The sequence below is a fragment of the Psychrobacter sp. 1U2 genome (assembly GCF_051847575.1).
In genome coordinates this window covers 57,672-139,282 of record NZ_JBPYDC010000007.1, presented here as the reverse complement: position 1 = coordinate 139,282, position 81,611 = coordinate 57,672, and the positions used below count along the sequence as shown (strand labels likewise).

Annotated in this window: 66 protein-coding genes (1 of these 66 only partly in view); 32 read left to right on the top strand and 34 right to left on the bottom strand. The window is 45.4% G+C overall.

Annotated elements, in window-relative coordinates; all coding sequences use genetic code 11:
• Positions 1 to 344, top strand: a 344-nt coding sequence (locus ACS8FD_RS05605) for an RNA-guided endonuclease InsQ/TnpB family protein (RefSeq protein WP_439274848.1), incomplete at its 5' end; no start/stop codon positions are given.
• Between the two features lie 42 nt (positions 345 to 386).
• On the opposite strand, the gene ACS8FD_RS05600 is transcribed toward ACS8FD_RS05605, so the two are convergent.
• Positions 387 to 995 carry a TetR/AcrR family transcriptional regulator gene (locus tag ACS8FD_RS05600; protein ID WP_439244295.1) on the bottom strand — a complete coding sequence of 203 codons (609 nt, stop codon included), beginning with the start codon at positions 993 to 995 and terminating at the stop codon, positions 387 to 389.
• A 209-nt stretch (positions 996 to 1,204) separates the two neighbouring features.
• On the opposite strand from ACS8FD_RS05600, the gene ACS8FD_RS05595 reads away from it, so the two are divergent.
• Both ACS8FD_RS05595 and ACS8FD_RS05590 read left to right on the top strand, forming a co-directional pair.
• The gene (locus ACS8FD_RS05595; protein WP_439274847.1) at positions 1,205 to 1,897 is read left to right on the top strand and encodes a haloacid dehalogenase type II; all 693 of its coding nucleotides are present in this window, start codon (positions 1,205 to 1,207) and stop codon (positions 1,895 to 1,897) included.
• 132 nt (positions 1,898 to 2,029) lie between these two features.
• Positions 2,030 to 2,569: a peroxiredoxin-like family protein gene (locus ACS8FD_RS05590; protein ID WP_439274846.1), complete on the top strand. Its 540-nt coding sequence runs from the start codon at positions 2,030 to 2,032 to the stop codon at positions 2,567 to 2,569.
• A gap of 385 nt (positions 2,570 to 2,954) precedes the next feature.
• Here the strand turns inward: ACS8FD_RS05590 and ACS8FD_RS05585 are convergent, their stop codons facing one another.
• From ACS8FD_RS05585 to hppD, 4 genes are all read right to left on the bottom strand, one after another.
• A complete protein-coding gene (locus ACS8FD_RS05585) occupies positions 2,955 to 4,379 on the bottom strand; it encodes a Na+/H+ antiporter NhaC family protein (protein WP_439274845.1) in 1,425 nt (474 codons plus the stop codon).
• A 168-nt stretch (positions 4,380 to 4,547) separates the two neighbouring features.
• Entirely contained in the window at positions 4,548 to 4,889 is a 342-nt protein-coding gene (locus ACS8FD_RS05580) for a 4a-hydroxytetrahydrobiopterin dehydratase (RefSeq protein ID WP_439274844.1), read from the bottom strand.
• Between the two features lie 125 nt (positions 4,890 to 5,014).
• On the bottom strand, positions 5,015 to 5,917 hold the full coding sequence (gene phhA / locus ACS8FD_RS05575; RefSeq protein ID WP_439274843.1) for a phenylalanine 4-monooxygenase: 903 nt from the start codon (positions 5,915 to 5,917) through the stop codon (positions 5,015 to 5,017).
• A gap of 129 nt (positions 5,918 to 6,046) precedes the next feature.
• Entirely contained in the window at positions 6,047 to 7,171 is a 1,125-nt protein-coding gene (gene hppD / locus ACS8FD_RS05570; protein WP_439274841.1) for a 4-hydroxyphenylpyruvate dioxygenase, read from the bottom strand.
• Between the two features lie 163 nt (positions 7,172 to 7,334).
• On the opposite strand from hppD, the gene ACS8FD_RS05565 reads away from it, so the two are divergent.
• From ACS8FD_RS05565 to ACS8FD_RS05550, 4 genes are all read left to right on the top strand, one after another.
• Positions 7,335 to 8,267, top strand: a complete 933-nt coding sequence (locus ACS8FD_RS05565; RefSeq protein ID WP_439274839.1) for a LysR family transcriptional regulator — start codon at positions 7,335 to 7,337, stop codon at positions 8,265 to 8,267.
• 186 nt (positions 8,268 to 8,453) lie between these two features.
• On the top strand, positions 8,454 to 9,650 hold the full coding sequence (locus ACS8FD_RS05560; RefSeq protein WP_439274838.1) for an amino acid aminotransferase: 1,197 nt from the start codon (positions 8,454 to 8,456) through the stop codon (positions 9,648 to 9,650).
• A 247-nt stretch (positions 9,651 to 9,897) separates the two neighbouring features.
• Positions 9,898 to 11,187, top strand: coding sequence for a fumarylacetoacetase (gene fahA, locus ACS8FD_RS05555; protein WP_439274837.1), 1,290 nt, complete (start codon positions 9,898 to 9,900; stop codon positions 11,185 to 11,187).
• A 155-nt stretch (positions 11,188 to 11,342) separates the two neighbouring features.
• Positions 11,343 to 11,918: a VOC family protein gene (locus tag ACS8FD_RS05550; RefSeq protein WP_439274836.1), complete on the top strand. Its 576-nt coding sequence runs from the start codon at positions 11,343 to 11,345 to the stop codon at positions 11,916 to 11,918.
• Positions 11,919 to 11,992: 74 nt separating this feature from the next.
• On the opposite strand, the gene ACS8FD_RS05545 is transcribed toward ACS8FD_RS05550, so the two are convergent.
• A complete protein-coding gene (locus ACS8FD_RS05545) occupies positions 11,993 to 12,850 on the bottom strand; it encodes an IclR family transcriptional regulator (RefSeq protein WP_439274835.1) in 858 nt (285 codons plus the stop codon).
• 110 nt (positions 12,851 to 12,960) lie between these two features.
• Here ACS8FD_RS05545 and maiA point away from each other — a divergent pair, with 110 nt between their 5' ends.
• Positions 12,961 to 13,602 carry a maleylacetoacetate isomerase gene (maiA, locus tag ACS8FD_RS05540; RefSeq protein WP_439274854.1) on the top strand — a complete coding sequence of 214 codons (642 nt, stop codon included), beginning with the start codon at positions 12,961 to 12,963 and terminating at the stop codon, positions 13,600 to 13,602.
• A 96-nt stretch (positions 13,603 to 13,698) separates the two neighbouring features.
• On the opposite strand, the gene phoR is transcribed toward maiA, so the two are convergent.
• Together phoR and phoB are read right to left on the bottom strand one after the other, a co-directional pair.
• Complete coding sequence (gene phoR / locus ACS8FD_RS05535; RefSeq protein WP_439274834.1) at positions 13,699 to 14,811, bottom strand: phosphate regulon sensor histidine kinase PhoR; 1,113 nt, start codon at positions 14,809 to 14,811, stop codon at positions 13,699 to 13,701.
• A 21-nt stretch (positions 14,812 to 14,832) separates the two neighbouring features.
• A complete protein-coding gene (gene phoB, locus ACS8FD_RS05530; RefSeq protein ID WP_439274833.1) occupies positions 14,833 to 15,531 on the bottom strand; it encodes a phosphate regulon transcriptional regulator PhoB in 699 nt (232 codons plus the stop codon).
• A gap of 421 nt (positions 15,532 to 15,952) precedes the next feature.
• On the opposite strand from phoB, the gene pstS reads away from it, so the two are divergent.
• The 4 genes from pstS (at position 15,953) to pstB (ending at position 20,094) form a co-directional block, all read left to right on the top strand.
• Positions 15,953 to 17,104, top strand: a complete 1,152-nt coding sequence (gene pstS / locus ACS8FD_RS05525) for a phosphate ABC transporter substrate-binding protein PstS (protein WP_439274832.1) — start codon at positions 15,953 to 15,955, stop codon at positions 17,102 to 17,104.
• A 44-nt stretch (positions 17,105 to 17,148) separates the two neighbouring features.
• A complete protein-coding gene (gene pstC / locus ACS8FD_RS05520; protein WP_439274831.1) occupies positions 17,149 to 18,099 on the top strand; it encodes a phosphate ABC transporter permease subunit PstC in 951 nt (316 codons plus the stop codon).
• A gap of 69 nt (positions 18,100 to 18,168) precedes the next feature.
• Positions 18,169 to 19,083, top strand: coding sequence for a phosphate ABC transporter permease PstA (gene pstA, locus ACS8FD_RS05515; protein WP_439244329.1), 915 nt, complete (start codon positions 18,169 to 18,171; stop codon positions 19,081 to 19,083).
• Between the two features lie 231 nt (positions 19,084 to 19,314).
• Positions 19,315 to 20,094 carry a phosphate ABC transporter ATP-binding protein PstB gene (pstB, locus tag ACS8FD_RS05510; protein WP_439274853.1) on the top strand — a complete coding sequence of 260 codons (780 nt, stop codon included), beginning with the start codon at positions 19,315 to 19,317 and terminating at the stop codon, positions 20,092 to 20,094.
• 23 nt (positions 20,095 to 20,117) lie between these two features.
• Here pstB and ACS8FD_RS05505 read toward each other — a convergent pair whose 3' ends face one another.
• Positions 20,118 to 22,664, bottom strand: coding sequence for an SDR family NAD(P)-dependent oxidoreductase (locus ACS8FD_RS05505; protein WP_439274829.1), 2,547 nt, complete (start codon positions 22,662 to 22,664; stop codon positions 20,118 to 20,120).
• 218 nt (positions 22,665 to 22,882) lie between these two features.
• Between ACS8FD_RS05505 and ACS8FD_RS05500 the strand changes: the two genes are divergently transcribed.
• Together ACS8FD_RS05500 and ACS8FD_RS05495 are read left to right on the top strand one after the other, a co-directional pair.
• Positions 22,883 to 23,044 (top strand): hypothetical protein, encoded by a 162-nt coding sequence (locus ACS8FD_RS05500; RefSeq protein ID WP_439274827.1) that lies wholly within the window; start codon positions 22,883 to 22,885, stop codon positions 23,042 to 23,044.
• Positions 23,045 to 23,266: 222 nt separating this feature from the next.
• Positions 23,267 to 24,001 (top strand): TetR/AcrR family transcriptional regulator, encoded by a 735-nt coding sequence (locus ACS8FD_RS05495; protein WP_439274826.1) that lies wholly within the window; start codon positions 23,267 to 23,269, stop codon positions 23,999 to 24,001.
• A 76-nt stretch (positions 24,002 to 24,077) separates the two neighbouring features.
• On the opposite strand, the gene ACS8FD_RS05490 is transcribed toward ACS8FD_RS05495, so the two are convergent.
• From ACS8FD_RS05490 to ACS8FD_RS05455, 8 genes are all read right to left on the bottom strand, one after another.
• Entirely contained in the window at positions 24,078 to 25,769 is a 1,692-nt protein-coding gene (locus ACS8FD_RS05490; RefSeq protein WP_439274825.1) for an AMP-binding protein, read from the bottom strand.
• Between the two features lie 43 nt (positions 25,770 to 25,812).
• Positions 25,813 to 26,922, bottom strand: coding sequence for a CaiB/BaiF CoA transferase family protein (locus tag ACS8FD_RS05485; RefSeq protein ID WP_439274824.1), 1,110 nt, complete (start codon positions 26,920 to 26,922; stop codon positions 25,813 to 25,815).
• Complete coding sequence (locus ACS8FD_RS05480; RefSeq protein ID WP_439274823.1) at positions 26,915 to 29,092, bottom strand: 3-hydroxyacyl-CoA dehydrogenase NAD-binding domain-containing protein; 2,178 nt, start codon at positions 29,090 to 29,092, stop codon at positions 26,915 to 26,917. The genes ACS8FD_RS05485 and ACS8FD_RS05480 overlap by 8 nt, the downstream gene beginning before the upstream one ends.
• A 55-nt stretch (positions 29,093 to 29,147) precedes the next feature.
• A complete protein-coding gene (locus ACS8FD_RS05475; RefSeq protein ID WP_439274822.1) occupies positions 29,148 to 30,356 on the bottom strand; it encodes an acetyl-CoA C-acetyltransferase in 1,209 nt (402 codons plus the stop codon).
• A 115-nt stretch (positions 30,357 to 30,471) separates the two neighbouring features.
• Complete coding sequence (locus ACS8FD_RS05470) at positions 30,472 to 31,623, bottom strand: acyl-CoA dehydrogenase family protein (RefSeq protein WP_439274821.1); 1,152 nt, start codon at positions 31,621 to 31,623, stop codon at positions 30,472 to 30,474.
• Positions 31,624 to 32,124: 501 nt separating this feature from the next.
• Positions 32,125 to 33,327 carry a 3-oxoadipyl-CoA thiolase gene (locus ACS8FD_RS05465; RefSeq protein ID WP_439274820.1) on the bottom strand — a complete coding sequence of 401 codons (1,203 nt, stop codon included), beginning with the start codon at positions 33,325 to 33,327 and terminating at the stop codon, positions 32,125 to 32,127.
• Between the two features lie 87 nt (positions 33,328 to 33,414).
• Positions 33,415 to 34,989: a 3-hydroxyacyl-CoA dehydrogenase gene (locus ACS8FD_RS05460; RefSeq protein WP_439274819.1), complete on the bottom strand. Its 1,575-nt coding sequence runs from the start codon at positions 34,987 to 34,989 to the stop codon at positions 33,415 to 33,417.
• A gap of 54 nt (positions 34,990 to 35,043) precedes the next feature.
• The gene (locus tag ACS8FD_RS05455; RefSeq protein WP_439274818.1) at positions 35,044 to 35,820 is read right to left on the bottom strand and encodes an enoyl-CoA hydratase; all 777 of its coding nucleotides are present in this window, start codon (positions 35,818 to 35,820) and stop codon (positions 35,044 to 35,046) included.
• A 224-nt stretch (positions 35,821 to 36,044) separates the two neighbouring features.
• Here ACS8FD_RS05455 and ACS8FD_RS05450 point away from each other — a divergent pair, with 224 nt between their 5' ends.
• Positions 36,045 to 37,199, top strand: a complete 1,155-nt coding sequence (locus tag ACS8FD_RS05450; RefSeq protein ID WP_439274817.1) for an acyl-CoA dehydrogenase family protein — start codon at positions 36,045 to 36,047, stop codon at positions 37,197 to 37,199.
• A gap of 32 nt (positions 37,200 to 37,231) precedes the next feature.
• The gene (locus ACS8FD_RS05445; RefSeq protein ID WP_439274816.1) at positions 37,232 to 38,071 is read left to right on the top strand and encodes an IclR family transcriptional regulator; all 840 of its coding nucleotides are present in this window, start codon (positions 37,232 to 37,234) and stop codon (positions 38,069 to 38,071) included.
• A gap of 28 nt (positions 38,072 to 38,099) precedes the next feature.
• Here ACS8FD_RS05445 and ACS8FD_RS05440 read toward each other — a convergent pair whose 3' ends face one another.
• Together ACS8FD_RS05440 and cadR are read right to left on the bottom strand one after the other, a co-directional pair.
• Positions 38,100 to 39,026: a bestrophin family protein gene (locus ACS8FD_RS05440; RefSeq protein ID WP_439244351.1), complete on the bottom strand. Its 927-nt coding sequence runs from the start codon at positions 39,024 to 39,026 to the stop codon at positions 38,100 to 38,102.
• A gap of 284 nt (positions 39,027 to 39,310) precedes the next feature.
• A complete protein-coding gene (gene cadR / locus ACS8FD_RS05435) occupies positions 39,311 to 39,745 on the bottom strand; it encodes a Cd(II)/Pb(II)-responsive transcriptional regulator (RefSeq protein WP_439274815.1) in 435 nt (144 codons plus the stop codon).
• 140 nt (positions 39,746 to 39,885) lie between these two features.
• Between cadR and ACS8FD_RS05430 the strand changes: the two genes are divergently transcribed.
• Positions 39,886 to 42,030 carry a heavy metal translocating P-type ATPase gene (locus tag ACS8FD_RS05430; protein ID WP_439274814.1) on the top strand — a complete coding sequence of 715 codons (2,145 nt, stop codon included), beginning with the start codon at positions 39,886 to 39,888 and terminating at the stop codon, positions 42,028 to 42,030.
• Between the two features lie 47 nt (positions 42,031 to 42,077).
• Here ACS8FD_RS05430 and betT read toward each other — a convergent pair whose 3' ends face one another.
• The 10 genes from betT to ACS8FD_RS05380 all read right to left on the bottom strand — a co-directional run bounded on the left by betT (position 42,078) and on the right by ACS8FD_RS05380 (position 53,185).
• Positions 42,078 to 44,123: a choline BCCT transporter BetT gene (gene betT, locus ACS8FD_RS05425; RefSeq protein WP_439274813.1), complete on the bottom strand. Its 2,046-nt coding sequence runs from the start codon at positions 44,121 to 44,123 to the stop codon at positions 42,078 to 42,080.
• Positions 44,124 to 44,439: 316 nt separating this feature from the next.
• Entirely contained in the window at positions 44,440 to 46,140 is a 1,701-nt protein-coding gene (gene betA, locus ACS8FD_RS05420; RefSeq protein WP_439274812.1) for a choline dehydrogenase, read from the bottom strand.
• A gap of 117 nt (positions 46,141 to 46,257) precedes the next feature.
• Complete coding sequence (gene betB / locus ACS8FD_RS05415) at positions 46,258 to 47,772, bottom strand: betaine-aldehyde dehydrogenase (RefSeq protein WP_439274811.1); 1,515 nt, start codon at positions 47,770 to 47,772, stop codon at positions 46,258 to 46,260.
• A 115-nt stretch (positions 47,773 to 47,887) separates the two neighbouring features.
• Complete coding sequence (locus ACS8FD_RS05410) at positions 47,888 to 48,463, bottom strand: TetR/AcrR family transcriptional regulator (RefSeq protein ID WP_439274810.1); 576 nt, start codon at positions 48,461 to 48,463, stop codon at positions 47,888 to 47,890.
• A 21-nt stretch (positions 48,464 to 48,484) separates the two neighbouring features.
• Positions 48,485 to 48,829: a DMT family transporter gene (locus tag ACS8FD_RS05405; protein WP_439274809.1), complete on the bottom strand. Its 345-nt coding sequence runs from the start codon at positions 48,827 to 48,829 to the stop codon at positions 48,485 to 48,487.
• 240 nt (positions 48,830 to 49,069) lie between these two features.
• Positions 49,070 to 49,294, bottom strand: a complete 225-nt coding sequence (locus tag ACS8FD_RS05400) for a low temperature requirement protein A (RefSeq protein WP_439274808.1) — start codon at positions 49,292 to 49,294, stop codon at positions 49,070 to 49,072.
• A gap of 37 nt (positions 49,295 to 49,331) precedes the next feature.
• Positions 49,332 to 50,135, bottom strand: coding sequence for an SDR family NAD(P)-dependent oxidoreductase (locus ACS8FD_RS05395; protein ID WP_439274807.1), 804 nt, complete (start codon positions 50,133 to 50,135; stop codon positions 49,332 to 49,334).
• On the bottom strand, positions 50,135 to 51,259 hold the full coding sequence (locus ACS8FD_RS05390; protein WP_439274806.1) for an MBL fold metallo-hydrolase: 1,125 nt from the start codon (positions 51,257 to 51,259) through the stop codon (positions 50,135 to 50,137). The genes ACS8FD_RS05395 and ACS8FD_RS05390 overlap by 1 nt, the downstream gene beginning before the upstream one ends.
• Positions 51,260 to 51,422: 163 nt before the next feature.
• On the bottom strand, positions 51,423 to 52,331 hold the full coding sequence (locus ACS8FD_RS05385) for a LysR family transcriptional regulator (RefSeq protein WP_439274805.1): 909 nt from the start codon (positions 52,329 to 52,331) through the stop codon (positions 51,423 to 51,425).
• Positions 52,332 to 52,576: 245 nt separating this feature from the next.
• Positions 52,577 to 53,185 carry a YceI family protein gene (locus ACS8FD_RS05380; protein ID WP_439274804.1) on the bottom strand — a complete coding sequence of 203 codons (609 nt, stop codon included), beginning with the start codon at positions 53,183 to 53,185 and terminating at the stop codon, positions 52,577 to 52,579.
• A 635-nt stretch (positions 53,186 to 53,820) separates the two neighbouring features.
• Between ACS8FD_RS05380 and ACS8FD_RS05375 the strand changes: the two genes are divergently transcribed.
• Together ACS8FD_RS05375 and ACS8FD_RS05370 are read left to right on the top strand one after the other, a co-directional pair.
• Positions 53,821 to 54,018: a hypothetical protein gene (locus tag ACS8FD_RS05375; protein ID WP_439274803.1), complete on the top strand. Its 198-nt coding sequence runs from the start codon at positions 53,821 to 53,823 to the stop codon at positions 54,016 to 54,018.
• Positions 54,011 to 54,748, top strand: coding sequence for a YoaK family protein (locus tag ACS8FD_RS05370; RefSeq protein WP_439274802.1), 738 nt, complete (start codon positions 54,011 to 54,013; stop codon positions 54,746 to 54,748). Before ACS8FD_RS05375 ends, ACS8FD_RS05370 begins: the two co-directional genes overlap by 8 nt.
• A 192-nt stretch (positions 54,749 to 54,940) precedes the next feature.
• Here ACS8FD_RS05370 and ACS8FD_RS05365 read toward each other — a convergent pair whose 3' ends face one another.
• Positions 54,941 to 55,267: a GNAT family N-acetyltransferase gene (locus ACS8FD_RS05365; protein WP_439274801.1), complete on the bottom strand. Its 327-nt coding sequence runs from the start codon at positions 55,265 to 55,267 to the stop codon at positions 54,941 to 54,943.
• Positions 55,268 to 55,444: 177 nt separating this feature from the next.
• The gene (locus ACS8FD_RS05360) at positions 55,445 to 56,230 is read right to left on the bottom strand and encodes a UTRA domain-containing protein (RefSeq protein ID WP_439274800.1); all 786 of its coding nucleotides are present in this window, start codon (positions 56,228 to 56,230) and stop codon (positions 55,445 to 55,447) included.
• 251 nt (positions 56,231 to 56,481) lie between these two features.
• Here ACS8FD_RS05360 and hutU point away from each other — a divergent pair, with 251 nt between their 5' ends.
• From hutU to hutI, 5 genes are all read left to right on the top strand, one after another.
• Positions 56,482 to 58,194, top strand: a complete 1,713-nt coding sequence (gene hutU / locus ACS8FD_RS05355; protein WP_439274852.1) for a urocanate hydratase — start codon at positions 56,482 to 56,484, stop codon at positions 58,192 to 58,194.
• A 68-nt stretch (positions 58,195 to 58,262) separates the two neighbouring features.
• Positions 58,263 to 59,654 carry a YjiH family protein gene (locus tag ACS8FD_RS05350; RefSeq protein ID WP_439274799.1) on the top strand — a complete coding sequence of 464 codons (1,392 nt, stop codon included), beginning with the start codon at positions 58,263 to 58,265 and terminating at the stop codon, positions 59,652 to 59,654.
• 104 nt (positions 59,655 to 59,758) lie between these two features.
• Positions 59,759 to 61,321 carry a histidine ammonia-lyase gene (hutH, locus tag ACS8FD_RS05345; protein WP_439274798.1) on the top strand — a complete coding sequence of 521 codons (1,563 nt, stop codon included), beginning with the start codon at positions 59,759 to 59,761 and terminating at the stop codon, positions 61,319 to 61,321.
• Positions 61,322 to 61,358: 37 nt separating this feature from the next.
• Entirely contained in the window at positions 61,359 to 62,438 is a 1,080-nt protein-coding gene (gene hutG / locus ACS8FD_RS05340) for a formimidoylglutamase (protein WP_439274797.1), read from the top strand.
• 129 nt (positions 62,439 to 62,567) lie between these two features.
• A complete protein-coding gene (gene hutI / locus ACS8FD_RS05335) occupies positions 62,568 to 63,863 on the top strand; it encodes an imidazolonepropionase (protein ID WP_439274796.1) in 1,296 nt (431 codons plus the stop codon).
• A gap of 118 nt (positions 63,864 to 63,981) precedes the next feature.
• Here hutI and ACS8FD_RS05330 read toward each other — a convergent pair whose 3' ends face one another.
• Complete coding sequence (locus tag ACS8FD_RS05330; RefSeq protein WP_439274795.1) at positions 63,982 to 65,835, bottom strand: hypothetical protein; 1,854 nt, start codon at positions 65,833 to 65,835, stop codon at positions 63,982 to 63,984.
• Between the two features lie 52 nt (positions 65,836 to 65,887).
• Entirely contained in the window at positions 65,888 to 67,945 is a 2,058-nt protein-coding gene (locus ACS8FD_RS05325) for a hypothetical protein (protein WP_439274794.1), read from the bottom strand.
• 345 nt (positions 67,946 to 68,290) lie between these two features.
• On the opposite strand from ACS8FD_RS05325, the gene ACS8FD_RS05320 reads away from it, so the two are divergent.
• The 8 genes from ACS8FD_RS05320 (at position 68,291) to cysE (ending at position 81,319) form a co-directional block, all read left to right on the top strand.
• Complete coding sequence (locus ACS8FD_RS05320; RefSeq protein ID WP_439274793.1) at positions 68,291 to 70,957, top strand: alpha/beta fold hydrolase; 2,667 nt, start codon at positions 68,291 to 68,293, stop codon at positions 70,955 to 70,957.
• Positions 70,958 to 70,963: 6 nt separating this feature from the next.
• The gene (locus tag ACS8FD_RS05315) at positions 70,964 to 72,169 is read left to right on the top strand and encodes a patatin-like phospholipase family protein (protein WP_439274792.1); all 1,206 of its coding nucleotides are present in this window, start codon (positions 70,964 to 70,966) and stop codon (positions 72,167 to 72,169) included.
• A 105-nt stretch (positions 72,170 to 72,274) separates the two neighbouring features.
• Positions 72,275 to 74,218, top strand: a complete 1,944-nt coding sequence (ggt, locus tag ACS8FD_RS05310; RefSeq protein WP_439274791.1) for a gamma-glutamyltransferase — start codon at positions 72,275 to 72,277, stop codon at positions 74,216 to 74,218.
• Between the two features lie 348 nt (positions 74,219 to 74,566).
• Positions 74,567 to 78,253: a DNA polymerase III subunit alpha gene (gene dnaE, locus ACS8FD_RS05305; protein ID WP_439274790.1), complete on the top strand. Its 3,687-nt coding sequence runs from the start codon at positions 74,567 to 74,569 to the stop codon at positions 78,251 to 78,253.
• 14 nt (positions 78,254 to 78,267) lie between these two features.
• Positions 78,268 to 78,735 (top strand): Hpt domain-containing protein, encoded by a 468-nt coding sequence (locus ACS8FD_RS05300; RefSeq protein WP_439274789.1) that lies wholly within the window; start codon positions 78,268 to 78,270, stop codon positions 78,733 to 78,735.
• 2 nt (positions 78,736 to 78,737) lie between these two features.
• Positions 78,738 to 79,631 carry an RNA methyltransferase gene (locus ACS8FD_RS05295; RefSeq protein ID WP_439274788.1) on the top strand — a complete coding sequence of 298 codons (894 nt, stop codon included), beginning with the start codon at positions 78,738 to 78,740 and terminating at the stop codon, positions 79,629 to 79,631.
• 67 nt (positions 79,632 to 79,698) lie between these two features.
• Positions 79,699 to 80,142: a YtoQ family protein gene (locus tag ACS8FD_RS05290; protein ID WP_439274787.1), complete on the top strand. Its 444-nt coding sequence runs from the start codon at positions 79,699 to 79,701 to the stop codon at positions 80,140 to 80,142.
• A 241-nt stretch (positions 80,143 to 80,383) separates the two neighbouring features.
• A complete protein-coding gene (gene cysE, locus ACS8FD_RS05285; RefSeq protein WP_439274786.1) occupies positions 80,384 to 81,319 on the top strand; it encodes a serine O-acetyltransferase in 936 nt (311 codons plus the stop codon).
• Between the two features lie 171 nt (positions 81,320 to 81,490).
• Here the strand turns inward: cysE and ACS8FD_RS05280 are convergent, their stop codons facing one another.
• On the bottom strand, positions 81,491 to 81,611 hold the 3' portion of the coding sequence (locus ACS8FD_RS05280; RefSeq protein ID WP_439274785.1) for a DUF924 family protein. Its footprint extends 419 nt past the window's final position; only the last 121 of its 540 coding nucleotides appear in the window; its start codon lies off the right edge, out of view; its stop codon occupies positions 81,491 to 81,493.

The following is an 81,611-nucleotide window of genomic DNA, read 5'->3' as shown; positions in this document are numbered from 1 at the left end:
AGGACAACGCCTTGATAGTGGTCGGTAAACTTCAATCAAGCTCATTTACTTCAAGCAAACTAGCTAAGTCTGTCTATGACGCAGGATGGTTTGAGATGAAGCGACAACTGGACTATAAATGCAAGTATGCAGGTTGTCACTATATCGAAGTTAATGAAAGTTACACCACCCAGACTTGTTCGTGTTGCGGCTCACGCCAAAACAGTCCGAAAGGTAGAGCAGATCTTGGAATAAGAGAATGGATATGCGAGTGCGGTGTCACTCATGACCGCGATATTAACGCGGCCAAAAACATTCTTGCGGTCGGGCTTGACCGTCTTGTAGAAGGAATCCCCTCCGTTTAGGGAGGGGAGGAAGTCAAAATAATTAAGGGCTAATAAAGCAGTTTAATTAGCAAGCGCATCATGTCGCAAGTTTTCTATGGAGGTCGCCATATCTTCTGCCAAGGCATGCACCGCTATACTATCTACATCACGCTGAGCAAAAGCACGCAAGCCCATCACCTCAGCCTGTACTCGGCGCCCAAGTCGATTTGCGTCAAGATCACTATCGAACTCCCCTATGCGCTGCGCTTCTACAAAACATTCTGTGAAGCGCGCCTCCATGCTAGCGAGTAGTTTTTCCACCTTCTCTAGCGCCACTTGTTCACGTGCCCCAAGCTCAAGCAAGCTTTTGACGAGCATACACGCGCGACTGGGCAGATCTTTATCACGAATACCGCCAAGCTGACGCATAAAAGCGGCCAGTCCCAACAGCGGCGACTGATGATTGGCTAGTATACGTTCAAGCTCAGTGAGTGAAGATTGCGCATAGTAATCCAGTGCTTCTTGGAACAGGCCATCTTTGTTACCAAAAGCGGCATAAATACTGCCCGGGCGCATGTCGAGAGCGTGTTCAATATCTTTTAAGGAAGTAGCGTGAAAGCCCTTTTGCCAAAACAGCGCGATAGCACGTTCTAACGCTTCATGGCGATTATATAAAGTAGTTCGCGACATAATATAGTCCAATCTAAAGAGCGGTGACCTCAAATGATGAGATAAGCACGGCAGCACAATTTGAATGATTACTCAATTTTATCTTGAATGATTGCTCAAGTCCAGTTAAAGTAAGATCAGCTATCGACCTCATATGTCTATGGTAGTTGTCGCTATTATTAGTATAGTCTTTGATTACCATATCTGCCATGACTGAAAACGGAGTTTCTATGTCCCCTATTCCATCGCCCTCGATTATCGTGTTCGACGTTAATGAAACCCTACTCGATATCGAGACGCTGACCCCGTTATTTACTCGCCTATTCGATGATGACAATATGTTAAGAGAATGGTTTGCCCAATTGGTGCTTTATTCACAAACCATGACCTTATCGAGACTTTATGCGCCCTTTGGTGAGCTTGGCGTTGGTGCCTTACAGATGACCGCCGATATTCATAAAGTCTCGCTAACAGATGATGATATCGACGAGCTAAAACAGCGCATGAGTGAGATGCCTGCTCACGCTGATGCCGTGCCTGCATTAACTAAACTATGTGATGCCGGATTCAGGCTAGTGACGTTGACCAATTCAGCGAGTAGCGCCTCCCCGACGCCGCTTGAGAAGGCGGGTTTGAGTACATTTTTTGAGCGCTCTTTTAGCGTTGAGAGCATCGAGAAATTTAAACCTGCACCTGAAACGTATCAGATGGTTGCAAGCGAGCTATCTGTTGAGATGTCAGAGCTGTGCCTTGTCGCTTGTCATCTTTGGGACACAATCGGCGCGCAAGCAGCGGGCGGCCACGGCGCGTTTCTGACTCGGCCTTATAACGCGGTTCTGCCTGCTGCGAGTGTACCAACGCCGCACTTTATGGCCTCAGATCTAGTCACGCTTAGCGATCAGATTATCGACTATCAACAGTAGGAGAGTTTCATACTGATCCCACATTAGCCAAGGCTTATACTCACCTCAATTATGATTAATGAACAAGCACATATAACAAACTAGTCGATTGAGACTGGTGATATTAAACACTTAAACGGATAAGGATAAACCATGCAATCAGATAACACGAAAAAACTTCGCGCCGGTAGTCAGTTTCCTGACATACAGGTACAAATGCTTGATGGCGAGATAACATCATTAGGCACACCAAAAAACGGTCACGATTGGAAGTTAGTGGTGGTTTATCGCGGTAAACATTGCCCGATTTGTACCAAATACCTCAATCAATTAGAAAAAATTAAATCCTCATTTGCTGACGCAGGCGTGGATATCCTTGCTATATCAGGCGATAGTAAACCGCAGTTACAGGAGCATTTAGAAGAGTTAGTAGATATCAGTTTCCCGATAGCTTATGGCTTGACCGTTGAGCAGATGAATGAGCTTGGGCTGTACATCTCAGATCCACGCTCAGAGAAAGAGACCGATCATCCCTTTGCCGAGCCTGGCGTATTCGTTATTAATGCTAAAGGCGAGATTCAAATCATTGACCTCTCGAACGCTCCATTTGCAAGACCTGAGCTTGAAGCGCTTGCTGAAGGTTTATCTTTTATTCGAGAAAATGACTACCCTATCCGCGGTACACACGGTTGAATGTCATTATACATAAGGGCTAATCGTGTTTGCTAATCCTAAGTCGAGAACACCGCTGACTTGGGATTACCACATCACCATCTTTGCGGCGCCGATTACCAGCTGCTGCGACACGCTTAACTTTTCCTTTTGTCAGTAGGCGACCCTGTGTGCTACAGAGGTGCAATATAGCCAATTTCATATAGTGGTATGCTTCTACTTATCGCAGATTAATTTTGATTTTCTACAATAACTTATACTAAGTGGCGAGTGACGTATCTAGTTATTAGCCTTAAACACTTGTTACTATCTATTAAAAATCCCCATAAGTATCAGCTTACGGGGATTATTTTGCACTTTATAATTAATGCTGTTCTGCTATGTCGCTGGCTTTTTATACCACTGCTTAGCTAGCGGCTTGTGCTTGCTGGTACTTACGTACATTACTGCCATCTTTACGGGTAATCGTAAACCCAGTAAAGCCAAACATTATCGTCAGCAGCAGCGATAAATAACAGAAGAATGCATAGGGCAGATAATCAAGCACAGGTACTTCTAGCGCTTGGCTGATAAACACCCCGCACACACTCCACGGCACCAATGGATTGATGACCGTACCCGCATCCTCAATGGTACGCGATAGGTTTTTGGGATGTAAGTTCAAGCGCTCAAACGTCGGACGAAAGGCAGTGCCTGATAACAGGATACTGAGGTACTGCTCACCGATGAGCACGTTGATGCTGAGAGCTGCCATAGCGGCGGCAAAAATGGCGCGACCTGAACTGGTCAGCATATCTCTAATACCTAATAATAACGCAGGCAAGATACCCAAAGCGCGCAGCAAGCCTCCTAAACTCAATGCCAATATCACAATGGTTTGAGTAAAGAACATGCTCTGCATACCGCCACGTGAAATCATACCGCCTACTTCGCCAAGCTCCAAGTTTTCGGCAGGCGCATAGCCACCGAACATATAGCCACCTAATTGCCCAATGCTCGGCGTACTATGTAAATAGGTAATAATTAAAGCGCTAGCAATGGTGTAAATGATAGTATAAATGGCGTTCACTCGGCAAAGCGCTAAAACGACTAATACGATAAATGGTATAACAGAATAACCATGGACTAAGCCGCTATCGACCAGCTGCGACTGCAATAGCGTCACTTGATCTAAATTACCACTACCCGCTTGTCCAGAGAAAAACCAAAATAGCCCTGCGGTAATAAGCCACGCGGGTACTGTGGTATACATCATATTGCGTATGTGCTCGAATAAATCGATACCCACTACAGAAGATGCTAGTGTGCAAGTATCAGATAACGGCGACATCTTATCGGCAAAGAACGCACCTGAGACGATAGCCCCCGCAGCGATAGCGACATTGGCATCAAAGGCATTACTCATGCCAATAAATGCCACACCGATAGTAGCAGCGGTAGTCAAACTACTGCCCAAGGCAATGCCAATAATCGAGGTTAAGACGAAAGCGGAGATATAATAATACTGCGGCGAGATGAGCTCAAAACCATAATACATAATGGTGGGAATGGCCCCTGACATCATCAGCGCGGCGACTAGTAAACCAATAAAAAATAATAAATAGATCGCGCCGATACCACTGACGACGCCCGATGACATTTGCTCTTGCATTTTCTCAAAGCTTAACCCTTTAAACATACCTAGGGCGAGCAAAACCGCGATAGCAAGCATTAATGACAGGTGCGGCACCCAGCCAAAGCCGATCATGGTGACACCCATAATCGCGATGACGGCGCTGGCAATGATAAAGGCTAATTTAGGGGATAGCTGGGTAAGTACTTGTGGCGGCATAACACATCCTTATGTTGCCTGTTTTTGTTAAAGCTCTAAAATAGAGGCTTAAATGATTAAAAACAAACGGCTAAAAGTCTAATAGTAAATAACAAGGATTAAAGAACAGTAAATATTTTCAAAAAAAAGCGTTTCCAAAAAAATCACTACTAAAACAAAACTAGCGCCTTACTCATCCAGCAAAGCATCAGTCTTTGCCGCCATCACAAAATCGTTTTTGTGTAGACCCTTGATACTGTGCGACCACCATGTAACCGTCACTTTACCCCATTCAACCAACATACCGGGATGATGGCCTTCAGTTTCAGCAACCTCAGCCAATTGATTGGCAAACGCCATCGCCTGTGCAAAGTTTTTAAATTTATATTGACGCTCTAATTGCTGAATACCATCGACATCAATCAATGACCACTCAGGAATTTGCTGTAGCAGCTCTTGAGCTTCTGACTCGCTAACTTTTGGCGCGCCGACACGGCAGACTTCACAGCTGGCTTGGGATAATGCGGACATAATAGTCTCCTTTTTTTAATTTTTCTCTATTGATAATTTTTTTGAGGGTTAATTGTTTTTAAGCCTACTTTATTTAATAGCTATTGATCTTTAGGATTAAAGCCTATAGCTGAATAATCAGCTAGCTACTGCTCAGCATAAGCGGGTGCAAACAGACCCATACTCATGGCTTTTTTTACCGCGCCCATAATATCGCTATTTACGATATCAAATAACGTATCCAAATCATCAATGACATAATAAATAGGCTGGATTTGGTCAATACGGTAAGGGGTACGCAGCACATCGATCAAATCAAACGCTCGGCATTCGGGTTCATCGCTCAATGCGTAGATAGTCTCAGACGGTGAGCTTAAAATGCCGCCCCCATAGATTCTGCGGCTCTCTTTGGTGGCACCCATCAGACCAAACTCTATAGTGAACCAATAAAGACGCGCCAAAAACCAGCGCTCCTCCTTACTGGCATCAAGCCCTAGCTTGCCATAAGTCTCATTAAAGGCGGCAAACGCAGGATGGGTCAGCAATGGGCAATGTCCGACAATTTCGTGGAATATGTCAGGCTCTTCGATATAATCCATGTCCTCGAAGCGGCGGATAAAAGTAGCTACGGGAAAGGACTTATTGGCCAAGAGTTTAAAAAACTTGCCAAAATTAATCAGCGCTGGTACTGCTGCGGTCTGCCAGCCAGTAGTAGCTTGTAGCACTTCATCGATAGCAGAGAGTTGAGGGATATGAGTAGTAGATAGTTGCAGCTTTTCTAAACCCTCTAGATAAGCTGAACAAGCACGATTGGGAATTTGTGCGGCTTGCCGTTCAAGTAGCGTGTGCCACATCATATTTTCATCAGCACTATAATGAATATGCCCATGCTCATCTGGATGACGCGATACGTAAGGCTGCTTTGTATCCGCTGGCTGTTTGTGAGTAGAGACATTATGAGTAGAATCATGGCGAGTAGACGCTCTAGCAGTAGGCGCACTATTGGCGCTACCGGTTTGCTGCATCGTACTAGATAATCGGCGTTCCATGCCCATGCTCCTTTTATACTTATCACAAAAAATATTTTTTTAATCACTGTCATTGAACTTTAATCAGTTAGATGACAGCTTAATAAGGACAGAACAGACTCCTTTTGCCCTGCCCGTTTAGCGCCTTTATTATGGTGTTTCAGTTTCTGACTGATTTTCTGTCTGGTCATCTGAATGACCAACCGCACCACGGCGAACTTGATCGCGCTCAATGGATTCAAACAAGGCTTTAAAGTTACCTTCGCCAAAACCTTCTTCGTAGTCGCCCTTACGCTGGATAAACTCGAAGAACACAGGGCTGCCTAAGATAGTTTCAGAGAAAATCTGGAGCAATAGACGCGGCGAGCCACTCTCCGTCGTACCATCCAATAAGATACCTCGCGTTTGTAGCTCAGAAACATTTTCGCCATGACCCGGTAGACGCTCATCTAACATCTTATAATAGGTATCATTAGGGGCAGTCATAAGCGGGATACCAGCGTCTTTTAGCTTATCGATACTGGCAAGCAGATCATCACAGGCTAAAGCAATGTGCTGTATACCCTCACCATTGAAATGCATCAAATACTCTTCAATTTGACCGCCGCCCTGCTTTGACTCTTCATTTAGTGGAATACGGATTTTGCCATCCGGTGCGGTCATCGCTTTACTGGTCAGGCCTGTGTATTCGCCTTTGATATCGAAATAACGGATTTCGCGGAAGTTAAAGATACGCTCATAAAAGTTTGCCCAATAAGCCATACGGCCGCGGTAAACGTTATGGGTTAAATGATCGATAACTTTAAAACCATGACCGACAGGGCGTCTGTCAACATTATCGAAAAACTCAAAATCGACATCATAGATAGACTCGCCATCTTTATAGCGGTCGATAAGATAAATCAATGAACCGCCAATACCTTTGATAGCAGGAAGCCTTAGCTCCATGACGCCAGTTGGGACGTCAACTGGCTGCGCGCCCATTTCGATTGCACGCTCATAAGCTTGTTTGGCATCTTTTACACGAAAGCCCATGCTGCAAGCACCAGCGCCATGCTCTTCAACGAAATAGCTGGCTTGACTCTTTGGCTCGCGGTTTAAGATGAGATTGATATCACCTTGGCGATAAAGGGCCACGTCTTTTGAGCGGTGGTTGGCAATATGCGTAAAGCCTAGCTGTTTGAACAAGGCTTCAACGGCATCAGGCTGCGGTGAGGCGAATTCAACAAAATCAAATCCGTTTAAGCCCATTGGGTTGTCAAATAAATCTGCCATTGCAATCATCCTTAATTTCAATCGGTGGTTATTAAGCTAAAATTAGCAAAAATAATATAAAAAGATAGTTTCATCAGTACTGCTTATTGACGATGTATTTATAGTAGAGTAGCTTTATTTATAAGACTAATTGTTTTTTATGATTTATTTATCAGGTTTACTTATGAATATTAGCATTCGCCAACTAAATGCCTTTATCAAAGTCGCTGATAACGGCAGCTTTACCCGTGCCAGCGACCAGATGTATTTGACTCAATCTGCGGTCAGTGGCTTGATCAAAGAATTAGAATTGAGCCTCGGTGTGGTATTATTCGATCGCACCACGCGCCAGCTGTCTCTGTCAGTCGTGGGCCATCACTTGCTGCCACAAGCGCGGCGTATCTTGAATGAGATGCAACTGTTTGAGAACGAGGCCAGCAGCTTGACAAGTTTGGCGCAAGGTAACGTACGCCTAGCAGTGTCGCAGTTTGCAGCCTCCTCTATGCCAGCGGTGATAGCGCAATTTTCCAAACACTATCCTGACATTAGCGTGTCGCTATTGGATTGCTCAGCTGAAAACCTACTCAAACATATTCAAGGTATTGAAGTGGACTTAGGGGTAGGTACTGAGCTTAAATTTATAGACAATGAGGATGACATCAAAGCCGATTTGTTATATCAGCTACCATTTTGTGTGGTCATGCCAGACGATCATCCCTTAGCAAAAAAAGCGGACATCACTTGGCAGGATCTATTACTTAGTCCGCTTATTACCCTACAAGGGCCTTTTTTGGAGCAAGTTACCGCTGAGCTCGCTGACGATGTAGCAAGCCATGTGCAGCAGGCACGCTATAAAGTCAACTTTATGTCCACCGCGCTTGAGATGACCCGTCAAGGCTTTGGCATTACCTTATGTCTGCCCTACATGCCTGAGGTCATTAATTGGGTCAGCGCTAATGGTTTACAGATGCGGCCATTGGCACAGCCGAGCAAGATGCGACAATTCTTTATTTATCAGCGCTCGTCACGTGCCTTATCGCCTGCAACTATCGCTTTTAAGGAGTTTTTGCAGCGTTATTTTTCTGATCACTTTGACGACTTGCAGCACAGTTCGTAGTGATTAATTTAATGATATACCATGCTCAGCCGTACTAAAAACAGATTAAACAAAGATAGTTTTAGCCAAGCGTCTCGTTAATTTTTTAAGGTAATGAAATCTCATATTGAGTTCATGGTCAATTTGCTCTATGATTTTTGCCGGCTCGATTTATATTTTGCTGTATAAAGAACACAAGGAAGCAACATGTTTGAACGTATCGATTATTATGCTGGCGACCCAATCTTAGGGTTGGTAGAAAAGTTTTTGGCAGATGAAAATCCTAATAAAGTTAATTTAGGTATTGGTATCTATTATGATGAAAATGGCGTCATGCCAGTACTTGACTGCGTAAAAACGGCAGAAAAGCGTATCGCTGACTCGATTTCTGCGCGTCCGTACTTACCTATGGCAGGCTTGCCGGGGCATCGTAAAGGCTGTCAAGATCTGCTGTTCGGTAAAGATGCTCAGGTCCTAAAAGATGGCTTGGTTGCCACTATTGCCACTATCGGCGGCTCAGGCGCGCTAAAAGTTGGGGCCGAGTTTATCAATCAGTGGTTCCCGCAATCTAAATGCTACGTGAGTGATCCGACGTGGGGCAACCATATCGCTATCTTTGAAGGCTCTGATGTAGAAGTCGGTAAATATCCGTACTACGATACCGCAACTGGTGGCATCAAATTCGATGAGATGATTGCATTTTTTGAAACGTTAAATAAAGACGATGTGATCTTGCTTCATCCGTGCTGCCACAACCCAACGGGGCTAGATTTGACCCGTGAGCAATGGGATACGGTCTTAAATGTCGTTCAAGCACGTGAGCTGATTCCATTTATGGATATCGCTTATCAAGGCTTTGGCGAAGATATGGACAGCGATGCTTATGCTATTCGTAAAGCTGTGGATATGGGTCTGCCGTTATTTGTCAGTAACTCATTCTCCAAAAACTTATCGCTATATGGCGAGCGTGTCGGTGGCCTATCCGTGGTTTGCCCAACAGCAGATGAAGCTGAGCGTGTCTTCGGTCAGCTAAACTCTATGGTACGCCGTATCTACTCAAGCCCACCGTCACATGGTGGTCATGTGGTCGATATCGTTATGAACGATGCAGCGCTGCACGAGCAATGGATCGGTGAAGTCTATGCGATGCGTGACCGTATCAAAGCCATGCGCCTCAAGCTCAAATCAGTGTTAGAAGCCAAAATTCCGCAGCGCAACTTTGACTACATCACCCGTCAAAACGGTATGTTCAGCTTTACTGGTCTGACCCCTGAGCAGGTCGAGCGCCTAAAGAGCGAGTACAGTATTTATATGATAGCCAACTCACGTATGTGTGTCGCTGGCCTTAACACTAGTAATATCGATTACGTCGCCAATGCTATGGCGGATGTGCTAAAGGACTAAGCAAAGTACTAAACAACAACTAAGCCAATAACCATAAGCTTTAGCAAAATATAGATAAATTAAAAAGGTTGAGCCAGTCTCAGCCTTTTTTTGTGCCCTCCTTTTATAGCTGCTTTTGAACCTGTTTTATGTATAGCATTTATAAAAAGGCTTGCAATCTGCAATTTGATAAATTACATTATACGTAAGAAATTACCTATATCGTAATTTAAAAAACATTCAATTCATATTTAGCAAGGAGCACTTTATGTCAACGGTTGACAAAAACCTCACCTCTTTTATCGATATCGCTAAAGATTCTGATTTTTCAATCCATAATTTACCTTATGGTATTTTTAGTGAAACAGCTAATGAACAACGCCGCGCAGGCGTAGCGATTGGCGAGCAGGTATTAGACTTGTCCATCCTTGAGTCAGAGGGCTTACTCAGCTTAGAGGGCGGTCCGTATTTTGACCAGCCAACGCTCAATGCCTTTATCGACTCTGGTCGTGATAATTGGACGACAGCACGCAAGACCATCCAAACGCTACTGTCTACTGATAACAAAGATTTGAGTGATAACCAAGACTTAATAGACAAGGCCTTGTTTAAGCAAGCAGACGTCACTATGCATCTGCCGGTACAAGTGCCGGGCTTTACCGATTTTTATTCTTCTAAAAAGCATGCTACCAACGTAGGCACCATGTTCCGTGACCCAAGCAACGCCCTACTGCCAAACTGGACAGAAATGCCGGTCGGTTATAACGGCCGCGCCAGCACTGTCATTGTCAGTGGTGATGATGTCGTACGTCCATCAGGTCAGCTAAAGCCCAACGCTGATGAGCGCCCTATCTTCTCACCTTGTAAGCGCTTGGATTTTGAGCTTGAGACCGCTTTTGTGGTCGGTCGTGGCAATAATATCGGTCAGCCGATTGCGGTCGATGATGCTATCGAACATATCTTTGGGATGGTGCTGCTAAATGATTGGTCAGCCCGTGATATTCAAAAATGGGAATACGTACCGCTTGGACCATTTAACGCCAAAACATTTGCCTCTGAGGTGTCGCCTTGGATTGTAACCATGGATGCTCTAGCCCCTTTTAAGACGCCATGCCCTACCCAAGAGCCAAAGCCGCTAGCGTATCTCAACGAAAAAGAGACCAATAACAGTTATGACATCAATCTATCAGTAGAGCTGATGCCTGAAAATAGCGATGAGACAACGGTTGTTTGTGAGACCAACTTTAAATACATGTACTGGTCGATGGCGCAGCAACTGACTCATCACACCATCACAGGCTGTAAAGTAGAAGTCGGCGATATGATGGGTTCAGGGACGATTTCGGGGCCTACGCCTGACTCTTATGGCTCAATGCTTGAGATTGCATGGAATGCGACCAAACCTGTCAGCCTAAAAGGCGGTGAGACACGTAGCTTTATCGAAGATGGTGACACCGTCATTATGAAAGGTTATAGCGAAAAAGACGGCATTCGCGTGGGCTTTGGTGAAGTACGCGGCAAAGTACTGCCTGCGCTGAATTTTAATTTTGATAAATAATGCTTATCTGTTGAGCTTTATATAAGCAACGCTTACCTATAAAAAGGTGTGCAAACAATACAATTAAGCTATCAATAGTCATTGATTTATATTCATAACTATTGATAGCTCATTGATAGGTATACATTGCATCACCTTATCAAAAGGAGTTTGATATGAGTTTTCAAATTGAAAAGATTCATCACGTGGCCTATCGCTGCAAAGATGCTAAAGAAACCGTCGAATGGTACCAAAAGCACTTAAACATGAATTTTATTTTAGCCTTTGCCGAAGATCATGTGCCCTCAACGAAAGCCTTTGACCCTTACATGCATGTGTTTTTGGATGCGGGTAATGGCAACGTACTAGCATTTTTTGAAGTACCTAATCAGCCTGAGATGGGCTTTGACCCTAATACGCCAAACTGGGTTCAACATTTGGCGCTGAAAGTGAAAGACCGTGATACTTTGATAGCGGCCAAGAAGCAATTAGAGGATGGCGGAGTTGATGTTATAGGCGTGACCAACCACGGCATTTTCCATTCTATTTATTTCTTTGATCCTAATGGTCATCGTCTAGAGCTGACTTATGATGACCCGACCTCAGAAGACAAAGTCTCTATGATTACCGAAGAGATTAAACAAGACATGCTTGATGAGTGGTCACGTACCAAGCGTGCTCCCGCCCATACACAGTTCTTACACGCTGAGGAATTGGCAGAAGCAAGAGAGGTCGCGCCTGCCGGTGAATAAGGCTGTACTGATACTCGCTTAGATAAGTCAGTAGCTGTTTATAAAGCTTCATTGTTCATAAGATAGAGCAGTCGCTACGCAATTTGATAGCGCTGTGCGATGGCCATGATCTGCTCAACCACGTTATGCTTGGCGCTCATCGGTAGCTGCTCTGTAGTGCCGATAACGGTAATCGCATACTCTAACGGTGGTTTTTCAATCGTTGAGTGGCCTTTGATAGAGGCTTCAGTAGATTCATGCGGCGCTAAGATAACGGGAATAGTAATAGCATTGATACCCATCAGCATATCGCCCGTCACTGTGGCATAACCTTGCTTTCGAATTTGGGCTTGCAGCTGCTCAAAGTGCTGCCATTTTTCTGCTATTAGCGCAGTATCATTGGTTTGCCATTCAGCGTCCACTAGTGGTCTAATGACAGCATTAGGCTGATAACTGGCAAACAGTTGACCTGTAGCCGATGTAGTCAGCGGCATGCGTGAACCGATGCGCGTAATGATACTGATAGGACTGTCAGGTTCGACAGACTGAATGATAATAGGGCCTTCATTGAACCATTTAGCGATTTGTACCGCGCAATTTGTCGTTTTTCGAATATCATTGGCAATATAGGTGAGCCGCTCTAAGATATTATTCGAATTAAACCCTGTATGTCCCATTGTGCTTAGAGCTGCCAATGAACTGACTCTATCGCCAAGACCATAGCGGCCATCATCGAGCTTACGCGCGTAGTCTGTGCGGATCAGACTGACCAAATACCGATGGCACTTAGCAGGATGCATCTGTATCGCTTGCGCGATGTCCTTTAGCATCATAGGCTCGTTATAATCGATAAGCACATCTAATATCGATAGCCCCACTTCTAGTGACTGGACGCCATTTTGAGTTTTATTTGCGCTCATAGGCTTATCTACAGGGTTTTTAGCTGCTGGCATGTTTGGCTCGATTGCATTTTTAAAAGTTTGAAAGTAGCGGTGGTAGAGTTGATTATAACCATATCACCTGCCTTATATACAACATAACATAATAAAAGGATTTTATAATGATGACACTTTATGGCTATTTTCGTAGTAGTACCGCGTATCGCACGCGTATAGCGCTAAACTTAAAAGGCTTGGATTATGATAATGTGTCGGTCAATCTAGCGAAGGATAAGCAGTTGGAGGCTGAGTTTAAAGCGCTGAATCCACAAGGGTTAGTGCCTGTGCTGCAAACCGACGATTTACTCTTGTATCAAAGCCCTGCTATCTTGGAGTGGTTAGAAGAAGTCTATCCTACGCCTGCGTTGCTGCCTAAAGACGCCGCTGGGCGCATGCAGGTACGCGCCATCAGTGCTATGATCGGCTGTGATATGCACCCGATCAATAATCGGCGCATATTACAATATTTGCGTAACGAGCTATCAGTAGATGAAGAAGAGGTTATGGCGTGGTGTAATCGCTGGATAAGCGAGGGTTTTGCCGCACTAGAGAAGCGCTTGGCTGCGGATAAGGCCCGTGGGGATTTCTGCTATGGCGATAGTCCTACTTTGGCAGACTGTTACCTGATTCCGCAGGTTTCTTCGGCTCGTCGTTTCAAAGTCGATTTGAGTGCTTATCCTAATATTGTTGCTATTGATACGCATTGTCGTACGCTAAAAGCCTTTGGTAACGCTGATCCTATGATGCAGCCTGATGCCCCTCAGTAACCATATAGGTTGCGTGACAATATAGAGACTATATAGACATAGACAAAATATAGACGGCGTGACAAAAACATATTGGCGCTTGTATCGGCTGTATTATTATTCGTTACTAGCAGCCACCCGTACATGCGCCGCTGGGAAGATAGCACTAAAGGTTGAGCCCTGCCCTTCTACCGACTCAATTTGCAAAGTAGTATCATATTGATAAAGCACATGCTTTACAATCGCTAATCCCAATCCAGTCCCACCTGTGGCTCGACTACGACCGCTATCGACTCGATAAAAGCGCTCGGTCAGACGGGCCACATGGTTTGGGGCAATACCAATCCCATTATCAGCAACCGCAAACTGGCAACCTCCTGACGTCTTGGACCAACTGATGACGATATCACCTTGTTTTGGTGTATATTTAATGGCATTGATAACTAAATTAGACAAAGCACTGTTTAAATACATCTCTGAACCATAGAGGCCATCGTAGGTGTCTATCTGCAAGTGCAACGTATGGTCATACTCCTGATTATACGCCTGCGCATCATCATAAACCTGAGTGAGCAGCTTAGTCATATCGATATAATGCAGCTCATGAGTCTCTTCGATCTCAATCCGAGACAATAACAACAAATCGTTGACCACTCTATTCATGCGCGCAGTCTGCTGCGTCATCAGCTCAAAACCGCGTCGCCACTGCGCTGGTATATCAGGCTGATCAGAAAAATTCTCCAAATATCCCATCAGCACGGTTAACGGCGTTCGTAGCTCATGAGAAACATTGGCCACAAAGTCGCGGCGCATTTGCTCTAGGTGTTGTAAGCGGGTCACATCATAAATAATCAGCAGCTTCTCATCGCCAAAAGGCGTGAGTTCACATTTGAGATGACGGTTAGGGTCACGCCACGATGCTATATTCACCCCATCATCAGATGTCTCTGTACTCTGATAATACTGGCGAAACTCAGGAACATCGATAAAATCAAAGATACTTTTGCCATGATCCGCTGACTGTAATAATAATAAATCTTCGGCGACCTGATTCCACCACTCCAAACCATCATCGTCATTTAACAAGATGACCGCATCTCGCAGGGCACGTAAGGCACTTCTGATTTTTTTAAGCTGATCGGTGGAATTTTGCAGGGCGAGCTGATTTTGGTTTTCTTGCTGTTCGTTATTCTTTGGTGCGTTATCCTGTGTTGCGTTTTCTCTAAGCATTATGATACATATCCCTTATCTTTATTGAGCCAAACTAGAAAAACGATAACCGGTACCGCGAACCGTTTGAATCAAGGTACTACAATCATGAGGCTGGAGTAATTTGCGTAAACGCCGAATGTGCACATCAATCGTGCGATCCTCGATATAGACATTGCCGCCCCACACCTGATCGAGCAGTTGGGTGCGCGTATAAGCACGCTCCGGATGACTCATAAAAAATGCCAGCAGTCGATACTCTGTTGGACCAAGCTCGATAAGTGTATCGTTTGCACTCACCCGTTGGCTTTTAGGATCGAGACTCAGCTTGCCGATTTCAATTGGCTTATCGCCACTAAGCGCACGACTACGACGTAACACGGCTTTGATTCTTGAGATTAATTCACGCGTAGAGAAAGGTTTGGTCATATAGTCATCAGCGCCCGCATCAAGTCCATGAACCTTACTATCCTCTTCACTTTTGGCGGTCAGCATAATCACGGGTATCTCAGCCAACAGCTCATTGCTTTTGAGCATGCGGCAAAAATCAATACCGCTCTTATCACCCGGTAACATCCAATCTAGCAAAATAAGCGCCGGTCTGTGATCCACAACTTGTTGATGCGCCTCTGCAATATCAGTCGCTTGTAAACTCTCAAAGCCCGCCATCTCTAGCGTCATCACCACCATCTCACGAATTGCAGGTTCATCTTCGACAATCAAAATCTGCTCATTGCGCATGCCATCGCCTCATTATTGAAAGACAAAGTTAAAAAACGTAGAAATAATTAAAACAATAACTATCTGGCCATTAAACCGCCTAATTATGACAGTTTGATGACATTTACCCTCAAACCGTTGCTGACAAAAAACCCATCTCACATCATAACGACTTTTGCTCTAGATAACAGCCGCTATTAGCCGTAGCTCTGCCCTTTATCACACCTCTATTTTAATTAAATGACTTTTCCAAAAAAACATCTTATTTCATCAAATTGTCATATTTGCTCGGCACAATGGATTCATCGACCACCAAGCGTCTTTGTAGCAAAATATTTTTAGTAAAGCAGTATAAATAAAGCACCATTTATAAAAAACCGAAATCAATCTTATTATTTGTAAACGCCCAATACTTAAATCTGATTATCTTTTAGGAGAAATAATGCGTTATTCATTCATAGCTTTAGCAGTCGCAAGTACCTTGACCTTAGCTGCTTGTAACCAAACTCCCGATAACAATGAAAGCAATGAGCCAACTCCTTCGGCGCAATCAACCACCACTGCTACCGACAATTCTAATACTAAATCAGCTGAAAACGTGTCGATGAATATCACCGGTGCGGGTGCTTCTTTTCCGCAGCCTATCTATGCTAAGTGGTCAGATGCCTATCATAAAGCAACAGGCGGTCAAGTGAACTATCAATCGATTGGTTCATCGGGTGGTATCAAACAAATCGTCGCAAAAACCGTTGATTTTGGCGCATCCGATGCGCCGATGACGCCAAGCGAGTTAAACGAAGCGGGTCTGATTCAATTTCCGACCGTTATCGGCGGCGTGGTTCCTGTCGTCAATATCGATGGCATTGAGCCAGGTGAGTTAAAACTCGATGGAAAAATGCTCGCTGACATCTATCTTGGCAAAATTAACAACTGGAATGACCCTGCCATTGCAGCCATGAATCCCGATTTAAGCCTTCCTGACGCAGCTATTACGACAGTGTTCCGTTCAGACGGTTCGGGTACGACATTTAACTTTACCGATTATCTAGCCAAAGTTTCAAACGACTGGAAAGACAGCGTTGGCGTCGATAAAACAGTGAAATGGCCCACCTCAGCCACCGGTGCAGGCGGTAAAGGCAACGAAGGCGTCTCAAGCTATGTAACGCGTATGAATAACTCCATCGGCTACGTTGAATACGCCTATGCGAAGCAAAATGGCATGTCACACGTTGCCCTGAAAAATGCCGCTGGCAACGTTGTACAGCCGTCTGCGCAGACATTCGCCGCCGCTGGCGACATCGATTGGTCAAAGCAAGAAGGCTTTTATAAAGTCATCACCAACTCTGAGACCGAACAAGCATGGCCTATCGCTGCTGCTACCTTTATCTTAGTTCACAAACAGCCGCAAGATGCCGCACAAGTGGCAGGTGTCCTTAACTTTTTTGACTGGGCTTATGCTCAAGGCGATGATGATGCGATGCGCCTCGATTACGTGCCTTTTTCAGATACGGCCGTGGCCTTATTTAAAGCGAAATGGAACGAGGTGGTAGACAGCGAAGGTAAGCCTGTCTACACCTCCACTCAAAGCAATTAATACTACCCCTCATCAAGCAGGCTTATTAGATTATTGAGGCTTTTATGGCAGACCTAAAATCGCAACTGACAAAACAAAAACGCTTTGACGCAGTATTTGTCAACGCCACCAAAGCATTTGCAATTTTGGTGCTGTTGTCGCTTGGCGGCATCCTGCTGTCATTGATAATCGGTGCGTGGCCAAGTATCACTGAGTTTGGCTTGGGATTTTACACCAGCAACAATTGGGATACGGTTAACGATCAATACGGTGCGCTTGCCCCCATTTACGGAACGGTAGTCACTTCGCTTATCGCCCTCTGTATTGCCGTGCCAGTCAGCTTTGGGATTGCCATCTTTTTAACGGAACTTTGCCCCAATTTTTTGAAAAAGCCATTGGGTATTGCCATCGAGCTACTCGCCGGCATTCCCTCCATTATCTACGGTATGTGGGGGTTGTTTGTTTTTGCGCCGTTTTTTAGTGATCACATTCAGCCTTGGTTTATTCAAAATATTGGCCCCCTACCTATTATTGGTAAAGTTTTTACCGGTGCGCCGATGGGACTTGGACTGTTTACCGCCTCGTTGATACTGGCAATTATGATTATTCCCTTTATCGCCGCTACTATGCGCGATGTTTTTTCTGTGGTACCCGACCTGCTAAAAGAATCGGCGTACGGCATGGGTGCCACCACTTGGGAGGTAATGTTCAAAATTATCTTGCCTTATACCAAAACAGGTGTGGTTGGTGGCGTGATTTTGGGACTTGGTCGGGCGCTTGGCGAGACGATGGCTGTTACTTTCTTGATTGGTAATGCCTTTAATATCAGCCCCAGTCTATTTACCTCTGGAGTGACCATTACTTCAGCGCTAGCCAATGAGTTTGCTGAAGCGTCCAGTGAGCTGCACTTAGCGTCACTACTGCATTTAGGATTAATACTGTTTGTGATTACCTTTATCGTTTTATCAATATCTAAGCTCATGCTGATGCGTATTGACCAAAAGGCAGGCAATTGATACCGCTAATAATTTCAATATAACAAAGATACAGCAGCCATTATTTGACCTAAGAAGGACAAACACTTCATGACTTTCGCACCAGTCACCACGCAAACTACGCAGCCAAGCCAGCCTTCTGTACGCTTTGAAGATCGCTATAACAAGCGTCTTTATAACAAGCGCCGTTTTATCAATAGATTGGGGCTTGGTTTTGCCTTATCAGCGCTTATATTTGGCCTATTTTGGCTGGTTTGGATTTTATTTACGCTGTTTGTGGAAGGCTTGCAAGGGTTAATAGAGATGCCTGTCTTTAGCGCAGATACCCCGCCTCCAATGGCCGAAGGTGGTCTACGCAACGCCATTATTGGCTCAGCGCTATTGGCGGTGTCAGGATTAGCAATTGGGGCACCAGTGGGCATGATGGCTGGCATTTATTTAGCAGAGTTTTCAAATGGCAGTATGCTAGGCAAGGTTACTCGATTCTTAAATGATATTTTATTGTCCGCGCCATCTATCGTGATTGGTCTGTTTGTTTATGCGCTGATGGTTAAAGGACAGAGCTTTTCAGGTTGGGCCGGTGCGTTGGCATTGGCGCTAATTGTCATTCCTATTGTCGTGCGTACGACGGAAAACATGCTAAACCTAGTGCCCAATACCTTGCGCGAAGCGGCTTATGCACTGGGCACACCAAAATGGAAGCTGGTCAGCACCGTGACGCTTAAAGCCGCCAAAGCAGGTCTGACCACCGGTGTGCTGCTCGCTTTCGCGCGTATTACCGGTGAGACCGCGCCCTTGCTATTTACCGCGCTAAACAACCAATACTTCAGTACCGATATGAGTGGGCCAATGGCCAATTTACCCAATACGATTTATCAATTTGCCATGAGCCCTTATGACAATTGGCATGCATTAGCTTGGGCGGCGGCGCTTCTCATTACTGCGACGGTCTTGCTATTAAATATTGCCGCGCGCTTTATCGGCGGGCAAGACCATAGCAGATAGCTTAAGGCTAACCAGCTACAAGGCTAAGAGTAGAAACCATACCTGCATTTAATAAGCTTTCAAATTAATAAAGTTTTAAAAGAAGAGGATACTATTATGACTGATGTATTAGAAAGAAGAGCAACTAAGCCGTTAACATATACAAGCCGCAAACGTTGTTTACTAGATGACGCTATGTTTGATAATAATCAGGATATTCAACCAGACATCGCCCATCTTATCAAACAAACTATGACAGATATGCCGGACAACATGCCGCCTGCCAAGATGACTATTCGCGATTTGGATTTTTATTATGGCGATTTTCAAGCGTTAAAAAATATCAACATTGATATTGCAGAAAAAAAGGTCACCGCTTTTATCGGTCCATCAGGCTGCGGAAAATCAACGCTACTACGTACCTTTAACCGTATGTACGACTTGTATCCGAGTATGCATGCTGAAGGTCAAATCACCCTCGATGGTCAAAACATTTTGGCAAAAGATACCGATGTTAATTTGCTGCGGGCACAAGTCGGCATGGTCTTTCAAAAGCCCACACCCTTCCCGATGTCCATTTATGACAACGTCGCATTTGGCGTTCGTCTCTATGAAAAGCTCAGCAAAGCAGAGCTAAATGAGCGTGTCGAGTGGGCGCTTAAAAAAGCGGCGTTATGGCCTGAGGTGAAGGACAAGCTTAAAGCATCAGGCTTGTCATTATCTGGCGGACAGCAGCAGCGACTTTGTATCGCCCGCGCAGTAGCAACGAAGCCTGAGGTTTTGCTATTAGATGAGCCAACATCAGCGCTTGACCCTATCTCTACTGGTGCGATTGAAGATTTGATTAGCGATTTAAAAAACGACTATACCATTGCTATCGTAACGCACAATATGCAACAGGCCGCGCGCGTCTCCGACTACACTGCTTATATGTATTTAGGCGACATGATAGAGATGGGTGATACCCATCAAATGTTTAACAATCCAGCACAAAAAGCGACTGAAGATTATATTACCGGTCGTTATGGCTAAGTGGCTGTTGCTTTAAACCCAGTTTAGCTGGTTGAGGCATTATCCGCCAAATCTGGCCGAGGACTCAAGGTATCGGGTTTAAGTAGTTGACTGTTGAACTCTGCAATTGAATCGGCGCTATAGCCGTCTGCAATCTTGGCGTCGGCCTTGTCATCACGCTTGATATGAAAATCGGACTCGATGATTTGCGTAAGACGACGGGTAAGCTCATCAAGCGGCCATGGCCATAAGATGGGGCGACCGTCCTCATGCAGATACCAGCTATTACAACCGCTCGTCCACACTGTCGTCCCGAGCGCCTCGTTCACTTCTTCATAAAAGGCGTCGGTGGCCTCTACAGTCGGCTCAATCTCGCTAATACCTTCACGGCGCATGCGATCCATCCAGTTTATGACATACTGGGCTTGCGCTTCGGCGATAGGGACCAATGAGGAGTTACCAATAGGGCTGTTGGGTCCCATCAGTGTGAATAAATTAGGGAATCCTGGGATCATCGTAGTGTTATGGGCAATGGGTCCCTCGTTCCAAGCGGCATCTAAGGCGATACTGTCACGCCCTGTCACTTGCATTGGGCGCATATAAGACTGCGCATGAAAGCCCGTAGCGAAGACTAAAATATCAAACTCATGTAGTTGACCGTCTTTGGTCATCACCCCCTTTGGATCGATACGTTCGATATGGGTGGTGCAAACCTCAACATTAGGCTGCTGTACTGCTTTATAGAAGGTCGGGGAAGAAATCATGCGCTTACACATCGGTGCATAATCTGGCGTCAAGCGCGCGCGCAAACCATCGTTAGCCACTCGGGACAGGCTACCTTTAGCACCCTTACTAAAGAAAGATCGCTGCCACCCAGGTGTCAATGGCGCTTGAAATAAATTGGTAAATAGCTTACCTGAAGCATTATAAGCCAAGCGCTGAATGGCAGGTACTTTTGCCGCTAGCGTGCGTAGCGGTTTAGGAATCTCCGGGTTCGGCGCGCTAATGACCCACTGCGCGCTGCGCTGAAACAAAGTCACTTGCGCGCACTGCTCGGATAATGCACTGAGTATTTGCACGCCAGTTGAGCCATTACCGATGATACCAACACGCTTACCCTCTAAATCAACGCTATGATCCCAACGTGCGCTATGAAAGCTTGCGCCTGCAAAGGTTTCTATACCTTTGATATCTGGCATATTAGGATGATGCAGTACTCCTGTGGCACAAACTAGCACGTCAGCTTCGTCAGTCTCGCCAGCTTTAGTGCTGATCTGCCAGCGACCGTCTTCAAATTTAGCGGCGTCAATTTCAGTATTGAATTTGATGTGCTCGGTCAAGCCGCGTTTTTCGGTGACGTATTCAAAATAATCTCGCAGCTCTTTACCGGGCGCAAATACATGGCTCCACTTCGGCGATAGCTCATCTTTATAACAATAAAAATGTGCTGGCACATCACAAGCAAGACCCGGATAAGTATTATCCCGCCAAGTACCGCCCACAGCGTCCGCTTTTTCATACATCACAAAATTGGAGGTTCCGGCTTCTTTTAGCGCTTTGGCCATCGCAATACCTGACATGCCAGCGCCAATAATAGCGACTTTAGGTAGCGGCTCTTTTGGTTGATATCTTGGAAACTCAAGCGATTTATATTTAAGTGCCGACTTGGTAAATAGACGATCGATCACGCCCATCACCAAAATACCCGGATGCCAGACGCGTATCGGCTCATAGGCGACGGCATACAAAATCATGTCCGCGCCGGCTTCAACTGATAGCTTGGGATATGCGTTCCAAGTATTTTGCGCAGGCGCGATCATCTCCGTTTGCGTGAGTGGCAGATGCACCGTCGTCCAGTTGATACCATCATTATAAGTCTCGGCAGATACGCTCTCAGCAAAGCCATTGAGCGCGTTCTTTGAGGCGATATAAGCGCCAAATCTTGGCGTCCCTGAGAGCTGCGTGCCCATCGTTGAGATATTGATGACATGGCCGCCAGTACCGCTGATGCGCATGCGATCGACTAAAGGAATGGTGAGGTTAATCGCGCCGAAGTAATTAATTTTCATGACGCGCTCATAGTCATGTAAGCGCTCGGCAGCGTCATAAATCGTGCGGCGGATAGAGCGACCGGCATTATTGACGATGGTATCGACACCGCCATGCTCTTTAATCACCTGCGCAATGAGGTTTTCACGGTCATTATCCTCACTGAGATCACAAGTATAGATAAACGCCTTGCCATCAAAGCCAGCCGCGGTGTCAGCGACTTCTTGCAGTTTATCGCTACGGCGCGCGACGAGTAACACGTGTGCACCAGCTTCAAGCAAAGATAAAGCCGCACTACGACCCACTCCTGAAGACGCGCCAGTGACTAAGATACGCTTGCCTTGCACTTTTCGGCGCAGCTCGTCCGCGAAAGAGCGACCAGCAAGCAAACGTTTGATTCGACGGAATTGACGGGTAGGCTCAGCTTCTAATAACAGATCGGCAATACGATCGGCAGGCGTACGTTTGGGTTTTGCAGTCCGTTTAATATCCATATCAATCCCTCTCCATGATGAGCCAAAGCCTGAAGCTCTCTTAAGCATCTTGAGCCTACTAATAAAACAGCCCTCATTAATAAAGTTAATTTAACTATAGATAACAAAAAAATGATAAATGAGGTAATCTTTTAGATTATTTATTATCTTACAATTATCTACTAATCGTAAGTTTTATAATGACTTACAAGTGTACACTAAACCAAAAACCTCCTAATGCTTTAAGACCTGGTACTGATGATCCTCACCTAAGATAAGGATATCTTATGAGCGCGTACAACTCTGGTCTCATAACCTTTTCAAAGGTGCTCGGTAGGCTTCCTAATATTGCCTTTAATCCCGCTAAAACCAATGACGTGCTTTGGGTATATCTGTCTAATGATAACAATCTCACCCGAGTCGATGACAAAGAATACCAGCATAACTAATCTTTCCAAAGTAGAATAATATATATTTACAGAATTTATAGTAATTAAGGTTACTATTAATTTCTTACTAAAATCACCATACAGATCAAAACAATTTATCTTTATTTAATAAAATTAATACCGATTCTACAAGTATTTATTATATAGTGGTAATTATAATTATCGTTAAAACACCTCTAAAATTAAATAATTTAAAAGACAGTGTATAAAGGAAAATGAGCTATGAAAAATACTCGCTCAAAACCGCAGTCCAGTACTAAGCATCAAGCTAGCACTAAGACAGACGCAGCTAGTAAAAACAGTAAAATCAATAGTGAAAACTCTAAAGTAGACGGTGAAACCAAACCTGTAGCACTAGCGCCATTATCCGATATGCGCCCGGCCACTTTGGATAAAATAGAGAAAGCCGTGCGCCAGCTTTTTGCGGGTAGTGATGCTAGCGATATTACGATGATACAAATTGCCAAGGCTGCAAATGTATCGCTACAGACGCTCTATAAGTATTTTGGCGATAAGCAAACGGTGCTTTATACCATTATGGATTTAGTGTTAGGCAGGCTCGCGACAAGGATGATGGATCACTTGCAAGGCATTGATAGCGTAGAAGATCGTCTACGTAAAACGCTATGGGTTTGCTTGGATTTTGTCGATACTCATCCTGACGCGGTGATGGTGTTATCCAAAGTATCGATAGCGCGTTTTCATAACATCGCTATTTACAATAACAAAGAGCTTATTAATGCTTTTTTGAGTGTGCTTGAGGATGGTCAAAAGCGCGGAGTATTGGTTGATACGGTTCCATTGCACATTTTATTCGATGTGTTTATGGGGTTTATCAGTCGCCTTGGTATTATGCAAACTATTCGTCAAGCCAAAGAGCCATTGAACGCAAATTTTGATGCTTTATTTAGTATATTGTGGCGCTCTATGTCTAAGCCTGAGCTATCGGCACTATGAACAGATCATTAAACAAATCCACATAGTAAAAAGCTGAGTTTTTTAGCTCAGCTTACGTATACCTTATGACTGAAAACTACATTTCAGCGGTATTGGCTGATTTTCTAAGCTCATGACGTAGTATTTTACCGACAGTAGATTTGGGTAGCTCGGTTATAAACTCAATGTGACGAGGACATTTGTAGCCGGCTAGATTTTCTTTACACAGCGCTTTTATATCTTCTTCATTCAAACTAGGATCGCCCTTTACGATATAAGCTTTAACCGATTGACCTTGGCGCTTATCAGCAATACCAACCACGGAGCACTCCGCCACCTTGGGATGGGTCTCGATGATATTTTCGACTTCATTGGGATACACATTAAAGCCGCTGACGATAATCATATCTTTTTTGCGATCATATATTTTGATAGCGCCTTGCTCATTCATAGAAGCGATATCACCGGTTTTTAGGTAGCCGTCAGCAGTAAAAAACTTAGCATTGTCAATATTATGATAAGTTGTGATGACGTTATCGCCTTTGATGCACATCTCGCCCACCTCACCTAACTCTAAAATCTCTCCTTCATCATTTCGGATACTAATATCGACTCCAGGTAGTGGTAAGCCGACGTTGCCACTGTACTCAGTACCGTCAAACGGATTGGCGGTTCCTACCCCTAAGGTCTCTGACATTCCCCAGCCCTCGAGGATAGGTAATCCTGTGACTTCAAGCCAGCGCTTAGCCGTTTCAGGAGTTGCTGCCATACCGCCAACCACCGTCAATTTGCATTCAGAGAAGTCTAGTTTCTTAAAGTCAGGATTATTGACAAAGGCTTGAAATAAAGTATTCACCCCCGGCAGAAGATGAAAAGGGCGCTTACCTAATATTTTAATAAAGCTATCAATATCACGAGGGTTAGTGACTAACGTGAGATGCTGACCTACCGTCAAACCGACTATCGAGCAGATAAAAGCATAAATATGATAAAGCGGCAGGGCAATAATGGTGTTCATCTGAACGCCATCAGCAATGTCAGCATAAACCGGTTTGAACCATTCAACGTACTGATAAGTCGCCGTGACCACATTTTTATTATTGATCAAGATACCCTTGGCGACACCTGTCGTGCCGCCCGTATATTGCAACATTAATAAGTCATTTTGGCTAATATCTGGACGAGTATAAGGCAGATATTTCGCTTGTTTTAGCAGGCCTTTATAGCTAATGACACTATAGCTGGCATTGGATGCAAGCTGATAATTAGGGATGGCTTTTTTTAGATATTTTGCAGCGATATCTACAAGCCCGCCTTTTGCCGCTCCTAGCATATCGCCAATTTTACTAATAACGACAGTCTTGACTAAGGTTGCATCGACTATTTTCTCGAGCGTATTACAAAAGGGTTCTAAGATAAAAATTGCTGAGGCATTGGAGTCAATCAGCTGATGTTTTAACTCGCGAGGGCTATACAATGGGTTGATTAAGGTGGTCACCATACCTGCGCGTATAACGCCGATGACAATAGGCAAGTACTGATGGACGTTAGGCATCATAATCCCTATGACTGAGCCTTTGGCAAGTCCCAAACCTTGAATCCAAGCGGCAATTTTCAATGACACTTTATCAATTTGCGCATAAGAGTAGCTCACGCCCATATTACTAGTAAACTCACGAGCAGCAAATTCTTGCAATTTATCATCGAATATATCTAGCACGGTACTAAGTGGTCGATCTATATGTGCATTGACCCCCGCTGGATAACTCTGTGTCCAAAATTTATCCATAACTTACCTTCCTTGGTAATTGGTTTAAGAGAATTCATACTTCTCAAGCGTTATCTGTGCACGACTCCTTAATCATCTGCCATCCTAAGGTACTCTGATGACCATCTTGATGGGCAAATAACGCATGTGCTTTGGCTTCTTCTAAACTAAGTACAGGCGTCACACAAACATCGGCTGACGCGAATACTTGCTGCCAATGACTTAAAGGCTGACTGGCAAACTTTTCAGCGACCGCTTTTGTCGCTTTTTGACTCTCAGGTAGGTTGGGCATAACCCCGCGTTGCCAATGAGCGTCTTTGAGCTCAGGTAGCTCTAACACCTCGCATAACCCTTGCCAGAATTTTAGCTCGAGTGAGCCTACTGCCATATGACGGCCGTCTGCGGTTTTGTACAACCGATAGCAAGGCAACAGACCACCTAAGAAATCATGTTGCGGCTTTGGATTTTTGCCAGAAAAGCTCGCAACCAGTTTTCCAGTCGCTTTTGGCATTACCATATGGTTATATAAACTATGGGTCATACTGACAGCGACATGGCGTCCTTTGCCCGTACGCTGGGCGGCAAAGACTGCTGCGAGCAGGGCAATGACAGCGGTATCACTACCGCCCGCCAAATCGGCAAACTGGATGTTAGGCATAGCCTGCGCGCCATTTGCCGTCTTTAACTGATCGAGTACCCCGCTCATCGCCATAAAGTTGATATCGTGTCCTGCTTTATCCGCCCAGTCATGAGCTATTTGAGAATCGTCACTGCCATCAGATATTCCATCAGCTACGCCATAGCCAGTAATCGATACCATGACCAGCTTTGGATTAATGGCATGCAAGGTCTTAGCATCTAGCCCCATGCCCTCAAGCACCTCAGGACGGAAACTGTCGAGCATCACGTCGCTTTCTTTTAGATGCGTTTTGATGGCTTCTATGCCTTGTGGATCACGGAAATCAACTTTTTGCGTCTCTTTACCATGGTTCAAAGCGCTAAACAGCTCACCAAAAGCGCGGGCTGGATCGCCGCCTTTCGGCTCGATTTTTATAATATCTGCACCCAAATCTGCAAGCAGCCTAGTCGCAAAAGGGCCTGGCAGGTTGCGCGTCAAATCAACGACGCGCAGCCCTTGTAAGCAGTCTTTCATAGCATCCGCTTGATTAGCCATCTACAAACTCCTCGCCACTCGTAGCCATATCCACTAATATTTGCGCAGGCTCAAAACGTGCGCCATACTTCTCCGCCAGCTCACGACTACGCGCGACAAACTTATCGACGCCTACTGAGTTGATGAACTGCAACGTACCGCCTTGGTTCGGCGCAAAACCCCAACCGAAGATAGAGCCGATGTTGGCATCAGCCACTGTACGGACAACGTTTTCTTCGAAACACTTCGCGGTCTCATTGGCTTGGACGTAAAGTAGACGGTCTATCAAGTCTTGCTGAGACGGCTGCTCATCTGTCGTTGGATACAGTTCGGTGAGCTTGGGCCATAAGTGCTTGTCGCCTTTTTCAGGATACTCATAAAAGCCTTTGGCGACTTTTTTACCTTCGCGTCCTAGCTCGTTGACCATTTTTTCAACCACTGGCATGGCAGGATGCGGCGTAAAGGTTTTACCTTCCGCTTGCATGGCCTTTTTAGTCTGCCCCATCACGTGTAGTGACAGACTTAACGAGACTTCATCTTGTAGCGCCAGCGGCGGCATCGGCATACCAGACTTCATACCTGCTACTTCGATGCTGCGAGGATGGATACCCTCACCTAACATCGCAATACCTTCTGACACATAAGTTCCAAAAACGCGCGAGGTGTAGAAGCCGCGACTGTCATTAACTACGATTGGCGTCTTACCGATTTGACCAACATAGTCAAAGGCTTTTGCTAAGGTTGCATCATCCGTTTGTTCACCAACGATAATCTCAACCAAGGGCATCTTATCTACTGGCGAGAAGAAATGCAGACCGATGAACTGATTTGGGCGTTCACTGGCGCGGGCAAGCTCAGTGATAGGCAAGGTTGAGGTATTAGAAGCATAAACGGCGGTTTCTGGAATAACGGCTTCAGATTTGCGCGTACATTCTGCTTTAATATCTACATCTTCAAAGACAGCTTCGATGATTAAATCACAGCCTTCTAAATCATCATAAGATACGGTGGTTTTTATCTTATCAAGCAGTGCTCGTTTTTTCTCTTCCGTTGAGCGCCCGCGGCTGATAGCCTTGTCTAGCAGCTTAGTAGAATAGCTTTTGCCCTTTTCAGCGCCTTCGATAGCCGTATCGAGCAATACCACCTCCATACCCGCCTTAGCAGACACGTAAGCGATACCCGCACCCATCATGCCAGCGCCCAAAATGCCCACTTTTTTGGTTTTATAACGCTCATACCCTTCTGGGCGTGACTGACCTTTTTTAATGCTATTAAGCTGCGTCCAGAGGGTATTGATCATATTTCTAGATTCGCTTGACAGCACGCAAGCAGCAAAATAGCGCGATTCAAGCTCAAGACCAGTATCGATATCGACTAGGCAGCCTTCAAAGACAGAGGACATGATATGGGTAATCGCTGGATAGTTACCGTGCGACTTTTGATTGGCCATGGCAGGCGCGATAGAGAATACTTGCACCACTTTTGGATGCTTGCTATCACCGCCGGGGATTTTAAAGCCTTTTTTATCCCAAGGTTGCTGCGCTTTTGGATTGGCTTTTATCCAAGCTTTTGCTTGCGCTAACATATCATCCTTATCCGTCGCGGTGGCGTCGATAAGACCGATCTCTTTGGCAGCGGATGGGCGCAACTCGACTCCTTGCGTCATCAGCTCAAGCGCTTTTTGGATACCAACCAGTCTTGGTAGACGCTGAGTACCGCCGCCGCCCGGTAGCAAGCCAAGCTTGACTTCAGGTAGACCCAGTTTGGTTTTTAGCGAGTCGATCGCGATGCGGTAGTGACAGGATAAAGCAAGCTCCAAGCCGCCGCCCAATGCTGTGCCAGTCATGGCAGCGACCACAGGTTTACCCGAGGTTTCAAGTTTACGTAGGCTGCCTTTTAAGTCTTCAACCAGATCAAAGGCTTGCTCTGCAGTTTCTATGTTAGACAGCTGATCGATATCAGCACCGACGACAAAGCTGTCTTTTGCTGAGGTCAAAATCAAACCTTTGGCAGACTCATCATTGATAAAGCTGTCCGTCATAACAGCGAAAGCTTCGGTAAAACCGTCGCCGATGACATTCATTTTGCGCGCGCTTTGATCGATACTGACCGTAACGATGTCATCATCACGTTGCGCTGAAAAATTGGCTAGATTATTAATAGTATCAATGCTATCTGTATTTGTAGTCATTTTTTATCCTTTAAATGATCTCTTAGTTATCACTATCTATGTGATGATTAAATGTTTAAACGCGCTCGATAATAGTCGCAATACCCATACCACCACCAACGCACAACGTCAGCATGGCGGTTTTTAGGTCACGGCGTTCTAGCTCATCTAATACAGTGGTCATTAGCATCGCACCCGTCGCCCCTAGCGGATGACCCATGGCAATAGCACCACCATTGACGTTGACGATATCCAGCGAGATACCTAAGTCATGAGCGGCGTTCATAGGAACCGCGGCAAAAGCTTCGTTGATCTCCCAAAGATCGATATCAGAGGCTTGCATGCCCGCTTTGTCTAGCGCTTTTTGGCAGGCAGGCGTCGGACCAGTCAGCATGATGGCAGGCTCGGAGCCGATGACTGAGGCCATAGTAATCTTGGCGCGCGGCTTGAGACCCGCTTTTTTGCCAGCCGCAGCGCTACCGACTAGGCATATCGCTGCACCATCGACAATGCCAGATGAATTACCTGCGTGATGCACATGATTGACAGTTTCGATCGTGGTGTATTTGTCCAAGATGACGCTATCAAAGCCCATCTTGCCAGGCATAATAAAAGACGGATTTAGCTTTGCTAAGGTGGCGATATCCGTATTCGGGCGAATAGTTTCGTCTTTAGCTAATAACAACATACCGTTAAGGTCTGTGACGGGTACCACCGACTTATCAAAATAGCCCTGCTCCCAAGCATTGGCGGCTCTTTGATGTGACTGAGTGGCAAACTCATCGACATCCCTACGACTAAAGCCTTTGAGCGTCGCTATGGTATCAGCACCAACGCCTTGTGGGACAAAGCTTGTGGCATCGTTAACACGCGGATCCATATACCATGAACCGCCGTCTGATCCCATCGGCACGCGGCTCATAGACTCAACGCCACCTGCGACGACCAAATCCTCCATACCAGACATGACTTTGGCCGCAGCAAGATTGATAGACTCCAGGCCTGAGGCACAGAATCGAGATAAGGTTAAGCCTGCAGCGCTCTGCGCCCAGCCCGCATCAAGAACCGCGGTACGCGCAATATCAGAGCCTTGTTCACCCACAGGGGTTACGCAGCCGAGCACCACGTCGTCAACCAAGCTCGTATCCAAGTGATGACGCTGCTCCATTTCTTTTAATAAGCCACGAACGAGCCAAGTAGGAGAAGCTTGATATAAAGACCCGTCCTTCTTGCCTTTACCACGCGGGGTACGAATACTGTCATAAATATAAGCGGTCTCAGTCATAAAAATCCCTTTAGTATTTTTGATAAGTGATAAATAATAAGATATCAAGAAGGACGCATCCTTCTCAATTAATGTTTAATATTACAAGTCTATAGCTCTGTCTCGATTATAGAAACTACATAAAGCGTGACGCCAGCTCTTTCATGATCTCATTGGTGCCGCCGTAGATTTTTTGTACGCGAGCATCAGCATACATACGAGCGATTGGATACTCTGACATATAACCGTAACCGCCGAATAGTTGCAGACACTCATCCATCGTTTTGCACTGTTTTTCAGTCACCCAGTACTTAATGAGCGAGGCTTGTGCGGCATCAAGTGTTCCCGCTATTTGCGCTTCCACTGCCGAATCGCATAAGGTTTTTACCGCTAAATAATCCGCTTGCACCTCAGCGAGCTTAAAGCGCGTATTTTGAAACTTCCAAATCGGCTTACCAAAGGCTTCACGCTGTTTAACATAATCGAGTGTCAGCTCTAAAGCCAGCTTCATAGCGCCGCAGCCACTTAGGGCAATAATCAGGCGCTCTTGTGGCAGCTCTTGCATCATGTGCATAAAGCCTAAACCTTCCATACCGCCTAGGACGTTTTTTTGGGGTACACGGACATTATCAAAGAAGAGCTCTGAGGTATCTTGTCCAGCAAGGCCCGTCTTTTTGAGGTTACGACCACGCGAAAATCCTTCTAAACCATCCGTCTCAACTAGGATAAGAGAGACGCCTTGCGCGCCCTTATCGCGGTCTGTTTTACAGGCTAATAGTACAATATTGGCATGCTGACCGTTGGTGATAAAAGTTTTGGAACCATTAATGATATAGTCGTCACCATCCTTTGTCGCATAAGTCTTAATGGCTTGCAAATCAGAACCCGTACCCGGTTCAGTCATCGCAATAGCGCCAATATACTCGCCCGTTGCCATTTTTGGTAACAAGGTTTTCTTCTGATCTTCGGTGCCAAGCTTATAGATATAGGGCGCTACAATACCTGAATGCACCATACCGCCATAACCTGCTTGGTTCGCTTGCGCTTGCGCCAATAGAATAGCGGCTTCATGACCAAAGTCGCCGCCGCCACCGCCGTATTCTTCTGGTATTGACGCACATAAAAAGCCCATCTCGCCAGCCTCTTCCCAAGCATCGCGGTCGATCATACCCTTATCACGCCATCCTTCGTCTCTATCTTCCCAGCTTTGGAACATTTTTAAGGCACTGTCGTATACCATTTCGTGCTCTTCAGTCATCCATTTTGCTGAAAATGTTCGAATACTCATATCATCTTTCCTTGACAGGTTTCTTAGTAATAATTAAATCAATAATGATAGTCTAAAAACGTTGATGATCAAATTAATTATAAATAGTAATATTAATTACCCTTGCAAAATATCAATTGTCATTTTTAAGTAGTAGACTATGCAATTTATACTAAAATAGTAAGTATTAGGTTGCAACCCATATTTTATTAATGGTAATTTTTATTACCTTTATATATATGATTGGATGATGTAGGTTGGTAACGCGATTGCTCATAGCCATTATGGAAAAATTGAAAAGCTTACGTTATCTTTAGATAAATACCAACGTAGGCTGTCTTGTACGGCCGCATAGATGGCTGCATCGATAGATAAAATGAGATAGAAGTTTAAGAATTCTAAATTAAAAGGTTTAGATAAAGAAACATAGAAAGGACGTATCGTCATTAAAATATCAAAGATATAGATAAGTAAAACATGGTACGAAAACAGGCCCTTTTGAATGAGAGATGGTTTATAGGTTTAGACGCGCTCTATCACCATAGCCAGTCCTTGCCCAATGCCAATACATAAACTAACTACCGCATATCGCCCGCCCTTGCGCTGTAGCTCCCGTGCCGTACTCAACGCCAGCCTTGCGCCTGATGCGCCAAGCGGATGTCCGACGGCAATTGCCCCGCCATTAGGGTTAACTCGCTTATCCTCAAAATCAATATCCAAACCTTTCAGACAGCCCAGTACCTGCGAGGCAAAGTCCTCATTAATCTCAATGATAGACATATCATCAAGGGTTAAGTCAGCACGTTTTAACGCTAGCTTTATCGCTTCAACAGGGCCTACGCCCATGATATTTGGTTCAATGCCCATCGCGCCCGATGAGAGAATTTTAGCAATAGGCTTAAAGCCTAACTTTTCCTCTGCTTGCTTTGAGCCAATAATGAGCGCCGCTGCCCCATCATTGATACCTGAGGCATTGCCTGCTGTGACCACCCCATTGTCATTTAAAGGCTTAAGTTTTTGTAGCGCCTCCACAGTAGATCTGGCACGCGGATGCTCATCTTCTACTATCGCTTTATCAGGTAGCTTTTTACCTTGCGACACCATGATGGGCGTAATCTCATCGTCAAAGAACCCTGCTTGTTTAGCAGCTTGATATTTCGCTTGCGAGTCAGCTGCAAATTTGTCTACCTCTTCCCGGCTGATACCGTATTTGCGCGCAACGTTATCACCCGTTTGCGGCATGCTATCGCTGCCAAACGCTTTGATCAAAATAGGATTGGGAAAGCGGCTACCAATGGTCGTATCAAATACTTTACATTCACGACTAAAAGGCGTTTCAGTCTTAGCAAAGACAAAAGGCGCGCGGGTCATTGACTCCACGCCACCTGCTAAAAATATCTCACCCTCCTTAGAAGTAATACTTCGGGCAGCATCGATGACAGTGGACAGCCCTGACGCGCATAAGCGATTGACGGTTTGACCGGGCGTTGTGACATCTAATCCTGCTAGTAGAGCAGCATTACGGGCGATATTGCGTGAGTCTTCACCGGCTTGATTGGTGTTGCCGATCAGTACTTCATCGAAGACATCGCTAGATAATTGGTGCTTTTCGACCAAAGCTTTGATCACTGCCGCAATCATATCATCAGGACGCACGGTGGCTAATGCGCCTCCATAGCGACCAAAAGGGCTTCTTAATCCATCATAAATATAGGCATCTAACATTACTGTTCCTTGTTATGTTTTGAGCGTTTTTATAAGTAAAATATAGTGTTTATAGAATTGAGCCACCGCTTAGCATCAGTATTGGTATTAGTAGTTGCTCTGCTGAGTAAATAATGAAATGCCCAGTTTGGCGCGGCGCTGTAGCCAAGGGCTTGGCCGATAACGTGGGTCGCCTGTGAGCGCGTAAATACGCTGTAAGATAAGTAAAACCCGCGAAGCACCAAGCTCATCACCCCATGAGATAGGACCGTATGGATATCCAAGTCCAAGCTTGATCGCATTGTCGATATCTTTTGGCGTAGCTATGCCTTGCATCGCCATATCACAACCTAAATTAATCACCATAGCAACGACTCGCTGAGCGACAAAGCCAGTACTTTCCGTAATGAGCGTGGCATCGACAGCATCATTTGAGCTTTTCGCAAACTTATTATTTCTACCAAACAATGCATAAGCTTGCGCCACAAATCTGTCCTCTGTAACGATACTTGGCATCAGGGTGCGATGCTTGGATAAATCAGTCAGCATATCGATGGCGACCGATTGTTGAGGGTTCACTTGATAGCGAATAGCCGCATTAGTGGTATCTTCGCCGTAGATGGCCAGCAATATCAAACTGTCAGGATTTGGCTTATCGTTGTCGTCGATAGCGATGTCTTTAGTATTGAGATAATCGACCAGCTGTTGTTTATCTGCTGCTAAATCTGCGCCAATCCAAACTGATATGTTTGAGGTATCACAATCTGTCTTATAAGGTGATTGTTGATTCGTATTTGCTGTCGCTTTTTGACTCTCTTGTTTTTTATTTTCTGCGTAATGATAAAAGCCCTCACCAACTTTACGACCCAGCTTTTTGCCTATCAGCATTTGACGGGTCAAGGGATGCGGGCGATAGCGAGGCTCAAAATAATATTGGTTATAAATCGATTCCATAACTGGATGCGACACATCGATGCCAGTGAGATCCATCAGCTCAAACGGTCCCATCCGAAAGCCAGCCCCTTCACGTAAAATACGATCGATATCCTCAACAGTAGCCACACCATCGCCTAGTATTTTTAGCGCTTCTGTACCAAAAGCTCTGCCGCCATGATTGACAATAAATCCTGGAGTGTCTTTTGCGACGACGCCTAGATGCCCCATGCGTGTGGCTAAATCTGTCAGCGTTTCTACAATACGATGGTCAGTAGAGAGTCCCGGAATTACTTCCACTATTTTCATGAGCGGCACGGGATTAAAAAAGTGAAATCCTGCCACGCGCTCTGGGTACTCACAGACGGAGGCAATCGCGGTCACCGCTAGCGATGAGGTATTGGTGGCCAAAATAGTCTCAGCCGTGACAAGGCTCTCTAACTGTTTAAACAGCTGCTGTTTGATCTCTAAATTCTCAATAATCGCTTCAATAACGACATCTACCTCGGCAATTTTGGCTATATCTTCAATCACGGTTAGGTTTGATAAAGTCGCTTGCAGTTGCTTATCGGTAAACTTACCTTTAGCCGCCAGTTTTTCAAGGGTGGCTTTGAGCGATTGACGTCCTTCTTCAGCGGCGCCTGCTTTAGCGTCGAACAAGAGTACGTCAATGCCCGCTTGCGCGGCGATTTGGGCAATACCCATACCCATAACGCCAGTGCCAATAATGGCCAATGATTTAATAGTCATAATATTCCTTTATATGATCGTGATTTAGCTGTGATAATTCTCTAATGTAACCGACTACTGCCCTTTATAGTTGGCATCACGCTTTTCTAAAAAAGCTTTTGCCCCTTCTTTTTGGTCTTCGGTATCGAACAAAATCTGGAAGGCTTTACGCTCTAAAGCTAACGCCGCTTGCAATGGCATATCGGCGCCTAGATTGGCAACTTCTTTGATTTGGCTTAAGGCAATGGGCGAGTAACCTGCCAGCTGTTCAGCGATCTCGATAGCACGCTCAATAGTCGCCTCATCGTCAACCACTTCGGACACTAACCCCATCTGATCTGCTTCCTGAGCCCTTATCATATCGCCCGTCAATATCAGCTTCATAGCTTTGTGTTTGCCAAGCACGCGAAATAGCCGCTGCGTGCCCCCTGCTCCCGGCATCAAGCCTATTTTAATCTCAGGTTGCCCAAACTTAGCCGACTTGCCCGCGACAATAATGTCAGCGTGCATGGCAAGCTCACAGCCGCCGCCCAGAGCATAGCCATTAACAGCGGCAATAATAGGCTTGCGACAATTGGTGATAGCATCCCAATATTGTTCGCTATGACGTAGATAGATATCGACTGTCTTTGCGGTTAAGAAGTCGTTGATATCGGCACCAGCGGCGAACACTTTATTACCGCCAGTAAGTACGATAGCTTTGGTCTTTGGATCATCGTTTAATTTGACGAAAATCTCTGCCATTTGCTCGCGCAATTCAGCATTCAAAGCATTGCGAACTTTGGGACGATTAAGGGTTATCACACTCACGCCACTATCTAGTGTCTCACAAATAATAATTGATTCTTCCATGAAGCTATCCTTAATAGGTACTTATCGATATTAAAAAATACCGCACTGCGGTTTTCATAACCGAAATTATTGTAATCTGATTTAGTATAGATTATGCTATTTAGCTCATACAAGCTCTTTATGTAAAACAAGTCATTGCACAATCAGATATTAGCGCCAAACTCATCGGCACTATTTTTAACATTCAGCTTTTAACATTCAGCCACATCAGACAAGGAAGTCCCATGATTAGAGATCAAGAAGTCCTCGACCATATCGTTAACACCGTTCGCCAGTTTGTCAATAATCAGTTGATACCTATGGAGGATTGGGTCGCAGAGAATGACCGATTGCCAGACGAGATTATCAATCAAATGCGCGAGCTGGGTCTGTTTGGTCTGACCATTCCAGAAGAATATGGTGGACTGGGCCTAACAATGGAAGAAGAAGTGATTGTCGCTTTTGAGATGGGGCGCACCTCCCCTGCTTTTCGCTCGCTTATTGGCACGAATAACGGCATTGGCTCCTCAGGACTCGTCATCGATGGCACCGAGGAGCAAAAACAAAAATATCTACCTAAACTTGCTAGCGGTGAGATTATCGGCTCTTTTTGTCTGACTGAACCTGAAGCAGGCTCAGATGCCGCCTCCTTGCGCACCACAGCTATCAAAGACGGCGACACTTATGTCATCAATGGCACTAAGCGCTATATCACCAACGCTCCAGAAGCCGGTGTCTTTACCGTAATGGCGCGTACTGACCCTGAGAACAAACGCGCAGGCGGCATCTCTGCCTTTATCGTTGAGAGTGACACCCCTGGTATTACCTTGGGTAAATGGGATAAAAAAATGGGGCAAAAAGGCGCGCATACTTGCGATGTGATCTTTGATAATTGTGTCGTGCCAGCGAGTGCTTTGATAGGAGGCATCGAAGGTATCGGTTTTAAAACAGCGATGAAAGTGTTGGATAAAGGTCGCCTGCATATCGCTGCTGCCAGTACCGCTGCCGCCTCTCGTATGTTAGATGATGCACTGCGTTACGCTGTCGATCGCAAACAGTTTGGTCAACCGATTGCCAGCTTTCAGCTTATTCAAGCGATGCTAGCGGACTCCAAGGCGGAGATTTATGCGGCCAAATCTATGGTACTCGACGCCTCGCGCCTACGTGATGACGGCAAAGATGTGGTGACCGAGTCCTCATGCGCCAAGATGTTTGCCACTGAGATGTGTGGCCGCGTGGCAGATAGAGCGGTGCAAATTCATGGCGGCGCAGGTTATATTGCTGATTATGGCATCGAGCGGTTTTATCGTGACGTGCGCTTATACCGTCTCTATGAAGGGACCACGCAGATTCAGCAGATCATTATCGCTCGCAATATGATTAAAGAAGTCAGCGAGTAAGTTTTACAATTTAATTGAGATCAAGATATTTTATGACCATCCCTATCTTTGATGACACTCATAGTGACGCTCATTTAGAGCTCTTAGAGCCTATCGCTGAGATGAGAGATAAGAATGATCGGCAGTTTGTCACCGCATTAGCACGCGGGCTCGAACTGCTGCGTTGTTTTAACCCGCAGCAGCCATTGCTAGGCAATCAAGAACTCAGCCAACTCACAGGGCTTCCTAAAGGCACTGTTACCCGTCTCACTTATACCTTAGTCAAACTTGGCTATCTGAAGCAAGCGACAAACAATGGCAAGTATCAGCTAGCGGCTGGCGTATTGGGCTTTGGCTATACCATGATAGCGAATATGGCTATCAATAATTTGGTCACTCCCTATATGGAAGAGCTAGCAGATTATGCCAATAGCGCCGTCGCTATGGCAACCCGCGATCGGCTAATGATAGTGTATCTCAATGTGGTGCAAGGTGCTGGAACGACGACGATGCGGCGTAACGTTGGCTCGTATTTACCTATTCACTTAAGTGCGATGGGGCGCGCTTGTTTAGCTAGTATGCCGCCAGCTGAGCAAGATTTCATTATGCAGGCGATTCATACAAAATATCGTGAGGACTGGTCAGCCATTAAGCCTAGCCTAGAACAAGCCTTTAAAGATTATGATGACTTTGGCTATTGTTTTTCATTTGGCGATTGGCAAAATCAGGTCAATGCGGTGGCCACTGCTATCATGCACCCTACCGAGGGCTTGCTAACCTTTAACTGCGGCGCGCCTAGTTTTGTACTGAGCCGTACTAAGCTTGAAGAGGACATTGCCCCGCGTTTGCTGCATATGAAGCACAATATTAAAAGCAGCCTTTATCTCAATTAAGGAGCATGCGCGCTCAACTTAAAGCCAATTACTGCAAATAACCGCCCTTAGACATAAGCTCAGGCGGCAGATCTGTCTCGCCCAGAGCTTCTAGTAGGTTAATCTCGATAGTACGCGAGATAGCAGTAAGAGCCAGGTTGTTAGCATCGACGCCAAATGGATTGGTTATTTCCTCATTGAGTGCATCTAAGCCAAAAAAGGTATAAGCAATGACGCCGCAAATTAGAGGGGTAACCCAGCCTAGTGAAGTAGCTAAGCCAAACGGTAGCATAAAGCAGTAAAGGTAAGTCGTACGGTGCACTAGTAAGGTATAAGCAAAGGGCAATGGCGTATTATGAATGCGCTCGCAAGCCGCCAAGACTATCGTCATAGAGGTGACCCGTTCATCCATATTTTGGATCATAAGATCGGATGTCAGCTGCTCACGTCGACTACGGCTAAGCTCTTTGCCTATCAATCGCAATAAATACTCAGGGAGGTTGCCGGCCTTACGCATACTGGCATGATGCTCTGGCGCTACAAAACGCTCAACATCTTCCCAAGGAGAAGTGCTGCGAAGCCTATGCCTGAGTGCATGAGTAAAAGCAATCGTCAGCTGCACCATAGCGCGCTGCGCGCGCTGTCCATTAACAGTCTCGTCATCTATAAAGGAGAGTACCTGCCGAGTAAAGCTGCGAGCATCGTATACCAACTGACCCCATAAGCAGCGGCCCTCCCACCAGCGCTGGTAGCTGGCATTATTGCGAAAGCCAAGAAACAAAGATAAGGCAATGCCAAGTAAGGTAAAAGGCGCAGCACCATAAGAGGGAAAAGAGCCGGGAATCCAGTGCTGAACGGCTGAAATGACTGCGCTAAGTAAAGTAATCAGTAAAACTTGTAGATAGATATGAGGAATTACAGAGCCGCGTAAGGTAAAAAGTATTCTAAAGGCATTCGGTTTTTGCCAAACGATCATGACAGCTTCCTATAAATCTAATATGAAGGTACGCGGGGTCAAATATTTGGGCGGATGCCTGAGTTGATAAGTCTATCCGGCTCATCCCAAATAAAAAAGTACGACTCTTGAGGCTACAAAAACTTATCCCAGCAGCAGGGTATTTTTTATATTAAATCGGCTAAACAACCAATCGCTAGCTATTGGGGCAATAATGACTGGCGATTTTAGCACGAAATTTTTTTATGCGGTGGCAGTGCTTAGGTAATAACTTGCATACCGTTATTAATAATTAGAATATTTGACTATTTATGACAAGAGTCATCAGCAAGCGCATGTAGTATCCCGCATGCTTCAGCGGGCGCCTGTGTGGTACACTTTTGTCGCAGCTCTAGTAGATGCCGCTTTAATTGCCTCAATTCTTGCATACGTGCCTCTACGGTCTCGATGTGCTCATCTAATAGCTCATTGACCTCGCCGCAGTTTTTGTCCGGAGTATCCCAGTACTGTAGTAACACACGCACTTCATCCAAGCTCATATCGAGCGTACGGCAGTGCAAGATAAACTGCAGGCGTTCAATGTGCTCTTCTTGGTATAACCGATAGTTGCCTTGGCTGCGAAAAGGCTTCGGCAGTAACTGCTCCTTTTCATAATAACGAATGGTCTCCACTGTCGCCCCTGTACGCTTGGCAAGCTCACCGATTTTGATCGGTGCTTTAAGTGCTGCTTTGACTGCCATTACTATCTCCTTTTATCACTCTAAACCATAAAATAGCTGTAAGGTTTGATTGTAAAAAATCAAACGGATTGTGGGCAATATATCTTGACCCTAAAGCCACTTCAGAGTTCATAATACCTTTAATAAGAGGATAAATCACTATGCAATATCATATTGAAGGTATGGACTGCGCCAGCTGCGTTGGTAAAATTGAAACAGCATTAACCCGTATGCCAGGCGTCTCTGACGTTCAGCTAAACTTTGCGACGCAAAAGTTAGCGCTAACCCTAGCGCCTGATGCCACGACTGAGGTCAAAGATATCGAAAAGACCATCAAACGCCTTGGGTTTGGTATGTCAGAATTAACCGAACAACAAGATGACGTCGTTGGTCATGAGGCCAATATAGACGATCAGCACTGGTGGCAAACGATGAAAGGTAAGCAGGTCATCGGCGTTGGCTTGCTGATGAGCGCAGCCTATGTGCTATCTTTAATTTTTCCTGCATACGGCGCTTGGGCTTTCATTATCGCTGTGGTTATTGGCGTACTCCCTTTTGCTCGCAAAGCCTTGGCACTGGCCACAACAGGCTCACCTTTTTCGATTGAGATGCTGATGTCTGTCGCGGCGCTTGGCGCCCTTATTATTGGTGAGGCTGAAGAAGCGGCTGCGGTTGTTTTTTTATTCTCCTTGGGTGAACTATTAGAGAGTGTCGCCGCTGATCGGGCGCGCGCGGGTATTAGAGCTTTGTCCTCACTGGTGCCCAAGAGAGCCGTGTTAATCGATGAGCAAGGCGGCGCGGCGCGTGAAGTTGCTGCCGCATCACTACAAGTAGATGATCGAGTGCTCGTCCGTCCTGGTGACAAGGTTTCTGCTGACGGCATTATTATCCAAGGTTCCTCCAGCTTAGATGATTCGCCGGTGACAGGAGAGTCGATACCGGTTGTCAAAACCATCGGCGATGAAGTATTTGCAGGTTCCATCAACGTCGATGGTGCGCTGCATGTGCGCGTGCAAAAAACAGCGGCTGATAACACTATTGCGCGTATCATTGAGCTGGTAGAGCAAGCCCAAGCCTCCAAAGCCCCCACTGCTCGTTTTATTGAAAAATTTAGTCGTTACTACACCCCGATAGTAATGGCTGTTGCCGCCTTAGTGATCATCGTGCCGCCAATAGCGCTAGGAGGAGAATGGGGAACCTGGCTCTATCGTGGTTTGGCACTGTTACTGATTGCTTGTCCTTGCGCTTTGGTACTATCTACCCCGGCTGCCGTCGCCTCAGGCTTAGCGGTTGGCGCGCGCCGCGGCTTATTGATCAAAGGCGGTAGCGCCTTGGAAATCATTGGCCGAGTCAATACCGTGGCCTTCGACAAAACCGGCACCTTAACCGAGGGCAAGCCACGCGTTACTGATGTTGTTGCCTTTACAGAAGGACGCACTGATTTGCACAGGACAAATGAAGTATTGGCGCTGTTCGCTAGTGTTGAGTCCAGCTCTAACCATCCGCTTGCCAATGCTATCGTAGATTACGCTAAAGCAGCTGAGGTTGCCATTCCTAACGCTACCAATGCCTTTGCGACCGCTGGTAAAGCGGTACATGCTACTGTCAATGAGCGATCTTTAGTCGTAGGCTCCCCAGTTTATGCCGCTGATGAGAGCTTGCTACTACCCGAGCAGCAAGTACAAATTGAGTCGCTGCAAAATGAAGGCAAAACGGTTTCAGTACTGTTCGATGAACACAGCGCTGAAGTGATTGGCTTAGTCGCACTACGAGATGAGTTACGAGACGATGCGCGGCAAGGTGTGGCTCAGCTCAATGCCATGAACGTGCGCTCTATTATGCTGACAGGCGATAACCATCTCACCGCGCAGGCGCTTGCCAGTCATTTAGACATAGAATGGAGAGCTGAGTTGTTACCCGAAGACAAGCTACGTTTACTCAGCGAGATGAAGAAGAATAACAAAATAGCGATGGTAGGAGACGGTATTAATGATGCGCCCGCCCTAGCTAACGCAGATGTCGGCATCGCGATGGGCGGTGGTACCGATGTGGCCATCGAAACCGCTGACATTGCCCTATTAAAAAGCCGCGTCACCGACGTCGCTCATCTCATTGCTCTGTCACGCGCGACCTTAGCCAATATCCATCAAAACGTCATTTTTGCGCTCGGTCTCAAAGGTATCTTTCTTATGACTACCATACTCGGCATCACGGGGTTATGGATCGCCGTACTCGCCGACACAGGCGCAACGGTACTCGTGACGCTGAACGCCTTACGCTTGCTGCGCTTTAAAAAAACCCTATAAGTTATCTTGAACTTATAGGGTCTCTACAAAGCTATATTTATTAAGAATTAACGCTCTAAGTGTAAATACTGCAAGTGGCACTCGTACTGATGCAAGATATCGACGAGCACTTGCTCTTTGGTATAACCTACCAAATCATACTCTTGCGAGCCATCACTCAAGAACACCTCAGCACGGTAGTAAAATTCTGCATGCTTAGTTGAGGTATTCAGGGTGAAATTAGGACGTTCAGCTTTAATGAGATTGACTTCATAAACAAAGTCATCCTCATCGCCATGACCAACGCGCAGTTTGACACCATCTATATGATCGGTATCATGATCCATACTAGCATTGATAGTGTCACTAATATTTTCCATATTATGACTCTCTAAAATAGTATTAAGACCGCCTGCTTGCATCTCTTTTTCAAACTCGCTCATAGCTGGCATAACTACAGTCTGCAAGAATCTCTCCACTTGGGCATGTCCTGGGAAGCTGACGATACGTTGCAGACGTGCTTTCCAGCTCTTACCGTTATCGAGGACGTTTGCGGTGCCAACGGTACTGGCTTTGCGCTTATTACCCTCTTCTTTTAACGATTTCCACATCGACATCATGTAGAGCACCAGGATAAGCGAGAACGGCAAACCAGCGATTACAGACACGGACTGTAAGGAGGCAAAACCGCCTGCGAACAGTAAACCTAAAGTGATAAGACCGGTCGCTGCTGCCCAAAACAAACGCAGCCAAACCGGTGCGTCGGTGTCATTGGTCATGCCTCTTGAGCTTAAGTTCGCCAGTACTAAAGCGCCTGAGTCCGCTGAGGTTACAAAGAACACTAAACCGATGACCACGCCTGCGAATGACAAAATATCACTGTAAGGAAAGTACTCAAACAAGGCAAACATACCCATCGCGGCATCATTAACAGCGATTTCACCAAGCTCGGTTGCCCCATTAGCCACTAAGTCTATCGCTGAATTACCAAAGATAGAGAACCAAGCAAAGATAAAGCCAAGCGGGATAAACATCACCCCAAACACAAACTCACGCAACGTGCGGCCACGGCTAATACGCGCGATAAATAAGCCGACAAACGGTGCCCAAGCGACCCACCATGCCCAGAAAAATATCGTCCAGCCTGATTTCCAGTCGGCACCAGCGCTGCCATCATAAGCATAAACATCAAAAGTCTTGTAAACGATGGTCTGAAAATACTGACCGATACTTTGGGTAAAGGTATTGAGCAAGTATATCGTATTGCCCATCACCAGTATCGCAATCAATAGCAGTATAGACGACAGCATGTTGAATTCAGATAGACGACGTACCCCTCGCTCTACACCAGTCATGGCAGAGATAGCCGCAGCAGCGACCACACCCAAGATAATAAGGCTCTGCACCATTTTGCTCGACTCGATACCAAAGACGTGGGTTAAGCCTGCATTGGCCTGCAACACGCCGATGCCCAAGCTGGTCGCAATCCCCATCAAGGTACAGACGACGCCAAAGGTATCAATACCATCGCCGAGCCAGCCTTTGATTAAACGTTCGCCAAAGACTGGAGTCAGTGGTGAGCGTAGCGCAAGCGGCATGTTTTTACGATAGGCAAAGTACGCCAAGGCCATACCGATGAGTGCATAAATCCCCCAGCCGTGCAGACCCCAATGTAAAAAGGTTTGCGACAGTGCTTCACGCATCGCCTCGGCACTGGCAGGCTCAAGCCCTGTGTGCGGCGTCAGATAATGCATCAACGGCTCAGAGGCACCAAAGAATAATAAATCGATACCGATACCGGCCGAAAACAGCATCGCTGCCCACGCCAAAAAGGGAAACTGAGCTTTTTCGTGGTCCTGCCCCAGCTTGATATCGCCGTATTTAGAAAAGCCCACAAACAACGCAAAAATACTATAAGCAGCAACCACCAGCATGTAGTACCAGCCAAAGCTCTCTGATACCCATGCCATGCCATTACTTAATAATGTCTCGCTATAATCTGGAAACGCTATCGTCCAAATAATCAGTAAAATAGAAATAATAGCTGAGCCTAAAAAAACGGTCTTATTTAGACTCAGGGGTTTCGTCGCATCTTCTGATGGCGAACTGTACATAAAAGACCTCAATAGGTAAATGAAACACAGTCTGATATTGCTTTGTCCGTCATAACATAATGAAAAATCACCACGTCATATATATATGAGCACATGACGCACAAAGCAGTACCAATCAATAATAATTTGCTAAGCAATGAAATCCACCCTTAGCAAAACCTCAAAAACTAACAATACGAACTGAAATAACTGTCACGCTATAACCCGGTAAAGATAGAAAAGATATAGCGTGAACAGATTAGCGCTGATAAAAAAGACCTTTACTTTGAAAGGCCTTCTTATTGAAATTGTCTTATATTATTCATTGTCCAATAGTTTAAACAACAGAACCATAAGCGCGCATCGGCTCAGCTCGAAGCGGCGCGCCATTGGCGACATAATAGTCCGCCGTTGAGCGTGGCAACTGCTTGCCGCGCATCTTATCGACGATTTTTTCGGCCAGCATAATAGTGGTGGCGTTTAGGTTGCCGCTGATGATGTTCGGCATAATTGACGCATCGACCACGCGCAGGCCATCGATACCATGTACCAGCCCTTCTCCATTGACGACTGAATTATTGCCCTCGCCCATTGGACAAGTACAAGATGGATGATAAGCCGTCTCACTGTGATTACGGACGTACTCATCCAACTGCGCATCAGTCACTAAATCATCGGTCGGCGCAATAGCACGGCCGCGATAAGGATCAAGCGCTGGCTGATGCATAATCTCACGGGTGATACGCATCGCCGCACGGAACTCTTGCCAGTCTTGCTCATGCGACATATAGTTAAATAAGATACTTGGATGCGCGCTTGGATCTTTTGAGGTGAGCTTGACACGGCCACGACTTGGGGAGCGTAGTGAACCCACATGCGCTTGGAAGCTATGAGAATTTACCGCACTGCGACCATCGTAACGCACCGCTAACGGTAAGAAATGATACTGGATATTAGGATGCGTAAACTTCTCATCGGTACGGATAAAGCCGCCACCTTCGAACTGATTGGAGGCACCAAGACCAGTACCATTAAACAACCACTCGGCACCAATCGCAGGCTTATTCCACCATTTATTGGCAGGGGCAATCGACACCGGCAGTTTGCACTCATACTGCATATACAGCTCTAAATGGTCTTGTAGGTTGTTACCGACACCCGGCAACTCTAAAACCTCGTTAATCCCCAAGTCTTTGAGCCACTGACCAGGACCGATGCCAGAGCGCTGCAATAATTGCGGAGAGGCGATCGCGCCCGATGAGACGATCACTTCACGGGCAGCATAGAAGTTCTTGGTCTGACCTTGATGCTCGACTTTGACACCGACCGCGCGCTTACCATCGAATAAAATCACATCGGTCAATGCGCCAGTCAAAATGGTGATATTGCTACGCGGTTTGGCACGGTCAAGATACCCGCGAGCCGTTGATGCGCGGCGACCATTGGGTGTGACGAAGCGATCCATTGGCCCAAAGCCTTCTTGCTGATAGCCGTTTAGATCGTCGGTACGCGGATAGCCAGCTTGCACCCCTGCTTCTATCATCGCTTGAAATAGCGGATTGACTCCTGGCTTTGAGGTCGTCATCTCTACCGGACCACCGACGCCATGATAGTCGTTTTCGCCTGCATCACAGTTTTCTGACTTTTTAAAATACGGCAAGCAGTCGAGATACGTCCAATCTGCTAGGCCTTTGATTTTCGCCCAGTCATCAAAATCGAGCGCATTACCACGGATATAGCACATGCCATTGATGAGTGATGAGCCGCCAAGCCCTTTACCGCGGCCACAGTCCATGACACGGTTATTCATATAAGGCTCAGGATCTGTTTTATAACCCCAGTTATAAGTGGTGCCTTGCAGAGGCATGGCGAGCGCCGCTGGCATCTGCGTGCGAAAGTCTAAACGGTGATCGGGACGACCCGCTTCTAACAGCAACACCTTAATGTTGGCATCTTCGGTCAAACGTGTGGCCAGCACATTGCCTGCTGAGCCTGCACCAACGATGATATAGTCATACTCAGGTGTGGTTGTGGTCATAAAATGCTCCATAATATTGAAAAATAAATCGTTAAATATCAGTAAGAATGAATCAAAAAGACAAATTAGCCCAAATAAATCACTCATACTGATTAAGAGTTTTCTCAATACAAGTTATTAAAATACCGACTCAAACTTGCCAAGCTCTACTTGGATAGATTTGGTCTGTGTATAGTGCTCAAGGGCTTCAATACCATTCTCACGGCCAATACCCGAATGCTTATAACCGCCAACTGGCATTTGCGCTGGTGACTCACCCCACGTATTTAACCAGCAGATACCGGCTTCAATCTGCCCAATGACGCGATGCGCGCGAGTCAAATCAGCGGTCACGACTCCTGCAGCCAAGCCATAATCCGTATCATTGGCACGGCGAATGACTTCTTCCTCGGTCTCGTACGTCAATATCGACATCACTGGGCCAAAGATTTCCTCACGCACAATGGTCATATCATCGCTGCAATCGGTAAATACCGTTGGCGCGACAAAGGCACCATTGGCAAGCTCGCTGGTTGTCACTCGCTCACCGCCCACCAATAAACGCGCGCCGCCCGCTTTACCTTGCTCGATATAGCTAAGCACACGCTCCATATGCGGGAAGCTCACCAGTGGTCCCATATTGATATCTTCGTCCATCGGATCGCCGAGTTTGATACGTTTGACCCGCGTCAAAATCGCTTCTTCAAATTTGGCTTGTAGCGATTTAGGAATAAACACCCGTGTGCCATTGGTGCAGACCTGACCAGTACTATAGAAGTTCGCCATCATGGCGATATCCGCCGCCATATCGATATCGGCATCGTCAAAGATAATCAATGGCGACTTGCCACCAAGCTCTAAGGTTACGTCTTTTAGCGACGATGATGCCGCGCTCGTCATGACTTTTTTGCCCGTTGGCACACCGCCCGTGAACGAAACTTTAGCGATATCAGGATGCTGAGTTAAGGCTTCGCCTACTTTATAATCACCTTGCACGACGTTAAACACGCCATCTGGTAGGCCAGCTTCGGTGAAGATTTCTCCTAGCTTTAATGCGGTTAATGGCGTAACTTCTGATGGTTTAAAAATCATCGCGTTACCCGCAGCCAATGCTGGTGCAGCCTTCCACATGGCGATTTGAATCGGATAATTCCACGCGCCGATACCGGCGACGACGCCGAGTGGCTCACGGCGCGTATAGACAAAGCTGCTATCACGTAGTGGAATCTGACGGCCCTCAATCATTGGCGCAAGACCGGCATAATATTCAACGACATCAGCACCAGTGACGATATCGACATACTTGGTCTCAGAGTAAGCTTTACCCGTGTCTTTGGTTTCGAGCAACGCCAGAACATCATTACGCTCGCGCAATATCTCAACTGCCTTTGATAAAATACGGCCACGCTCAACTGCGGTCATCGAAGCCCACACCTTTTGGCCTTGTTGCGCCGCTTTCACCGCTTCATCGATCTGCTCAGTCGTCGTTTGCTGAATGGTCGCCAGCACTTCACCTGTCGCTGGGTTGATATCGTCAAAGGTAGTTAAGGAATCATCGACCGCCAGATAGCGACCGTTGATATAAGCGGTCTGTGTTTGTGTGAAATCGATAATATCTTGTAAATTATTTATGTTTGTCTGAGTAGTTGTCATAAGTTTTCCTTAAGGCGACTGAGAATTTATAAAAAAGCGTTCAGTAAATCATGCCATCATGGGTTAAAGGGTAAATGTTCTGCGTGCGTGTTATTGACCAAAGCTGTTTATCAAGTTATTTGTCAAAGTCTTGCTGCGTCATATTTATCAAGCGCTCACGTATTGAGGCTTTGTCCGAGATATCGATACCCGAAAAATCAGAGAGCCAAATACCATCGGCGACCAGACGCACCATACATAGCGTTTCGGTATTGTCGGTGTTGGCGTGTTTTTTTAGCTGCTCGTTTGACCACTCAGCCCAGCGTTCGCGTAGTATCCGGTCTCCTAGCATCAACACATACAAGGTCGCTTGGCTATTGAACTCTGCCTGCCCTTTTTCGCCCAAGCTGATGGTGGCATCGATATAAGCGCGGGTAAACGAGCCATAGCTAACAGGGTCCTTTGCCATGGCTTGATTAACTTCTGCCTCAAACTTGGCCATCGCATCATAAAACACCTCTAAGATGAGCGCATCTTTGGTAGCAAAATGATGCATTACTCCGCCTTTGGTCACGCCGACGGCATCCGCCACCGCTTGAAAGGTCACTTTAGATAAGCCTTGCTCTAGCGTGATACGTGCCGCTTCATCGAGCAGCGCCCGCCGTACAAGCTCTGGTTGTTTCTTACGTTTATGCGCGTTTTGTATTGCCATTTTTATTTCCATGCTAACTGGCTAGTGCACCACCGAGTTTGACAATACGTTCATCACCACCACGCCGCCGACGATCATCGCAATGCCGACTACCGCCGCGGTATCGAGACTTTGCTTAAAAAAGAACACCCCGACCAGTGAGGTCAGCACGATACCCAGACCGCCCCACAGCGCATAGGCGATGCCAAGTGGTATGGTCTTGATAGTCTGGGTCAATAAATAAAACGAGATGGCATATAGCACGCCCATAATCAGGGTCGGTACCAAACGGGTAAACTGCTCTGACTTGACCAAAAACGTCGTGCCAACCACTTCACAAATGATAGCAATCGCGAGATAACTGTAAGCAATAGTGGTAGGACTCATAGTTAAATTACCTATTTTAAATCAAGCACACTCTCTCGATTAAGCGTAAAAGGACCAACAATAAATGGTATGAATATATACCAAAGAAACCACACGGTCGGTATTTTATAGAAATAAACTAGCAATGTGAAGGGCTAGTATGTCACTTTGTTGACCTAGCCAGTATTCGTCAATGTCTATTTCTGTCTATTCAGACAATTCTTAGCGACCAATTTTAGCAACATAAAAAAACCGATCTACTCAAAGATCGGCTGTTGGCTTTATACATAAAACTGTAAAGACCACGATAATAGTTAAAAACCCTGAAAAATCATGCGCGAGCAAACGCTGGTGCAAGCCACTCGCTGCGGCGGCAACGGCAATCACATAAACCAAATCAAACAACAGCTCAAGCGTGGTTGAGGTTCGATTGGGCTCATCGGGATCGCGAGCACAAATGTTATCAATAGCAGGCAAAGTCATCATGGGCTATATTCGCTAAGCTAAAAAGGGCTCTACATTATTATTTTTTTAGCGAAAAAGCCACGGTTTTATGACCTATCCAATTGACCCAGCTGACCGGGAAAAAGCGCAGCTGTAGGCGGATGATATTGGCCATAATGCCAGGTACCACTAAGAACTCTCTATTTTTTACGCCTTTGAGCATAGATTTGACCGCGTCTTCAATCTTGAGCTCACCTGCCAGCTTTTTCATACCGACGCCTGCTTCTGCCATCACCCCAACCTCCGCTTGAGTCAGCGGCGTATCGATTGGCGGCGGTGCAAACACGGTGATATCAATGCCTAACGGTTGCCACTCATAACTGATCGATTGCATCATACCCCAGATAGCGAATTTTGAAGCACTATACGAGCTATAGCCGTAGCTACCGGTGAAAGATGCCATCGAAGCGGTAACCATGACTTGCTTGCCTCGGGATAAGAAAGGCCGGACCGCCGCCAGCACGTTACGCGTGCCAAAAAGGTTGATCGTCATCACTCGCTCAAACTGCTTTTGGCTCATCTCATCAAAGCTCCAAGGGCCAGTTATACCGACAAAATGCATCAGGATATCAGGAGACCTCTCATTGGCAGCAGTCGCTATTTGCTGAGTGGTCATCTGGGCGTCAGTGACGTCTAAATCATAGGCGCTGATAGTAGCCTTGTGTTTATTTAGGCTTTGCAAGGTAGCGACGCTGTCATCGAGCGCTTGTACATCGAATAATACCAAGTTGGCACCTTGCCCAATGAGTTGCCTTGCGGTTTCAAACCCGATTCCTGAAGCAGCGCCGGTGATATAAACAGTTTTATCTTTATAGTAGCTCATCAAGCACCTGCCTTTTGGGTTGAGCTATTTTTTGCTACACCGCTATGCAAAGCGCCAAACTTAGCTTCACCAATGAGATGACTGACTTTATGACCCGGAATGAGCCAATATGGAGTCGCTTCGCTACTTGAAGCACAGTTAGGAAAGTCAGGGTTTTTTGAGGGACCAGCGATGGTTTTTTCTACTATCATAGAGATGTATTGATCGGTGCTATCCTCTAGCGTATTACCATTTAGGATAACTTCCATACCGGTCTTTTTCGCATAGCGGCGAATGGCATTTACTTTAGAATTAATCGGCGCATAAGCATCTGCCCCTACGCCATTTTCTGATGTGACGCGGATGCCATCAGGGACACGAGCCACTAATGAGTGGTTGCCTTCGGTATGACCTGGGGTATGCACCAGTGCCAAGCCGTCCCCTAACTTGAGACTGCTAGTAAAGGTAATCACTTTATCAGGATCGACGCCTTCGATACCGTTAGGGCAATACCATTCAGCTTGCACAGGGAGTAAGCCTTGCGCACTTTGCCATTCTTTTTCGTGTACTAGTAGCTTGGCATTGGGAAAATAAGCAGGTCTGTCCTCATTGGCTGTTTTACTGCCGAGCCATTGCCGTACATCTTGTGTATGCAAGTGATCGTAGCTGATATAGTCGACATCTTCTGGGTTTAGACCAATCTCATTTAAAGCTTGAGTCACATCACGGAAAATAGGCGCAACCACGCTCTCAAGCGGCGACCAGTCTGGAATTTTATTCGTTAAGCGCTTAAAAAAGGGAGTCTCGCGATCAGCCTCGATATCAGAGGGTGAGAATAACAAAGTCTTAAGCTCGCCCAAAGCATTGCGAAACTGCACAATAAACAGACGATTGAGAATATGTAGATAAGGAAATTTATAAGTGCTTTGCGTGTAGACGCCGCTGTAGGCGTACCACGTTGGATAAGGCACCCGAACCAAATTGACACTTTGATAGTAGGCAACTTCCGGCTCATCCATAAAGCGCTCTCGAAAAGCTTGGGCGGCTTCTCGTGCCGCTTTTAGGCGCTCTTGCGGTAATGGACTTTGGCGCACATCGTCAAAATCATGAATAGCTGTCATACCTAGTGCTTGCAGATCCATCATACATCTCCTTATGATTAGTGGATATTTTACGATAATACTATTTAATACAGTTCTATTTGATACAGTGCTACTTTAAAATAATACTAGCAGCAATGGTTTAGGCTTTATAGCGGCTTTCGAATACTACTAGGTATGCATACTTGCGCTTATGACTTATCCGCACTTATATAGGGTCGTCCCAATAAGGATTGTCCCCCAAACGCTCGGCAATAAAGTCAATCAAGTAGCGGCAGCGCTGTGATAAGAAGCGACTTTTGGGATAGACGGCATAAGCATTTAAGGTCGGCAATTGATACTCCTCAAGGAGCGGAACTAAATCACCGCGCGCTACGGTCTTATAGGTAATAAAAGTGGGCAGAAAAGCAATACCTTGACCTTTTACCGCCATATCGAGTAAAAAATCACCATTATTAGCTTTTATTTTTGACTGAGTGACGACAGTATGAGTTTTACCTTTGGCGTCCGTTAGCGCTATGCTGCTATCTTTGCCAAGACCATATTGCAAAAACTGATGCTTTTTTAGATCTTCTAAGGTTTTAGGTGTGCCCATTTTGCTAAGATAATCAGGACTGGCGCAGAGAGCATAACGAATCAGTGCCAAACGCTTAGCTTGATGAGTAGAATCCTGCAATTCTCTAATACGAATGGCTAACTCAAAGCCCTCCTCGACTAAATCAACATGCCGATCAGAGAAGTCCAGCTCGAAGCTCAAGTTGGGATGCTGATTGGCATAATCGTCAATGACCTCGCTAAGATGCATCAAACCAAAAGTCAAAGGCGCGGTCATCTTCAGCGTACCTTCGATACGCGTAGGCGCGCCGCTAGTCTGCTCATTGAGCGCGTCGACCTCATTCAATATACTGCACGCTCGCTGATAGTACTGCTCACCAGCCTCAGTCAGATTAGATTGACGCGTGGTTCGGCTGATAAGCTGATTACCTAAGCGCGTCTCTAAATCTTTTAAGCGCCGACTTACCGCTGATTTGGCGATATTTAATTGCTCAGCGGCTTTGGTAATACTACCCGCTTCGACAATACGCACAAACATCGCCATGTCTTCAAGCTGTCCCATCTTAACGGCCTTTTATTGTGTATTTTAAAAATTAAGGGAGATCCTATCTAGAGAACCTCCCTTACTCAACCAAAAATCAGGTTACAAACTATAGTCGAATTATTTTAAAAGTGTTATAGCGCTGCTGGGGTGAATTTTGCGCAGCCTCTGTGACTACAGCACGCAAGTAAAATTTATACCAGTAGCGCGTTCAAATTGATAACAACTTTATTTTGAACTGACTATAAGTTATAACTTAAAAGCGTTTATTTGAGATCGGCTTTTTTGCTGCCTTCAACCTGTACCACTAGCTTGACGTTTTTCATTATGCCGCCATCCGTATAGGTATCGATACCCCATTTGGTTCTATCAATAGTGGTTTCAAAATCACCACCACAAGCCTCAACACCTAACACTGGGCTATCATAACAATTAAACTTAGTCGCTGTTAGAGTCACCGGATGCGTCTCATCTAACAAAGTTAAATCACCTGTGACTGTCTTGACTTTGTCACCATCAAACTGCCAGTTGGTAGATTTGAAATAAGCCGTTGGATACTCTTTAACATTGAAAAAATCTTCAGATTTTAGATGATTATCAAAGGCTTTGAGTCCTGTACTTAGGCTACCCATAGGAATAGTGATACCAACGAAGCCTTTTTGGGCTTCAGGCGCATACTCAAGGATGCCTGACAAGTTATAAAAACCGCCGGCATTGGTCGAAGTACCGAAGTGATCTATAGTAAAGCGCACCGCCGTATGTTTGGGGTCAAGCTCATAAGTTGCAGCATGTCCTACAGTGCTCAGCACACCAAGACCACTAATAGCGGCGATAGCGATAGCACGATTGGCTTGTTTTAAAAATTGTGACGCCATATTTAATATTCCTTTTGTTAGTTGCATTTTTGTTCATTAGGTTTTGTTAAGTACTACTTTTGAGCAGATGAATGCAAACAAGTTAAATTAAATCTTTTTTAAGCCGATTTAATATACCGAGAAACTAAGTTTAGTAAAGACTAACAAAAACAAATGCTGAATCGACTAAAAATAGGGGTCGTTGTGTTGCTTTTTGTACGGCTTTATCAGTACTGCTTAACAAGTACTGGCTCTTACTGTCTAAGCCCTTTATTGGATACATAGCTGAATGCATAGCTTTTTTTGATACGGCAATACAGCCAATGTTAACAACGCAACTTTATTCAGTTTAACGTACCGTATCTTGTGATTAATGAAAACCCAATATAGAGGGTTTAGCTCAAAATCTCAACTTATAGCCGATTCTAAATATCGATAAAGGTAATCACCGTAAAAATTATAGTTAATTCGAAATAAAATCGATATGTTTATTTTGTCGTGCTACTGCTACAAATATTCTTTGCTTGCTGTGGGCTTCGCACTCCAAAGGCTGCACGAAATTTATCCCAGTAGCACTGTATCGATTTGAAAGTAAATCAATTATAGTATACTAAACGCCTTATAGCTTATGATTTATATCATTTTGAGGAGTTACTATGAGCGCGCCGCTGAACGTCGCCCTGATTGTCCATCGTTTACAAGAAGCATCTATCAATCAAAAATTTGCCGAGTATAAAATCTCGCAAATCTTGGATGGTTTAGATAATAAGTGCCAAGTCAGCACGCGCATGCAGACATTTCTACAAAAGTTTATGGTCCGCTTTGTAGACTTCGCGGCAAATACCAGTGCCTAAAGCCCGTGCTAGCACCTCCTCTCCTCGCCCGCTGAATGATAATTCGCCAAGCTTTTGGCAGCGCTATCAAGCGCCTATCTTACTGACAGTGGTTGGCGGAGCGATTGATACGATTGGCTTTATTACTTTGTTCGGCTTTTTTACCGCTCATGTCACGGGTAACTTAGTACTGGCGGGTAGCGGTTTGGTCAAAGGGGAAGATGGCTTATGGATCAAGCTGGCATCTGTGCCGCTATTTATTCTGACAGTCGTGATTACGAAGATATATATAGATAAAAGTAAGCAGCAACAGCGGGTGCTCAGTCACTTATTACTCGCAGAAGCGCTGTTTTTGACCGCTTTTATGATCGCAGGACTGTCTTTTCAGCCCTTTACCGAAGCGGGTGACATCACCGTTGCGATCACTGGCGGCTTAGGGTTAACTGCACTTGCTATTCGCAACACCGCTAGCAAAACAGTCATCAAGCACATGAGCCCAACCGTACTAATGACCGGAAATACCACGCAATTAGGAATTGGTTTATCAGATTATCTGGCTAATCGCAGCGCTGATAATGCCAAAAAACTCGCTCATAGCACAGCACTGGTTATTAGCTTTGTGATCGGCGCTCTACTCGGCGCGATACTTTATGTCAATCTAAGCTATTGGGCGGTCGGTTTATTTGTGATGCCGGTGCTGTATTTATCTTGGCTGGCACGTGATCCAGAATTTTTACAAAATATCAGCTAGCTTTAAGGTTCTCTAAGCGATAGAGCGTTTAAATTCACTCGTACTTTATCTTTAGCTATCACTCTTATCTTAAAGTCTATGTCGTATTTCATAAAATAACCCCCAAAGTTGTGTCCAACTTATGGGGGTCAGTTCATTCGTCATGGCTTTTTTATCGACTATTGCTGTCGTACTATTTATTTCGCTTTGATCTTAAGCTTTTGCGTCATGAAATACCGAGTTGGCTTGATATTCTGGATGCTTGTCGATATAAGATTTCACATAAGGGCAGGTGGGTTTGACTCGTAAGCCTTTTGCCGCTGCATCGTCTAAGATGTATTTAACTAGATAGCCTGCGATACCTTGGCCGCCAAGCGCATCAGGTACTTCCGTATGCTTATACTCAATACTCTTCTCGCCTTGAGAAGTGGTAAAGAACTCGTAGTCCTCTAAAGCAATTCGATCATCGATATGTATCTCAAAACGTTTTTTATCTTTATTATTAATAACTTCGTAATTCATCTCACCTTGATTTGACATTACTATCCTCTTTTTATGCTAAAAATTTAATAAGCAAATGAATAGTAACAACTTAGGCTAATCATAGCGTTGTTACTATAGTACATAAATTGTATGCATTTATTGCTTAAGTTTTTAAAGCTTAATAATAGCCACAAATTTGCTATAAATTTAGATCAGAATAATTATGCTTCTTTATTATAACTCCCCTGCAAACTGATAGCGCTCGCCGGCATGCCACATCTTTACCACCGTTAGTACCTTGCCTGCAGAATAAGTCTGGCGCTGTAGCATTAAAGTCGGCGAATCAGGTGCTATTTGCAAAGCTTTAGCAATATCCTTAGGAGCCGCTAGTGCTTGAATAGTATAGCTTCCTCTCTCTAACGGAATCTGTTCAATCAGATAGTCGCTAGTATTCACTACCCTAAAATCTTGCTCAATAAAATCAGGCAGCTGCTGGGCCGCGACCCAACGCTCTTCGAATTGTATCGGTAGATCATTAGCCAGATGGATAATCTTCACTTCATATACCAGCGCTTGCGGCAGATCCTCTTTTGCTAACTGAGCGCTATTATTCTGCTTAGACTTTGCTACGGTATAGTCAAACCTATCACGCAATTCCTCTGGTAGCGCTTCTGCTAAAGTTTCTTGGGTAATGCTACGTTTGCTCACCACTTGAGCTTGATAGTCGCGATTGGCTGATTTTAGATCCTCAGCGATATTACGCACCTCGACAAAGGTATGGTTGAATTGCTGCTGTGCCACAAAGGTGCCAGAACCTTGTCTGCGCTCAAGTACCCGCTCTTCGCTAAGCTCTTTTAACGCTCGATTGACTGTCATCCGCGACACGCCAAACTCTTCTGCTAGCGCCATTTCAGTAGATATCGCCTCTCCTGCCTGCCATTTACCGCTATGAATATTATGCAAAATCGCCGTTTTAATGCGCTGATACGCCGGACTTTTTTTGGTTTTTTCGGTTTTCATTTTAGTTATACCTATTACTTAACACCGCCATTACTAGTGATCAATCTTCATTACAAAATATCCTCATGAGATTATGAGCTTTACTATAACCATCATCGTACGATTTTGACAGAATAAATAATTATAAAAAGTACTTGCAAGCTAATTTAATTCTTGATAATTTGTATATACAACTTATTCATACTAATATTTATAGCGTAATTATTTTGTGATTACCGAAATTCCTCTTTAGACAATCATAAGGATTTATGATGACTCAACTAGCCCCTCAAAAGTCTGCCTTTACTCGCCGTGACGACAGCCGTGAAATCGCCGCACCTACAGGAAGCGAGCTTCATTGTAAAAGCTGGCTCACTGAAGCGCCTTTTCGTATGCTGCAAAACAACTTGCACCCTGATGTCGCCGAAAATCCCAAAAGCTTAGTGGTCTATGGCGGTATTGGCCGCGCCGCACGGAATTGGGAGAGCTATGATCAGATATTAGAATCGTTAAAAGAGCTTGAAGATAATCAAACGCTATTGGTGCAATCAGGCAAACCAGTGGGCGTGTTTCAAACCCATGAAGACGCGCCGCGCGTACTCATTGCCAATTCCAACCTTGTACCGCGCTGGGCCACGTGGGAGCATTTCAACGAGCTGGATCGCAAAGATTTATTTATGTATGGGCAGATGACCGCCGGTAGCTGGATATATATCGGGACTCAAGGCATCGTACAGGGTACTTATGAGACTTTTGTGGAGGCGGGTCGACAGCATTATGATGGTAGCTGGATCGGGCGCTGGATCTTAACTGCTGGACTTGGCGGTATGGGCGGCGCACAGCCATTAGCGGCGACTTTTGCTGGCGCATGCTCGCTAAACATCGAATGCCAACAGTCGAGTATTGATTTTCGTTTGCGTACCGGTTACGTCGACAAACAAGCTAACGATCTCGACCATGCTTATGAGCTGATTAAAGCGCATACTGCCGAAGGCAAAGCTATTTCTATTGCCCTGCTCGGCAATGCCTCCGACCTCTTGCCAGAGATGGTTAAGCGCGCCAAAGATGGCGAGATAAAACCTGATCTAGTCACTGATCAAACTTCTGCACATGATCTAATCAATGGTTATCTACCCAGTGGCTGGACGGTTGCAGAATGGAAAGCGGCGCAAGAAGACCCAAGTCAATACGAAACACTGACCAAAGCAGCGGCACAGTCTTGCGCGGTGCATGTGCAAGCGATTCTTGACTTACAAGCCATGGGAATCCCAGCGACAGATTATGGCAATAATATTCGTCAGGTCGCTTTTGATGAGGGTGTTAAAGACGCTTTTAACTTCCCAGGCTTCGTGCCCGCTTATATTCGTCCGCTGTTCTGTCAAGGTAAAGGCCCGTTTCGCTGGGTAGCGTTATCCGGTGACCCTGAGGACATCTACAAGACCGATCAAAAGATCAAAGAGCTATTCCCTGAAAACCAGCACATCCATCGCTGGCTTGATATGGCAAAAGAGCGCATTCACTTCCAAGGTCTACCTGCGCGTATTTGCTGGCTGGGACTTGGTGAGCGCGATAAAGCCGGCCTCGCGTTCAACGAGATGGTCAAAAACGGCGAGCTTAAAGGTCCTATCGTCATCGGCCGTGATCATTTAGATACCGGCTCGGTTGCTAGCCCTAATAGAGAGACTGAAAGCATGAAAGATGGCACGGACGCCGTATCCGATTGGGCGCTCCTAAATGCTATGCTCAATGTCGCAGGCGGCGCCACTTGGGTATCCTTGCACCATGGCGGCGGCGTCGGTATGGGCTACTCGCAGCACTCTGGCATGGTCATCGTCGCTGATGGTACGGATACAGCAGCCAAACGTTTATCGCGCGTGCTGGTTAATGATTGCGGGTCAGGGGTAATGCGTCATGCCGATGCCGGCTACGAGCTGGCGATTAAAACGGCGAAAGACTATGGTTTGAATTTGCCGATGATTAAATAGTTTGCCCCTTGCTCTTATAAAGACAGAGGTTATAAGGGCATAATCAATACTTTATCAAGGATGATAATATGTCTGAACGAAATATTTTGCCTCCTGGCAGCTCATTGCCTAGAACGCCACTTGATAGGCCTGAGACTGAAACATTACCGCCTGAAAAGCTACTACCCAAATCTTTAGCTCTAATACAGCTGATTGTGTTCAGTGCTATTGGTCTAGTAATGTTTTTTGTGCCTTTTACTATTAATGACAAAAGCACCATTCTATTTGATCACGGGGCAACATATTTAGTCACTCAGCAGCATACCCTTGCGGTGGGTTTGTTATTTTTACTAATGATTTATGGCGTTGCTAGACCTCTTTATGATGGCACCTGGCGCAAAAATATCACTAATATGATATTGACGGCCTTTAAGATTATTGGATTGATACTTGCCATAATATATATCATGGATATAGCGCCCGCTATCATTATGCAAAAGGATATGATGCCGTTTTTATTTGAAAAGCTGGCACTACCAGTGGGTATGATCGTCCCAATTGGTGCTTTAATCTTATCTTTTTTACTCGGCTTTGGCTTGCTTGAGATGTTTGGGGTGCTCATGCAACCTATTATGAAGCCAATTTGGAAAACGCCTGGCTCATCAGCGATTGATGCGGTCGCCTCTTTTGTTGGTAGCTACTCTATTGGACTATTGATTACCAATCGGGTTTTTCTACAAAAGCAATACTCTGTTCGTGAAGCGATAATCATTGCTACTGGTTTTTCTACCGTGTCAGCAGCTTTTATGGTCATCGTTGCTAAAACTTTAAATATCATGGAGTTTTGGAATCTGTTTTTTTGGTCAACTCTGATTATCACCTTTGTTGTGACTGCTATTACTGCGCGTATCCCACCTATTAGAGGTTTCGATGATAGTACCAGTCGTCCAAATTTAGACAAGCAGCAAGGCAATCGTTTAGTAGCAGCTTATCATTTAGGACTAGAAACATCGCGCCGAGCGACTGATATTAAACAGATTATGTGGTCGAATTTTCGCGATGGAGTCACAATGGCAGCGGCTATCGTTCCCTCTATCATTGCGGTAGGCTTAACTGGCTTATTACTAGCTAAATATACGCCTGTATTTGATGCGCTAGGTCTGCTTTTGTACCCGTTCACTTGGGTGACGGGTATGCCTGAGCCACTCGATGCTGCTAAAGGTATGTCAGCGGGATTGGCTGAGATGTTCTTGCCGGCGCTGCTATTAACGGAAGCCGAGGTCTTGACCCGCTATGTGGCAGGTGTAGTATCAATTAGCAGTATTTTGTTCTTTTCAGCGATGATTCCTTGTGTACTAGCTACTGAGATTCCGCTGTCGGTACCTAAGATGGTCATCATTTGGTTTCAGCGCGTAGTATTGAGCATCTTACTCGCCGCACCCTTTGGGCATCTAGCTATCTATTTGGGTTGGATCAGTTAAAAAACTGATAGATTAGTTTAGAAAACCTATGACATACAACTTTTAAAGATTTATAGATAATAAGTAATACCATTAATATAGCTTATAAAACTAGGATAACTCATATGACCACTATAAAGAAAATGACTCTAACGCCCCGTCAACTTAGCTTTGCTATGCTACGTGATATTTATGACAATCCGGTAACGCTAACACTACCTGATAGTGCTTATGACGCTATCGACGCCTCACACGAAGACGTTCGTACTATCATCGCTCGTGATAAAAGCGCTTATGGGATTAACACCGGCTTTGGCTTACTGGCTAAAACCCGTATTAGCGATGATCAACTTGAACTACTACAACGTAATTTGATTATCTCGCATTCGGTCGGTACGGGTGAGGCCTTACCTGCTGACGTGGTCAGACTGATCATGGTAATGAAAGTTGCCAGTCTCGCGCAAGGCGTCTCAGGCGTGCGCCGCCTCGTTGTCGATAGCCTATTGGCCTTAATCAATAACCAAATCACCCCGCATATTCCGGCTAAAGGCTCAGTTGGCGCTTCTGGTGATCTAGCGCCGCTCTCGCACATGACGTTAGCGATTATGGGTGAAGGGCAAGTGTTTGTAAAAGGCAAGTTAGTACCAGCCGCTGACGCCCTAGCACAGCATGGTCTTGAACCGATCACCCTTGCAGCTAAAGAAGGACTTGCCTTAATCAATGGTACGCAAGTCTCAACCGCCCTAGCGCTACGCGGTTATTTCTTAGCACGTGATCTATTAGAGACCGCAACTATCGTCGGCTCGATGTCGATCGATGCAGCTAAAGGTTCAGATGCCCCATTTGATGCACGTATTCATGAAGTGCGTGGTCATCATGGACAGATTCAGATTGCGCAAGCGCATAGAAGCTTGATTGAAGGTAGCGCTATTCGTGCCTCACATGACGGCGAGCAAGACGATCGCGTGCAAGACCCCTATTGCTTGCGCTGTCAGCCACAAGTGATGGGCGCTTGCTTGGATATTATCAATCAAGCGGGGCAAACACTACTTATCGAAGCCAATGCGGTGACTGATAATCCGCTGATCTTCAATAACGAAGATGGCCCAGTAGCTATCTCAGGCGGTAACTTCCATGCCGAGCCGGTGGCCTTTGCTGCTGATATTTTAGCATTAGCGATTGCTGAGATAGGGTCGATGTCTGAGCGCCGAGTTGCCCTACTTATTGATGCGACTTTATCAGCTGGCTTGCCGCCATTCTTAGTTGAGAATGCTGGAGTGAACTCAGGCTTTATGATTGCCCATGTGACCGCGGCAGCGCTGGCTTCTGAGAACAAATCTATCGCCCATCCGGGTAGCGTCGATAGTATTCCAACCTCCGCTAATCAAGAAGATCATGTGTCGATGGCGACGTATTGTGCGCGCCGACTGTATGAGATGGTACAAAACACAGCCACTATTGTCGGTATAGAGCTGTTAGCCGCAGGACAAGGTATTGACTTCCGTCACGGCCTTGATACTTCGAAGCCTTTACAAACTGCCCATAAGCGTCTGCGCGAGCAAGTGAGCTTTTATGATAAAGACCGCTATCTTGCACCTGATATTGAGGCGGCTAAGCAGATTGTATTAACGCGTGCCTTAACCAAGCATTGGCCAGAGCTGCGTGATCAATGGTATTTGTCTGAGTAAATCAGTTAAACTTTTTTCAGTTAAAAGGATATCATCAATGACTAAGACTGCTATTCATCACGTAGCTGCGGATATGAGTCGCTGGACAGGGCGCGCAGAGCCATTCGAAACGGCACGCGCTCGTTATTGGTATCAGCTTGCTCAGCCTTACACTTTTGATAGTAGCAGTCAGTGTAACGGTCAACAAAACGGACAGCTTATTGGACTAGTAGGTTTCGCTTGCGACCAAGGCGTGCGCCGTAATCAAGGCCGCATAGGCGCGCGCGCGGCACCGCCACTACTTCGTAGCGCCTTTGCAAAGCTGCCTGTCATTAATGAGATTCAAGAATGCTTCGATAATGAGCTTGCCACTTTATTAGGAGATGCCGGCGACATCGAATGTGATGATAATGATGAGTTCACTGAGCAAATTTTAGAGAAGGCACAGCAGCGCTATGCCGATGTTGTTACTAGTATTATCAAACAAGGCAATCTAGCGATCGGGCTTGGCGGTGGTCACGCTATCGCCTATGGTAGCTTTTTGGGCCTATGGCAAGCACTGCAAATAAAGCATAATGATCAAGATCAGATAAAAGCTCAGGCGATGCCTACTATCGGTATCATTAATTTTGATGCACACCTTGATATTCGTGCTTCTGATGTTGCCACATCCGGCACGCCGTTTCGACAAATCGCTGAGCATCTACAAGCCTTTGACCAACCTTTTCATTACTGCTGCATTGGCGTCAGCCGTTTATCAAACACGGCTGCCCTATTCGATCGTGCCGATGATTTAGGCTTGCAAATCATTAGCGATGAAGATTGCAATCATAAAAAATGGAAAAAGCTAGCAGCAAAAATCACAGCTTTTATCGAGCAAGTCGATATTATTTATCTAACCATTGATATGGACTGCCTACCAGCAAGCGTCGTACCCGGAGTCAGTGCTCCGGCCGCTTACGGTATCGATTTGGCCTTTGTTGAGCGCACGGTTAAACTCATCATGGCATCTAACAAAGTAAAAATGGCGGATATTGCGGAGATTAATCCGACTTATGATATTGATGGACGCAGTGGTAAAGTGGCCGCTCGCCTATTGGCAACTATTATTGAGCGGCATCTGTTACTGTCAAATTAAAATAAAGTAGGTGTGGGGTGATTTCTAAGCACCAGCCAAAAGTTATGATAATAATGCATGGAATGTACCCTACCACTTTTTGATTGAAAACTATAAGCGCACTAGCTATAAAATAAGCAGGAGCACATTATGACTAATTCTACCAAGCAAAAACACAACAATGACGCTATGAACTCTTTTGACAGCCTTATTATTAATGCCAATCTCGCTACTTTCTCGGCTGAGCATGGCTTTGATATGAGTAGAGATAGTGAAGGCAACAACACCCCTTACGGTCAGCTAAAAAACGCCGCTATCGGTATTCACAATGGAAAAATTGCTTGGATAGGCTCTCAAGATGAGATATCAAGCTATCTCTCTAACTATCAAAACGAGCAAGTTTATGACGCTAATAACGCTTGGATAACGCCTGGGTTGATCGATTGCCATACCCATCTCGTGTATGCAGGCAACCGCAGCAACGAGTTTGAAGCGCGTTTGCATGGCGCAAGCTATCAAGACATCGCCGAGCAAGGCGGCGGTATTGTCTCGACGGTGAAATCGACCCGCAAAGCCAGTATTGATGAGCTATTTGTACAAAGTGAGAAGCGCCTGCTAGCATTAATGCGCGAGGGCGTAACCAGTATCGAGATTAAATCTGGCTATGGTTTGGATTTAGAGACTGAGCGCAAAATGCTCACCGCCGCACGTCAGCTTGGCGAAAAATATAATATTCATGTCAGCACCAGTTATCTTGCCGCGCATGCCTTGCCACCAGAGTATAAAGGTCTTCCGGATGAGTATATCGAGCAAGTTTGCGAGTGGTTGCCTATCTTGCATAGTGAGGGCTTAGTCGATGCCGTCGATGGCTTTTGTGAGGGCATTGCTTTTAGTAGTGAGCAAATAAGGCGCGTTTTTGAGATAGCACGCTCGCTTGACCTACCTGTCAAACTGCATTCAGAACAGCTCTCTAACATAGGCGCTAGTGCTTTAGTTGCCGACTATCAAGGGCTATCGAGCGATCATCTAGAGCATTTATCAAAAGCGGATATTGAGAAAATGGCAGCCAGTGATACCGTAGCGGTTTTATTACCAGGTGCATTTTATACCCTGCGTGATACTAAGCTGCCACCGATAGAAACCCTGCGTCAACATCAAGTCTCTATAGCCATCTCAACCGATTGTAATCCTGGCACCTCACCCCTAACCTCTTTGCTGCTGGCAATGAATATGGGCTGTACGCTATTTTACTTAACTCCCGAAGAAGTGCTTGCAGGAGCTACCGTTCACGCGGCTAAAGCACTAGGATTATATAAAAAAGGTAAAATCGCTATCGGCTGTGATGCAGACTTAGTATTGTGGGATATCACCCGTCCTGCTGATCTGGCTTATCAGATTGGGCTCAATCCTATCATCGGTACAATGTATGAAGGGCAATGGCGTTAGTTTATAGAAATTTAACTCGTTGCTTAATACGTTTTGAAAATAATAAAACGCCTTGGTGCTATCGTTAAATAGCGCTAAGGCGTTTATTTTATGCTTAGCGGCTTGGTAGCTAAAACGACTACTCTGCATTATCTTCTTCAGCAGCTTCTAGGTTCGCCTGTTGATACTGCGCTTGCTCAATCATTGAAAAATACAGCGCCTTATTAATAGGTAGCGTATTGTAGATCATCTTCCCAACAGCGGTGCCATTACCCGCGCGATAGTATTCCATCAGCTCACGCCCATACTTTCTCATATCGACGCTATTACTAGCATTAGGGATTTGCCTGTCAGCTGGCAAGTTTGGGAAAGTGCTGGCCGCAGAGAGGGGCATATATTGCTGCAACACATCTACAGTCAGCCCTTTACTGGCTTTTTGAGAGTCTGCATATTGGTTGCGTTGATGCTGCCACTGTATTTGCCCGCGCCCGTTTAGACCATATAGCAGCTGAATGGTCGGCTGCTGGTTTTTATTAATAACAGCTACTGTTTCATCATTAGAACGCGCCGCCCGTTCTAGCACTTCACTGATAATACTATCTGCTTGCTGATCGGTGACATTTTTCATTAAGGATAAAGCTTGCTGCACGAGTACTTTACTGGTGAGCTTAGTCGCATCAGGGCGAGGATCGCCTGACTCGTAAGCGCTGTCTTCTTTAACGAGTTCAGGGTATTGATTGATAATCAGCTCATAAAAGATACTGACGTAATCTTTATAAAACTGCTCATAGCTCTCGGCGCTTTGTACGCGGCGGATAATTTGCTTGCTCTCTAACATAGTATTTAGCTGCGGCGAAGGCAGTTTGGGAGATAGTGCCGCCAAAGTCTTAGGCGCAATATAGTCAAACTGACTCATAGGCGCCGCTTCGTAAGTGCGGTCTAAAGCTTCAAAGTGCGCTTTGATGACTGACTTACCGAAGCCTTTAGGTAAGCTACCATCATCAATCGCTAAGCGTAGCCATTTGTTGTGCCACTGAGTGCCAAGCTTATCATCGGCAAACTCTGAGGTCAGCAGCGCAAAATTGTCTGCCCATAAGTAAATATTGCCAGTCTTAAAATCGACATAAATAGGCTGATTAATACTAGTCTGGTTATTACGCGCATGATATTGAGCGCTCATCAGCATAGTAAATCTACCGGCGAGTGGCTGATAGACGCCTTGGGCATTGATAGATAAGGGCTTGAGTAAATATGCGTCGAGCAATTGCGCTTTTTTGATATCTAGCGGCGTCGATTTATTATCATAGCTATCAAATAGCTGCTGATAGTAAGGGCTTATGTCTTGTAAAGTACCGCTATCCTTTGTCTCGTTAAGGCGGCTACCCTTGATAGTGCTCGTTTCAAGAATAGTTGCGCCCTCATCTCCTCTGGCTTCGACTATAGCCTCATCATCGTAGTTATTATAACTATCATAATCATCTTCATAACTACCATCATAACTATCATCATGGCTATCAGCTCTATTTGCGTCCCAGGCTCGATAGGCTTGCGCGCACGCCAAATACTCATTTTTAAGCGCGGTGCGCTGAGGATTATACTGAGGTGCTGATAGCTCTAAATTTTGCGCTTGTGCTTGGGCAACTAAGTCAGCATAGGCTTGATCATGGGTTGCTTCACAATATCTCGCAGCAGTCTTTGATGCCACCAATTGGGTCTTATCTATATTTACAAATTGCTGTTCATTGCTGATCTCAATATTACTGTGGTAACTAAACGAGCTACGACGCTGTTTTTTTAGGGCGGCCTCTAGGGTTGTTTTTGCAGCATCTTGACTGGCCGCAAGACTGATCTCACCTTGTGGACTAGTGCCCATTGATTGACACCCCGTCAGCGCCACACTGCTAATCAATAAAGTGCTACCCCATAGCGAGCGTTTGGACATGATAGGTTTTAGAGCTAAAGATAACGCTAATGGCTTGAATTGATTTTTCATTTTTTATCCTTAAAAAAGCTTAATACTGATTCCAAAATTGCTATGTTGTATATCAATCAGCGGCCTCAGTAGCGCTATCCATATCCCTATCGCTAGCATCACTACGGTCATAAGCATTCTTATAGTTATAGTTATAGTCATCATCATTATAATCATAGTCATAACGTGCGTAGCGAGCCAGCTCTAGTCTTTGTTTTTGTTGACGCTGCTCATTCAGCCAAGCATTGCCATCAATTGCTGGAGGCGCGTTTGCTCCAAATGTTTGGTTCAATAGCGGGGTCAATTTATTGTTCTCAAAGCTACTACGGTCATAGCGTACTTGGTTCAATACAGTAGTGTTTGAGCCCATCAAGTCGCCGCCGATAGTGATCCGTTGCTGCTTAGCTAATAGCTTATCTGAGCTATCGAGGTAATAGTAATTCACTTGATTAAAGGAGATAGGCACGATAGCTTCTACCAGCTGCAGTAAAGCACCGATATCGGCGCTTTGATAGCCTTTATTGTAGAGCTGAATTTTAGCTATTGCTTTCTTTAACACTGCATCATCTGGGTATTGATTAGGATTGGCATCGACGTATTGCTCTAGAGACTGGCTCATATACTTGAGCATTTTGCCGATGATCTCGCCGGTTTGTTTGCTACCAAAATAGACCTTTACCGCTCGCGCTGCGCCCACTTGTTTAGCAAAACTATCTTCTCGAATATCAACAGCGCTGAAGTGTTCGGGCGCCAATTCTGCCATACTTGCCTGCATAGCATTGATAGCGGCGTCATAGATAACTGCGGTAGGTAGCTGCGAGGTGATAGCCTCCGGCAAACCAAAATCTACCGTATGCGCAGTCATCTGTGTCGGCGTATCTTCAGGATTAGCCAAAGCAACTATCAGCATGATAGCCGCCGGATCTAACGTAATTTTGCTGGTGTTGAAGTCAAAAGCTAACGGCAACTGCACCGATGAGCTAATAGTTGGCGCGACATAATCATAGCTGTAGACACTGTTGAACCGGCGCTGTTTTGGTAGATATTGACTCACGCTATTGAAGGTTAAGTATTTGTACTGATAGGCATTTGCAGCAGCGACTTGCTCGGGCGTTTTATGTAGCATGCTTAAGACCATACTAATAGCGCCAGGAGTGAAGGGTTTGGCCGGATCGACGGCAGGGTTGCTTAAATTATCTTTTTCGATTTGTTTGGCCGCTTGCATCGCTTCAAAGTCTGCCAACCAATCTTTTGGATTATTATCGGTTATGCGCTCACGAAAGCTAGTATTGCCGCTGTCTTCTTTATAGTCCTCTGCTCTGTTACCGTAGTAATCGTAGCCGCTGCGATCATAACCATACTCATCATAACCGTCAATGTCGTAACCATCGCGGTCATATTCAATACCGTCCACTTCATATGCCACTTTAAAGTCTGCCGCTATTCTCGTTTCCTCTGTTGCAGCTTCAGATTCGTATACGACGACATCATCGTAATTGTTAAGTGAGATTTGCACTTCTTGTTCAACATAATCAGCATATTGCTTATCAGGATCTTCTGCGTCTTCGATCCATACAGTATCTGCTTCTTGTTGGCTGCCGTTATAATCGTAGCTATCAGTTTCATCGTCATTATTGTCTTGCTCTTCCCGATAAGCATAAACTTCAAGAATCGTCCTGAGTAGCCCTGTAGAGCCGGCATCGATACTGTCAGCATCGATAAAAGGGACAGCATTATAATTAGCCTGTGCCACGGCGACATGCTCGGTCGCTAAATGCTGCTGAATAGCACTTAGTAGATGGCGCTTAGCTTTGCTATCACTATTAGGGAAGCGGGTTTGATCGAACAGTTGCTCATAACGCTCGTCGTGAGCTTGTAGGCTTTGATTGAAAGCTTTACCTTGCGCCTGCATGGTAGCGGGATCGGTAACGCTAAAGTCGATAAGCGCAGCAGAGCTGTTAGCAGAACTATCTAATGCATTATTAGACTGACAACCAGCCATAACTACAGCGCTACTCGCTAATAGCAAAGTATAACTGGCTCGAGATAGCCATTTATATTTTATGGTCGATGATTGCGGCACAGACGTTGGTAACGAACATGACGGCTTGCGCGGGTCGATAAGTGACATAAATATTCCTTTTTCGATGCTAAGTAATGTCGTACTAAACACACGCAACATCTATTAGAATGAATATAACGCTAAATGAGTAATAACGTATAACGGTGCTTATGATTGTTTTATCTAACTGTGCTGCAGTTGTTCATTATACAAAACATTACGATATAGTAATATAACAACAAGTTTAGAGTATATTGGTTGAAAAGGTAAATATTTTTTATTCAAATATAGAACTCTTGTTTAATTTTATTTATCTCAAAGCACTGTGGGTATGATAGGATTTGTTAATACTTTTGCATCTCATCTTACTGGTGTCGTTATAACTTCGTTCTTTTTATCTGAGCATTATTGACTATGTCCATATATCAGCTAAAGACACAATTTCAAAATCAACTGCGGCCCATCAGTGATACCTTGGTAGTATCAGGGGTGAGCGCCAATCAAGTCACCGTTAGCGCTATTTTACTTAGTGCTGGTAGTGCTTATGTGATAGCAAACATACCGGCGCAGGCAGCTAATAAAACGTTAGTGGCTGGAGACTATACTGAACAAAATACCCGTGCTTGGCTCATATTACCTGTCGCACTCTTCGTACGTATGGCACTCAATGCTATCGATGGCATGATGGCAAAAGAGCATCAGCAGGCCTCAACCTTGGGAGCCGTACTCAATGAATGCGGCGATATTGTCTCAGACTATTTACTAATAGCGAGTTTGCTACCACATTTACCCTCAGAGACAACTCAAAAACCGCTGTCAAAACAGACTCATTTATCTCGAATCAATGGCTTAAGCACACTCACGGAACTAATCGCTATTAGCGCTCAGCTGACCACCGGTCAACGCGCCAATCATGGACCTTTGGGTAAAAGTGATCGAGCTTTTGAGTTAGGCGCTATTGGGGTTTTTATGGCATTTGATAAGCCTCTCGTGAATTTCAGAGGTCATCGTCAGCCTAGTATTGGGTATATAAGACCAATTCTTTGGCTAAATCAGCTATTACTCATCAAGACCTCGCTTAATCGTTTAGCTTTTATCGCTCAGCATTACTTCACGTACTATCATCCAGCGCCAATAGCCAAATCTGTCGAGGCCACTACCACTATTTGCTCACAAGGACGCGTCAACATGTCAGCTAAACCTATAAATAATAGAGCTAAAAACAGCCCGGCGAAAGCAACAACCAATATCGCGAATTTATCGACTAGTATTATCGCTGAGCAAAGCTGCTTCAACGCCTATGACGGTACGGCTATTTATTATCGCTATTGGTTAACCATGCCATTAGCGCAATTGGCCAATCTATCTAAGCAACAGCAGTCTGAGCAAAAGCAAGTCATACTCTTGCACCGAGGCCACGAGCACTCAGGGCGTTTAACTGAGCTAGCAGAGCGCTTTGCGCAGTCAGGCTATCAAGTGTTTGCCTGGGATGCGCGCGGCAATGGGCGCTCAGGTGGTATCAAAGATCATGCCGATAGCGTGACGGAGCTTGAGCGCGACCTAAACGACTTTGTTGAGTTAGTTACTGCCCAAACTGGTATTGCACTCGAAGATACTATTATTGTCGCAAGTAGCATAGGCGCAGTATTAGCCGCAGCTTGGGTGCATGATTATGCACCAAATATTCGCGGTATGATCCTAGGCACGCCGGCGCTCAGTATTCGTCTGTATATTCCCTTTGCCATTCCGGCACTTAAAGTCGCGCGTAAGTTTGGTCTGATGTCACGAGTATCTAGCTATGTGAAAGCGCAAGTCCTGACCCATGATAAAGACGCGCAAGCGTCTTATAACGCGGACCCGCTGATTTCTGGTTCGATCTCGAGTGATTTATTAATCGACACCCATGCGACAGGTCAGCGCCTGCTTGATGATGCTGGCGCTATTACCGCGCCGACTTTTATCTTATGCGCGGGCAAAGATTACGTAGTGGACAAGCAAGCAGAACGTCAGTTTTATGAGCAGTTAAGTTCGCCTAATAAGCGCTGGCAGCTATACCCTGATAGCTTTCATGCGATATTTCATGAGACTAATAAGGCTGACATCTTCGATGATTGTATCGATTTTGCCGATAGCTTATTTGCTAACAGCGCCGATGAAGTGGATTTATCTGCCGCTCATATCAATAGCGCTAGTAAAGATAAAGTGGACCGCCTCGTGATTAAACCCTTTAATCCAAGCTTTGCGATTACTCGCTTTGCCATGCAAAAATTCGGTCATGTCAGCGATGCTATTGCCACTGGCCTTGAGCATGGTTTTGATTCTGGCAGCTCGCTTGACAAGGTGTATGCTAACGAGCCGAAAGGTAGCAATGCTTTTGGCAAAGCAGTCGATAAATTTTATTTGAGCAACATTGGTTGGCAAGGGATTCGTATTCGCCGTCAGCATTTGTTAGAGCTTGGACGAGTCGCTCTTGACCAACGTATGCAAACCATTAACATAAACAGCGAAACCAAAAATAATCATTCAACGTTAACTATTCTCGATATTGCTAGTGGTAATGGTTATTACGTGTTTGATTTATTAGCAGAGTATGAGCAACTGCAAGCTGAGATGCGTGATTATGACGCGCATAATGTAAAAGTTATCGCAGACAAGGCGGTTAAGTTAGGCTTAGATAATCGGGTCAACGCAGTGCAAAAAGACGCTTTTAATGATGCCAGTTATAAAGACCATCAAACCAATGATCCAAAAAGTGACTCGTCAAACGGCTTCGATGTAGCGATCGCCTCAGGCGTATTTGAATTATTTTCCGATAATACTTTGGTCAGCACTGCGCTAGAGGGTATACATGACAGTTTAGCGGCTAACGGTTATTTGCTCTATACCAATCAGCCTTGGCATCCTGAGCAAGAGTTTATTAGTAAAACGCTAAACAATCATCGCGGCAGTCACTGGGTGATGCGCTGTCGCTCGCAGGCGGAGATGGATCAGCTTGTGTTGCAGGCAGGTTTTAAAAAGCTCGATATGCGCATCGATCGCTTTGGGATATTTACCGTCTCTTTAGCGATAAAGATAGACTAGTCTGTAATGAATAACGATACCTTGCTGCAGTCCAAACCTTATAATCGCGTCCAGCTATTTTCTGGCGGCGGTTATAAGTTTGGCTACTATCTGGGTAGTTACGCAGCTCTATATGAGCATGACTTAAAGCCTGACTTGATACTAGCCACTTGCGGCGGTAGTTTAGCCAGCCTTCTCGTCGGCATCGCCTCCGAGCCAAAAGATCTTAAGCTATTAGTTGAAAGTAAATCGCTTTACAAAGTAGTACAAGCGAGCCGACATCGGCAAAACTTTACACTAAGCTCAAAACAACAAAAACCCAGTTATTTTTATCAAGGGCTAAAACGTTTAGGGCTATCAAAACAAGTCACTCGATTATTCAAAATTCATCAGCGCGAAAACCACGATGCGCTGTTAGCCGAGCTCAATAACTATGCTATGTTTGAGATTGCTAATGAGGCGGATTGGCTCACAGAGCTAACGAACCTAAAACCAACCTCTAACCCTATTACTTATGCTAATAATCGTCCTGATATCGCGATTATTGCCAGTCGTCTCATGCCAACTGAGGACTCGCTGAAACAAACGTCTCAAGCAAAAAATTCGCAGCTTGCCGCCAAATTACAAGAAGTATTATTTGCTCCTGCTAACCTACGCGCTCATATCGACAAGCAAGCTTTATCTTGCCCTACCCATCGCTATGCTCCTAAGCGTATTATGCAAGATATTCATCTTGTCCCTGAATGGGATATCGAACAAGCGGTTAGAGCTTCGATGGCGGATATGTACTATTTGCAGCCAACATTTATAGAAGATTTGGGTTGGAGCTTAGGCGGTGTCATCGATTTGACTCCTATTGAATTAGCTAGCCAGTTTGGGAGTATCGTATTCGCTGAAACTAAAAGCCGCTACGACAAAGTACTGGCGGCACCTGCTATTCAGCGTATCTTTGGTTTTGATCCCAATGCGCGGTTAGATGAAGTCTTGTCTTTTGCAGGTAAGGATAACAATACTGTTAATAACATTAAGCAAAATGATATTCATTGGCTGCCCTTTGCAGATAATGGCAAAGCGTTAGCTGGTCAACATGTGCGTAAACGACTTAATATGCGGCAAGGGCGAATCGACTTAGTTCACGCTGATTACGATATTTTTGTACAGCAAATGCAAGCGCAGTGGCGCTATGGTTATCAGCGTACGCTTGAGTATTTAAAGTCGAATGAGTTGGCTTAATTATCAATAGCTTCCTTTATACTCGGCAAAGCTCTATTGTAGTAATATCAAGCAATTACCCATTTATAACTTAATCCCTTCTTCAGCCGTAAAAAGGACTTTACGATGTCAAAGCTAAGCCCCAATATTCAGCAAAAAAACAAGTTCAATAATATTAAAATAAAAGCCGCTACCTTACTCATTAGCAGCACGTTTTTGCTTTGTGTTTCTAGCCACGCTATTGAGCCTGATGCCAATACTAGAACCACTATTAATAACACCTCTATCAATACTAGCGCTATCAATTTAGCAATTATGACTGAGGCGCCAACGCTAGTATCGGAGACTCAGCGCGTAACCCTAGCCAAGTCAAACGCTGCAACCAACGCTTTATCGTCTCCTGCTACAACCCAAGCTGACCAAGCTATCTATTCAAGCTCGGCCATTCAGCATCCTTTATGGGCCAAAAACGGCATGGTCGCAAGCCAAGAAGCACTAGCCTCCGATATTGGTCTACAAATTCTAAAAGACGGTGGTAATGCCGTTGATGCGGCGGTAGCCGTTGGTTTTGCTTTAGCTGTTACCTTGCCGCGCGCTGGAAATATCGGTGGTGGTGGCTTTATGATGATTTATGATGCTAAGCAAGACAAAACCATTGCCCTTGATTATCGCGAAAAAGCACCCAGTAGAGCTACGAGTGATATGTATTTGAATAATGACGGCGAAGCAGTCAGCGATTTGTCACGTTATCACGGTTTAGCGGTTGGCGTGCCGGGTACGGTTGCCGGATTACTCAAGGCGCTTGAGGATCATGGTACTATGACCCGCCAGCAAGTCATGGCGCCTGCTATCACACTCGCAGCTGATGGTATCGACGTCACAGCGGGCTTGTCGGAATCACTAGAGGCGCTCAAAGAGCGTCTGCAAAAATGGCCGAGTACCAAAAAAATATTCTTTAAGGCTGATGGTAGCAGTTATCAGCCCGGTGAGCGTTTGCGTCAGCCACAGCTTGCGCAGTCGCTCAAACTTATCGCCAATAAAGGCGCAGATGGCTTTTATCAAGGCGATACGGCGCGTAAATTGGTGAACGCCGTCAATGAAGCTGGCGGCGCTATGAGCTTACAAGATTTAGCGGATTATGAAGCTATTGCTCGCACACCTGTAACTGGCAACTACCGTGGTTATGAGATTGTCTCTATGCCGCCGCCTTCCTCTGGCGGTATTCATATCGTACAGATATTGAACGTCCTAGAAGGCTATCCGCTAAAAGACTATGGGCAAAATAGCGCCCAGACTATTCATCTAATGAGCGAGGCTATGCAATTGGCTTATGCTGATCGTGCAGAATACCTTGGCGATTCTGATTTTGTCGATGTGCCGGCAAGCGGGCTTACCTCGCGCCCTTACGCCAATAAACTACGCAGCCTAATCAATCCTAATAAGGCCACACCAGCAGCTAGTATCAAAGCCAATAACCCATTGCCTTATGAGAGCGATCAAACCACCCATTTCTCTATCGTTGATAACGCTGGTAATGCAGTCGCTAACACTTATACCTTAAACTTCTCTTATGGCACGGGTCTTGTCGCTGAGGGCACAGGCATACTGCTCAATAATGAGATGGATGACTTCTCTGCTAAGCCTGGCACCCCTAACGCTTATGGACTTATCGGCGGCGCGGCAAATAGCATTGAGGCCAATAAGCGCCCGCTCTCTTCTATGAGCCCAACCTTAGTATTTAAAGACAGCAAACCCTATATCGTCACCGGTAGCCCGGGTGGAAGTCGCATCATCACGACCGTCACCCAGATCATCTCCAACGTTATTGACCACGATATGAATATCGCCGAAGCCACGCATGCACCGCGTATCCATGATCAATGGCTACCCGATGAAATCCGTGTTGAAAAAGCTCTTAATATCGATACGGTTAGCAAGCTAGAGTCTATGGGTCATAAAGTTAGCCCAAAAGAGGCAATGGGCTCGACGCAGTCTATTATGCTCACACCCACTGGGATTTATGGCGCGTCCGATCCGCGTATTGTCGATGCGGCAGTGGTTGGGTATTAGCCTATAATGGCATGACTTTTATATAAAATAATAACGAATCCGTTAACCAGCCCTTTCTATGAGACAGATTTGAGGGCTGTTTTACACATCATCAACTTATATGTTAAATATATTACGCCGTCAATAGCGCTTGAAAATGTAGCTGTCAGTGCCAAAAAATGCTATCATTAGCGGCTGATGTAAACACTGTCGCTATCTTATTAACTATGCTTATTATAGGCTAAATATCTGATAATAATCATTATTTTCAATAGAAAAATCGTTACGGCATGATAGTCATAATAGCAAAACAACACCTTTGTCTAATCTTCAACCCGCTTTCTTATCTGGCTTCTTTAAGAGTACCCTATGGCATTTGTACACCTTGGCATTCATAGCGAATATTCTATTACCGATTCTATCGTGCGTATCAAGCCACTAATTAAGGCGGCGGCGGCAGATAACCAGCAAGCACTAGCATTGACCGATTTATCCAACCTTTATGCCACCGTAAAGTTTTATCGCGGCTGTTTGAATGCTGGCATCAAGCCCATCATCGGCAGCGAAGTCATCATGGATAATGAGGACACAAGATTGACGTTGCTAGCTATGGATAACGAAGGCTATCAAAATATCACTCGCATCGTCTCGCTAGGCTTCACCGAAGGCCGCGCTGATCCTGCCAATCATGGCATCCCTGTCGTCAAGCGTAGCGATATCCTTGCACATGCTGCGGGCGTCATTGTCTTATTTACTGAAAAATCCGATGTCGGACAGGCGCTTATTGGCTCTATGCCAGAGCGCGCTGATGAGCTCCTTAGTGAGTGGCAGGCCAAGTTTGCCGATCGCCTATACTTTGCGATAAAACGTACCAATCGCAGCGGTGAAGATGCGTTTATTCAAGCGACTATCCACGCTGGCACTAAACATCGTATTCCGCTAGTGGCTCATAATGACGTGCGCTTTTTACAGCAAGAAGATTTCGATGCTCATGAAGCCCGTGTGTGTATTGCCGGCTCTTACGTATTAGCGGATGCCAATCGTCCGCAGAATTATTCTGATGAGCAGTACCTAAAAACTCAATCGCAGATGCAGCAACTGTTTGATGATATCCCGCAAGTTATCAATAATACCATGCGCTTAGCGACTCGCTGTAACGTTACCTTAACCCTCGGCATCAATGTGCTGCCTGATTTTCCTGTGCCTGAAGGTGAGACCATCGAGTCGTTTTTTCGGGCCGAGTCGCAGCGCGGTCTTGAGCATCGACTGGACAAGCTCTTTCCTGTTGATGAGCGCGACGAGAGCTGGAGCGACTTTCGTAAACAGTACGATGAGCGCTTAGAGTATGAGCTAGGTATTATCTTATCGATGGGGTTTCCCGGTTACTTCTTAATCGTTATGGACTTTATCCGCTGGGCAAAAGCCAACGGCGTGCCTGTCGGTCCGGGTCGTGGCTCTGGTGCCGGATCTTTAGTGGCCTATGCACTGAACATTACTGACCTTGATCCCATTCATTATGACTTGCTCTTTGAGCGTTTTTTGAACCCAGAGCGGGTATCGATGCCTGATTTCGATATTGATTTTTGTATCGAAGGTCGCGATAGAGTCATTGATTATGTGGCGCAAACCTATGGCCGTGAGGCGGTCTCACAGATTATTACTTTTGGTACCATGGCGGCCAAAGCGGTTGTGCGTGACGTGGCTCGAGTACAAAGCAAGTCGTACTTTTTGGCCAATAAAATCTCTAAGCTCATTCCTAAGACGCCCGGCATTACCCTCAGTCAAGCGCTAGAGCAAGAGCCGCAGCTTAAAGACTTAATCTCCAATCCAGATAATATGGACTATGAAGATGCCATTGAGATTTGGGAGATGGCGGTGAAGCTTGAAGGCGTATGCCGTAACGTCGGTAAGCATGCCGGCGGCGTACTCATTGCCCCACATAGAATCACCGACTTTAGCGCTATTTATTGTGATGACGAGGGTCACCGTGTCAGTCAGTTTGACAAAGACGATGTCGAAGATGTTGGACTTGTAAAATTTGACTTTTTGGGACTGCGTAACTTAACCGTTATCGATGCGGCGGTGAAGAACATCAATGAGCGCCGTGCCCGTGAAGGCAAAGAAGCTTTAGTGTTAGAAGATTTACCACTAGATGACAGCAAGGCCTATAAACTACTGCAAGACGCCAAAACCACCGCTGTTTTTCAGTTAGAAAGTATGGGTATGAAAAAGTACCTAGCCAAGCTACAACCGACTAATATCGAAGATGTCATCGCCATGTGCGCGCTTTATCGCCCAGGCCCTCTCGATGCCGGCATGGTAGAGATGTATATTGACCGTAAGCATGGCCGCGAAGAAGTCATCTACGATCATCCCAACCTTGAACCGATACTGCAAAATACCAATGGCGTTATCGTCTATCAAGAGCAAGTCATGCAGATCTCGCAGGTGATGGCCGGTTATAGCTTAGGCGGCGCCGACATGCTACGCCGGGCAATGGGTAAAAAGAAACCCGAAGAGATGGCCAAGCAGCGCGATATCTTTATTACCGGTGCCACCGATCAAGGTATCGATGAGGTCACATCTGGCGGTGTATTCGATTTGATGGAGAAGTTCGCCGGTTATGGTTTTAACCGCTCACATTCTGCCGCCTACGGCGTGCTCGCTTATCAGACCGCTTATCTTAAGCGCTACTATCCAAGCGAATTTATGGCAGCAGTACTGACATCCGATATGAACAACACCGATAATGTGGTGTTTTTTATCAATGATTGCCGCGAGAACTTTGGCTTAACCGTGATTAACCCTTCGGTCAATCGCAGCGCTTGGCATTTTGTCGCTGATACGCCAACCAATATTATCTATGGTCTAGGCGCGATCAAAGGCGTCGGTGAAGGCGCTGTTGAGTCTATCGTCGAAGCGCGTCGCACGGATGGACCTTTTACCGACTTATACGACTTTTGCCGCCGCGTCGATATCAAAAAGGTCAATAAGCGCACTTTAGAGGCTTTGGTCAGTGCAGGCTGCTTTGATGACTTTGCTGCTACATTACGCCCTGACCTGCCAGCCGATGCCGCTTACGAGATACGCGGTGCGTTGATGAGTCAATTGCCAAGTGCAGTGCAAGCCGCTGAGCAAGACCGCAAAAATGGTGAGCTTGGCATGATGGATCTATTCGGTGAGATGGACAGTGTGGTTGCCGCGCCGCCACTGAAAATGACCCCTGAGCTGATTTGGGGCGATAAGCATCGCCTAAAAGCCGAGAAGAACACTTTAGGCCTTTATCTTACCGGCCACCCTATTAATGAGTATTTAGATGAACTAAAACGCTACACCTCAGGTGCGCGGCTCAACAAACTCACCGATACCGGTTATAACGGTAGCTGTTACTTTGCTGGTCTTATTATCGACATGGCAAACTTTGGTAATCGCCACGTCATTACCTTAGATGATGGCACCTCACGGCTTGAGGTCAGCTGTTATGCTGAGCGCTTTAACCGCGTCAAAGAACAGTTAAAAGTTGATGAAGTGGTCATCATTAAAGGCAGTATCCGTGAGCGTGATGGACGCCTATTTGCTCGCCTTGATAATGCGATGACGATGGTTGATGCGCGTCTGCGTTGGCTCAAGAAAATCAGTATCAAAGTACACCATGAAGATCTTAAACTTCTGGCTCGCCTGCAGCCTTTATTAAAATCGGCACAAGCCGACATCATCCCTGCGCCAAGACTCTCTCATTATGGCGAAGATGATGAGCTAGAAGGCGGCGCTCAAAACTACTATGATAACGCTATGGGCGCCAGCTTATATGATGAAGAGGGTAATGACCTTATGGCTTTAGAATCCAACACTGCTAATGGTGATGAAGATAATTTTACTTATAATGATAGTGTAATGAATGATAACTGTACGCCTCTTGGTCTCAGCGTTTACGCCGATTATGGCATTGCGAATGTCGGTTTATCAGAGCATTGGCGCGTCTATCCTAATGATGATAATCTACAGCAGCTAAAGACGATGATTAGTGAGGATAATCTACATTTTCATTACAACTAAAATCTGCACTGCCGATGGCTTTATTAGCCGCTAGTAAATTCAACTTAGGTAACTTTCCCTTACCCTTATTGGACCTTTTTATCATGACTGATGCTGAGTACAAAAATATTAACACGATTGGCGATAACTTCAATAATAGCCATCAAACCATCATTGATGATGCCCAGTTCGAAGAAATGCGCGACTTACTAGAAGAAGATTTTGTCGATTTAGTGCAGACCTTTATCGACGATAGCAAACAGCGAATTATACTCATGCAGGCGGCGCAAGCTAATAACGATAACGCCAATGGCTTTGAGTTTGCTCACGCATTAAAAGGCGCTAGTGCTACTCTAGGTGCTACGCAGCTCACTGAGCTTAGCGAGCATCTCGAAGTCGCTTGCCGCCAACAACAAATAAGCAGCCAAACCGATCTGATTATGCGCTTATCAGCCGCACTTTTAGACGTCGAACAAGAGATCAACCAACGTTTAGGGTTATAGATATGACGTCCACTCCTTCTGCATCCGGCGTCCTAAAAGTTAGCGATTATTTATCATGCTTACAGATAGTGATGGTCAATACTACGCTACCTGCTAATATCGGTTCAGCTGCGCGAGCCATGCATACTATGGGTTTGTCTCGCTTAACTATCGTCGATCCTAAGCTGCCGATAGATGATACTAGTGTCTCCCACGCGGCGGGTGGTAGTGAGATATTGGCAGCCGCTCACATCGCACCGACTCTAGAAGAAGCGATTGGCGATTGTCAGTTAGTGTTTGCCGCTAGTAGTCGTAGTCGTCATCTGCCGCGTCCCGTGGTGACCCCCACGCAGGCGGCTAAAATCATGTTAGAGTTTATTGATGCGCAAACGGATCTCAGTTCTGAATCTAAGCTATCAGCAGCGAGCCGCCCTAATATTGCAATCCTCTTTGGTCGTGAAGATCGAGGGCTTACCAATGAGGAGCTGGCTTTTGCCGATTTCCATATCCAAATCGATGCCAATCCTGACTATCCGGTGCTCAATGTCGCCTCAGCGGTGCAAGTCATCGCTAGCTTTATCTTTGCCTATGCGCAAGTCCATCAAACTAATGCTAGTCCTGCGCTCGTTAAAGAAAGCAGTACGAATACCAACAGTAGTGATGAGAAGCTAGCTACCTCACCCCTACTCAGCACTTATATCCGCCAGCAGTGGGATGAGCCCGCTATCACTCAGCAGCAATTACAAAATCTCACTCAGCGCAGCACTGAGCTGATGGTGGCGCTTAATCTCGCTGATAGTGAGCACTTAAGATCACTGCCAGCACGCCTATCGCGGCTCGGCTCACGCCTTCAGCTTGACCAAAAGGAATATCAGCTGTTAAGTGCTTTAATCGCTAAAGTCTCAAAGGATTATTAAATTAATAGAAAACTAAAGTCGCTATCCTCATTAAACGCAGAGTACTAAAAACTAAATGGAGTTAATTATGAATTGGACGGTTTATTTATCTGGTGAGATTCACACCGATTGGCGCGAGCAAATCATGCAAGGCGCAAAAGATCATGGCCTTAATATTGAATTCACCTCGGCCGTAACGAACCACGAAGCTAGCGATGCTGCGGGTGATTTATTGGGTGAGAACGACAAGCAGTTTTGGCGCGATCATCAGTCGTCTAAGATCAACTCCATTCGTACCAAAACCCTAATCCAGAACTGTGATATTGCCATCATCCGTTTTGGTGATAAATATAAGCAATGGAATGCAGCTTTTGACGCTGGCTTTTGTGCCGCTTTAGGTAAGCCCTACATCACTCTACATAATGACGATATTATTCATCCGCTAAAAGAAGTCGACGCGGCAGCTATGGCATGGGCACAAACCCCAGAACAAATTGTCGAAATCCTCAAATATACCACTAGCAATACTTAACTAGTGATCTTAAAAGTAAAACACTAAGCAGAATCATATGACTGGTTATGTGGCTATATAGTGAGCCTGTCAGTATAACGAGCTCATAAATTCTGCTTTTAGTTAATAAATCTACATTATTTGTTAATCTGTTGTTATTTATGGCTTATAGCTATATTTTGTAAGGCAAAGCTGCTATAACTAAAATGATAAGCAAACTGTTTCATTTAGTATGTAATTAAAAAATATGATAGGACGCGTTATGCCATCGCCAACTGCCCTACTTAAATCACTCAAGACGGCCAAAAAAGATCTTAAAGAAGATATCGAGGCTGTATTCAAACGTGACCCTGCCGCTCGCAATAGCTTAGAAGTTATTTTAACTTATCCTGGTATTCATGCCTTGATACTACACCGCGGCGCTCATTACCTATGGAATCATGAGCAAAAACTCGCCGCACGCGTGATCTCTTACGGCTCACGTATCGTGACCGGTATTGAAATACATCCTGCCGCGCGGATTGGGAAACGTTTTTTTATCGATCATGGCGTCGGCGTAGTCATTGGCGAGACCGCTGAGATTGGCGATGACGTCACGTTATATCACGGTGTCACTTTAGGCGGGGTCTCACAAAATAATGGTAAGCGACATCCTACGCTAGAAGATGGCGTCACTGTCGGCGCTGGCGCAAAAGTCTTAGGCCCGTTTGCGGTCGGCAAGAACGCTAAGATTGGCTCGAATGCGGTAGTGGTCAAGCCGGTGCCTGCTAATGCCACTATGGTAGGTAGTGCCGCGCGCATGATATCTGAGTATCATGATGAAAAAGGCAACCCTATCGTTGCAAAAATTAATGACTCCAAACAACAAGAAAAAGCAGCGAAAGGCATTATCACCGATGGCCAGCAAGCAAAAATACCACAAAAGGATGTCAGTCCCGACAAGGCTACCAGCTCGGCTCGTGATACCGCGTTTCAAGCTTATGGTATCGATCCCTCATCACAAGATCCTGTTGCCGAAGCTTTTGCCAAAATGCTTGAGCACATTCAGCAGTCTGAAACTCGCTTAGATCAATTACAAAAAGCCATGTGCAAGATAGATCCTGATTTTTGTCAAAAAGAGTACGATAAGCTGTGCTTAGAAGATATCGATGTCATTGATCAAAGTGATATGGATCAAGCGGGTACACCTGAAAAATAATCAAAGGTTTAACCAAAAAGTGAGGAGTAAGCTATAAATCACTTCTCACTTTTTATTGAATATTGAAGTGACATCGTGTGTTTATATCCTATACATGTGTTTATATCCCATATAAGGCATGACTTCTTTTTAGAATACTATCTCTATCTTAATATGTAGATACTCCAACCTTCAAAACGATGAGTTCGGCTGGGTTAAAAACTCTATTTCTTCAGCACAAGACACTCGCCCTAAAATATCATTACGGTGCGGATAGTGACCAAAACGATCTATAATGACTTTATGTTTGATC

What these genes read in the sequence shown, in the direction of transcription:
- ACS8FD_RS05380 (WP_439274804.1), bottom strand. Translation starts at nt 53,185, where the DNA reads ATGGCGTCACAATTTTTAAAACAAGCCAATCGTGCTATCGCTATCGCC.
- ACS8FD_RS05295 (WP_439274788.1), top strand. Translation starts at nt 78,738, where the DNA reads ATGACGTCCACTCCTTCTGCATCCGGCGTCCTAAAAGTTAGCGATTAT.
- cysE (WP_439274786.1), top strand. Translation starts at nt 80,384, where the DNA reads ATGCCATCGCCAACTGCCCTACTTAAATCACTCAAGACGGCCAAAAAA.
- ACS8FD_RS05330 (WP_439274795.1), bottom strand. Translation starts at nt 65,835, where the DNA reads ATGAAAAATCAATTCAAGCCATTAGCGTTATCTTTAGCTCTAAAACCT.
- ACS8FD_RS05375 (WP_439274803.1), top strand. Translation starts at nt 53,821, where the DNA reads ATGAGCGCGCCGCTGAACGTCGCCCTGATTGTCCATCGTTTACAAGAA.
- ACS8FD_RS05290 (WP_439274787.1), top strand. Translation starts at nt 79,699, where the DNA reads ATGAATTGGACGGTTTATTTATCTGGTGAGATTCACACCGATTGGCGC.
- ACS8FD_RS05600 (WP_439244295.1), bottom strand. Translation starts at nt 995, where the DNA reads ATGTCGCGAACTACTTTATATAATCGCCATGAAGCGTTAGAACGTGCT.
- maiA (WP_439274854.1), top strand. Translation starts at nt 12,961, where the DNA reads ATGACACTTTATGGCTATTTTCGTAGTAGTACCGCGTATCGCACGCGT.
- betT (WP_439274813.1), bottom strand. Translation starts at nt 44,123, where the DNA reads ATGTACAGTTCGCCATCAGAAGATGCGACGAAACCCCTGAGTCTAAAT.
- ACS8FD_RS05460 (WP_439274819.1), bottom strand. Translation starts at nt 34,989, where the DNA reads ATGACTATTAAATCATTGGCCATTATTGGCACTGGCGTTATGGGTATG.
- ACS8FD_RS05495 (WP_439274826.1), top strand. Translation starts at nt 23,267, where the DNA reads ATGAAAAATACTCGCTCAAAACCGCAGTCCAGTACTAAGCATCAAGCT.
- ACS8FD_RS05405 (WP_439274809.1), bottom strand. Translation starts at nt 48,829, where the DNA reads ATGAGTCCTACCACTATTGCTTACAGTTATCTCGCGATTGCTATCATT.
- ACS8FD_RS05565 (WP_439274839.1), top strand. Translation starts at nt 7,335, where the DNA reads ATGAATATTAGCATTCGCCAACTAAATGCCTTTATCAAAGTCGCTGAT.
- pstS (WP_439274832.1), top strand. Translation starts at nt 15,953, where the DNA reads ATGCGTTATTCATTCATAGCTTTAGCAGTCGCAAGTACCTTGACCTTA.
- hutG (WP_439274797.1), top strand. Translation starts at nt 61,359, where the DNA reads ATGACTAAGACTGCTATTCATCACGTAGCTGCGGATATGAGTCGCTGG.
- ggt (WP_439274791.1), top strand. Translation starts at nt 72,275, where the DNA reads ATGTCAAAGCTAAGCCCCAATATTCAGCAAAAAAACAAGTTCAATAAT.
- ACS8FD_RS05585 (WP_439274845.1), bottom strand. Translation starts at nt 4,379, where the DNA reads ATGCCGCCACAAGTACTTACCCAGCTATCCCCTAAATTAGCCTTTATC.
- ACS8FD_RS05350 (WP_439274799.1), top strand. Translation starts at nt 58,263, where the DNA reads ATGTCTGAACGAAATATTTTGCCTCCTGGCAGCTCATTGCCTAGAACG.
- ACS8FD_RS05480 (WP_439274823.1), bottom strand. Translation starts at nt 29,092, where the DNA reads ATGACTACAAATACAGATAGCATTGATACTATTAATAATCTAGCCAAT.
- ACS8FD_RS05475 (WP_439274822.1), bottom strand. Translation starts at nt 30,356, where the DNA reads ATGACTGAGACCGCTTATATTTATGACAGTATTCGTACCCCGCGTGGT.
- ACS8FD_RS05560 (WP_439274838.1), top strand. Translation starts at nt 8,454, where the DNA reads ATGTTTGAACGTATCGATTATTATGCTGGCGACCCAATCTTAGGGTTG.
- ACS8FD_RS05325 (WP_439274794.1), bottom strand. Translation starts at nt 67,945, where the DNA reads ATGTCACTTATCGACCCGCGCAAGCCGTCATGTTCGTTACCAACGTCT.
- dnaE (WP_439274790.1), top strand. Translation starts at nt 74,567, where the DNA reads ATGGCATTTGTACACCTTGGCATTCATAGCGAATATTCTATTACCGAT.
- ACS8FD_RS05385 (WP_439274805.1), bottom strand. Translation starts at nt 52,331, where the DNA reads ATGGGACAGCTTGAAGACATGGCGATGTTTGTGCGTATTGTCGAAGCG.
- pstC (WP_439274831.1), top strand. Translation starts at nt 17,149, where the DNA reads ATGGCAGACCTAAAATCGCAACTGACAAAACAAAAACGCTTTGACGCA.
- ACS8FD_RS05595 (WP_439274847.1), top strand. Translation starts at nt 1,205, where the DNA reads ATGTCCCCTATTCCATCGCCCTCGATTATCGTGTTCGACGTTAATGAA.
- pstB (WP_439274853.1), top strand. Translation starts at nt 19,315, where the DNA reads ATGACAGATATGCCGGACAACATGCCGCCTGCCAAGATGACTATTCGC.
- ACS8FD_RS05500 (WP_439274827.1), top strand. Translation starts at nt 22,883, where the DNA reads ATGAGCGCGTACAACTCTGGTCTCATAACCTTTTCAAAGGTGCTCGGT.
- ACS8FD_RS05450 (WP_439274817.1), top strand. Translation starts at nt 36,045, where the DNA reads ATGATTAGAGATCAAGAAGTCCTCGACCATATCGTTAACACCGTTCGC.
- ACS8FD_RS05485 (WP_439274824.1), bottom strand. Translation starts at nt 26,922, where the DNA reads ATGGCTAATCAAGCGGATGCTATGAAAGACTGCTTACAAGGGCTGCGC.
- ACS8FD_RS05440 (WP_439244351.1), bottom strand. Translation starts at nt 39,026, where the DNA reads ATGATCGTTTGGCAAAAACCGAATGCCTTTAGAATACTTTTTACCTTA.
- ACS8FD_RS05320 (WP_439274793.1), top strand. Translation starts at nt 68,291, where the DNA reads ATGTCCATATATCAGCTAAAGACACAATTTCAAAATCAACTGCGGCCC.
- ACS8FD_RS05490 (WP_439274825.1), bottom strand. Translation starts at nt 25,769, where the DNA reads ATGGATAAATTTTGGACACAGAGTTATCCAGCGGGGGTCAATGCACAT.
- hutU (WP_439274852.1), top strand. Translation starts at nt 56,482, where the DNA reads ATGACTCAACTAGCCCCTCAAAAGTCTGCCTTTACTCGCCGTGACGAC.
- phoR (WP_439274834.1), bottom strand. Translation starts at nt 14,811, where the DNA reads ATGCTTAGAGAAAACGCAACACAGGATAACGCACCAAAGAATAACGAA.
- phoB (WP_439274833.1), bottom strand. Translation starts at nt 15,531, where the DNA reads ATGCGCAATGAGCAGATTTTGATTGTCGAAGATGAACCTGCAATTCGT.
- ACS8FD_RS05545 (WP_439274835.1), bottom strand. Translation starts at nt 12,850, where the DNA reads ATGCCAGCAGCTAAAAACCCTGTAGATAAGCCTATGAGCGCAAATAAA.
- cadR (WP_439274815.1), bottom strand. Translation starts at nt 39,745, where the DNA reads ATGGCAGTCAAAGCAGCACTTAAAGCACCGATCAAAATCGGTGAGCTT.
- ACS8FD_RS05360 (WP_439274800.1), bottom strand. Translation starts at nt 56,230, where the DNA reads ATGAAAACCGAAAAAACCAAAAAAAGTCCGGCGTATCAGCGCATTAAA.
- phhA (WP_439274843.1), bottom strand. Translation starts at nt 5,917, where the DNA reads ATGGAACGCCGATTATCTAGTACGATGCAGCAAACCGGTAGCGCCAAT.
- ACS8FD_RS05395 (WP_439274807.1), bottom strand. Translation starts at nt 50,135, where the DNA reads ATGAGCTACTATAAAGATAAAACTGTTTATATCACCGGCGCTGCTTCA.
- ACS8FD_RS05300 (WP_439274789.1), top strand. Translation starts at nt 78,268, where the DNA reads ATGGCTTTATTAGCCGCTAGTAAATTCAACTTAGGTAACTTTCCCTTA.
- ACS8FD_RS05400 (WP_439274808.1), bottom strand. Translation starts at nt 49,294, where the DNA reads ATGATGACTTTGCCTGCTATTGATAACATTTGTGCTCGCGATCCCGAT.
- ACS8FD_RS05470 (WP_439274821.1), bottom strand. Translation starts at nt 31,623, where the DNA reads ATGAGTATTCGAACATTTTCAGCAAAATGGATGACTGAAGAGCACGAA.
- ACS8FD_RS05505 (WP_439274829.1), bottom strand. Translation starts at nt 22,664, where the DNA reads ATGCTTAAGAGAGCTTCAGGCTTTGGCTCATCATGGAGAGGGATTGAT.
- fahA (WP_439274837.1), top strand. Translation starts at nt 9,898, where the DNA reads ATGTCAACGGTTGACAAAAACCTCACCTCTTTTATCGATATCGCTAAA.
- ACS8FD_RS05390 (WP_439274806.1), bottom strand. Translation starts at nt 51,259, where the DNA reads ATGATGGATCTGCAAGCACTAGGTATGACAGCTATTCATGATTTTGAC.
- hutI (WP_439274796.1), top strand. Translation starts at nt 62,568, where the DNA reads ATGACTAATTCTACCAAGCAAAAACACAACAATGACGCTATGAACTCT.
- ACS8FD_RS05445 (WP_439274816.1), top strand. Translation starts at nt 37,232, where the DNA reads ATGACCATCCCTATCTTTGATGACACTCATAGTGACGCTCATTTAGAG.
- ACS8FD_RS05365 (WP_439274801.1), bottom strand. Translation starts at nt 55,267, where the DNA reads ATGTCAAATCAAGGTGAGATGAATTACGAAGTTATTAATAATAAAGAT.
- ACS8FD_RS05455 (WP_439274818.1), bottom strand. Translation starts at nt 35,820, where the DNA reads ATGGAAGAATCAATTATTATTTGTGAGACACTAGATAGTGGCGTGAGT.
- betA (WP_439274812.1), bottom strand. Translation starts at nt 46,140, where the DNA reads ATGACCACAACCACACCTGAGTATGACTATATCATCGTTGGTGCAGGC.
- ACS8FD_RS05410 (WP_439274810.1), bottom strand. Translation starts at nt 48,463, where the DNA reads ATGGCAATACAAAACGCGCATAAACGTAAGAAACAACCAGAGCTTGTA.
- hppD (WP_439274841.1), bottom strand. Translation starts at nt 7,171, where the DNA reads ATGGCAGATTTATTTGACAACCCAATGGGCTTAAACGGATTTGATTTT.
- ACS8FD_RS05550 (WP_439274836.1), top strand. Translation starts at nt 11,343, where the DNA reads ATGAGTTTTCAAATTGAAAAGATTCATCACGTGGCCTATCGCTGCAAA.
- betB (WP_439274811.1), bottom strand. Translation starts at nt 47,772, where the DNA reads ATGACAACTACTCAGACAAACATAAATAATTTACAAGATATTATCGAT.
- pstA (WP_439244329.1), top strand. Translation starts at nt 18,169, where the DNA reads ATGACTTTCGCACCAGTCACCACGCAAACTACGCAGCCAAGCCAGCCT.
- ACS8FD_RS05430 (WP_439274814.1), top strand. Translation starts at nt 39,886, where the DNA reads ATGCAATATCATATTGAAGGTATGGACTGCGCCAGCTGCGTTGGTAAA.
- hutH (WP_439274798.1), top strand. Translation starts at nt 59,759, where the DNA reads ATGACCACTATAAAGAAAATGACTCTAACGCCCCGTCAACTTAGCTTT.
- ACS8FD_RS05590 (WP_439274846.1), top strand. Translation starts at nt 2,030, where the DNA reads ATGCAATCAGATAACACGAAAAAACTTCGCGCCGGTAGTCAGTTTCCT.
- ACS8FD_RS05580 (WP_439274844.1), bottom strand. Translation starts at nt 4,889, where the DNA reads ATGTCCGCATTATCCCAAGCCAGCTGTGAAGTCTGCCGTGTCGGCGCG.
- ACS8FD_RS05315 (WP_439274792.1), top strand. Translation starts at nt 70,964, where the DNA reads ATGAATAACGATACCTTGCTGCAGTCCAAACCTTATAATCGCGTCCAG.
- ACS8FD_RS05465 (WP_439274820.1), bottom strand. Translation starts at nt 33,327, where the DNA reads ATGTTAGATGCCTATATTTATGATGGATTAAGAAGCCCTTTTGGTCGC.